This window comes from Arthrobacter sp. NPDC090010 (assembly GCF_044748305.1).
Taxonomy (GTDB): Bacteria; Actinomycetota; Actinomycetes; order Actinomycetales; family Micrococcaceae; genus Arthrobacter_E.
Window position 1 is genome coordinate 56178 of the sequence record NZ_JBIVFT010000006.1, and the last position, 114349, is coordinate 170526.

Sequence of the window (114349 nt, forward strand, 5' to 3'; positions counted from 1 at the left end):
CGTGGTGGACCTCCTGCAGCCCCTCATCGACCCGCGGATCGCCGCCGGAACGGAGACCCGATGACCCTCTCGCTGACCCTGCCGAGACAGGGCTTCCGCCGCTACACTTCGGCGCTCTCCCCGCTGGCGTGGATCGCCGTGCTGGTGGCCGCCGTCGTCGTGCTCGTCTCCGTCTTCGCACCGACACTGGCGCCCTACGATCCCGACTACGTCGACCTGAACAATGTGCTCGCCGGGCCGAGTTCTCAGCACCTGCTGGGCACTGACGCACTGGGCCGTGACCTGCTCAGCCGTCTCATGGTCGGTGGCCGGACCTCCCTGCTCGGCCCCACCCTGGTGGTGCTCGGCTCCACCGTGCTCGGGCTCCTGCTGGGCCTCGCGGCCGGCTGGTCCGACGGCTGGCTCGGCAAGGTCCTGGGCCGCGCGTTCGACATCCTCTTCGCATTCCCCGCCCTGCTGGTGTCCATGCTGGCCGTGGCGCTGTTCGGCAAGGGGCTCGTGGCTCCCATCATCGCCATGACCATCGCGTACGTCCCGTACGTGGCCCGCCTGACCCAGGGTCTCGTGGTCTCCGAACGGACCCGGCCCTACGTCCAGGCGTACCGGGTCCTCGGCTTCCGGACGCCCTGGGTGGTCCTCGGCCGGGTGCTGCCCAACCTCATCCCCACGGTCGGGGCGCAGTCGGCCCTGAACTTCGGCTACGTCCTGGCGGACCTGGCGGCGCTGTCCTTCATCGGCCTGGGCGTCCAGCCACCCACCAGCGACTGGGGCGCCATGATCGAGGAGTCCCGGGGCGCGTTGCTCGGCGGCTACGTGCTCCCCGCCTTCTGGCCGGCACTCGTGGTGGTGGTCGTGGTGGTCGCCGTGAACGTGATCGGCGAAGAGATCTCGGATCGGATCGGAGGCAAGCTCTCATGAGCCAGCTGCTGGAAGTACAGGACTTCACCCTGGGATTCGCGGGGCGCGAGCCCCTGCTGAACGGCATCAGCCTGCACGTCGACGACGGCGAGGCAGTGGCGCTGGTGGGCGAGTCCGGTTCGGGCAAATCGCTGACCACGCGTGCCGCCCTGGGGCTGCTCCCGGAGCGCTCGCAGCATTCCGGGACTGTGGCGGTCCGTGGGCTGAACACGTTGACGGCAGGTGCTTCACAGCTCCTGGAACTGCGCCGGAACCGGGCGTCGATGATCTTCCAGGACCCCCGTGCCGGGATCAACCCGGTTCGCACGGTGGGGGACTTCCTCACCGAGACACTCGTGCGCTGGCGTGGGCTCTCCCGGGCGGAGGCCACCGAACGCGCGGTGCAGCAACTGGAACAGGTGGGGCTGCGCCGGGCCAAGGAACTCGTGGCCCAGTACCCGCACCAGCTCTCGGGAGGCATGCTGCAGCGCGTCATGATCGCCGCGGCGCTGCTGGATTCGCCCGAGCTGCTGCTGTGCGATGAACCCACCACCGCGCTCGATGTCACCACGCAGGCGGGCATCGTGAAGCTGCTGAGGGACGAACAACAGGCGCGCGGCATGGGCATGCTGTTCATCACCCACGATCTCAACCTGGCCTCCAGCCTGTGCGAACGCGTCTACGTGCTGCGGCACGGCCAGGTGGTGGAGCGCGGCACGGCACGCGAGGTGTTCCTGGCTCCGCGTGAGGACTACACCCGCCAGCTCGTCGGCGCGACGCCGAGCATCGAGCTGGACAAGGTCCCGGCGGTGCCCGAGGCTGCCGACGGTGAAGAGCCGATCCTCGCCGTCGACTCCCTGAGCAAGCACTATGAACTGCCGCACGGAGAGACCCTCACCGCGCTGGACGCGGCCACGTTCACCCTTCCGGTGGGCGGGTCGCTCGGGGTGGTGGGTGAATCCGGCTCCGGCAAATCCACGCTGGCGCGGCTGGTGGTGGGACTGGAGACGCCGAGCGAAGGGACGCTCCGGCTCGGCGGCGTCGACCGACCGGACCGCCCCCTCAAGGCCCGGGAACGGAAGCTCCTGGCCGAGGACGTGCAGATCGTCTTCCAGGATCCGTACCTCTCGCTGGACCCGCGGATCGCCGTCGGGCATGCCGTCGCGGACGTCTTCCGGCTCCACCGGAAGCAGGGCAGGAAGCAGGCCCAGGACAGCGCCCGCGAACTGCTCGGCCGGGTGGGGATCGGCCCGGAGCGTTTCGGGGCCAAACCCCGGGCCCTCTCCGGTGGACAGCGCCAGCGTGTGGCCCTGGCCAAGGCGCTCGCCGCACAGCCGCGGCTCCTCGTCCTGGACGAGGCGACGAGCGCCCTGGACGTCTCGGTCCAGGCCCAGGTGCTGGAACTCGTGGAGGAACTGCGGGATCAGCTCGGCCTGACGATCCTCTTCGTCACGCATGACCTGGCCGTGGTCTCCCGGATCTGCTCGCAGGTCCTCGTGATGCACCAGGGTCGGATCGTCGAGCAGGGCCCCACCGCCCGCATCCTCGCGGACCCCGGAGACGAGTACACGCGCAAGCTCATCGGTTCCCGGCCGCGGCCCCTCTGGGACCAGAGCGTCCCCACCGCGGTCTGAACACCGCACCCGACACATCGCAACTCTGAAACAAGCACCTTCAAACAGGAGATTCCCGTGCACAGCACCGTTTTCGAACGGAACGTCCCGTCCTCGGCCGTCGTCGAACAATCCCTGAAAGGCACCGTCCACCGGCCCTTCTGGATCGACGACCTCGGCCCTGACGTCCCACGGCACCCCCGGCTGGAAGGGGACGCCGCCGCTGATCTGGTGATCGTGGGTGGCGGCTACACCGGCCTCTGGACCGCATTGCGGGCCAAGGAACGCCACCCGGAGCGCAGCGTCATCCTGCTCGAAGCCGAGCAGCTGGCCTGGGCCGCCTCCGGGCGCAACGGCGGGTTCTGCGAGGCGAGCCTCACGCACGGCTATGAGAACGGCAAGAGCCGCTGGCCGGAGGAGATCGAGACCCTGGAACGCCTGGGCCTGGAGAACCTGGAACGCATGCAGGAGGCCATCGAGCGCTATGGCATGGACTGCGATTGGGAGCGCACCGGTGAGCTGAACGTCGCCGTCGAACCTCATCAGCTCCAGTGGCTGGGGGAGGAGAGCGGCGGCGTGGTCCTGGACCAGGAGGCCGCCCGGGCCGAAGTGAACTCACCGACCTATCTCGGCGCGGTCTGGCTCAAGGACTCCGTCGCCATGGTGCACCCCTACAAGCTGGCCACCGAGCTGGCACGCGTGGTCACCGAGCTGGGTGTGGTCATCCACGAGGGCACCCGGGTGCGGGAGCTCGTGGACGGCGACTCCGGCGTCGCCGTGGTGACGAACCGCGGGGCCGTGCGTGCCGGGCAGGTGGTGTTGGGCACCAACGTCTTCCCGGCTCTGCTCAAGAGGAACAGGCTGATGACGGTGCCGGTCTACGACTACGCGCTCATGACCGAGCCGCTCAGCCAGGAGCAGCTGGAAGCCATCGGCTGGACCAACCGGCAGGGCATCGGCGACATGGCGAACCAGTTCCACTACTACCGGATCACCAAGGACAACCGCATCCTGTTCGGGGGCTACGACGCGCTCTACTTCTCGGGCCGCACCGTGGACGAGGGGCACGAGTACCAGCCCGGGACCTGGAAGAAGCTGGCGAGCCACTTCTTCACCACGTTCCCCCAGCTGGCGGGCCTGAAGTTCACTCATCAGTGGGCCGGTCCCATCGACTCCAGCACCCAGTTCTGCGCCTTCTTCGGCACGGCCCGCAAGGGTCGCGTGGCGTATGCCTCCGGGTTCACCGGTCTGGGTGTGGGGGCGACGGCCTTCGCCGCCGACGTGCTGCTGGACCTGCTCGGCGGGCTGGACACGGAGCGGACCCGGGTGGAGATGGTGCGCAAGCGTCCCTTGCCGTTCCCTCCCGAGCCGTTCGCCTCGGTGGGCATCAACCTCACCCGCTGGTCGATGGACCGGGCGGACCACAACGAGGGGAAGCGGAACGTCATCCTGAAGGCGCTCGACGCCGTCGGGCTCGGCTTCGACTCCTGAGAGACGGACGACGACGGCGGGTATCGGGGGCGCCGTCGTCGTCCGCCCTCCCGGCATCGAGGCAGCCCGCCCACCTGCCGAGTTCGTGGGTTTCGGTTGAGTTCGTGGATTAAATCCACGAACTCAACCGAAACCCACGAACTCGGCGAAGAGGTGAGGCCCGGGTCTAGCGGCCCCAGCACTCCCGGATGGCGTGGATCATGGCGGCGAAGTCGTCCGCCATGGCCGAGCCCTCGTAGTCGGGGTCGGAGAGCCATTGGAGCTGGAGGCCGTCCATGGCCGCGACCAGGCACCTCACCAGGGAATCCACAGGAGCACCCGCCCGGAGCCTGCCGTCCTCCTCGGCTTCGCGGAAGGCCTGGAGGATCATCTTCTCCGCCATCCGGTGGTGGGCCAGGAGCCACGAATTGGCGGGATGGTCGTGGGTGCTCGCCTCGCCTGCGAGCGTCGTGAACAGCCGGATCATGCCCGGTTGCCGGGTGTTCAGCCGGACCAGCTGGACCAGCCGTTCGATGGTGGCCCAGCCCCGCGGGGACGCCTGGGTCAGGCTCTCCAGGAGCTCCATGTCCTGCGCGTCGCGCCACTCCATGACCGCCCCCAGGAGCATGTCCTTGGTGGGGAAGTGGTGCAGCAGCCCGGTCTGGCTCAGGCCGCAGGCCCGGGCCACCGAACTCATCGACGTCGCGCGGAAACCCTCCTCGGAGAAGACCCGCGCGGCGGTGGCCAGAATCTCCTCACGCCGGGCAGCGCTGTCCGCCCCTTTGGGTCGCCCGCTGCTGCGGCGCCGGCCAGGGCCGACACCGGAGGACTGCGAGGAGACGGCGGGCATGGTGCTCCAGTCGGTTGACATCGGGAGGTGGCGTGGGAGACGGAACCCGTCTCCCACGCCCAGGCTCATCCCAACGATACCCGCGCCCGGACATCGCCCAGGCCCCTGGCGAGCAGCAGCTCTCCGCCGTTCAGCGGGCGCCATCCTCCGGAGGCCTCGTCCCAGTGACGGAGCAGCCGGGCGTCGGCCCGGACGCTGAGCCGGGCGCTCGCCCCGGCGGGCACTTCCACGGCGCTGTACCCGGCCAGGCGGATGGGCTGGGAGGCATCGGCCGGCGCGTAGTACAGCTGCACCACTTCGCGGCTGTCCCGCTCCGAGGTGTTACGGAGGGTGAGTGCGATGGCGGGGGTGTCACCGCCGTCGTCCAGGGTGACGTCGGAGTAGTCCCAGGCTCCGTAGCCGAGCCCTGCCCCGAACCAGAAGAGCGGTGCCGGGGCGTGACCTGCGTGGTAGCCGCGGTAGCCGATCGCGGTGCCGTCGCTGTATTCCAGGCGCAGCATCTCGTCGGGCCGGGTGTTCCAGGCCGGGGCCGCTCCGTCGGCGGAGGGGTAGCTGGTGACGAGCCGGCCGGTGGGTTCGGTGGTGCCCAGCAGGACATCGGCCACGGCGTGGCCGCCTTCCTGCCCGGGCAGCCCGACCACCAGCACGGCGTCCACGGCGTCGAGCCAGGGCATGAGGACCGGGGTCGCGGCGTTGACCACGACGACGGTCTGCTCTGCAGCCGCGGCCACCCTCGCGACGAGTTCGTCCTGCCGGCCGGGCAGCGCCAGGGTGTGCTTGTCGGCGGCCTCGGTCTCGTCCTCCTCCGTCAGGCCGACCACGACGACGGCGGTCCCGGCGGTACGTGCGGCCTCCTCGGCCGCGGCGAGCGCGTCGTCGTCGCTGACCGGGATGGGCTCCGCCACGAGGGTGGCCAGTCCGACGCCGGAAGCGGCGAAGATGTGGCTCTCCTCCGCGACCTGGACGTGCGGCTGTGCGGCCAGCACGGCGCGCCAGTCGACCTTCCGGAAGGTCTGCACAGCGGTCAGCAGGCAGCCGGCCGGGAGGTCCAGGACCTCCGAGAAGGACGGGGGACGGAGAATGCCCTCGCCCGGGTCGAAGCCCTCCGTGGTCACGTCCTGCTCATGCTCGGCCAGCACGGAGCCGTCGGGGGCCGTGACGGTGAGGCGCCAGTGCCCCGCACCGATGCCGCCCACCCGGACGGTGCCGCCACTGCCCAGCAGCGCCTCGAACCGGACCGCGGCGGGGCTCTCCTGGCTCGGGTCGTCGAAGCCGGTGCTCAGGGACGCCACCGGGGAGTGGCCGTTGGAGAGCTCGCGGCCGTCGGCGGCGAGCTGAGTCACCCGGACGCCGGTCTCGCGGGATACAGGGTCGGTGACGAAGGAGGGGTCCGCGGCCACGGGACGACGCCGGACCGCGACGCCGTCCACCACGGTGAGGCGCTCCCCGAGCCGTGCCCCGAGTCCCTCCGCGATGCTGACCTGGTAGGGCGGGGTGACCTGCGCGGAGCCGCCTCCCATGCAGACGGTGCTGACGGCGGCACGGCCGAGCAACGCCACGGGACCGTCGTCGCTGAGCGGCAGGACACCGCCGGCGCGTAGCGACGATTCGTTCTTCAAGAGCGTCATGCCGCGCGCGGCGATGCGCCGCAGCTGCTCCTTGCGCCGGGGCGAATCCGCGGCCGGCATGCCGGGCGAGAAGGGGGTGGCGCCGTCGTTGCCGAACGCACCCGTGCGGGCGGCGAGGCGCAGCAGGCGGGTGACGTGTTCGTCGACGGTGGACTCAGCGACATCACCTCGTTCGACGGCGGCGACCAGGCGCTCGCCCCAGGGACCCACGGGGCCCGGCATGACGAGATCGAGGCCGCCGTTGGCGGATTCCACCGTGCGTTTGGTGGCGAACCAGTCGCTCATGATGAGACCGTCCCAGCCCCATTCGTCCTTGACGATCCCCTGCTGGATGGCGTGGTGCTCTGTGGCGGTGATGCCGTTGATGTCGTTGTAGGCGGCCATCATCGCCCAGGGGTTGGCGTCCTGAACCGCCATTTCGAAGGGCAGCAGGTACACCTCCCGCAGTGCGGTGTCGGAGACGCGGGAATCCATGAAGTTGCGCAGGATCTCGGACTCATTGGCCACCAGGTGCTTCAGGCAGGCGCCCGTGCCGTTGGACTGCATGCCGTGCACGTAGGCGGTCGCCGCCCGGCCGGTCAGGTACGGGTCCTCCGAGTACGCCTCGAAAAGACGGCCGCCGAGCGGGGTGCGGTGCAGATTGATCGTGGGGCCGAGCACCACGTGGATGTTCTGGCGGTGGGCCTCTTCGGAGAGCATCGCCCCCACTTCCTCCGCGACGTCGTCGTCCCAGGAGGAGGCGATGAGTGTGGCGTTCGGGAAGAGCGCCACCGCCTCGCCGCCCATGAATTTCAGGCCGCGCACGCCCGTGGGACCGTCGGAGAACGCCAGGGGGGCCAGACCGATGGTGTCATTGCCGGGCAGCGTGAAGGCGGTCTCGCCGGTCAGGAGGGAGACCTTCTCGGTCAGGCTGAGCCGTGCGACGGCATCCGTGAGGCTGGTCTCTGCGGTCTGGGTCATGATCACTTCACCTTCTTGATGGGCAGGATGACGAATGCTCCGACAAGGCACACGATAGCGGCGGAACCCAGGAGGAGCCCGAAGTTCGGGGCGCTCGCGGTGGCGCCGGTGGCGAGCAGGACGCCGCCCAGGTAGGGGGCGAGGGACTGGGGGATGGCGTTGGCCATGTTGAACACGCCGAGGTCTTTGCCGTTGTCCTCCGGATTGGGCAGCACCTGGAGGACCAGGGCCATGTCGACGCTCATGTAGATGCCGTAGGCGAAACCGAGGAGGGCTTCCACCAGGTAGAACTGTCCGACGTCGGAGACGTGGAAGAGCAGATAGGTGCCCAGGGCGAACAGTGCGGTGGCCACGCAGACCGGGAGTTTGCGGTACCCGGTGCGGTCCGAGAACCAGCCGGCCAGGTAGCCGCTGATCACCAGCACAGCGGTGTAGATGAGTACGCCGAGGAAGACGATGCCCGCGCCTGCCTTGTCCTCCAGGCCGAGCCGGTTGGTGATGAACGGCAGACGGAAGCTGGTGAACATGAAGCTGGCGAGGATGATGAGGAAGCGGGACCACCAGGCCAGGCCGAAGTCGCGGTGTTTGAAGGGGTTGACCCAGAAGCTCTTGATCAGTTCCAGCACGTTGAACTTCGGCGGACGGATGGTGAGGACCGGGTCCGGCAGGATCACGGCGTAGAGCACCATGCCGACCACGCCCACCAGGGCCGGGATCAGGAAGAGGAGCGTCATGTTGTCTGCGAAGAGCGTGGCGAACCAGGTGGCGCCCAGGATGCCGACGTTCTGCATGATTCCCACCATGGCGGACACCTTGGCGTACTGCTGTTCCGGCAGCTGATCCGCCAGGGTCGCGATGAAAGGGCTGAAGCAGGCGTTGGCGCCGAGCTGGGCCATGAACCAGCCGAGCATCATGAGCCCGGCGTTGGGGGCCGCGCTGATCACCATGAGGGAGGCGGCCATGACGACGGCGCCGCCGACGATCCACGGGCGACGGCGGCCGAAGCGGGACATGGTGCGGTCCGAGAGGCGTCCGAACAGGGCGTTGCCGAGCACTGCGGCCAGGGCGCCGACGCTGAGCACATTGCCCACGATGCTGGTCTGGTCCGTTGCGTCCTTGGCGAGCGTCCCGGCTTTCAGCGCCATGGACACCATGACCGGGCCGAGCAGTGCCACGAAGAGGGCGAACTGGGCGAAGGCGAGAGCCGCGATGAAGAGCGGTCCCTTCTTCTGGGTCGGTTTCTGCCCGCATTCCAGGGTGGTGGGCCGCTCGCCGCCCATGCGCGGCGCGTAGACATTGTGATTTCCGATCGACATCGGCGTCTCTTTCGGATCAGGCCGGCCATCCCACGCTGGACACCGGTAATTGAAATAGGTGACTATAACTATTACATGGAGTGATGTGGGTCACAAGGGTTTGCCGAGTCGGGATTCGAAGGGGTCAGCCCGCGGGGCGCGGGGCGAACATGATGACGGCGACACCGAGCAGGCAGAGGAATGCGCCGATGAGATCCCAGCGATCCGGCTTGAATCCGTCCACCATGACGCCCCAGGCGAGCGATCCGGCCACGAACACCCCGCCGTATGCCGCCAGGATCCGGCCGAAGTGAGCGTCCGGCTGAAGGGTTGCGACGAAGCCGTAAATGCCGAGGGCGACGACGCCGAGCCCGGCCCACCACCAGCCCTTGCCTTCGCGGACGGCCTGCCAGATCAGCCAGGCGCCGCCGATCTCCGCCACGGCCGAGAGGGCGAAGAGAAGAACCGACTTCAGGATGCTCATGGATCCATCATGCCGGGCGGGGTCCGGGTGGTGAACTCGCTGTTTCTTGGGCCGGGACCCGCTGAGCTCGCTATTCGCTTGCGAGATCGCTCGCTTGACGCACGAACTCGCACCCAACCAGCGAGCCCGGCGATGGGTCCAGGACTGAACCGCCGCCGGCCGGGACCTCGCTGCCGACCGCCGTCGTGAATGAACGCCTAGCCGCGGCGTCGTTTCCAGGCCGTGTAGCCGCCCTTGATGTTCATCGACTCGTAGCCGGCCGCGGCGAGCAGTTCGGCTGCCTGGGGCGAAGCCAGGCAGTAGGGGCCTTCGCAATAGGCGACGACGGGCGTGCCCTGGGGCAGTTCGTCCATCCGGCCCTTGAGCTCGGGCAGGGGGATGGAGATCGCGCCTTTGACGTGGCCCCGCCGGAACTCATCCGCCGTGCGGACGTCGACGACGGTGACGGCGTCGCTTTCCAAGAGGCTTGCGAGCTCTTCGGCGCTGACCGGGTTGACCCACGGATGCCGGGCGAAGTGGGCGTTCACTTCCTCGCGGACGCTCGCGACGTGCGTTTCGGCAAAGGCTTCGAAGGCCCCGATGAGCTCGCCGGCCGCCGGAGGAATGGAATAGCTGACGCGGGTCCCGTTGCGCGTGCTGACGACGAGCTGTGCGGAGCGGAGCACGCGCAGCTGGGCGGAGGTGTTCTTGAGAGGGATTCCCGCGAACTCGGCGAGGTCTTCGACGGTCCGGTCTCCTTGTTGCAGTGCATCGAGGAGCCTCAGCCGAATGGAATTGCTCAAGGCCTTGCCCACCCCGGCCAACGCCTCATAGATGGGCCGTTCGGCGAAGGACGCGAAGGTGAGTCCCTCGAGGTCCGGATCGTGTTCCATGGTTCCAAGGCTATCCAGATGTTGAGAAGGAGTGCCCGCTCCGGCCCGCCGTCGTAGGCCGCCTACTGGGAACTCTTGGCCCATTGCGCCGCCGTTGCGGACACCACGGTGTCCCAGGGGCTGGGTGTCACCCCGAGAACCCGGGTGGTCTCGGCGGCGTCCACGACGAGCGGGTTGTCGAACTGATCCAGCACCCCGAGAGTCTCCCGCAACAAGGGTGAGAATCTGCCGGCGAGCGCCAGGAGCGGGCGCGGCACGACCTTGATGCGGACCGGAGGTTTCCCTGCGCTCTCCGTGATCTGCCGGAGGACCGTGTGAATCGACAGCGGCTCATTGACGGGGACCAGCCACGGACGGCCCCAGGCGAGCGGGGATGACCCAAGTGCCTTGAGCGTCTCCGCGACGTCGGGGATGTAGGCCCAGCTGTGCGGCTGTTCCGGGTCTGAGAGCGCGCGGACCGTGGAGCCTGCGAGTGCCGAGCGGGCGTAAGTGGGCAGAAGCCCATGATTCGGGGCGATGGTGGGGCCGATGTAGTCGGCGGCGCGGGCTTCGGTCGCCCTCAGATCGCCGCTTTCATGCGCTGCGAGGGCGTCCCGCCACAGACGCAGCCGCAGCTCACCCTTGTGGTCGCTCGGGCGCTCCGGACTGTCGTGGCGCAGTGGAACCGGTGGACGGCCGTACGAGTACAGATTCGAGGAGGTGACGAGTACTGCCTGCACTGTTCTGGCGGTCTGAAGGATCGAGCCGGCAAGGCGAGGCCATTCCCGATCCCAATGCTGGTAGCCGCCTGGGCTCGCGCAGTTGTAGATGACCTCGGCGCCGGTGGCGATCCGGGTGAGGGCGGCGGGGTCCTTGGCATCGACGGCCAGTCGTGTGACACCCGGCAGTTCCGGGCCGGCCCCGGAGTGCGAGGCCAGGACGACGCGTTCATGGTCGGCAGCCAAGGTGGAGGCCAGGCGGGTGCCGACGGGGCCTGAGCCGATGACAAGATGAAAGTCGTTCATCTCGGGTCACTCCTGAGCTGATCGGGGAGGTCCTGTCTGCGTTTCATGGTACTCGCGGTGAGGAGGGCGCCTGCGAACACGATGGCGGCCATGACGAAGGCGAGTGCCCGCGAGGCGGTCGCTTCTCCTGCGCCGATGCCGAGGTTCACGACCAGGCCCGTGATGGCGGCGCCGAAAGCGGTGCTGATCAGCTGAACCGTGTTGGCGCCGGCCGACGCCTGCATGGCATCCTCCGGGTCCTCGGTGCTCGACATCGCCGCGGTGACGTTGTGCACGAAGGCGATGCCGATGCCGAGCCCGGCGATGAAGAGCGTCGCGAACCAGCAGATGAGCACCAGCGGGGAGGGCGAAGCGGTCTGCAGCAATCCGTACACGGTCAGGCCGACGCCGAGAACGACGGGGCCGACGACGCGCGCCGAGGCTTTGAGACGGGGGTTGTCGACCGAGGAGCTGAGGATTCCGCCGAAGCTCCAGCCCCAGGAGAGAACCGCCCCGAGCAACCCGGCGCCCAGGGGCGAAAGGCCGCCGAGGGTCTGGCCGAACAGTGGAATGTAGGTCTCGATGGTCGACCCGATGACGAGCAGTGCCAGGCCCGAATACACCCACTTGAGGGAGGAGCCTCGGAGATAGGTGATCTGTGGAAGAACCCCCTCGAGCGCGCGGCGGTCTGCGATGACGAACAGCACCAGACATGCGACGGCGGCGGCCAGCAGCAGCCAGCTGGCCCAGCCCTGTTCGACGACGGAAGCGGCGCTGACGCCTGCCACGGAGAGGGTGAGGAGCAGGAGCGAGCCAAGGGGCAGTCGTCCGACGGCCTTGTGCTTTTCGCGGGACGGAAGGGACCTGTAGGCGAGGAGCCCGAGCAGCAGTGAGATGACGACGAGCAGCCAGAATGCAGCCCGCCAGGCCTGGAACTGGGCGAAAAGCCCTCCCAGAAGTGGGCCCACGACGTTCCCGACGCCCCACATGGCTGAGACCAGCCCGATGGCCCGCCCACGCAGGTGTTCCGGCATGGCCAGGCGGACCATGGCGTAACCGAGGCCTGTGATGAGTCCTCCGCCGAGGCCTTGGAAGCCACGGGCCAGGAGCAGGACGGTCATGCTCGGCGCGACCGCCGCGAGGGCGCTGCCGAGTGCGAATGCCGACAGTGCGATGGTGTACGCGCCCACGGGGCCGAATCGATCGAGGACCCGGCGCACGAACATCGAGGTGATCACCGATGCGATCAGGAAGCCCGACATCGCCAGGGCGTAGTACCGTTCCCCGCCGATCTCATGAACGGCGCTGGGCAGCAGGGTGGTGGTCAGGTAGACGTTCGTGGCGTACATGGCGACGCCGCCCGCCAGGACGACTGTCACGCCCCGGTGTGAGCGAGCAAAGAGTTCCGACCAGCTCGCCTTGGTCTCAGTGGTTGTCGACGAAGTCATAAACTCATAATCTAAGGAACTTTAGAATAAAGCAAGAGTGATCTGCGGCATAGTGCTCTGTGGGTGTCGCCCGGCCCCGCCGCCCCTGCCCCCTGCCTGCCCTGTCCGCTGCGGGCTCTGTCCGCGGCCTGCCCTGTCCACTGTCCGCCCCTGCCGGTCCTGTCCGCCGACCCCGCTACTTCGGTGCGAACTCGCTTTTTTGGTGAGCGAGTTCGCACACAAGTAGCGAGCTCAGCGGGAGATGGGGCTGGAGGAGGGGGGCTAGAGGGGCAGAGGGCAGGAGGAGAGAGGGCGGGAGGAGAAGGTGGCGAGGTGCCGGGAGAGGGGGTGTTCGGCCCGTTCAGCCAGCCGTGACGTCCTCGGCGGAGGAATCCTCCAGGGCCGTGCCGCCGAAGGGTTCGGTCTGCCAGTGTTCCAGGTGCCACGAGCCGGGCCGGCCGTCCAGGATGGCGCCGCCCGTGTTCATGACCATCAGGCCGGGGATCCGCTCCTTCGGAAGGTCGGTCCGCTGCGCCGTGAAACAGCGGATGGCCGCACCGTGGCTGACGACCGCGACGGCGTCGTCGCCCGTGTGGCGGGAGGCGATCTCTTCGATCGCCGCGTCGAAGCGCCGCAGGAACGCCAGGCCGTCCGGTCCTCCGGGCATGGGGCTGTCCAGTTCGCCGCGCATCCAGCTCACGATCCGCTGTCCGTACAGCGCTCGGGACCCCTCGTCGCCGAGCATCTCCAGCTCGCCGGCGGAGATCTCCTCCAGGCCGGGCACGACGACGGCGTCCGCTCCCACCGCCGAAGCGAGCGGCGCGGCGGTCAGCCGGGTCCTGAGCAGCGGCGATGCGTAGACGGCTCGGAGGGCGACATCGGTGAACGCTCCGGGGAGGGCGCGCGCCTGCGCTTCTCCGAGACCGGTCAATCCCGCCCCGGGAAAGGCGGTGTCCAGCTCACCGTTGACATTGCTGGGCGTCTGGCCGTGACGGATGAGATAGATGCGCACGGGGACAGCCTATGCCGCGGGGCCGGCCCCGGCAGGGCCTGGCCGCACGGACCGGTGGCCCGGCCCGGCTAGGCCTGTTCCGGATATCCCGGCGCGGCGACGACTTCCCCGGTCGCAGTGCCGTCCGGCCGGAGCATGAAGCCGACGCGCTTGGCACTGCGCATCATGACCGTGCTCCTGATCAGTTCGAGTCCTGGAATGCGCTCCTGCAATGCCAGCTCCGCTGTGAGCACATCGGCCACCGTCCGCAGCCACATCATGATGATGAAGTTGCTTCGCCCCGTAGTGGAGGCGGCCAGCCGGACATTGCGGAGGCCACTCAGAGCCGCGGCCGTTTCGGCGTGCCGCCCGGCCGGCGCCTTCGCGAGCCAGCGGCAGGCCACCGGGTAACCGGCGGGGCCCTGCGCGACCTCGCAGCGGAACGAGAGAAGGCCGCTCCCGAGCACCTTCGCCAATTGCCGGTGCACCGTGGCCGGGCTGCGCCCGAGTTCCCTGGCCATGTCGGCAGCGCTGACGCGTCCGTTGCGGGCCAGGAGTGGCAGAAGATCCATCGCGGCGTCCGGGACCGGGCCGGTGAACGGTTCCACCCGGGCCAGTTCGGCGAACGCGGCGATCTGTTCGCGGTCCAAGGCCGAGAGGCGCCAGGAATGGCCGCCGGCGTGGAGGCGTGTGCAGAGTTCGCTCTGGATGCTGAGGACCCCCGGTGAGGAGGCGATGCCGGGCAGGACGTGTTCGGTGCACTCGGCGAGGGAGCGGGTGAGGACGGTGAGGGCGAGATCGGGGCTGCTCGTCGCCACGTCGACGGTCTGCACTTCCGGAATGGCGGCGAGAGCGGCCACGGCGGTGTCGCGACGGCCCGGTTCGCACTCCACGTCGACGAAGACCATGAGCATCGTGGACGGGTCGCCCTTCAGGTGCGCGGTGACCCACGCCAGTCCCGAGTCGTGGAGCCGCTCCCAGCGGCGGGCGAGAGTGGCGGGGTGGGCGCCCAGGATCCCGGCCGCATCGAACCAGGAGACGCGAGGTGCGATCTGCAGGGCGTGCAGCAGGCGGAGGTCGGCCTCGGAGAGCTCGGTGGAGGACTCCTGTGTCGAGAGAAAACGCTGTTCCATGGCGCTCATATGCAAGATTATTGCAGTTTTGACGCTCTTCGGACCCAGCGCCCGCACACTAGCGGACGAAGCGAGCGCTGTGGCATGGGTCACAGAAGGGCGTTGACGCGACCCGGAGAACGGAGAGACACGTGGGATTCACGGACGAGGCACGAGGACTGCAGGATCAGCTCATTCAGTGGAGGCACGCCTTCCACCAGGACCCGGAGATCGGGCTGGAGCTGCCCCGCACCCAGGAGAAGGTGCTCGCAGCGCTGGACGGCCTGGGACTTGAAACGTCCGTCGGGACGGACACGACCTCGGTGACGGCGGTCCTGCGCGGAACTGCCGGTGCGATCGGCTCCACGGAGGCCCGTCCCGCGGTCCTCCTCCGTGCGGACATGGATGCCCTCCCGGTGCAGGAACGCACCGGTGTGGACTTCACCTCGCGGGTCGACGGCGCCATGCACGCGTGCGGGCACGATCTGCACACCTCGATGCTCCTCGGGGCCGCCACCCTCCTGGCGGACGCGCGGCACCGGCTCGCGGGCGACGTCGTCTTCATGTTCCAGCCCGGTGAAGAAGGGTACGACGGCGCGTCCGTCATGGTGCGCGAAGGCGTCCTCGACGCGGCCGGCCGGCGGGTCGATGCCGCCTTCGGCATGCACGTGTTCTCCTCCATGGAGCCGCACGGACGCTTCGTCACGCGCCCCGGTGTCATGATGAGCGCCTCGGACGGCCTGTTCGTGCGGGTGCTCGGCGCGGGCGGTCACGGTTCGGCCCCGCATGCCGCCAAGGACCCCGTGACCGTCTCGGCGGAGATGGTCCTGGCGCTCCAGACCATGGTGACCCGTCAGTTCAACATGTTCGATCCCGTGGTGGTGACGGTGGGACGCCTCGCCGCCGGGACCAAACGCAACGTCATCCCGGACACGGCTGAGTTCGACGCCACCATCCGCACCTTCTCGGAGGCCAACCGCGATCGCATGCAAAGCGCCATCCCGCGCCTGCTGCAGGGCATCGCCCACGCCCACGGGCTGGAGGTGGAAGTCACCTACATGCCCGAATATCCGCTCACCATCACGGACGCGACGGAGACGGAATTCGCCGAGGCCGCCATCGAGGAGCTCTTCGAAGGACGCCACTCCCGCCTGGCCCAGCCGCTCAGCGGCTCCGAGGACTTCTCCCGGGTGCTCGCCGAGGTGCCCGGCAGCTTCGTGGGGCTCAGTGCGGTGCCCGACGGCGTCGACCCCGCCACGAGCGCCTTCAACCACTCGCCGTTCGCGACCTTCGACGACGCCGTCCTGGCCGACGGCGCGGCGGTCTACGCGCAGCTCGGCCTGAACAAGATCGAACAGCTCGCCCAGTCCGCGGCCCGCTGACCGGCACTCCGCCACTCACCGATCACGGAGACCCTCATGACAGCCAGCACCTCCTCCTCACGCGCCGTCGTCGCTCAACCGTCCGCGCGACGCACGCTCATCAGCACCGGCATCGGCAACGCCGCCGAATGGTACGACTGGGCGATCTACGCGACCTTCGCGCCGTACTTCTCCAAGCAGCTCTTCAACCCGGCCGACCCGACGTCGGCGATCCTCTCCACACTGGCGATCTTCGCCGTCGGCTTCGTGGCTCGGCCCTTCGGCGGCTTCGTCTTCGGCTGGGTCGGGGACCGCTTCGGCCGGAAGAACGCCATGACGATGACTGTGGCCCTCGCCGCGATCGGTAGCCTCCTCATCGGCATCGCACCGACCTTCGCCGCGGTGGGTGCATTCGCCTCGCTCCTGCTCCTCGTGGCCCGGCTCATCCAGGGCCTGGCCCACGGTGGAGAGCTGCCGTCCTCGCAGACCTACCTTGCCGAGATGGCCCCGGCCGAGAAGCGCGGTTTCTGGGCCACTCTGATCTACTTCTCCGGGACGCTCGGCAACATGCTCGGCGCGCTGCTCGGCGCCGTCCTGGCGGTGCTGCTCCCGAAGGCCGATATGGCGGCCTGGGGTTGGCGCCTGCCGTTCATCCTGGGCGCGCTCATGGGCCTGTACGGCCTGGTGATGCGGGCCCGGATGCCTGAGACGGAGGCCTTCGAGGAACTGAAGGCGGAGAAGCAGAGCGTCGGGACGCAGGGTTTCGGGGCGCTGATGAAGGACATCGTGGCGCACCGCAAGCAGGCGCTTCAGGTGATCGGCATGACCGTGGGCCTGACGGTCATCTACTACGTGTGGGCGATCGTCGCTCCGACCTACGCGGCCACCAGTCTGAAGCTCGATCCGGGCCAGGCGCTCTGGTCAGGGTTCGCCGCGAATGTGGTGTTCCTGGTGGCGCTTCCGTTCTGGGGCAAGCTGAGCGACCGGATCGGGCGCAAACCCGTGCTGATCATCGGGGGCCTGGGCTGCGCCGTGCTGCATTTCCCCATGACGTGGCTGCTGCGTGATTCGGTCTGGCAGCTCTTCGTGTCGATGGCTGTGATGCTGGTCTTCATCGCCGCCGGCGCCGCAATCGCCCCGGCCGTGTACGCGGAGCTGTTCCCGGCGAAGGTGCGGACCGCAGGTGTGGGCATCCCGTACGCCCTGGCCGTGGCGGCCTTCGGCGGGACCGCGCCGTACCTGCAGACGCTGTTCACCGACGTCGTCAAGCAGCCGTGGATGTTCAACCTCTACGCGGTGGTGCTCATCCTGGTCTCGGTGCTGGTGGTCCTGCGGCTGCCCGAGACGAAGGGCAAAGACCTCAGCGTGTAGGGAGCACTCCGGCCTAGGCTTAGGCCATGCATGCGATCGTCGCCACCCTGATCTCTGAACTCGGCCCGGACAAGGTCTCCACGGAGCCGGACCTCGTCCAGCAGTACAGTCAGGACCGGGCACCGGACCGCCCCGAGGCCCCGGCGCTCGCGGTGGTGTTCGCCGAGTCCGCCCAGGACGTCCAGGCGGCCGTCCGGGCCTGCGCCGCCGCCGACGTCCGGGTCGTGCCCCGTGGTGCCGGATCCGGTCTCTCGGGCGGCGCCCACGCCGTGCGCAACAGCATCGTCCTCAGCCTGGAACGCATGAACCGCATTCTGGACGTCCGGGCCCAGGACGAGGTCGCCGTCGTCGAGCCCGGCGTGGTCAACGCCGAGCTGAACGCCGCGGCCGAGCAGCACGGCCTGATGTATGCGCCGGATCCGGCGAGCTTCACCTTCGCCACCATCGGCGGCAACATCGGCACCAACGCCGGCGGGCTCCGCTGCGCCAAGTACGGGGTGACCCGCGATTCGGTGCTGGCGCTCGACGTCGTGCTGGCCGACGGCGAGCTGGTCCGCCTGGGGCACTCGACGTTCAAGGGGGTGGCCGGGTACGACCTCGTCGCGCTCCTGGTCGGCTCCGAGGGGACGCTGGGCATCGTGGTCGGCGCCACCGTCCGGCTCCGGCACCTGCCCGTCAAGGTCGTGACCATCGCGGCGTTCTTCCCGGACCTGCCCTCAGCCGCCGCGGGTGTTCTGGCGGTGGGCCGGGCGCGCGTCCAGCCGGCCATCATGGAGCTCATGGACCGCGCCTCCATCGAGGATGCCGACCAGCTCAACGGCACCGATTTCGCCCATCGTGGCAGCGCCCTGCTGCTCATCCAGACGGACGGTTTCGGCGCGGACGCGGAAGCTGCCGTCGTGCGTGACGTGCTGAGCGCCGCTGGTGGTGCAGTGGCCGACGACGGCGACTCGGACGCCGAGCGCTTCGTGCTGATCCGGCGCAACAACCGCGGCTCCGGGGCCGAGGACCGCTTGCGGGTGGGGGAGGACGTGGCTGTGCCGCGCTCGCTGCTGGTGGACTATGCGGCCGAGCTGGAACGGATCGGCCGGGAGTACCGCGTGGGCATGAAGCTCGTGGCCCACGCCGGGGACGGGAATCTGCACCCCACCTTCTGGGCCGAGCCGGAAGCGGGGCAGGAGGAGGCTGCGGTGCTGGACCTGGAGAAGGCCCTCGACGAATCGGTCCGCGTGGCCTTGGCCATGGGCGGCACCATCACGGGCGAGCACGGGATCGGCACCTTCAAACAGCGCTGGCTCGGCTGGGAGCAGCCGGAACGGGTCCGCGAGCTGGCGCGAGGCATCAAGGACGTCTTCGACCCGCACGGGGTGCTCAACCCCGGCAAGGCGATCTGAGCCGATCCTGCCGTGCCCGCAGTCTCGTTTCTCTCGCGAGGGGAGCAGTTGCAGGTGCGTCATATTTTGCGTCCCGCCGCCTCCTCGGGCGAGTCTGGGACGAACTCATCCCGCACTTTCCCTGAGGACACCATGAAGAATCAGCCCGTGAAGAAGACCGTCCTCCAGAGTGCCGCGCTGCTCGCGGCCGCCGCTCTGGCCCTGACCGCCTGCACCAACGCCTCGGAGACGGAGGGCCAGGCCAAGCCATCTGCGGGAGGCAGCGCCGCGCCGTCGTTCGACCCGACGACGGTCGCCAAGGACGACGCGCTCGCCGCGCAGCTCCCGGACGCCATCAAGTCCAAGGGCAAGCTGGTGATCGGCACCAACCCCCAGTACGCGCCGGGGGAGTTCCTGGCCGAGGACGGCCAGACCCAGGTGGGCTACGACATGGATCTGGCCCGTGCCATCGGTGCCAAACTCGGCCTGAAGGTGGAGATCCAGAGCGCCGATTTCCCGTCGATCATCCCGGCCCTCGGCCCCAAGTTCGATCTCGGTGTCTCCTCCTTCACCATCAACGCCAAGCGCTTGGACGCCGTCAACATGATCAGCTACTTCAAAGCGGGGACGTCCTGGGCCGTGAAGCAGGGCAACCCCAAGGGCTTCAGCCTGGATGACGTGTGCGGCAAGTCGGTGGGTGTGCAGACCGGCACCGTCCAGGAGACGGACGATCTGAAGTCCCGCAACGACAAGTGCGTGGCGGCCGGCAAGAAGCCCATCGACATCGTCTCTCTCAAGGCCCAGACCGATGTCACCACGCGTCTGGTCAACGGTTCCATCGACGCCATGGCCGCTGATTCGCCGGTGGTCGGGTACGCCCTCCAGCAGACCAATGGGCAGCTGGAGAAGATCGGTGACGTGTTCGACGCCGCCCCGCAGGGCATCACAGTGCTCAAGTCGGACACCGCGCTCGCGGGACTCGTCCAGAAGACCGTCTCCTCGCTCATGGCCGACGGCAGCTACACCAAGATCCTGGGGTCCTGGGGAGTGGCCGACGGCGCACTGCCGAAGGCGGAGCTGAACCCGGCGGTCTCCTGATCAATCCTTGCCACCCTTCCTCCCGGGTGGGACGCTGGGTGCATGAGCCAGGACGACAGCTTCCACACGGACGTCAGCACCCGGAACAACCCCGAGCTGCACCAGTACGAGGTGCGCGTGGGGGAGCGACTGGCCGGCTTCCTGCAGTACCGCCAGACCCCGGGCCGGATCGACTTCATGCACACCGAGGTGTCGTCCGACTTCGAGGGGCAGGGGCTCGGCGGTGTGCTGGCGCACTTCGCGCTGGACGACGTCGTGGCGGCCGGCCTGAGGGTTGTGCCGCATTGCCCGTTCGTGGCCGCTTACCTGAAGAAGCATCACGCGAACGATCAGTTCATCGACTGGCCGTGAGCCGCAACCCTTGATTTTCCCCTGGCGGGGGCGGACACTGCTGGGACGGCCCCTCAGCCCCGGCGGCTTGAACGGGCTGGTTCCTGCACGGAACTCACTGCACCGAACTTCAAGGAGGCGTGACCATGGCAGAACATGAATCCACCCCCGCGGCGCTGGACGCGGATACCGCGGCCCGGCTGGCGGCATCCATGGACGGGGGCGCCGCAGCCCCTGTCGCGGAGACGACGCTCCCAGGGGCTGCAGGCTCTGGGAAGGGGCCCTGGCCGGACGGGCAGGGCAAGCACAAGCATCCTAGGGAGCATCTGAACAATCCCGGCCGTTCCGCCAAGGCGGCGGGTGCGAACGCGGTGCACCGCACCAGCCGGCCGCAGATGCCGCACTCGCACTGAGGCCGCAGCGACTGCAACGGAAAATCCCCGGTCTTCCGGGCATCCCCCGCACTTGAGCGAGGTGAATGTCCAGGAGACCGGGGATTTCCTGCTACGGCGCGGATGTCAGGCGGTCACGAGTTCCTGTTCCTGGCGCTTCTTCGCCGCGACGCTCTTCAGCGCGATCAGCGTGGTGGCCGTGATGACCACGCCGACGACGATCGCGAGGAGCCACAGGAAGAAGTTGTCGAAGGCGAAGAAGACGAACACGCCGCCGTGCGGGGCCCGGGAGGCCGCGCCGAACGCCATGGACAGAGCACCTGTCACGGCGCCGCCCAGCATGGAGGCCGGGATGACGCGCAGCGGGTCGGCTGCGGCGAACGGGATGGCGCCTTCGGAGATGAACGCGGCACCCAGCAGCCAGGCCGCCTTGCCGTTCTCATGCTCGGTGGCGTTGAACAGCTTGGAGCGGACGGTGGTGGCCAGGGCCATGGCCAGCGGCGGGACCATGCCGGCGCCCATCACGGCGGCCATGATCAGGTACGGTGCGCTGTTGCCTGCGGTCGCCGCGCCCATGCCGGCGACGGCGAAGGAATAGGCCACCTTGTTGACCGGCCCACCGAGGTCGAAGCACATCATGAGGCCGAGGATGATGCCCAGAACGATGGCGGCGGCACCGCTCATGCCGGAGAGCCAGTTGTTGAGGGCCGAGGTCAGCCAGGCGATGGGACCGCCGAGGACCAGGAACATCAGCCCCGAGGCCACGATCGAGGCGACGAGCGGGATGATGGCGACCGGCATCAGGCCGCGGAGCCAGCGTGGTGCGGGGCGCTTGGCCAGCCACGAGGCGGTGTAGCCGGCCAGCAGACCGCCGACGATGCCGCCGAGGAATCCGGCGCCCATGAAACCCGCCACGGCACCGGCCGTGAAACCGGGCGCGATCCCGGGCCTGTCGGCCAGGGCATAGGCGATGTAGCCCGCCAGCGCCGGCACCAGGAAGCCCATGGACAGGGAACCGATCTTGAACAGGACCGCGCCGAGGTAGGCGCCGACGGGTCCCCAGGCCTGCGCACCGTATTCGGTGGGCAGATTGCCGAAGAGGTTGTTCTTGGCCACGATCGTGTCGGCGTGCGTGGTGATGTCGTAGCCGCCCAGGAGGAAGCCCAGGGCGATCAGCAGACCACCTGCGGCGACGAACGGGATCATGTAGGAGACGCCGGTCAGCAGGGCCCGCTTGAGCTTGGCGCCGCCGGACTCTCCGACGGTGTCGGCGTCCGAGGAGGACGCCGAGCCGGACGCCTTCACCCGGCGGGCGTTCGGATCCTTGGCTGCGGCGAGGGCCTCCTGGATCATCTCCTTCGGTTCGTCGATGCCGCGCTTGACGGGCGACTGGATGAACGGCAGGCCGGCGAAGCGGTCCTTGTCCCGGACGTCGACGTCCACGGCGAAGATGGCGGCGTCCGCAGCGGCGATGGTCGCGGCAGGCAGCGGGGTGGCACCCGCGGAGCCCTGGGTCTCCACCTGGACGTCCACGCCCATCTCCTTGCCTGCGGCCACGAGGGAGTCGGCGGACATGTAGGTGTGGGCGATGCCGGTGGGGCACGCGGTCACGGCGACGATGCGCTTCGGTGTGTCGGCGACGGAAGGCGCGGCCGACGTCGTCGTGCTCGCGGAAGCCGGTGTGGCGGCCGGTGCACCGCCGAGCGCGCCGTTCACGAGCTCGACCAGTTCCTCCGGGGTGGCCGCGGAGCGCAGCGCCGCCGTGAAGTCCTTCTTGATGAGGGAGCGGGCCAGCTTGGAGAGCAGTTTCAGGTGTTCCTGGTCCGCACCGGCGGGTGCGGCGATGAGGAACACCAGATCCGCGGGCCCGTCCTTGGCCCCGAAGCCCACCGGGTTGCCCAGCCGGGCCATCGCCAGGGCGGGTTCGGTGACCGCGTCGGTCTTGGCGTGCGGGATGGCGATGCCGCCCGGGATGCCGGTGGGGGTCTTCTCCTCGCGGGCCAGGGCGGAGGCGAAGAGGCCTTCCGCGTCGGCCCGGCCCAGCGCGGCGACCTTGCCGGAGAGGGTGCGGATGACGTCGGCAGGGGTGGATCCCAGGTCCGCGTCGAGGACCACGAGGTCCGGGGTGATCAGCTGGCTCACAATGAGTCCTTCGCTAGGGCCGTGACGGTCACGGCGGAGGGAGTGGTCTGGTGCAGCCCGGGGACGGTGGATCCGGGGAGGGATGCGGCGGCGGCGCCATGGGCCACGGCCTGGGTCAGGCGCTCGACGGGGGTTCCACCGTTCTGCGCCACGAGCAGGTAGCCGGCCAGCGAGGAGTCTCCCGCCCCGACCGTGCTCACCGCCTTGATGGGCGCATGGCGGGCATGCCAGGCGCCGTCGGCGGTGACGAGCACCGCACCGTTGGATCCAAGGGTCGCGAGGACCGCGCCGACGCCGCGTTCGACGACGGCGGTGGCGGCCCGGGCGGCGAGCACGGGGTCGGCTTCGAGCGCCGCGCCGTCGTGCTGTTCGGGGAGACCGGCCAGGGAGGCGAGCTCGGCGAGTTCCTCGCCGTTGGGCTTGAGGAGGTCGGGGGCGGCGTCCGCGCCGGCGTTGATGGCCTCCAGGAGCGGGGTTCCGGAGGAGTCGACGGCGATGCGTGGGGCGTCCGTGCCGAGTTCGCTGCGGATCCAGCGGGTGAGCCGGGCGTAGTAGTCCGCGGGCACTCCGGGAGGCAGAGAACCTGCCAGGACCACCCAGCCGGCGTCGCGGGCCTCGTCCAGGACGAGTGCGGTGAGGGCGTCCAGTTCGTCCCGTCCGAGTTCCGGTCCGGGTTCGTTGACCTTGGTGGTGGTCCCGTCCGGTTCGGTCAGCGTGATGTTGCTGCGCAGCGGAGCCCCGATGGGGAGGGCGTGATGGGGGATGGCGGCGGCCGCGAGGGCTGTCACGACCGGGTCGTTCGCATCGCCGGGCAGCAGTGCCAGGGTGTCCAGCCCGGAGGCGGCGAGGGCGCGGGAGACGTTGACACCTTTGCCTCCGGCTTCGCTGCGCACGGCGCTGGCTCGTTGGACTTCGCCGCGTGCCAGGATGCCCGGGAGTTCCACGGTTCGGTCCAGGCTGGGATTGGCGGTGAGGGTGATGATCATGCCTGAATCGCCTCTGCTTCTGCGGTGGAAAGGGCGTCGCTCAGTTCGGCCGAGAGTTCGCCGTCCGTGACGAGGGTGTCCATCTGGTCCAGGGTGGCGAAGCGGACCAGGGAGCCGGCGTCGAGCTTGCTGGCGTCCGCCAGGACGACGACGCGTCCGGCGGCCTGGACGAAGGCGGCCTTGACGGCGGCTTCTTCGGGGTCCGGGGTGCTCAGGCCGAATCCGGCCTGGATGCCGTTGGTTCCGAGGAAGGCGATGTCCGGGCGGAGGTCTTGCAGTTCCGCCACCGTCCCGGCCCCTACGGCGGCCTGGGTGACGCCGCGGACGCGGCCGCCGAGGAAGTGGAGTGCGACGCCCGGGGCGGAGGAGAGGATGGCGGCGATCGGGATGGAGTTGGTGAGGACCAGGAGTTCGGGTGAGCCTTCGGGCCGCTGGGCGATGAGCCGGGCGAGCGCCTCGGTGCTGGTGCCGGCGTCGAGGATGACGCTCGCGGTGCCGCGGGGGAGCAGGGAGAGCGCTGCTGCGGCGATCCGCTGTTTCTGTTCCGAGTGCGTGGCGAGGCGCTCTGGGACGCTGCTTTCCGTGGTGCTGCTGTGGTCCGGGGCGACGGCGCCGCCATGGACACGGCGCAGTGCGCCGAGCTCCTCAAGTGTCGCCAGGTCCCGGCGCACGGTCTCCGGGGTGATGGCGAAACGCTGGGCCAGCTCGGTGACGGTCACGCGGCCGTGTGCCGAGAGCAGTTCGACGACGGCGGTGTGACGTTCTTCCGCGAACATCCCGGGCCACCTTTCCTCGTTTCAGCTGTGACTACAGTCACAGCTATGTTTGATTGATTGACTTTATCTTTGTTTACTTTTGGAAGTCAAGAGTGATTCGCAGAAAAACGGGTATCCCTGGCGTGGTCCCCGCTGAGCGCCGGCCATCTGGGAACCGGCCGTCCCGGCACCCCTCGCCGGATCCGTTTCCGAGGCCTACGCTGAGGGCATGGCTGAGATCGCACTGTTCCATCACGCCTTGGGTCTGACCGAAGGCCTCCAGGAGTTCGCGGAACGCCTGCGGGCCGCCGGGCACACCGTCCACGCGCCGGACATGTTCGACGGGCGCGTCTTCGGCAGCATCGAGGAGGGCGTCGAGTACGCCGATGGCCTCGGTTGGCGCCACTTCCTTGCCGCGACCTCGGACTTCGTCGCCACCCTGCCGGAAGGTCTCGTCTATGCCGGCTTCTCCCTCGGCGGCACCAGCGCCCAGAACCTCGCCCACAGCCGGACGGGTGCACGCGGCGCGCTGATCTACTACGGGGCCGCATCGCCGTCGTGGTTCTCGCGGCCCTGGCCTGACGGCGTTCCCGCACAGATCCACGTTGCGGAACAGGACCCCTGGGCCGAGCTCGCGGAGAGCAAGGAAGCCGCGGATGCCTACGGTGCCGAACTTTTCGTCTACCCCGAGGTCGGGCACCTTTTCGCGGAGTCCGGCTGGAAGGAATACGGCGACGCCGCGGCGCAGCTGCTGCTGGAACGCACCCTCGCCTTCCTTGAGAGCGTCGACCGGGCTGCCTGAATCCTGCGGGCTGCCTGAATCGTGCGGGTTCCGGGTGCTGCTCCGGGGGCGTGGGGTGTGAAGGGCGCTCCGGGGTCCGAGGTGTGTTGGCCTGCTGAGTTCGTGGGTTTGTTTGGGGTGCCGAGTTCGTGGGTTGTGCTCGCCGTCCCACTGAGTTCGTGGGTTCGTTTCGGGTGCCCCTCCGAGTTCGTGGGTTTGTTTGGGGTGCGCCTCCGAGTTCGTGGGTTTGTTTGGGGTGCGCCTCCGAGTTCGTGGGTTTCGGGTGAGTTCGTGGATTTTTCCCACGAACTCACCCGAAACCCACGAACTCGACGGCCTCGGGCCTCGCCTGCTCCGGCCCCGGTCCGCCTCGTCCCTCAGCCCTGTCCCGGACTAGGCCCGGCCCCGTCCCAGGCATGCCCTGGACCGGACCCGGCTCCGTGCCCCCGCGGCTCCGCCCAGCCCCAGCCTCGCCCCGGCCCCTCGACTCCGGCAGGTCATCGCTCGGACTACGCTTAGGGCCATGGAGAAGGTCCTCTGGTCCAAGCCCGACGCCGAACGGGACGGAACCCCTCTGTTGCTGCTCTTCCACGGCTACGGTTCGTCCCCGGAACGGATGGAACGGCTGTTCCCGCACCTGCCCCAGGAGTTCACCTGCGCCGCCGTGCAGGGGCCGCAGGAGATCGGGGACGACCACGGCTGGTTTCTGCTGGACTACTTCCTCAGCAACGATTTCTCCGAGGTCATGAGCGCCTGCACCGGTGTGCTCGCCTGGCTGGACGGGATCAAGGCCCGGCACAGCAGCGTCTCCCTCCTCGGCTTCTCCCAGGGCATGGCGATGGCGAGCAGCCTGCTGCGGCTGCGGCCCACGCAGTTCCGTGCCACGGTGGGCCTGTCCGGATTCGTCCTGGACAACGACCTCCTCGCCCTCACCGAGTCCTTCGAGGAGCGGCCCCCGTTCTTCTGGGGCCGGGACAAAGCGGACCTGGTGATCCACGAGGACGCCACCTCCTTCACACAGGAGTGGCTGGAGGCGAACACCGCGCTCACCGCCCGCAGCTATCCAGGGCTCGGCCACTACATGGCCGTGCAGGAGATGGTGGATGTCAGCGCCTTCCTGAAGTACTACGCGCTTCGCACCGCCTCAGTAGACTGACCACCATGGCCAAGCGCAAGAACCCGGCACGCAAGAACCCGGCACTGGGGATCGCCCAGGATGCCGCACAGAATGCGATGTTCGACGCCGAGGGCAAGCCCCGCAGCGGCGTCCACAATGTTCTGCTCAAAGCGGTGGACGTGCAGCGGCCGTTCGTCGTCGGACATCTCGGCCGGCTGCGCCGCAAACATCCTGACGCGACGCTCGCCGAGCTGGTGACCCGCCTGGAACGGCAGTACCTCACCACGGTCACGGCGACCGGCGCGGGCGCAGGTGCGACCGCCGTGGTGCCCGGCGTCGGGACGGGAACCGCATTGGCGGTCTCGGGAGTGGCGACCGCGGCCTTCCTGGAGGCAACGGCCCTTTTCGCCTCCAGCATCGCCGAACTGCACGGGATCCGCATGACGGACCCGGAGAAGGCCCGGACCATGGTCATGGCCATCATGCTCGGTGAGGAAGGCACGGCGTTGCTGAGCGCGTTCACCGGGCAGTCCCTCGGCAAGGGCGTGGGGCCCAGTCAGGTCTGGGGGAGCGCCCTGCGGAAGAAGACGTCGATCGCCTCCTTCGAACCCCTCAAGGCGGCCATTCAGAGGGCCTTCCTGCGCTCGCTGGTGAAGAAGCAGGGCGGGGCGTTCTTCAGCAGGCTGCTGCCCTTCGGTGTCGGCGCCGTCATGGGTGGCGGGGGAAATCTTCTGATGGGCCGTGCGGTGATCGCCAATACGCGGGAGGCGTTCAGCGCGCTGCCGCTCGTCGCACCGTTCGGCGAGCAGATCGCCGTGGAGGTCCACGACGTCGCGGCGTTGCCACCGGCGTCGGGTGACTGATTTCTGAAGCTGCTCAGCCCAGGAACAGCTCCGCCACGGTGAAGAGGAGCAGGCCGGCGAGGGAACCGACCACCGTGCCGTTGATGCGGATGAACTGCAGGTCCCGGCCCACTTGGAGCTCGATCTTGTGGGAGGTCTCCTCCGCATCCCAGCGCTCGACGGTGTCGGTGATGAGCCCCGTGATCTGGTCTCGGTAGTTGCTCACCACATAGGCGGCGACGTCGGCCACCCAGGTATTGACCTTGGCGGCGAGTTCCGGTTCGGCCACCAGGCGGCGGCCGAGGTCGCGGAGCGCCCCGACGAAGCGCTGGTAGAGCTCGCTCTGCGGATCATCGACCGAGTCCAGCAGGGCCTTCTTCACCGTTTCCCAGGTGCGCGAGGCGATGTCCCGGACCTGCGGATCGCCGAGGACCTGGGCCTTGATGCCTTCCGCGCGCTGGATCATGGCGGGGTCGTGCTGCAGATCCTGTGCGAGTTCCTTCAGATAGGTGTCGATCGCCTGCCGGACCTGATGATCGGGATCCTCCTGAACGCCCTTCACGAACTTCGCCAGCTCGATGTAGACCTTGTCCCCCACCAGGGAGTCCACGAAGCCGGGCACCCAGAGCGGTGAGCGCTCGCTGACCAGGCGGCTCACCGTCTGATGATTGCGGCCGACCCAGTCGGCCGTGCGGTCCACCAGAAGGTCCACGAGCTGACGATGATGCCCGTCCTCGAAGACGCGCTCGGCGACACGGCCGATCGGGGGTCCCCAGGGAGGGTCCACCACGTGCTTGCGCACCAGGGACTCGACGACGGCCTGGACGTCGTCGTCGCGCAGCACGGTGACGAGCCCGCGGATGGCGGCCGCACCTTCCTTCGCGACGCGATCGGCGCCGCTGGGCCCCGGGAGCTCTTCGCCGTCGTCGCTCTGTCCGGCCAGCCAGCGGCCGATGAGGCGCGCCAGATCCGTGCCGGCGAGTTTGGTGCGGATGACCTCCTCGGAGAGGAAGTTGCTGCCCACGAAGTCGCCCAGGGAGGCGCCGATCTGGTCCTTCTTGCGGGGGATGATCGCGGTATGCGGGATTTTCAGGCCCAAGGGGTGGCGGAAGAGGGCGGTCACGGCGAACCAGTCGGCCAGTGCGCCGACCATGCCACCCTCCGAGGCCGCCCGGACGTAGGCCAGCCACGGGTACCTCTCCTGGAGGGCGAAGGAAATGCAGAACACCACGGCGAGCAGAAGCAGCAGCGCCAGGGCGATGCCCTTCATCCTGGCCAGGGCCGAGGCCTTGGCGGCGTCGGCCGGACTCAGGGCGAGCCCGCTCGTCCCGGGAGTTGGGGCAGTGTTCACGTCCATGTCCCCACCCTATGCCTCGCTGCCGACACTCTTGTGAGTAGCGTATGGGCATGAGTTCCGAGAATGACCGTCCCCTCGTCTACGCCCACCGCGGAGCCAGCGAACGCTTCGCCGAGCACACCCGCGCCGCCTATCTGCAGGCGATCGCCGATGGTGCGGACGGTGTGGAGTGCGACGTCCACCTCACACAGGATGGCCACGTGGTGCTGCTGCACGACGACGATCTGGACAGGACCTCGGACGGCACCGGCCCGGTGGCGGAGAAGGAGCTGGCCGAGCTGCGCGAGTTGGACTTCCATTCCTGGAAGGGCGCTTCGGTGCCTCCCGAGTTCGGCGCCGCCAGCGAGCAGTTCCTGACGCTTTCGGAACTGCTGGACATCCTCGAGGAGGCGGGCCGGCCGCTCGGGCTCGCGATCGAGTTCAAGCACCCTTCTCCGTTCGGTTTCCGTCTGGAGGAGAGGACCCTGGAATTGCTGACGGCGCGGGGGTGGGACGCGGAGAGCGGCCTGCTCGGGCAGCTGCGGGTGTCGTTCATGAGCTTCGATCCCGCCGCTGTCGAAGAATTGCTGCGGACGGTTCCGGCGGCTGCCATCTGCCAGTTGGTGGATGACGTGGACGTCGAGGAGGTCAAGGAGGACCTGATGCTGGGCGGGCTCGCGGCTGGTGCGGTGGCCGTGGTGCTCCGCGGGGCGCAGCAGCGTGCGGAGGCGATTCTGAAGGACGGGACGGCAGGAATCGCGGGGCCGGGGATCGGCTACCTCAAGGAGCATGCGGACCGGGCCGGTGAATGGCTGCGGGACGGTCGCCGCTTCCGGGTCTGGACGGTGGACGACGACGCCGATGTGGATTTCTGCCTGTCCTTCGGGGTTCAGGAGATCACCACCAATAGGCCGGCCGAGGTGCTGGCTTGCTTGGGCGCGGGGCATGGCGAGGAGCCGGTCCGGGCTCTCTGATGGCGGATGCCGGCGGCGCCCTGGTCAGCCGCATCCTGGTTGAGGAGCGCTCTCCGGAGACGGTCTGCGGGGCTCGAACGGGCCCGGCGGAAACCTGGCGGTTCACCGCTGATTGACCTGCCGTACACCCTTGACCGGGTCAGATCGCACCCTTACAGTTCTGATATATGAGTCATATGTCACAGTTCGACCGCTCCGATTCGAGGCTTTGATCTCGACGGATCGACGGGAGGGTGCCGGAATTCAAGGCCTTTGCCGTCTTCGTCTCACAGAGCTGTGGCAGATGATGATGCCGAGATCATCTCGCGATTCCCGCGCGTCTCGGAAACGGCGCTCTGGTGCCGTCAGCGATGTTCGCTGAAGCCAGAAGGGAACGAATCTCCATGACCCAACCGACCAGGACGACGGCCGTCGTCGCCCCCTCCGCCTCGGGCGAGACCAGCTCCGGATTCAAGCGCCGCTTCATGGTGCGGCTCGTCGCCGTGTTCATCGGAGGGATGTTCCTCGACGGGTACATCCTCGGAATCATCGGCCCCGTCACCGGGCTCATGCGTTCGGATCTCCGGCTCGACGAACTGTCTCTCGGCATGATCGCCGCCGGTCCGCTGGTCGGCATCTTCGTCGGGTCCCCGCTGGCCGGCTGGGCTGCCGACAAGTTCGGACGCAAGCCCATGTTCCTGGTGGACATGGGTCTGTTCCTGCTTGCCTCGGCGGCCCAGTTCTTCGTCACCTCCGGGGACGGGGCCGTCATCCAACTCGCGGTGATCCGGTTCTTCATGGGTGTTGCGATCGGCGGCGAGTATTCGATCGGCGGGCCGCTGCTCTCCGAGTTCTCCCCTCCGAAGCTCCGCGGGCGATTGCTCGGACTGACCCTGATCGCCTGGTACATCGGCTTCATGATGGCCTTCATCATCGGAACGCTCCTGCACGACGCCGGCGCACCCTGGCGCGTCGTGATCGGCACGAGCACGATCCTCGCCTTCGTGTTGTTCATCGCCCGTTTCGGCCTTCCGGAATCGCCGAGCTGGCTCATCACGAAAGGACGGCGCGAGGAGGCGCTCACGATTGCGCGCCGGTACGTCGAATCGCCCCAGATGCACAACAGCATCACCGAGGAGATCGACCTGAGGATGCTCCAGGAGGCTCAGGCCGCGCAGAACCGGACCAAGCTCAAGAACGCCTCCTTCGGCATGCTGTTCTCGAGGCAGCACTGGCGCATGACCCTGTTCACCTCGGGCTTCTGGTTCTGCGCGGTCACCCCGTACTTCGCGATCGCGACTTTCGCCGACGACGTGCTCAACCAGTTCGGGCTCGGTGGCGGCTGGGCAGGTGGAGTCGGTTTGTCCGCGCTGGCGGCGGCGGGTGTCGTCACCACAGTGCTCCTGATCGACAAGCTCGGCCGCCGGATCCTCACCGTGCCCGGGCAGTGGCTCTGTGCGGGCATTCTGCTGGTCATCGGTGTCTGGGCTGACGCGCCGGCCATTCTCGTGCTCGTCCTGTTCCTCGCGTTCTCGTTCTTCAACGCGGGATACACCACGATGACCCAGGTTTATCCGGCCGAGGTGTTCCCCGGCCACCTGCGCGGCATCGGCATGGGGTTCGCCGCGGCTTTCAGCCGCATCGGCGCCGCGCTCGGCACCTTCGCCCTGCCGTGGGCGATCAGCAACATCGGTCTGGGCCCGAGCATGGTGGTGGCGGCCGCCGTCGCACTTCTGGGTGCGATTCTCTCGCAATGGCTCGCACCCGAAACGAAGGGCCGGACTCTCGCCGAGATCTCCTCGGACTTCTCGCACTGAGTGAGAGGGTGTGCGGGGCGCGGACGAGCGACGAAAAGATACCGGTGGACTTTTCTGTTTTTCCTTGAATGAGGTGCTTCGGGAACCATAAAATTCTCTCGTCATGCGGCGCTCGGGGGAGTTGGCGCTATTCACTCGCACACATTCATGAATATGAGGATCCATGGCCCACGCCATCTCCAGGGCACGCCGGCGCTTTGCACTGTTCGCGGTGCTGATCTCCGGACTGATTTTCGCGGGGCTCGCCCCGGCACAGGCTGCCGGCACGGGCAGTATCTCCGGCACCGTCACAGCGCCCGCGGGCGTGGACATCACGCAGACGACGGTGTCGCTGGACTTGGAGACCCCTGACGGGAACACCATGTTCGAATCGGAGACCCACCCGGACAGCACAGGTGCGTACAGCTTCGAAGGAAAGTGGCCGACCCGTTACAAGCTCACATTCGCCAACCCCGGGGCACTCACCGTATGGAACGGCGGTGCGCCGACCGAGGCTGCCGCGCCGTGGATCACCCTTGCCGAGGGACAGACGATTACCGGCCAGGACGCGAACTTGGTGTATCCAGGTGGGTCCATTTCGGGAATGGTGACGGTTCCAGTTGATTGGACGCCTGTGGGTAACGTCAATGTGGAGGCGTACTCGGACGCCTGGGGCGACTCCGCGGCCGCTTCGACCGCGCCGGATGCTGACGGCAAGTACACCTTGAGCGGGCTGCTCCCCGGCAGTTACAAGGTGAAGTTCACCTACGGTATTCAGCCGGATCCGCCCGTCTGGAACGGCGATGCGGCGACTCGGGCCGAGGCGCCCGTGATCGTCGTTGCCAATGGGGGATCGGTGACCGGCCAGGACGCGTCCTTCGTGTACACGGGCAGCATCTCCGGGACGGCGAAGACTCCTGAGGGCACTGCGCTCATCAACCGCCGGGTGATCTTGGAGACGGAGACGGATGACTTCGTCGACAATGTCGCACTCGACGCTCAGGGGCGTTTCAGTTTCACGGGTCTGGCGGCCGGCAAGTACAAGCTTGCGCTGGCCTCTTCGCTTCCCGGCGGGCCTAATCTCTGGTATCTGGACGCTCCGGATGAGGCGTCCGCGACGCTCGTCACCCTTGCTAAGAACGGGGCCGTCGCAGGCATCGACTTCACGGCTCCGGCGGAGAGCAATGGCCGCGTGGTCGGTCGGGTCGCGGGGTACACGGGCGACAAGCCGTTGCTGGTGGCCGTTTACCCGGCAGCCAATCCTCACCCCCGGTACGGACCGCCGTTGGCGACCGCGCCGGTGGGAGCCGATGGACGCTATGCGGTGTTCGGGCTCCCCACGGGGAATACCAAGGTCATGCTCGTCGGGGAGGTCGGCGGCTATGCGAACCAGTGGTACGGCGGCGGGATGAATACGGCGACGGTGGTTCCGGTGGTCGATGGGCAGACGTCTCGCGGGATCGACTTCACCGCGGTGGATGAGGCGGTGATTTCCGGGACGGTCAAGGCGCCTATCGGTCCGGGCCCGGCGTACATCCAGGTCGTGAATCTCGCTGGTCAGTTCGTTGGCGACGCGTTCACCGAGGATGACGGCAGCTACGCGGTGCATGGTTTGCCGGCCGGTTCCTACAAGGTCGAATTCTCCAGCACGCTGCGCGGCGGTCCGGTCTCCTGGTATGGCGGAGCAGATTTCGACAGCGCGGCTGTCGTCACGGTGAGCGCTGGCCAGACGCTGACGGGCATCGACAGCGGTGTGGTCATCGGCGAACCGTCCAAGCCCAAGCCGGGTGCTGCCGCCCCTCAGCCGGGCACGCCGTTGACTCCGGTCGGCGCAGCTCAGCCGGTGGCGTCCGTCGTCGGTGGCGAACTCGCCGCCACGGGCGCCTCGGAAGCGCTCGCGCCGTTGGGTCTGGCAGGTGGAGCGCTGGGCGGACTCGGCCTGATGCTGCTGCTGGCTGCGCATCCGACGCTGAAGTACCGAGGAGGGCGAAAGGGGTAGGAAACATGAGATGGGCGGTCAGGCGGCAAGCGAGTTCCGGCCACCGAAAATGGTGGAGGACTGACGCCAAGAAATCCAAGGTGTCACGTGGCTCCAGGAGCCGAGATGAGCATTCACTAAATATGCCCGGGTACAAGCTTTTGCTCGTGAGCTCGGTGGGCGAGCGAGAGGGAATGTCGGTCGAGCTTGTTCTGAGTGACGGAACTCGTCTGGCCGAGGTTTTTGAGGACGAGGAAAGTGGCGCTCGGACCTTGACCTTGTTCAAGGACTCTGTTCCGTTCGAAGCTATCGAGTGGCTTCGTGCCGAGGCGGACAAGAGTTTGTAGCGCGCTGCCTGTGCGACGCTCTGCGAGGAGCGCGATTCGTCGGCCTCCGAGGGAGGGGCGTTGGAATGACTGAAGCTCACCGGAATGGCTGCAATCGAGGCTGACTGTCGAATTTCGCATCTTTCAGAAAGAGACACCATGGTGAAGAAAGACGTTGCGATCAAACGTCTGCTGGATGACGGGCTCTCTGATTGGATCACACTACATCGAGTGGTGTGGCGTGTGACGAGGGGATCTCGAACAGACGAGGCGAAGCGCCTCACGCTTGAGGTCTTGCGAGAGCTTTTTGAGCAGGGGTGGATGGTTCCAGGAGATTTGGGGGAATCCGGGTTTGAGGACTGGACCCTTCCAATAGGCGACTGGCTTGTGCGTGCCGAACAACAGTTGGAAAGTCTCGGCTGGAATCCAATGGGTGATGGACTGTGGTTGCGGTTGACGGAGGCGGGAGATGCGATCGCTGAGGCCAACCGCGCCGGCAAGAATCGGCGACGTGAGTAGAGGTCTTCTATCCCGTGCCTGACCCGAGACCGGGTGCAACGTGCGGCTGGGAACTGATGTCGAAGCCGACTATGCGACTCGTTTGTGGTCCGGGTAGACCGTTGCGGTGGCGCAAGGAGGGCTGCGGCGTATGGTGGCCCTAGGCGAAGAAGACCATCGAGCCAGGGAGGAGGTGAACAGCCTCATGAGCACGGAGAGACCGAAGGTCAACATGCTGCCCTTCGAAGGTCCTAATAAGCGTCCGCAAACCGGAGACGTTTTTGATATCAGGCTTCCGGGGTTCCGGCTGCCAGGACGCGTGCTCACCACCGAGATGAATTTCCCTGGCGCCCCTGGCTTCAAAGTGGTCTACATTTTCAACCCTGTGAACGATGATTGGGATCCCTTTGTCGACCGGTCGCCGCTTCAAGTTTCAAATCTCCTCGTGGAGCCGGAGGTCGTCAATAATTTGGGCTGGAGCCGCAAATACTTCCGCACACTTATGCGGTCAGAATTCCTCCCAGGTGAAAAACTCAATAAGACAAGGTTCGTTTCGAGGTCTCGAAAAATCCCGGAGTTCTACGATGAGTATGGAAATCGGGCTGACGAGTCGGAATTTCCCGGTCTTTACGGCGTTGGCAACTATGCAACGGTTGACGCTTCGGTGAGCGCTGCGCTTGGCGTGCCCGACCCGGAGTAGGCCCGTGCTGAGGTCGGCGTGTTCGGTTCGCCGTGGCGTTCCTTTCGGGGCGGGACAGCAGTGGGCTCCGAGCATCGGGAGAGGGGTTGATTCATGAGTGTCAGCTGGGGTGTGTACGAACCCGGTGAGATTGACCTTCGCAGGCGCCTGGAAGATCGTCCGCGGGCTGAGGCCAGAAGTGTGTTCAACCACGTGATGGACACTAAGGACTCAAGGATTGAACTGCTGACGCACCTCCTTGAGGATAATGGTGTGACTGTTGGGAAGTCTGATGAATCGATCGGGGACCTCAGCCGATGGTTTTACGAGAATGTCGAGCCCGATCCTGAACGCCCGGGTGCGATGCTTCCTATCTGGTATTCGGTTTGTCGAGACATTGCGCTTTTTTTGGGCGATCTCATGATTGAACGCAACCCACAGCTTCGGTGGGAGTTTTTTACCTGGGGCAAGAAGAATATTGACTATCACCGCCATGTGATCATGGGGTTTAGTACGGAGAATCCAAAGTTTCATACCGACCTTAATGTCGACCGGTCGGTCTCTACGTACGGTCATCGAATTATCGAGAGCAGAGGGTCGGTAGGATCCTACGGCAGCGTCGTGATACATGGGGTGACGATTGATGTGGATGCGGTCTTGGCTCAGGAGCCTCGGCCGGATGTTCGGGATGACGAGTTTGTGAGGATGCTTGAGACGGCCGCACGGCGAGCCTGAACCTCGCGACCGATTGCTGGATGACTTGATCTCCGCCTGAACCACGCCTCGTCGCGCCGTATGGCGGGCTACGAGCGGAAGGCGAACGGAGGCAGTAGGCGACCTCGCTGAGACGACCCGGGCCAGTACAAGCCGGCGACGCCGTCGCTGGGGTGTCCGGCTCCGCCGAGGACTGCTGTGCTCAGATCTCACGTCCTGTCATCGGGTTTTCTATGGCTGTAAAAAAATACCTGAAGATTGTTTTGAGTTTCCTTGAGTCCGCCGGCGGTCCGGGCATACAGTTCACACATCATCTGTCGTTTGTGAGGGGGCTCGGGGCGGCAGGCACTCGTACAACTTCATGGGGCCGTCTTGAGTATCTTCAATGCGGGCGTTCGACGACGCCTTCTTTCGTCCAGTCTTGCCACCGCTCTCCTCGCCGTCCTGCTGGCGACCGGAGCCCAAACCGCTTCGGCAGAGTCCGTCCCTGACCCAACGCAACCACCCGCGTTGGGTGAGATCGTGGGCGTTGAGCCCGGTACCGCGGACGAGAATTCTCTGACGCCCGAAGAGTCCGATGCTCTCGCCGAAGCGAAGTCTTCGGGGGTGCCCGTTGTGGTGGACTCGTTGACCACGGAGAAGGCACAGACCAAGGCGATGCCGGACGGAACGTTCGCCGCCGAACTCTCGACCGACCCTGTACGGGTCAAGTCCGGCTCCGGGTGGGAGACCATCGATGCCTCCCTTCAAACGGGGAGCAAGAACGGCGAGGAAGGCCTGATTCCTAAGAGCGTCATCGCCGATGTCGCGCTGGGTAAGGGTGGCTCCGACTCGATGGCGTACGTCGGGGATCATCAAGGTGCAGCGATCACCCAGAAGTGGCCGTTCGGAGCTCTGCCAGCGCCCACGGTCGAGGGCGACACGGCGACCTACGCAGAGGTGATTCCCGGGGTCGATCTTCTGCAGCTGGTGAAGACCAGCGGGGTCTCACAAGTGTTGAGAATCAAGACGAAGGAAGCATTGACCGACCCTCGAGTGGCACAGATGCGCTTCTTCCTCCACGCCGATGGGGCGACGGTGAAAGACCGCGGAGATGGGAAAGGGCTGGTCGCCGTCACCTCTGACGGTCGGGCCGCACTCGAGACCGCAGACGGCCAATGGTGGGACTCGTCATGGGCCGGGGCGACTGCAGCAGGTCCGGGCGGCCCTGGTCTGACTTACCCACTGGCCCTGAGCATCGCCACTGAGAACGGACAACAGGTTCAGAAGCTGGGCATGGACGCTGTGCTGGCCGCGAAGAATCTGACTTTTCCCGTCTTCGTTGATCCTGACTGGACTGCCACGGATCCCGGCTACACCTATGTGGATTCGAACTGGCCGTCGATGTCTTACTGGAAGGGCAGCGGAGGCTCGGACGACAGCGTCCATGTAGGGTTCCTGCCCGCCGAGTGGGATTACGTTTACGGCGTTTCGCACGTGACCCGCGGCTTCTATCAGTTCGACACCGGCTTTCTCGCCGGGAAGAAGATCCTCAAGGCAGTCATGAATACCACCGAGGTTTGGTCGCCGTCTTGCACTCCGGCCGGCGTGGCCGCCTACGCGACGACGACGGTCGGCAGCGGGACGACATGGGGTGCGCAGCCGACGTGGGGCACCAAGTTCAGCACGGTGAATGTGGCGAAAGGCAATTCTGCTTCGTGTCCTGCGGGAGCGGTCGGCTTCGATATGGGTACGGCGATGTCCGCCCTGTCCACCGACGCGGTGTGGACGGTGGGATTGCGTGCCGTGAACGAGAGCGACGGGTACGGATGGAAGCGATTTGCCAAGGACGCGCGCCTGATAGTCACCTACGACACCCGCCCGAACACGCCTGCGCTGTGGTGGATCGAGGACGCTCTCTATAGCCCTGCGAAGGGCCAACCAGGCGCCATCTACTACACCCGCCTCTCAACACCGACTTTCGGCATCATGTCCATGGGCGATCCGGATGGTGCTGAAGGTGGAAATCTCACCATGAACGTCGCCATCAAGAATTCGGCCGGCACGGTCATGGACTCAGGAAAGACCGGGCCGGGCTCGCCGAAGGCGAACACGATGTTCACCTGGAAAGGCTCCAAGGTCTTGCCAGACGGCAGGTACTCGGTCAATTCTTCCGTCACAGATGCCCAAGGGTTCACCTCAGGCACGCAGTCCTTCGCGTTTACCGTCGACACGACACCGCCACCGTCGCCCCTAGTCGTCGCCCCACCATCCGTGGTGAGCACTGGGAGCAATCAGGGGGTGACGACTGCCACGCCCGGCAAGGACTCTTTGGCGTTCACTATCAAAGATGGAGGTTCATACGGGGTGGATTCTTTCATCTACGCCGTGACAAAGATCGGAGAGACCGTCACGTACCCAGGCAACATGGCTTGTGGGACGCGAAAAGGACCGTTCGTCTCCATCTGTGCTGCAAGCAACGCGGCAACCGTTCCTGTTGGAGCCATCGACAGAGAAACGGTGATACGAGCCTGGGCAGTGGATGAGGCCGGGAACGTCAACCTCGACAAAGCAAGTACTCTGCCGACGAGCTATACACTCACTACCAGTGGCAGGGCTGTGGTCCCCGAGAACCTCTTGAATGTCATGGGATCAGGAGGAGCAACCTGGACGGATGTTGCCGTTACGACACCAACCTCTGTCCCGGTTGCAAACAACTGCGTCGGGACCGCCACTGAAGCAGGACCGGATCAGCGTTTGGCACGGGCGTTTGACTTGGGAACGCCTGGGGCAAGAGGGCTGACGACCGGAGCTGCCGTAGATGCATCGCAGGCTTTCAGTGTCGCTGCATGGGTATGCCCGAAGGCATTGACTGGCGTGCAATCGATCATCACGCAACTTGCAGGAAGCGCCGCGCCGGCAGCTCGGCTTGCCGTCCTGACCAGTGGTGGAGTTCCGCAGTACGCCCTTCAAGGCTGGGCTAGCGTGGGGTCCGCACCAGATGCGGTCGTCAACAGCAACAGCGGGGTGACTGCAGGAACCTGGTCCTACGTCGCAGGTGCCTACGACCCGGTCAATCGGCAGATGAGAATCATGGTCACCAGTAGTGGCTTCACGACAACCTGGATCACGGCGACCTCCAGCCCGGCTCACCTTGCATCGAATGCGGCTCAGCCGGTAGTCCTCGGTGATTCGGGCGTGGTCGGCACAGATCAGTTCACGGGTCAGATTTTTCGCCCAGTTCTGGCACAAGGTGTTCTAACCACCGACCAATTGGGATTCCTGAGCGACAGTTTTGATCTTCATGGCGAAGAAGGGCTATTGAAATGAGCAATCGATTCGTTCGGGCAGGGCAGCGAAAAGTCTTGCCCAGCATCCTCGTAAGTGTGCCTCTGACGGCGTTGCTCATGTCCGGTGCGGGCTTGTTTTCCCCCGCAAACGTGGAACCGCAGTCGTGGAATCCGCAGAAGATGGAGGAAATAGCCCCGATAGCGGCATCTCCCTGGTCGCCTGGGCAGGGATTGGCTCAGATCCCCTTTTTGTCCGGAGCCCGGAGCTCAGCGCGTACCGGGGCCCGAGTGTCAGGTACAACACAGCTCTCCGTTCCCGTTCGGACGAGTAGCCAGGCCGGGCTTGCCAAGGCGGTTACGCTCGTACAACCCCGCCTGGCGACGCCGCCTGCGAATGAAAAAGGAGCAGGTGACTTCTCAGCCCTGCCTGGGACTGGAGCGGCGCAGTGGGGTTCAGCTTCCCAGACCGGTGGATTCACGTGGTCGTATCCACTTTCCGGTCGGGGAGCACCGGCGGGCGTCTCTCCGTCGTTGTCGCTTTCTTACGATTCGTCTCGGGTTGACGGGCTGACCGCCGCGACGAACAACCAAGCCAGCCCGGTCGGCGACGGCTGGGCGTTGGCCGGCCTCGGTTCAATCAAACAGAAGTTCCAGTCCTGCAAAGACCAAGGAAACCCTGACTCCTATGACTTGTGCGGGAACAAGGGCGGACAGTCCTTCTCCATAGCCTTCGGTGGGCGTTCGGGAAAGATCATCAAAGATGCCTCATCCGGGGCGTTCAAGCTGGAGAACGACGACAACACAAGAATCGAGTATCTGAAGGCTTCCGGCCAGAACGGATCGTTCGACGGTGGTTACTGGAAGCTCACCGATACAGCTGGAACTCAGTACTTTTTCGGACGCAACAAGCTTCCGGGCTGGGCAAACGGCTCGGTGACCACGAACTCGGTGGACACCGTCCCTGTCGGCGCAGCTGATTCAACACAGCCATGCGCGGCAGCGTCATTCGGGGCCTCGCTGTGCCAGCAGGCGGCCGCATGGAATCTGGACTATGTCGTCGACGTGAATGGCAACTCTCAAGCCGTTTACTACGCCCAGGATACCAACTACTACTCGTCTCAGAAGGGCACCGGCACTCACCTGCAGTACATCCGCTCTTCCCGTCCGACACGGATCGACTACGGGATGCGATCAGGTTCCGAACTGGGTGCCAACGCGGCTCCGCTCCAGTATGTCCTCAGTTATACGGGGCGTTGCGCGGGGACGGACTGCAGTAAAGGAAGCGACATTCCGCCGAGTTACGCCTGCAGTTCCTCCGGAAGCTGCGAGATGCAGGTGCCGACATTCTATTCCGACCAGCGTCTGCAGAGCATCGCGACCAGGACGTTGATTGGCTCGACTTACCAGGACATCGACCGTTGGTCGCTGGCACATTCATTCCCCGACCCTGGTGATGGCACCAAACCAGCTCTCTGGCTGGGATCCATTACCCATACTGCCGCCGACGTTACTGCAGGCAGAACCGCAATCACCGACGCTCCAGTGGTGTTCAGCGGGCAGACATTACAGAACCGCGTCTACGTTGTGGATGGGCAAGCGCCCCTTGACCGATACAGACTCTCCGGAATCAAGCTCGCAACTGGTGGAATCGTTTCTGCGAGCTACTTGGCCGCGGAATGCACCCCCACAAATCTTCCGGCATCCCCGGAAACTAATACCAAGCGCTGCTTCCCGCAGTACTGGGCTCCCACGGAGCCGTTTCCTGAGCCAGCCCGGATGGACTACTTTCATATCTATCCTGTGGCGGCCATTGGTGTTGCTGCCGGTCCTGCCGGTGGAGTCGATATGCTGACTCGGTACCAGTACCTCGGGAGCCCAGCGTGGAAGTATCCCGAGCAAAAGTATGTGAGTGCAGAGGGTAGCTCGAAGATGAGCTGGTCGGTGTTTGCCGGTTACGGACAGGTGAAGACCACAAGAGGAAACAACCCCAGTACCGCAAACCCGAGCAGCACGTCGACCTACCTTCGAGGACTCGATGGAACTCCATCGAATACTGCTGGTGGCATACGGAGTTCTGTGGTCACTGCAAGTGACGGTACTACGATCACGGACTCTCCTTGGTTGACAGGGATGAAAGTCGAGGAACAGGCGTTTCTCGGAGACACCACATCGAGGTTGTCTACAACGATCACTGCTCCTTGGTCTTCCGCTCCTACTGCCACATCCACGGTGGCGTTAGGATCGGCGACTGCGCGGCACATTGGCGTGGGTAGTCAGAGTGCCATTCAGACTTCTGGCCAGGCGGCTGCGCCGATCGGAGGTTCGCGATCCAGAACCATCTCTTACACCCACGACGGATTTGGACGGGTGACTGCTACGAGCAGTACGGCTCAAACCGGTGGAGCGGATGCTTCATGCAGGCTGGTCACTTTTGCAGACAATGTCGGCACGAACCTTCTTGCGTTCACCGCGACTGAGACAACGCGAGCTGGAGAATGTGCGAACGGGTCAAGTGCGGGCGCTGTTCTTGCAGCGACGAGGACTCTGTATGACAGTTCGGCCTCGGCCGATCCCGGAAGCGCCGGCTACACGGCGCCGTCCAAGGGGCTTGCCACAAGAACTGATACGGCCACTGCGACCAGCGGGAGTGCGATCACGGCCTGGCAGCAGGGGCCAACTCTTGGGTATGACGCGTTGGGCCGTGTGACGACGTCCACGGACAATACAACGGGCAGTGCCCGAGTCAGCAAGACGGGCTACGCGCCTGCGATAGGACTGCCGACGACGGTGACAGGAACCAACCCGTTGGGGTGGACGTCCTCACAGACCCTCGACGCGTCACGGGGCGCGGTCACAGCCAACGTGGATGTCAATGGCAACGTTGCGACCAGCGAGTTTGATGCGGCGGGACGCTTGGTGAAGCAGTGGTCGCCACTGAGGCCGAAAGCCAGTAACGCAACGCCGGACACAGCTATCACCTACGCAGTGTCTCAGACGGCGCCCTCTTGGATTCGGACAGAAACGGTGAGCAGCGGGGGGTCCACCTACCGCAACTTCGTGGTTTTCGACGGCTTGGGCAGAGCCCGGCAAACCCAGAAACCATCACCGACTGGTGGAACGATTGCCACAGATACTTACTACAACAGCGCAGGGGACGTCACCAAGACGGTCAACGACTACTACATGACTGGGGCCCCGTCAGGCACATTGATGGTACCGACCGTTGCTGTGCCGTCGAGTACCACCTACGGGTACGACGCGGCTGGGCGTGTTACCACCACCTCGGCAGTTGCCAACGACAATCAGATACTGTGGACAACCACCACTGCGTACGCGGGTACCGACACAGTCACAACGACTGGCCCGACTCCTCCGGGTGGAATCGCCTCATCGTCTGCGAAGCAGGCCGTTACAGACCTGAACGGCAATGCTGTCATAAATGTCCTGTTCCGTGGTCCGACTACGGCATCTACAGCGGATACCACCAGTTACGGTTATGACGCCCTGGGCCAGATGACCTCTATGAAGGATGTCTCCGGAAACACCTGGACCTGGGGATACGATGCTGCAGGCCGCCAAGTCACAGCTTCGGACCCGGATTCTGGAAACAGCTCCATGAGCTATGACTCGAGCGGACGGTTGTCGGCCACGAGCAATGCGCTCGGTTCAGTCTCCGCCGTCGAATACGACGACCTTGATCGCACGGTCAAGACGACCGTGACCCCCAACGGCGGCGCAGCGAAGACGCTGACTACGCGCAGCTACGACTCCGAGAAGAAGGGTCAACTCAGCTCTGAAACCCGCTACAACGGCGCCAATTTCGATCAAGCGGTCACCACCAGCTATTCGAATTACAACGCCAACAACCAGGCAGGGACGACCAGCACCACACTTCCATCCGTGCTGGGAACTTTCGCCGGGGCGTACACCACCACAGCGACGTACAAGCAGAATGGGTTGCCTTCGACCCTTGCAGTACCGGCAGTGGGCGGTGTGGCAGGAGAGACTCTGACCTTCGGGTACGACTCGCAGGATCGCCCTGGCGCAGTGTTCAGCAGCCTGGGGGACAAGATCGTGACCAACGGGTCCTACAACAACTTGGGTTGGCTTGGGTCGTTTCAGCAATGGGACAAGAATGCGGCTTTCTCTACAGATCCCACAGTGGGCGTGACTAGCACGTCATTCGACTATGACGCTACTACTCAGCGTTTGATGACCGTCAGCAGCAACAACGACGTTAAGGGCGTGATCGCAGACCTCGGCAAGACCACCTACAAATACGATTCCTCAGGGAAGATCACGAATAGCAATCTCTCCTGGTCCGCGCGCACCAATAAGCCTGTGGACAACCAGTGCTACGCCTACGACTATGCCGACCGTCTCTCGGCTGCATGGACGCCGACAGCAGCCTGTGGTGCTGCGCCTACGCCCTCGGCCTCCAGCGTCGTGGGCCTAGGAGGGCCCGCTGCCTACGCTCAGACGTTCAGCTACACCACTGGTGGCGACAGGGCGCAGGTGAAGAGGTTCGGCCCTACCGGGGCACTGTCGTCAACGGAGTCATACAGCTACCAAGGCACTACGCATCGGTTGACAGGCCTGACGAGTACGCTGGCCTCCGGTGCTTCTACGAACTACGCCTTCGCATGGGACGCAGCTGGTCGAATGACGGGTCGAGCCGGCCAGACCCTGAAGTACACGGAAGACGGGAAACTGGCCGGCACGGTCGGTACCACGGCGCTTTCAGCAAACCCCAACCCCAATAGCTCCTCAGGAAACCCGCCCGCAACGACTGCGACCGGTGACACACAGAGGTTCTACACAGCGAGTGGTGAGTCGGTGGGAATCATCGACGGCACCGGTACGACCGTGACGATTGGGGCGACCACGGCGCATGTGACCACAACCGGCACGGTGACCGGAACACGTTTGTACAGCTTCGCCGGTCAAATTGTCGCTGAGCGCACCGCTAAGGCGGGCGCGACTCAACTGACAGTCGTCCTGAGCGGTCGGGTGAATACAGCGCAGACGGTGGTGATTCCGACGACAGCGACGGCGGGGACCGCTGCAGTGGTTCGGTTCACGGACCCTTATGGGCTGGCTCGTGGCAGTACGGTCTCCGCGATTGGCAATGCGGCCTTCGCCACTGCTGCTGCCGGAGCCAGAGGCGCGGGGACCAACGCTGCCAACCCCGCCGGGTTCGGAGCCGTGAACGGGTACATCGGCAAGCTTGCGGATACTCAGTCGAAACTCGTCCAGGTGGGTGCGCGCGAGCTGGATTCTGTGCTAGGTGTTTTCACAACACCCGATCCTGTGCTGGACAAATCCAACCAGCGCTTGTTCAGCCCGTACATGTATTCCGGTGCGGATCCGATCAACTTCTCCGATCCATCCGGCCTGTTCCTCTGCGATGTGTGCAACGGCTACGAAGCGCGTCCAAAGGTGGGCGTGAACCATATGAGTAAGTGGGAGACCCAGAACTACGGCCGGTTGTTTGAAGAGGCGCAGCCTCTCCGTTTGGTGGTCGCCCCCGGCGGGCCGCAGAACTATGGGTACAGCCGCGCGGGCATCGCCTATCACCCGCCGTATGTCGCACCAGCCGTAGCTTTTGTCCCCAGCGCAGAGGACGCGGTCAAACCCTTCGTGCACAGCGCCAATGAGCTGCTTTCTTGGGGGCAATCGCTAGTGTGTCCGGGTGGAGGTCCTACCGTTTGCGGTGTCGCTACCGGACTTTCATTCCTTGTCAACGTCTGGGATAAGGTGAACGAAAATCCTGACGATGTCGGAGGTGCAATCGCCAGTAGCGCAGGCGAGGCTGTGCTGGGTGTCTTCGGCTCCAGCGGTAAGGCTGCATCGAAAGCGATCAAGTACGGCAAGCAAGCCGCGGAGTCGGCAGGAAAGGCTGGGGCAAAAAGTCTTCTTGTTAGATTTGAACCAAAAATCGAGAAGCAACTGAAGGGAAGAGGGTGGACGAAAGATTCAGTGCGTGATCTTGTAAATAACCCATCAAAAGAGATTCGGACGAGGGATACTCGCTGGAGACCCGACGGGTCGGGTAAAAATGATGATCCGGCGACTGCATACCTGAATAAGGACGGAGGGTATGTCGTAAGAAATGACAAGACGGCTGATATAGTTCAAGTCAGTGATCTAACGGACCCGAATTGGAAGTCTCCATGGTGACTGCGTCTGAGTTTTCGACGATTTTTCAAAAAGAGAATATTATGGGGAGTTACAATCCTCCTGATTTGATTCGGATTGAGTCGAAGGAATTTTTGCGAACCATCCAAATATTGCGTACCAGCGGCCTGTCCATTTGCGGAATGGAAGGATTTCATCGGCTGGGAGAGAGCATAGTTCCAGATCTAGATATGATTCTTGATCTTAGCGGTGAAGGAGCGAGAAGCATTCGGGCTCAGGCGGCAACTCTCGATGTCGCAGAAAAAGTATTTTCCCAATGGGAGAACTGTGAGTTCGTCGAATTGGTAGTCTGTTTTTAGAGGGCGCGGATCGAAGGTTTTCTCAGCGTGGTGATCCGCGGCGTCCTGACATGTGCGAAGCGCCCTACTCGTGATTGATCCATATCTTCTCGCAGAAGAAGCGTTGATCCGCGGTTCGATCATTCGGAATCTCTTAGCAGGGGCGATTTCGCTGCTCGTGCCCCCAAGCGTTTTCGGAGGCGAAAGCGCCCTTTAGTCGTCGACCAGGCTGGCTGGACATCGATGATCCAGCTAGCAGGCGTCCTCATCATTATGGGCGCGTCAGCCTGTACGCCGACGCCCGCTTCACCCCAGCGGCAGTGCCAGGCTCGGGACGGAGGTCTGCGGGGGCAGCGGCCGCACCGCTGCGGCGGGCCGGAGAGAGTCCTCGATCAGGGCCACAGGCCTGCGCCAGGCGTCGGTACCCCGTTCGATAGTGTCGACCGAGCCGATCAGCATGGCGACGATGCGGATCACGTCCTCCGCGGACACGTCGCCACGGACCGTGCCCTGAGCCTGCGCCCGGCCCAGCAGAAGCCCCAGCGCTTCGATGATGTTGCCGCTGATGGTGGTCAGCACGCCGCGGCGACCCACGAGAGCATCCAGCAGGGCGCTCTCCTCGGCGGCGACCTGGACGATGGACTCGATGACATGCATCAAAGCCGCACAGGCGTCCGGTTCGGCCAAGGCGATCTCCACGACCGGATCCACATGAATCCGCAACTGCCGCGAAATGACGGCCAGGACCAGTGCCTCCTTGTCCGCGAAATTGCGGAACAAGGTGGCCGGCCCCACCTGTGCGGTCTCTGCGATCAGCTGGAGGGGGACCTCCGGGCCCTGCTCGTGGAAGCACTCACGGGCAGCCGTGATGATCTTCTCCACGTTGCGGGCCGCATCCGCACGCAATGGACGCGATCCCTGACGGTATTCCATCTGACCAGCATATCGATGCATGGGAAACTGGAGGCATCGAACGGCCAATCTGCCGCTTTCATGACATCTACTCCCGAATGAAAGGCCAGCGCCATGATCGTCGCTTTCTCCGTAGCCCCCTCAGGTGCCCCCGCCGGTGGAGACGCTCCCACCGACGCCTCCGTGCATGACGCCGTCGCCGCCGCGGTCAAGGTGGTCCGGGACTCCGGACTGCCCAACCGCACCAGCTCGATGTTCACCGAAATCGAAGGCGAGTGGGACGAGGTGATGGAGGTGGTCAAGCGCGCTACCTTCGCCGTCGCCGGTTACGGTTCCCGGGTCTCCCTGGTCCTCAAGGCGGACATCCGCCCCGGTTTCAGCGGCGAACTGGACGGGAAAATCGAACGTCTGGAGAAGGCGCTCGGCGAGCTCGACTGAAAAGGGATACCGCCTGAAGGGCCCCAGTTCTGACGTCCGGCCCCTGGATTCGCCGCTGTCCAGACCTTCCGTGGGTCCGGCCCCGGTGCCAGACTTGCTCCATGGCACCGGAACCCACACCTTTCCAGCATCGCTCGCAACCTGACTGGGTCGCCATGGAGAAATGGATCTCCGACACGGTCGTCCACCCGGACCCTGCGCTCGACCAGGCCATCAGCACAGCCCAGGCCGCGGGAATGCCACCCATCGAGGTGGCGCCGAACTCCGGCAAGTTCCTACAGCTTCTCGTGAGCATCCGCGGCGCCCGCCGTGTCCTGGAGATCGGCACCCTCGCCGGCTTCAGCACGCTCTTCATGGCCCGCGCCCTCCCGAGGGACGGGCAGCTGGTGAGCATTGAGTACAAAGCCGAGCATGCCGCCGTCGCACGCAAGAACCTCGACGACGCCGGCGTGGGGGAGCGCGTCGACATCCGCGTGGGTGCCGCGCTGGACGTGCTGCCCACCCTGGAGGGTGAGGAACCGTTCGATCTCGTCTTCATCGACGCGGACAAGCAGAACAATTCGAACTACCTCGAATGGGCCGTCCGCCTGGGCCGGCCCGGAACGGTGATCGTGCTGGACAACACCGTCTGGGAGGGCGCCCCGATGGAGCCGGAGCGGGACCCGGTGAACGCTCCCGGCATCCGTGACTCCCTGCAGCTCTTGGGATCAGACCCACGCTTCGACGCCACCGTCATTCAGACCGTCGGCTCGAAGGGCTGGGACGGCTTCGCCCTGGCCGTGATCCGTTGACGGCGCTCCGGATGACTTGCACCCGCGCGTACTAGCGCCTAGTCCGCTCCCCGGCTTCGCAAGCTCAGCCGGGGTCCCCGCGCGTACTAGCGCCTAGTCCGCTCCCCGGCTTCGCAAGCTCAGCCGGGGTCCCCGCGCGTACTAGGCTGGGCGCTATGAAACAGGGCCGGAACGTGCCGTCGGCGCAACCCGTGGAGGGCGAATATCAGGTCGACCAGGGCACCGCGACACTGGAGCGGGATCCGGATCTCGCCAACGGCTGGTTGCTGCGCCTGAACGGGGTTCAGAGCTCCCACCTGGACCTGGATGACCCCACCCACCTGAGCTTCGAGTACATGCGCTGGATCGCAGCACTCGTCGAAGACCGCTGGCCCGAGGGTTTCGAAGGCCGGGTCCGGCACCTGCACCTGGGCGGTGCGGGCTGCTCCCTGGCGCGCTACTTCCACCACGTGCACCCGGAGTCCCGGCAAGTGGTCGTGGAGCTGGATGCGGCACTCGCCGAGGGTGTGCGTGAATGGTTCGACCTGCCGCGCGCCCCCTTCCTGAGGATCCGGGTGGGTGAGGCCCGCGCGGTGACGGAAACGCTCAGCCCTGCCAGCCGCGACGTCGTGATCCGGGATGTCTTCGCCCAGAGCCTCACCCCGGACTCCCTCACCACCCAGGAGTTCACCCAGCAGGTGGCGGACGTCCTCGGCCCGGACGGCATGTACCTGGTCAACTGCGGATCAGCCCCGAACTTGAAGGCCGCCCGTGAGGAGGCGGCGACGATCGGCTCCGTCTTCCCGCACCTCGCCATCGTCGCCGACGCTCCCATGCTCAAGGGCCGCCGCTACGGCAACGTCATCATCGCGGGGAGTTTCCTGCCCTTTGAAGGAACGGCTGCGATGGTGCGCACCCTGCTCGGCGGGGGAGTCCCGGCCCGCTATCTGGGCGATGAAGAAGCCCGCTCCTTCATCCAGGGTGCTCAGCCGCGCCATGACCCGAGGGCTTCGTAGGCCGCCGGGAGCGAGGTAACGCCGTCGTCGGCGAGAAAGTGCCCAGCCCCGGGGACGACGTCGGCGCTGGTCCCGAGCAGTCCGGCCAGACGGTCGGTGTGCTCAGTCGGGACGAAAGCGTCCGCGTCGGAGCGGAGCACGGTCAGGGAGTCGATGCGCTGCGCGAGTCCGTCGAGCTCGACGCCGCCGTCGATGAAGGCGTCCAGGCCCGGCAAAGCAGGCAAAGGGTCGACGAAGCCGGCCACCAGCACAAGGGTTCCCAAACGCCAGGGGCCCTTCAAGGACCGCAGTGCGCGCAGCACGGTGAGGCACCCGAGGCTGTGGGCCACCACGAGCGTGCCTGAGTCCGGCGATCCCAGTGCCGCCCGGGCGGCGTTGTCCCAGCTCTCGCGGTCCGGCGCCGACGGGTCCGGCAAGGAGGGAACGGTGGCCGGAATTCCGTCGCGCTCCAGCCGGTCCGCCAGCCAGCGGAACCAGTGGTCCTCCGGGGTGGCGCCGTACCCGTGGAAGATCAGAGCGCGCCGCGCCGTTGTCGTGGATGTCAGGTCCGTGGAGGTCATGTCACTGGACGGTAAACCCTCACGCCGGCGTGAAGGTCAAGACGGAAGGGGATCCGGGATGCGGATCGGAGAGCTGGCTGCTGCCAGCGGGGTCAGCGCCCGGGCGCTGCGGCATTACGAGGAGCAGGAGGTTCTCGTCCCTGAGCGCGGCAGTGGCGGGTACCGCGAATACACTGCGGACGACGTCGTGCGCGTCCAGCAGATCAAGGCGATGATCTCCGCGGGACTCGGCACGGCGACCATCCGGCGTTACCTGGACTGTGTGCGAAGCGGCGAGCACGGTCTCGCCCTGGAACTGTGTCCGGAGCTGCGGGCGGAGCTCGAGGCCCTGGCCGGACGGCTGGGTGCGCAGGAGCAGGAGATTCGCGAGAAGCAGCAGCGCCTCAGCGAGTTGCTCACGGAAGGGTGAAGCGCCCCGGGAATGTGAAGATTCATTAACCGGACGGTTCTCATATCGACATCTTTTTCAACCGGACTTCTTATTCGTTCACCATGTGAAACATCGCTTTCAGAGTTCTCATCGGCCCTGTTTAGGCTGTGCGGGTATTCGTTCACGGGGCATGAAATTTCTGCCTGTGGATTCCCCCGTCCCCAGAAGGGCCGCAGAATGACGCTCATCAAGAAGCCGGTCGCAGCGATCGCCGCACTGCTCGCAGGTGCACTTTTCCTCGGCGCCTGCTCCCCGGCCGTCGAGTCGGACCCGGGCACAGAGAAGGCAGATCTGAGCAAACTGAAGGACGAGTTCTACAAGGCCTCCGATCCAGGGAAGAGCCCGGCCGCCGCCACGCAGCGTAAAGACTCATTCGTCACCACCATCAACAAGCCTGGTGGCGTGTTCCTCCCGGGCTTCTATGACAATGGCTGGGACGGGAACGCAGTCCAGCCGATCTTCGCATCCCTCGTGGTCTTCAATGACGCCGGCGATCCGGTCCCGGATCTGGCCGAGAAGTGGGAGGTGTCCTCTGACGATCTCAGCTACACCTTCCACCTGCGCAAGGGGCTGACCTTCAGCGACGGATCACCCCTCACCGCCGAGGACGTGGCCTTCACACTGACCCTGCTCAATGACCCCGCCTATGCCGGAGGCGTGGACTTCTCCGACATCGTCATCGCGGGCACCAAAGAGTTCCGTTCCGGGTCAGCGAACTCACTCTCCGGCATCACGGTGGTGGACCCCTCGACGATCCGCATCGTCACCCAGAAGCCGAACCCGCTCGCCCTGCGCACACTCGGTGGTCCGGTGATCTCGAAGGCCTACTACGGCAAGGGCTACGTCAAGGGAAAGCTCGACTACCTCAAGAGCCTCTACAGCAAGCCCCTCGGCGCCGGCCCTTACGCGCTGGAACAGTACGTGGAAGGCCAGGAGATCCGTTACCGGGCCAACGAGCATTACTACAGCGGCAAGCCCGCCATCGCACGGGTGATCTTCAAAGTGGTCTCCAGCGATTCCGCGTTGCAGAACTTCCAGAACGGGGACATCGACCACGGCGGCTTCGGCAGTGACCCGGCAAGCCTCAAGGAACTCCAGGGGCTCGGCTTCGCCAATATCCGGGCCCGGGTCATCTCCGACTATGGCGCCATCTGGGTGAACAACAAGAAGCCTGCGCTGGCCGAAACCAAGGTCCGCCAGGCGCTGTACTACGGGCTGGACCGGCAGCAGATCGTGGACGCCAAGTTCAAGGGACTGGGGCAGGTGGCGGACGTCTTCGCTGCCCCGACCCAGTGGTCCTACACGAACGACGGCGTGACCTCCTACGGCTATGACGCGAAGAAGGCGGGCCAACTGCTCGATGAGGCCGGCTGGAAGGCGGGTTCCGGAGGCACGCGCGAGAAGGACGGAAAGAAACTCACGCTCTCCTACATCACCACCAAGCAGGACGACCCGGTGATCCCGATCGCGAAGAAGGACTACAAGGACCTCGGAATCGACTTCGTGCCGGAGGTGCTCGACTCGAACACGGCGTTCGACCGCCTCAACAACGGGGACTACGACCTCGCAGGCTTCCGCAGCAACGGGCTCAGCGACCCCAATGACGCAGTCTCTGAGTTCGGCACCACTGACCCCGCGATCAACGTCAGCGGTTATTCCAACCCGGAGGTGACCGCCTTGATCAAGAAGGGCGTCTCGACCTTCGACCGGGCGGCCCGGCAGAAGATCTACACCGAGCTGTATCAGAAGCTCAGCCAGGACCCGCCGATCATCCTGCTCGACTATCGCAAATCCCTTTCGGCCTGGAACGCCCGCATCCAGAACGGTGAACTGTACACCACCGGCAGCGACGACGCCGCTCTCGCGCTGGCGAAGCTGAAGATCGCAGGCTAGCCTCCCGGCGTCGTCCCTCACCCGATCCGAACGGTTCCCATGACCCGCTACGTCCTCAAGAGGCTGGGACTGATGGCACTGCTGCTCTTCGGTGTCTCCGTCCTGGTGTTCTTCCTCTTCGCCCTCATGCCGGGCGACTATTTCAGCTCGAACCGACAGCTCACCCCGCAGCGCAAGGCCGAGCTCCGTGCCCTGAACGGCCTGGACCAGCCCGTGCCGGTGCGGTACTTCATCTGGCTCGGCAACATGCTGCGCGGCGAGTTCGGGTACTCCCTGGTCTACAACCGCCCGGTGACGGAACTCCTTGGACCGCTGATCGGCAACTCCTTCGTCATCGCCTTCGCGGGGTTCCTGCTGACCTGGGCGATAGCCCTCGTCTGCGGGGTGTTCGCCGCGACCCGGCAGTACTCCTGGTTCGACCGGCTCGTCACCGCGGGACTGTTCGCCTCGTTGTCGGTGCCGTCCTTCTTCATCGGTCTGCTGGCGATCAAGGTCTTCGCAGTCGACCTTCGCTGGCTGCCGACGGGCGGCATGCTGGATACTGCGAGTTCCTCGGACGGCTTCGCGCAATTCCTCGAAATCGCCCGGCACATGGTGCTGCCGGTGGGCATCCTCACCTTCCTCGGAGCGGGTGCGCTCACCCGCTATTTCCGCAGCGGGATGCTGGAGGCGCTGCATGCGGACTTCATCCGCACGGCCCGCGCCAAAGGACTGCGAGAGCGCACAGTGGTTTTCTCCCATGCGCTGCGTAATGCCCTGCTGCCCGCGATCACGCTCCTGGCTTTCGAGCTGCCGGCCCTGTTCTCCGGGGCGATCATCACCGAGCAGATCTTCAACTGGCCCGGCGTCGGGCGCATCCAGCTCGAATCGGTGCAGACCCGCGACTACGCGGTCCTGATGACCATCACCATGCTCCTGGCGTTCCTCACCATCCTGGGCAGCTTTCTGGCCGATGTGCTCTATGCCGTGGCCGATCCCCGGGTGCGGCTTCTCGGGTCGAGGAGAGTCTCATGAGCCACGGAGAACCGGCCCTCGAGAGCAGGGGCGCGATGGAGTTCCGCCGCCTGGTGCGGATTCCGGCCGCGAGCATCAGCATCGGTCTGCTCGCCTTCATGCTGCTCTTCAGTTTCCTCGGCCCCCTGCTCACCGGGTACACCGGGGACGAAATCAATCTGCGGATCGCGGAGCACGCCCCGGCGTCGAATCACTGGCTGGGCACCGATGAGTACGGCAGGGATGTCCTGACCAGGCTCATGCTCGCGGGGCGGATCTCACTCACCATCGGGGTCGCCTCGATGCTGCTGTCCCTGCTCCTCGGCGCCGTGCTCGGTCTCGTGGCGGGGTACTACGGCGGGATCGTGGACACGCTCATCATGCGGCTGGCGGATCTGCTCATGTCGATTCCGGGCCTGCCGCTGCTCATCGTGATGGCTGCCGTGCTCTCGGAACTGAAGGTCGCGCCCGAGTCGCGGATCTACATCGTGATGCTCCTGCTCAGTGTGATCGGCTGGCCTTCGCTGGCCCGATTGATCCGCGGCCAGGTGCTCTCCTTACGGGAGGCCCCGTACATGCGGGCGGCGGAGGTGCTGGGCTTGAGTGCCGCTTCACGCCAGTTCCGTCATCTGCTCCCGAATGTGATGCCGCTGCTCATCGTGGTGGCGACCTTGAGCACGGCCTCGGGAATCCTCAGCGAGTCCGCGCTGAGCTTCCTGGGTCTCGGCGTCGTCCCGCCCAACGCCTCGTGGGGGAACATGATCAACACCGCCAACAACCTGATCGACTTCCAGCAGCACTGGTGGCTGTGGGTGCCGCCCGGCGTCGCGCTCCTGATCACCGTGGCAGCGATCAACGTCCTCGGTGACCGGCTCCGGGATGTCTTCGATCCCAGGACGGGGAGGTGAACGTCATGGGGACAGAGCCGCTGCTGGGCGTGGAGGAGCTCAGCGTGCGTTTCCCCTCCGAGGGCGGCGGGCATCGTGTGGTGGTGGACCGTGTCAGTTTCGCGATCAGCCCGGGGGAGGTGCTCGGTATCGTGGGCGAGTCCGGCTCCGGCAAGAGCCTGACGGCGCTCTCGCTGCTGAAGCTCGTGGACGAGCCCGGAGAGATCTCCGGCGGCCAGGTCCTGTTCGACGGCGCCGACGTCCTCACGCTGCGCCGGACCGCCCTGCAGCGGATCCGTGGCGGCGAGGTGGGAATGATCTTCCAGGAGCCGGCGCGCTCCCTCAACCCGGTCTTCACGATCGGCAGGCAGTTGAGTGAGACGATCCGCGCCCATGAGTCCGTCTCGCGGGCGGAGGCGCGCGACCGTTCCATGGAGTGGCTCCGCCGGGTGGGCCTCCCCGACGCGGAACGGATCATGCGCTCTTACCCTCATGAACTGTCCGGCGGGATGCAGCAAAGGGCGATGATCGCCGTCGCCCTCTGCTGCGAGCCTCGACTGCTCATCGCGGATGAGCCGACGACGGCGCTGGACGTCACCGTCCAGGCCCAGATCCTCGAACTGCTGCTGGAGCTTCGCGACGAGACCGGGATGGCCATGCTGTTCATCACGCACGATCTGGGCGTCATCGCCGAGGTCGCCGATTCGGTGCTGGTCATGTACAACGGGCGGGCCGTGGAACGAGGAGACGTGTTCAGCATCTTCGAACAGCCGGTGCACCCTTATACCGAGGCTCTGCTCAGCGCCCGCCCGCTGCTCGGCCAGCGACTGGACCGCCTTCCCACGATTCCGGAGGATGTGCGCAGACTTGCGGCACAAGGACATGAAGTCACGGAGGTGCGCGCATGACGGGAAACGCCGCGCCGGTGCTCGTCGAGGCACGCGACATCGTGAAGGAGTTCCGCGCACGAGGCGGCGGTCGCCGGGCGCCTCGCGAGGCCGTGCGTGCCGTGGACGGGGTGAGCCTGAGCATCCGCGAGGGGGAGATGTTCGGACTGGTCGGCGAATCGGGAAGCGGCAAGACGACCCTGGGCCAGGCCGTCCTGAGGATGCATGAGCCGGACTCCGGTTCCGTGCGTTTCCGCGGGCAGGAGATCCTTGATCTTCCGCGTTCCGAGCTGCGCAGACTGCGCCCACGGATGCAGTATGTGTTCCAGGACCCGTTCGGGGCCCTCAACCCACGGCTGAGAATCGTCACCGCCATCGGCGAACCGATGCGCGCCCACGGTCTGGCGACTCGCGACGATGAACGGCAGCGGGTCATCGAGGTGCTGGAACAGTGCGGGATGGGCGCGGACGCCCTGGACCGGTACCCGCACGAGTTCTCCGGCGGACAGCGCCAGCGGATCGTCATCGCGCGGGCGATGGCCTTGAAGCCCGAGTTCGTGGTGGCGGATGAGCCGGTTTCGGCTCTCGACGTGTCGGTCCAGGGGCAGATCGTGAACCTGCTGTGCGATCTGCGTGAGGAACGGCGAACGTCCTTCCTGTTCATCTCGCATGATCTGAGCGTGGTGGAGCACATGTGCACCTCCGTGGCGATCATGTACCGCGGTGCGATCGTGGAACAGGGCAGCCGCGAGCAGATCTTCGACGATCCACGCCACCCGTACACGCGAGAACTGCTGGATGCGGTGCCGATCGTGAGCCCTCGGGAACGCGGGCAGCGCCGACGGCGCAGCGGCAATCGGTCATGGGATGTTCCAGGGGAACCACGCCGTGAACTGCGGGACGTGGGCGACGGGCACCTGGTGGCGCTGCCTGGACAGTGAAAGGGTGCCGGCAGCTGTCGCATGTGGCCCGCGCTTGTGAGGCGATCTGCCGGAAGAGAGCCTCATCGATCACCGACGGAACGGCCATGCTTGCCGTCCCGCGCCGGATGGCGTAACCGACTCTTTACATGAAAGTGATCTCCTGGCATTCAAGGGCCACCTCGGGAGCCATACGCTCACATAAGCGGGTGCGACACAGGCTTGATGACGCCATGCATCTCCCGCACCGAGGCGCTCTTGCGTCCCTGGCTGAGTCTCGACTGGGTTTTGGCTGGTGAGGGGGGTGTATTCGTTATCAGATCCTGACGCCGAAAATGTGGCCTATGTCACATTGCTGGGAGTACTCTCTTGGAAGTGCTCGTGGATACACCGCTGCGGGTGCATGATCAGACCCTGATTTGGCGCGGAGGCCAATTATGTACAGGAAGAAAGCCCTTTCAGTCACGGCAGTTGCGACGGTGGTGCTCGGCATGTTGATGTCCGGCTGCGCCAACCAGAGCGGCACAGGTACCACGGCCACCTCGGGTACCGATGGAGGCAAGGTGAACATCCCCGCGATCTCCAAGGTGGACGTTCCCGCAGCCGCAGTGCTCCCCGCAGGCGATGGCAAGGGCAAGTGCCCTGACGCGACAACCATCGCATACGCCGGTGCGGAAACCGGCCCGAATGCCCAGCTGGGCATCAACATCTTCAACGGCATCCAGCTGGCCGTCAACCAGCACAACGCCGCCAACCCAGGCTGCCAGGTGAAGTTCAAGAAGTTCGACACGGAAGGCGATCCCAACAAGGCCACCGGTCCTGTCACCCAGATCGTGTCCGAAGCAGACATCATCGGCGTGGTCGGTCTGCCGTTCTCCGGGGAGTCCAAGGCCACGGGCAACATCTTTGAGCAGAAGGGTCTGGTGCACATCACGCCCTCTGCCACCAACCCCGACCTGACCAAGAACGGTTGGACCACCTTCTTCCGTGCTCTCGGCAATGACGCCGTCCAGGGCCCCGCTGCAGCCAAGTTCCTCACAGACAAGCTGATGGCCAAGAAGGTCTACGTGGTGCAGGACGACTCGGACTACGGCATCGGCCTGGGCACCCAGACTTCCCAGGCCCTCGGTTCCGCCATGGTCGGCTCTGACAAGGTCATCACCGGCCAGAAGGACTTCTCTGCGGTGATCTCCAAGATCATGAACGCCAAGGCTGACACGGTCTACTACGCCGGTTACTACGCCGAGGGTGCACCGTTCGACCAGCAGCTGGTGGCCAAGGGTTTCACCGGTTCCTTCGTGGGCCCGGACGGTGTGAAGGATGACCAGTTCATCAAGCAGGCCGGCGACGCATCCTCCAACGCCTTCTTCACCTGCCCGTGCATCCCGGGCGAGCTGATCCCGAGCTTTGAGTCCGAGTACAAGAAGCTGACCAATGCCGAGCCTGGCACCTACTCCATCGAAGGCTACGACGCTGCCACCGTGCTGCTGTCCGGCATCGACCACGGCAAGCAGAGCCGTGCGGACCTCCTCGCCTGGGTCAAGGCCTATGACGCCGATGGCCTGTCCAAGCACTACAAGTGGGACAGCACCGGCGAGCTGGCGACTCCTGATGTCTACGGCTACAAGGTCGAAAGCGGCAAGATCGCTCCGATTGGCGTGATCGGCAAGTAAGGCCGGTAGTTCCAAGAGAATGCTGGGGGTATGCGGTCATGGGTGCCCCCAGCATTTCTCTTGATCACCTCAGGAAGCTCCTATGATCAGTGAAGCAATCCCCAGCCTCATCCACGCCGTGCCACTGACAGTGCCCACGGACGATTCCTGGATCACCTTCGACGTCAACTCTCTGGCCCAGAACTTCTGGAGCTCCACTTTCGACGGCCTGACGTTCGGTGCCATTTACGCTTTGGTGGCCCTGGGCTACACCCTCGTTTACGGAGTCCTCAACCTCATCAACTTCGCCCACTCAGAAGTGTTCATCGTGGGCTGCTACGGCGTGTTCTTCACCCTCAGCGGGCTGAATTTCGGTCCGTCCGCACCTCATCTGCCGTTCTGGGCGATTGTAGGCAATCTCCTCCTGGCTCTGGTGGTGGCCGTCATTGCCTCCGCCCTTACGGCCGTCGTCGTGGAGCGGGTGGCCTACAAGCCGTTGCGCAGACGCAAAGCCCCCCGGCTGGCGTTCCTCATCACCGCGATCGGTGTCTCCTTCGCCATTCAGTACCTCATTTACTGGTGGCGCGGCCCCAGCCCGGAACCGGCGCTGACCATGTTCCGCCCTACGCCCATCTTTGACGTGTTCGGCACCATCATCGACTCCCAGCAGCTGGTGATCATCATTGCCGCCGTCATCCTGATGGTGGCCACGGATCAGTTCATTCGGAAGTCCAAGACCGGCAGGGGCATCCGCGCTGTGGCTCAGGACCCGGACACGGCAACGCTCATGGGCGTCAACAAGGAAAAGATCATCCTCACCACCTTTGTGATCGGCGGCGTCCTGGCCGGTGCGGCAGCCCTGTTCTACGTCATGAAGATCCCGTCCGGTGTCCAGTACAACGGTGGCTTCATCTTGGGTGTCAAGGCCTTTGCCGCGGCAGTCCTGGGCGGCATCGGCAACGTGCGCGGCGCCCTCCTGGGCGGCCTGCTGATCGGCCTGATCGGCAACTACGGACAGGTGCTTCTGGGCAGTTCACAGTGGACGGACGTCGTGGCGTTCCTGGTCCTGGTCCTGGTGCTGGTCGTGCGTCCTGATGGCATCCTGGGAAGCTCGCTTGGAAAGAGTAAGGCATGAGCACCACAGACGGCCCCACCCTCGTCCCTGACTCGGCAGCCGCTCAGGCGATGGCCGACCGGGAAGGCAGGAATCGTCGTCGTCAGGGTTGGTTCCCTGGTCTTGGCGACAAATGGAACGCGCTCCCGCGCCAGATCCAATGGCTCTGGCTCATGGTGGTCGTGGTCATCGCGTACCTGCTGCCCATCCTCAACCCTCCGTTGATCACCACGGAACCCGGCAACAATTGGCAGATCGCTCTGGCTCAGATGGCTGTCTACGCTCTCGTCGCCGTGGGTCTGAACGTCGTGGTGGGCTATGCAGGCTTGCTGGACCTTGGCTATGTGGCCTTTTTCGCCGTGGGATCCTACACGGCGGCCATGTTCACCAGTCCGGACTCGCCGTACCTCCACATCCCGTACCTGTGGACCCTGCCGCTGGCCATGGCGATCACCATGTTCTTCGGCGTGCTGCTGGGCGTGCCCACCCTGCGTCTGCGCGGCGACTACCTGGCTATTGTGACGCTCGGCTTCGGTGAGATCGTCCGCATTCTGGCCACCATCATCCCGGCCATGAAGGGCCAGGTGGGTTTCCAGAATGTGGGCCGCCCTCCGGGGACGGACGCCGACGGCCAGCCGATCTTCCTGAATTCGAACGGCACCCCCTGGTACTGGCTCACGCTGACGATCATCATCATCGTGTTGCTCCTGGCCGGAAATCTGGAACGCAGCCGTGTGGGCCGTGCCTGGATCGCCATCCGAGAGGATGAGGATGCCGCGGAGATCATGGGAGTTCCGACGTTCAAGTACAAGGTCTGGGCGTTCGCCATCGGGGCGTCCGTGGGCGGGCTCTCCGGTGCGCTTTTCGCCGGGCAAGTGGGTTTTGTGAACAACCAGAAGTTCGACATCGCCACATCGATCCTGTTCCTGGCCGCCGTGGTTCTGGGCGGCACGGGCAATAAGGTCGGCGCCGTCCTGGGCGGCGCCCTGGTGGCATACATCCCGCTGCGGTTCACCGCGATTGCGGAGTTCAAGTACCTCATCTTCGGTGTGGCACTGGTGCTCATCATGATCTTCCGTTCAGGCGGTCTGCTCCCGGCGCGTCAGCGTCTGCTGGCGTACGGACGGCTGGCATATAACAAGCTCAAGGAGCCTCAGACGGGCCGACGCGCCCAGGTGGCCACGGATGGCGGGAAGGCGGCCGGAGATGAGTGAAGCGGCCGAACCGGAAATCGACGTCGAGGCGCTGAAGGAACAGGGCGTGGACCTCGACGTCGCCGAGAAAGCGGCACCGGAACGGGACATTTCGGTCAAGGTGGGGGAGCCTCTGGTCCAGGTGGAGAATCTGACCATGAAGTTCGGCGGCCTCACGGCCCTGGACAAGGTCACGTTCGACATCAACCGCGGTGAAATCCTGGGGCTGATCGGCCCTAACGGCGCCGGGAAGACCACCTGTTTCAACGCCATGACGGGCGTGTACAAACCGACGTCCGGGACGGTGAAACTGGAAGGCAAGCCTCTCAACGGCCTGCCCCAGCACAAGATCACCCGGCGTGGCCTGGCCCGCACGTTCCAGAACATCCGCCTTTTCGGCGAGATGACCGCGTTGGAGAACGTGGTGGTAGGGCTGGACGCCCGTCACAAGACGAGCGTGGGCGGTGCGCTGCTCCGGCTCCCCACCCACGTCCGGGAGGAGAAATCCGCCATCGAACGCGGCATGGCACTCCTGGAATTCGTAGGCATTGCGGATCACGCGCAGTACCTGTCCCGGCACCTGCCGTACGGGTACCAACGGAGGCTGGAAATCGCCCGCGCACTGGCCACGGACCCCAAGCTCCTGTGTCTGGACGAGCCGGCCGCCGGCTTCAACCCGGCGGAGAAGGAAGAGCTCATGGCGCTGATCCGGACCATCCGGGATGACGGCTACACGGTTCTGCTCATCGAGCACGACATGAAGCTGGTCATGGGAGTCACGGACCGCATCGTGGTGCTGGAGTTCGGTAAGAAGATCGCCGACGCTGTGCCCAAGGAGATCCGCGAGGATCCGAAAGTCGTAGCCGCCTACCTCGGGGAGCCTGAAGATGAGCTTGCTTGAGCTGAAGAACGTGACCGTCCACTACGGGCGCATCCGGGCCATTCACAACATGTCCTTCACCGTGGAGGAGGGGGAGATCGTTTCCCTGATCGGTGCCAACGGGGCCGGGAAGACGACCACCATGCGGACCGTGTCCGGCCTGCTCAACCCGTCGTCGGGGAACATCACCTTCATGGGCCAGGACATCACCTCCATGAAGGCCCACCTCCGCGTCGTCAAGGGCATCTCCCAGGCGCCGGAAGGCCGAGGGATCTTCCCTGGCATGACGGTCATGGAGAACCTGGGCATGGGGTCGTACGGCCGCAAAGACAGTTCGGGGATCGCCAAGGACCTGGAGCGGGTGTTCGACCTGTTCCCGCGGCTGAAGGAGCGGTCCAAACAGTTCGGCGGCACCATGAGTGGCGGCGAACAGCAGATGCTCGCCATCGGGCGGGCGCTGATGTCCAATCCGAAACTGCTCCTCCTGGATGAGCCGTCCATGGGCCTGGCCCCGCAGTTCATCCGCCAGATCTTCAAGATCGTCACGGAGATCAACGAGCAGGGCACCACGGTGCTGCTGGTGGAGCAGAACGCCAATCAGGCGCTGGCCCGCTCGCATCGTGCGTTTGTTCTGGAGACCGGGTCCATCACGCACGAGGGGACCGGGAAGGAGCTCCTGGCCAACCCGGCCATCAAGGAGGCGTACCTGGGCGTCGCCTGATGTAGGCCCGGCGCAAGAAGTCCCGGGACTGTCGTGGTTCCGGGCTCTTGCATTTCAGCGACGGCGGGCGTTGCGCCAGCTGCCGCGTTCAGGGCACCTGTCGCATGTGGCCCGTGGCTGGACACAATGCGCTGTGCCTCGGGCGGACTGCAACAATATGGGGAAGGGCCCCGGCCCCGCCTTGCTCCGTCTGCCCGGAGCGGAGGCCGCACGGAAAGGACCGACAGTGACCGACCCCAAGTCCAAGGTCCCCGCAGCTGACAACACGCTGCGCATCCTCAAACTCCTCAGCTCGCGCCGCGGCCCGCAGCCGGCCAGCGCCATCGCCAGCGCCCTGGATCTTCCCCGCTCCACGGTGTACCAATTGCTCGCCGTGCTGGAAGAGCACGGACTCGTGATGCACCTCAAGGAAGAGAAACGATACGGGCTCGGCCTCGGCGCGTTCGAGCTCAGCAGCGCCTACAGCCGGCAGGAGCCCATCTCCCGGCTGGGCCGTCCCTTGCTCGCATCCCTCGTCGACGTGCTCGGGGAAAGCGCCCATCTGGCCGTGCTGCACGGCCGCGACGTGCTCTACATCGTCGAAGAGCGTGCCAAGGGCCGTCCCTCACTGGTCACCGACGTCGGCGTCCGACTGCCGTCCCATCTGACCGCGAGCGGCCGTGCCATTCTCGCCGCCCTGCCGAAGGCGCAGGTCAGGGCCCTGTACCCGAGCGCTGCGGCGTTCGTTTCGCGTACTGAATCGGCGGGCGGGATCACGGGATACGCGGCCCTCTCCCGGCATCTGGACGACGTCAGGATCCGTGGCTTCGCCACCGAACACGGTGAGGTGACTCCGGGCTTCGGTTCGGTGGCGGCCGCCGTGACCGACCATCTCGGATGGCCGACGGCGGCCATCGCCGTGACCTTCATCGAAGACCGGGTTCCCGCAGAGGAATGGCCGGCGCTCGCCGCACGCATCCAGAAGGTGGCTGACGAGCTGACCACCAGGCTCTACGGCAAGGCCAAGGGCTGAACTTTCACCGCGTGCTCAGCGGGACGCGGTGCCGGCCGTCGACCGCCGGGCCGTGAGCCTGCTCGCGACGTCGACGTGCCGCGTGGCGGGCTCGTCCCCCTCGATCAGTGCGCGCAGCGTGCGCCCGGCGGCGGTGCCGAGCTCCCCGGAAGGCAGGCTGACGCTCGTCAGCGGCGGACTCGTGTGCCGGGAGTACGGCAGATCATCGAAGCCGGCGACGGCGAGGCGCTCCGGAACGTCGAGGCCTGCCTCTGCCGCGGCGCCCAGGACCCCGTAGGCATGGGTGTCGGTGCAGCCGACGACGGCGCTGACGCCCGCCGCGTCCCACGCCGGCCAGGCCTTCGCGAAGGCCGCGGCGGCGTCGTCGATGTCCGTCAGGGAGGCGGCGCCTCCGTGAACCTCGAGACCGAGTCCGTGAGCGGTCGCCTGGAAGGCGTCCCGGCGCACCCGGAACGTGGCGGCATCGATGGTGCTGTCCAGGTAGCCGATCCGGCGGTGCCCTCGAGCCGCGAGGTGACGGGCGAGCTGCGCGGCACCGTCGGCCACGTCCAGGTTGACGCTGGGCAAGCGTCCTTCCAGGCCGGGCGCATCCAGCAGGACGGCTCGCGTTCCCGAGGGGAGGCTGTCCACGAGTTCGGCGTTCGGGGCGTCGATGAGGAACCCCGCAGGGCGCAGGGAGAGCAGCTTGCGGATGGTTCCCGGGTCGATCTGGCGTCCCGGCCCGCCGACCGAGAGCAGCAGCTCGTACCGTTCGCCCAGGGCGGTCCGGGCCTCCGAGATGAGTTCGGCGTAGAACGGGTTGGCGATGTCCGTGGCCACCAGGACCACCACGGGGCTGAAGCCCCTGGAGAGCGTGCTGCCGGCAGTGTCCACCACATAGCCGAGGCGTTCGACGGCGGCCTCGACCCGCCCGCGATTGGCGGCGGAGACGCGGCCCTGTGCCTTGCCGCTGACCACGAGCGACACCGTCGCGGTGGAGACCCCGGCTTCGCGGGCGACCATGGCGGCGGTGATCCGGCCGGACGGCGCGCCTCGTTCGCTGCTGGGGGTCGCGCCGTCGTCGTCCATGCGGTCCATCTTAGGCGAGTGCGTCCTGGGCTGTGCCGCTTGAGATCAAGCGTTTGACGTTAAGCGTTTGACGTCGCTCCGTGAACGGTGTCACACTCCTAGGTGTACTCTCGCCGCCCGCCCGGCGGCCCGCCCCCGACGACGTGGAGCAACCATGCCTCTTGTCACCGCAGACAACAGCCCCCGCAAGATCATCCTGGACTGCGACCCCGGCCATGACGACGCCGTCGCCATGCTCCTGGCGCACGGCAACCCGAACATCGAGCTGCTCGCGGTGACCACCGTGGTGGGCAACCAGACGCTGGAGAAGGTCACGCGCAACGCCCTCTCCGTGGCGACGATCGCCGGCATCACGGGCGTCCCCTTCGCCGCCGGCTGCGCCCGCCCGCTGGTCCGCACCATCGAGACCGCGCCGGACATCCACGGGGAGAGCGGCCTGGACGGTCCGGTCCTGCCGGAGCCCGCCTTCGGTCTGGATGAGCGCCACGCCGTGGATCTCATCATCGACACCGTCATGGCCCACGAGCCCGGCAGCGTCACTCTGGTGCCCACCGCCGGCCTGACCAACATCGCCCTGGCGGCGCGCAAGGAACCCCGCATCGTGGAGCGCGTCCGCGAGGTGGTCCTCATGGGCGGCGGGTACCACGTCGGCAACTGGAGCGCCGTGGCCGAGTTCAACATCAAGATCGACCCCGAGGCCGCCCACATCGTCTTCAACGAGTCCTGGCCCGTGGTCATGGTCGGCCTCGACCTGACCCACCAGGCCCTGGCCACCCCGGACGTCGTCGAGCGCATCGCCGCGATCGGCACCAAGCCGGCGCAGTTCGTCGTCGAACTCATGGACTTCTTCGCCGCCACCTACAAGGATGCGCAGGGCTTCGACTTCCCGCCCGTGCACGACCCGTGCGCCGTCGCCTACGTCATCGACCCGAGCGTCATGACGACGCAGCGCGTCCCCGTGGACATCGAACTCAACGGCACCCTCACCCTCGGCATGACCGTCGCCGACTTCCGCGCCCCGGCGCCGGACGACTGCACCACCTCCGTGGCCGTGGACCTGGACCGCGAGAAGTTCTGGGACCTGGTCGTCGAGGCCATCCAGGCCATCGGTGAGCCCGAGCTGGCAGGTGCCGCGGCATGAGCGCCTCCACCGCCACCAAGTCGGGGCCCGGCGTCGGGGTTCTGACCGCAGCGCTGCTGACCGCCTGCATCGCGTTCCAGCTCAACGCCTCCATGCTCAGCCCCGCACTGGTCTCCATGGAGCACGAGCTCCACACCGATCAGGCGACCATCGGCCTCAGCCAGACCTGGTTCTTCACCGCCGCGGCGCTGTTCTCCCTGTTCCTGCCGCGCCTCAGTGACATCGTGGGCCGTAAGCGCGTCCTGGTGGGCATGATGGCGCTCATGGCGATCGGTTCGGTCATCGCCGCCGTCGCGCCGGACGTCAGCTGGGTCTTCGTGGGCCGCATCATCCAGGGTGTGTCCGGGCCCACCGTTCCGCTCTGCCTGCTCATGCTGCGCTCCGCCATCGATGACCCACGCCGTTACGGCTCTCTCATGGGACTCATCACGGCGGTCAACGGCGGCGTGGCCGGCGTCGACTCCTTCGTGGGCGGCTTCTTCACCGAGCATTACGGCTTCCGCAGCCTCTTCTGGATCATGACCGCGCTGGCCGTCGTGGCGGCCGTGCTGGTGTTCGTCCTGGCACCCGAGTCCAAGCCGCAGGCGGGGACGCGGATGGACTGGGCCGGGGTGTTCTTCATCGTCGTGGCCGTCGGCGCCGTGCTGACGGCGCTCAACAGCGCGGCCGGCCTGGTCTCCGCGTTCGACGCCGGGACGCTCACGCTTTCGCTCGTCCTCGCCCTGGTGGGCGTGGCCGCGTTCATCGGCTTCTGGACGGTGGAGAAACGCTCTGCTCAGCCCATGGTGGAGATCGTCCACCTGCGCCAACGCTCCATGTGGGCCCTGCTGCTCACGACCACCCTGACCATGACCGGCATTTTCGCCGTCATCAACGGGATCGTTCCGGCGTTCGTGCAGGCCGCGTCCCCGGGCTTCGCCGTCGGGCCCACCGAGATGTCCCTCATGATCCTCACCCCGTACGCGCTGCTCGGCTGGCTGGTCGGCCCGTTCAGCGGACGGCTCGCCCCGGTGCTCGGGTACCGCAAGACCCTGCGATTCGGCATGATCGGCAGCCTGGTGGCGCTGGCCGTCATCGCGTTCTTCGGCCTGAGCAGCCTGCCGGTCATGATCATCGCAACCGCGCTGCTCGGCATCGCCTACGCTGGCACCGTGAACATCATGCTCAACGGTCTCGGAGTCGTGCTGTCGCCGAAGAGCAACCCGGGCTTCCTGCCCGGCATGAACGCCGGTGCGTTCAATCTCGGCGCGGGGCTGAGCTTCCTGGTCCTGCCCGCGGTGCTTCAGGCCTCGCAGTCGCTGGGTGACGCCAAGGCGTCCTACCTCACGGTGGTGCTCACGGGCCTGGTCGTCACGCTGGCCGCGTTCGCCGTGTCCTTCCTGATCCCCCGCCCCACCGAAGCAGAGGTACAGCAGTGAGTCATGTCGTCGTCGTCGGATCCCTCAACGCGGATCTGACCCTTTACGCCGAGCGCATGCCGCTGCCTGGCGAGACCGTCATCGGCACCGGGTTCGTGGTGCAGCCCGGTGGCAAGAGCGCCAATCAGGCCGTCGCCGCGGCGCGGCTCGGAGCGGACGTCCGGCTCATCGGCGCCGTGGGAGACGATGCGAACGGGGCCATGCTGCTCGATTCCGCGCGCGACGCCGGCGTGGACGCCTCCGCTGTGCGTCGCATCGGCGGCGTGCCCACCGGCGTCGCGGGCATCACCGTGGACGCGCAGGGTGAGAACAGCATCGTGATCGTGGCCGGAGCCAACGGGGAGCTGTCGCCGGAGGATGTCGGCCGCTCGGCCGCCGTGTTCGACGGCGCCTCCGCGGTGTGCCTCTGCCTCGAGGTGTCTCAGGAGACGGTGCTCGCGGCGGCTCAGGCGGGCCGCGCGGCCGGGGCCACCGTGATCCTGAACCTCTCGCCGTTCGCCGCGATCCCCGCGGACCTCGTGGCGGCCACGGACATCCTGCTGGTCAACGCTCACGAGGCCGGTCAGCTCCTGGGCCGTGAAGCCCCTGCGGCCGAGGGGGAGGACTGGTCCGCCGTGGCCGGGGCCTTCGCCGAGGCCGGATTCTCCCGGGTCCTGGTGACGCTGGGTGCGCAGGGCGTCGTGGTGCTGGACGGCGCGGGTTCCGGGGAGGAAGCCGCCATCGAGCGGATCGCCGCCACGCGCATCGAGCCCGTGGACACCACCGGTTCGGGCGACGCGTTCACCGGAGGACTCGCGACGCGGCTCGCTGCGGGGGATTCTCTTGTTGAGGCGGCACGCTACGCCTCCGTGGCTGCCGCACACGCCGCCACGAGCCGTGGAGCCCAGGCCTCCTACGGCACCGACGCCGATGTTGCAGCCCTCCGGGGGAACTGAGGTCTGAGGGTCAGGCCAAACCGGACCCGGTGCGGAGCGGACTCGGAGCGGAACCGGACCGGATCGGGCGGCCGAGCGGAACCGGACCGGAGCGGCTGAGTCCGCTATTCCCGGCGCCGTCTCCGGTCGAGTCCGCTACCCAGGGCGCGAGTCAGCTATCCGGGGTAGCGGATTCGCGCCCGCGATAGCGGACTCGCCGGGCCCTGTTGCTGAAGTCGCTGGTTTCAGGTGCCCTGCTTGCTGATCTCGCTAGCTAGGTGCCAGTTCGCTCCGAAAATGAGCGATTCGGCACCGAACCAGCGAGGTCGGCTCCAGGGCAGGTTGCGACTAAGCCCGCCATAGCTGACTCGGCCAGGGTCCTGTCCTGAGTTGACCGGATCGGATCGGGTCGGCAACGGTCCCGCCCTGAGTTCGCCGGATCGGATCAGCCACGGTCCTGTCCTGAGTTGACCGGATCGGAACAGCCACGGCCCTGTCCCGGGCCAACCGGCTCGGCCACCCTCTCCGGCCCCGACTAGGCTGAAGACATGGCCCCACGTCAGAGTCTCGTTCCCGGACCGGTGGACCGGCGCGCCGTCCTGAAGATCGCCGCCACGGCGCAGGAAGCAGCGACCCTGCCGGCCAGCCCGGACTACATCGTCTTGCCGGGGATGAGCGTGCCCCGCCGTCTTCTTCTCGGGGTCATCCTGATCGCCGGCAGTGTGCTCGGCGTCTGGGTGATCACCGTGGGCGCCTGGGATGACGAGGGTTTCTTCCCCTGGTTCTGGAACGTCCTCTGGCTGATCTTCCCCTGGGTCTTCCTCCTCCCGGCCTGGTTCGGCTACTTCGCGGGCTGGAAGCGGTACGCCGATTCGCGCCGATTCATCGACCACTACAGCGCGTTCCGGCAGGAGTCCGTCCGGGTGCCGGGCACCGTCGCCGAGACCCTTGCGATGACCGCTGAAAGCAACGACGCCGTCTCGGCGCTGGTGGTGAAAGTGCACTACGAGTGGCCGCCCGGTCAGCCGTCCGACGTCGTCGTGGCATCGCGAGCACCCGGCATCAGGCGCCCCGAAGCTCCGGAGAAAGGCGACCCGGCCTTCGTCTGGATCGAGCGCGACGCGGGGTACTCGACGTCGGGCGCTCCGGCGTCGTCGGCCAAGGCACGCAAGCTGGTCCAGATCTCCCGCGCCGTGCGGAAGGAACAAGCGGCGGACGGGCAGAAGCCCGGGCTTGCCCAGGAACTCGAAGCTCTCGCTGCGCTGCACCGTAACGGCGAACTGAGCAACGAGGAGTTCGCTGCGGCGAAGGCCCGGTTGCTCAGCTGAGACCGCCTCCTCAGTCGCCGAGATGCCGTGCCTGAGCCCGGATGATGTCGAGGAATGACACCACGTCCGGCCGGGGGTCATGAGCGGGCACCAGCATCTCCAACGGCAGTCTGGCAGGAGCCTTCAGGTGGACCGCCGTGGTGCCGGGGGCGAGATGTCCGACGGCAGAGCGGGGCACCAACGCGAAGGCCCTGTTCTCCGCGATCAGATAGGAACGAGCACCCACGATGAGCGGTGAGCTGACCAGAATCAGAGGTGTCAGGTTCCGGTCGGTGCAGATGCCGAGCAAAGCGTCGTAGTAGCCGGGGTTCTGTTCGCGAGGCCAGAGGAGCAGGGGCAGATCTCCGAGAGTGTCCAGCTCGAGAGTCTCCTCCCGGGCGGCTGGATGTTTGACGCTGAGGACGGCCATTACCGGCTCCTCAACCAGGACCTCCTTCTCATGGCCCGGGATGCTGGGGAGAAAGCGTCCCAGTCCGATATCGCCGCTGTGTGTCTGGATCCCCTCCAGGATTCCGCCGGTGTTCACGCCGACATCGTGGATGCGCAATTCGGGGAGTTGGTCTTCGGCCACACGGATGGCGTCGGGCAGCAACTTGTTGATCACGCTCGGCGATGCGACCACAGTCACCGCCTTGGCACGAGGTTCCGCCAAGCGTTCCGCCGCGCGCACCAGGCGCTGCGCCGCGGCGAGAAGCTCTGCGCTTTCCTTCATCAGGGCCGCTCCGGCGGCGGACAAGGCCGCCGCCCGCCGGGATCTGTCGAAAAGCTCGATGCCCAAGCCTCTCTCCAGGCGGCGGATCTCCTGGCTCACCGTCGGCTGTGACAGGAGAAGGCGTTCGGCGGCGCGAGCGAAGTGCAGTTCTTCGGCGACCGCGAGGAAGATCTCCACCTGCCGCAGTGTGATTTTCATAGATAAAGACTATCTATTGATTGACAATTCATTCTCGTTTTCGTTAATTCGTGGTTTTAGCGTGGAACCCGGGCAGGACGCTCCATCGTTCAGATCGCCAGGAAGGGCGGACTATGACATCAACAACTTTCACGAACGGAATCGTGCTCTCCGAGGAAGTCGCCGATGCCGTTGCGACCGGCCGCCCTGTGGTCGCTCTGGAATCGACCATTTTCACGCACGGGCTCCCCAAACCCAGGAACCTGCAGGTCGCCTTGGAAGCGGAACAGTCCCTCAGGGACGCAGGAGTGGTTCCGGCGACGATCGGGGTGTACCGCGGCACGCCCACGGTAGGTCTCTCGGCGGTGCAGATCGAGGAACTCGCGGGCGACCTTCCCGTGGTCAAAGTGAGTCTGAGGGACCTGCCGACCGCTGCCGCCATGAACCTGAGCGGGGGGACCACCGTCGCCGCGACGGCGTTCCTCGCGCATCGCGCAGGGATCAAGGTCTTCTCGACGGGCGGCCTCGGAGGTGTGCACCATGGCGCATCAGAGACGTTCGACGAATCGGCTGACATGACGACCCTGGCCAAAACGCCGATCATCGTCATCAGCGCCGGGGTGAAGTCGATTCTGGACGTAGCAGCGACTTTGGAACGTTTCGAGACGCTGAACATCCCGGTGCTGGGATTCGGCACGCGCCGCTACCCGGGCTTCTATGTTGCGGACTCAGGTCACGCGGTGGAACACCAGGTGGATACGCCGGAAGCCGTGGCGGAGGTGTCCAGAGCCCGAGACTTGCTCGGCATCGAGTCGGCTCTTCTGCTCGCCAACCCTGTGGCGGACGACAAGCAGCTCCCGCCCGAAGAACTCGACGCGATCCTGGCCAAAGCCTGGGCCGAAGCGGAGGCGCAGGGCATCTCCGGTAACGCGACGACACCTTTCCTCCTCGATTTCATCCAGCGGGACACTCAGGGCCGTAGTTTGGATGTCAACGTCGAGGTCTACCGTGGCAACGTCGTCCTGGGCGGTTCCGTTGCCAAAGCACTCGCCGGGTGACAAGGAAAGAGGCACGAATATGCTCGGAGTGATCGGAGACCTCGTGGAGGATGTCGTCGTCTGGCTCGGTGAAAACATCCAGCACGGCACTGACAGCAAGGTCGAGATCTTTCACACCCGTGGCGGGAGCGCGGCCAATGTCGCGGTCTTCGCAGCACCCCTGTATCCGACCCGATTTCTCGGATGCGTCGGAGATGATCATTCCGGTCGCTTTCTCGTGGACAGCCTCGCGGCATCGGGCGTCGACGTTTTCGTCCAGCGAGGTGGACGGACGGGAACCGTCGTCATCCTGATTGACGAGAGCGGGGAACGGACCATGTTCCCTCAGCGAGCAGCTTCAACATTGCTGCAGGATGTTCCTGAAGCGTGGCTCGAGGAGCTGGAACTTCTGCACATCCCTGCCTATTCGTTCAGCGCCGGTCCTCTGGCCGACACGGCGACGACGGTCGCACGAGCCATGAAAGAACGCGGTGCAGCTGTTTCGATTGATGCGTCCTCCACCGGGATGCTCCGCGAGTACGGGGTGGAGGCGTTCATGGAGTTGCTCTCAGATATCGCCCCGGACTTCCTCATCGCCAATGAGGGAGAAGCAGCCCTGCTCGAACTCTCCGAGCGAGGTCTCCCCGGACGCCACTTGAGCCGCCTGCCGACAACGACGGTCATCGCGAAGGCCGGGCCGCGCCCGACGTCCATTCACGAGCCTGGAAAGCCTGTCCGGACGGTTCCTGTTCCGCCGGTGGACAGGATCAGGGATCTCACGGGCGCCGGCGATGCCTTTGCCGCAGGATTCCTGACGGGCTTCCTTGCCAGCCGCGATCTCGAAGAGGCCTGCCAACGGGGCCACACCACCGCGGCACAGGTCCTCTCCTCTCCCGGAGCATCCTCCGCCGGATCCGTGAGCTCGGACGGCTGAGCCTTCGGGCTGCTGAATCCCGGACGCTGAATCCGGGGCCGGGTGCCCCTGCGCCCGGCCCCCGGTCCGGCCGACATTTTCCCTTACTTCGTCTCCCCTCCCGGGGATCGGTCGTGTCTTCTGAAAGGAAGCCCCCATGGTCGAGATTTCTTCTCTTGTCGTGACGAGCGCAGGCAGGGTACGGATCCGGATGCTGATGGTCGCGTTGCTGGCGGCTTGTGTGGCATTCCAGCTCAACGCCAGCATGCTCAGCCCTGCTTTGGTGGTCATGGCGAAAGAGCTGAACACGGATGAGGCCAGCATCGGACTCACCCAGACAGCGTTCTTCACCAGTACCGCGCTGTTCGGGCTCTTCCTGCCCCGGTGGAGTGACATCCGAGGGCGGAAGCTGGTCATGATCCTCATGCTCGGTGGCATGACGCTCGGGGCCGTGCTGGCGGCCGTCGCTCCTAACCTCCAGGTTCTGTTCGTGGCGCGGGCCATGCAAGGAGTCTCGGGCTCGATCGTCTCCATTTCACTCATGATGCTGCGCAGCGAGGTGAATGATCGACGTCGGTACGGTGTCCTGCTCGGCGTGATCACTTCTGTCAACGGCGGAATCGCCGGCCTGGACGCCTTGTTGGGCGGGTTCCTGGCGATGCACTTCGGATTCCGCTCCATCTTCTGGGTCATCGCCGTCGTGGGCGTGGCAGCAGCTGCGCTGGTGCTGAGCTTCAGTGATGAATCTCGGCCTTCCGCCGGAGTGCAAATGGATTGGTGGGGCACGGTCCCCTTGATCCTGGCCGTCCTGTTTCTCCAGTCGGCAGTCAATGAAGCTGGGGCCGGGCCTGCTGCCGGCTGGGGCCGGGTCGGTGGCTTTCTGCTCGCCGCTGTGCTTGCAGCCGGAGTGTTCTGGGTGGTCGAGTCACGTACTCGGGAGCCTCTTGCCTCAACACTCCTTCTTCGTCGCAGGGCTACCTGGGCGATGTTCCTGACGACAATGCTGACCATGGCCGGGATCTTCGCGACAGTGAACGGTCTCGTCATGTCCCTCGCGCAGAACCCCACGGAAGGTTTCGGCTTGTCCGCCGACACCGCGTCTCTCCTGCTGCTCACTCCTTACGCGATCGCAGGTTGGCTCGTGGGGCCGCTTGCGGGCCGCATTGCTCCCCGCATCGGCTACCGCACGGTGCTCCGCTGGGGCCTGTTTGCGAGCATCGTCATCAGCATCGTCCTCGGGTTGGTGGGTGTCGGTTCGCTCCCGGTGCTTGTGATCTGCACTTGCCTCCTCGGGGTCTTCTACGCAGGCATGGTCAACATCATGCTCAACGGACTGGGCGTGGTCCTTTCCCCTCCGGCGAATCCAGGTTTCCTGCCTGGGCTCAATGCGTCGGCATTCGGTCTCGGTGCCGGCCTGAGCTTCGCGATCCTGCCCGCCGTTCAGCTCATGACCGGCTCATACACCGGGGGAATCCTGGCTGGGGCTGCGATCACCGTCGCGTCCCTGCTGGTCTCATGGCTGATCCCCAAGCCCGAGAACGCCGAACTTGAGCAATGAAAGGTCCTGATGATCTTCTGCGAGGGACGCCGCCACGGCGGGCTCGGAGCTTCGGAGCGTCTCGGCTCCTCGGCGACCGATTCGGCAGGCTTTCTCCCGAACTGGCGACGACGATCCTGGCGGTGGGCGCTGTGCCCCTGAGCGTGTTCACCCAGGTTCCGGCCTGGGGGATTTTTCTCGGCTGGTCGGCAGCATCTCTCTTCCCGACCCGGGCCCCCGCCACGCAGACACTGAGAGTGCTGATCCTCTGCCTGACCTTCGGCGGGGTATGCGGAGCGGTCATGCTCCTGCTGCAGGACCTGGCTTTCTCCCTTGCCGCTCCGGGAACACCTCCTTGGCTTTGTTCCGTGGCGATCCTGATCCCACTCAATCCATTGATGCTCTTCGTCGCCCGGAGTCCTGCCTTCGCCTCGGTCCCTGGAATCTTCATCGGATTCTCCACCGCGGCGGCGCTCGGGTCGGGGGCGGAACATTTCGGCTGGGGGGATGCGGCGTCGGTGGCCGTCGCCGGAATCCTCTCGAACTGCATCGGGGTCGGGATCAGCCGATTGTTCACGGTACTGACCGTGCGAGAAGGGATGCTTGAGGTGCCTGTTCCGCGCCGTGATAAAAGTGTGGAGATTAAGGTGGACCTCCGATGAAAGGACCTCATGGACACCACCCCCGTCTACCTCGACTGCGACACCGGGATCGATGACGCCCTGGCGCTGGCGTATTTGCTCGCTTCGCCTCGTGCGGAGCTGCTGGGCGTCGGCACGGTCAGCGGCAACAGTGACGCCGCGCAGTGCGCCCGCAACACCCTGGACCTGTTGGCGCTCGCAGGCCGGTCCGACATCCCGGTGGCGATCGGCAACCATGACTTCCAGGCCGCGCCGTACGGTGGGGGATCCCCGCACGTGCACGGCGACAACGGCATGGGAGGGGTTCGGCTGCCGCGCTCTCCGCGGGAACCTGAGGCGGAGACCGCGGCGGAGATGCTGATCCGCCTGGCGCACGAACAGCGGGGGAAGCTGCACGTCATCGCCGTCGCCCCGTTGACCAATCTCGCCGAGGCGCTGCGTCGTGAGCCCCGGCTTCCGGAACTGGTGGCGCACGTGACCATCATGGGCGGCGCGGCCCTCGCCCCCGGCAACATCACCGCGGCCGCCGAGGCGAACATCTTCCACGACCCTGAAGCCGCGGCGGAGGTCCTCGCAGCTCCTTGGCCGGTCACGCTGGTGCCCTTGGACGTGACCATGGCGGAAGTGATGGAGGAGGACCGACGACGGCGGCTGGCCGACTCCGGGCGGCCCGTCCCGGAAGCGCTCGGGCGGATGCTGGAACACTACTTCGAGTTCTACCGGGAGATCTTCGGCAGGCCTTGCTCCGCGATGCACGATCCGCTCGCAGCGGCCATCGCCATCGGAGACGTGGCGGTGACCGATGCGCCGTCGGTGCGAGTCGCGGTCGAGACGGGGAACGGTCCCGCACGTGGCGCCACGGTCTGCGATCTGCGCGGCAGGTACCGTGGCAACGGCGACCAGAGCGGTGCGCATTGCCGGGTGGTGCTGGAGGCTGAGGCGGGGTTCCCGGACTTCCTGGTGGAGAGCCTGATGCGGGCGTTCTGAGCGGCTTCCGCCAGGTGTACGCCAGCGGCCAGTGCAGGCCGCGGTCACTGGCCCCTGACGTACACCTGGCGACGTGGCGGGCCTCACAACCCTTCCAGAACCGTCCTGTCCGGAACTCCGGACGCAGACGTCCGGGATTCCGGACAAGACCCCTGGAAAGCCTCTCGTGGCGGGGCTCCAAGTGCGGTGTAGTTGTAGGGAAGCACAGCGCAGAATCCGCGACGGCAAGGACGCCGGACGAGGAGAGCGCATCGAACCCCGACGCCCCAAGGAGTCACCATGGCACCCGCCGATTTCACCACCGGAACCCGCCCGGTCAAGGCACCCCGCGGCACCGAGATCTCCGCCAAGAGCTGGCAGACCGAAGCGCCCCTGCGCATGCTCATGAACAACCTCGACCCGGAGGTCGCAGAACACCCCGAGGACCTGGTCGTCTACGGCGGCACCGGCCGCGCCGCCCGCTCCTGGAAGGCGTTCGACGCCATCTCCGACACCCTGAAGGACATGGAGGAGGACGAGACCCTCCTGGTCCAGTCCGGCAAGCCGGTGGGCGTGTTCCGCACCAACAAGTGGGCCCCGCGCGTGCTCATCGCCAACTCCAACCTGGTGGGCGACTGGGCCACCTGGCCCGAGTTCCGCCGCCTCGAGGCCGAGGGCCTCATGATGTACGGCCAGATGACCGCCGGTTCCTGGATCTACATCGGCACCCAGGGCATCCTGCAGGGCACCTACGAGACCTTCGCCGCCGTCGGCAACAAGCTCCAGGCTGAGGGCCGCATGGCTCCCAGCACCGGCAACGAGGGCCCGCTGGCCGGCACCCTGACCCTGACCGGCGGCTGCGGCGGCATGGGCGGCGCTCAGCCGCTCGCCGTGACCCTGAACGACGGCGCCTGCCTTATCGTCGACGTCGACGAGACCCGTCTGCGCCGCCGCGTCGGCAAGCGTTACCTGGATGAGGTGGAGACCGATCTGGACGCCGCCATCGCCAAGGTGAACAAGGCCAAGGAAGAGCGTCGTGGCTGGTCCGTGGGCTACGTCGGCAACGCCGCCGAGGTCTTCCCGGAGCTGCTGCGCCGCCACAAGGCCGGCGAGCTGACCATCGACGTCGTCACCGACCAGACCTCCGCACACGACCCGCTGTCCTACCTGCCCGAGGGCATCGCCATGGACGAGTGGAAGCGCGAGGCCGAGGGCGATCCCGAAGGCTTCACCAAGAAGGCTCAGGTCTCCATGGCCCGCCACGTCCAGGCCATGGTCGAGTTCCAGGATGCCGGCGCCGAGGTCTTCGACTACGGCAACTCCATCCGCGACGAGGCCCGCAAGGGCGGCTACGAGCGTGCCTTCTCCTTCCCCGGCTTCGTCCCGGCGTACATCCGCCCGCTGTTCTGCGAGGGCCTCGGCCCGTTCCGCTGGGTCGCCCTCTCCGGCGATCCCGAGGACATCCGCGTCACCGATGAGGCCATCAAGGAGCTCTTCCCGGAGAACAAGCACCTCCACAAGTGGATCGACGCCGCTCAGGAGCGTGTGGAGTTCGAAGGCCTCCCGGCCCGCATCTGCTGGCTCGGCTACGGCGAGCGTCACAAGGCCGGCCTGCTCTTCAACAAGCTGGTCGCCGAGGGCAAGGTCAAGGCCCCGATCGTCATCGGCCGTGACCACCTCGATTCCGGTTCCGTGGCCTCCCCGTACCGCGAGACCGAAGCCATGAAGGACGGCTCCGACGCCATCGCCGACTGGCCCCTGCTGAACGCCCTGACCGCCGCTTCCTCCGGCGCGACCTGGGTCTCCATCCACCACGGTGGTGGCGTGGGCATCGGCCGCTCCATCCACACGGGCCAGGTCTCCGTGGCCGACGGCACCGAGCTGGCCGCCGCCAAGCTGACCGCACTCCTCACCAACGACCCGGGCATGGGCGTCATCCGCCACGTCGACGCCGGCTACGAGCGCGCCGTCGAGGTCGCCGCCGAGCGCGGTGTCCGGATTCCGATGCAGGGCTGACACCCAGGATTGACCCACTTCCATCTATTGTCCCCACCGGCTCCCCAAGCTCGTACCTCGCTCGGGGCCCCTCGCCGGCGTGGGCCCTCCGTAGTTGTCGTTTTGAGGGTTCAAAACGACAACTACGGAGCAGTCGATTCTCCTAAGGAACAGAGACTTCTCATGACCACCACCACTGCTGAGACCACGGTCGTCCTCAACTCCGCCGGCGTCACCGCCGAGGACGTCCTCGCCGTCGCCCGTCACGGCGCCCAGATCACCATCTCCCAGGAAGCCTTGGACAACGTGTCCAAGGTCCGTGCCCACATCGACGAGCTGGCCGTCAGCGACACCCCCGCTTACGGCATCTCCACCGGCTTCGGTGCCCTGGCCAACCGCCACATCCCCAACGACATGCGCACCCAGCTGCAGAAGTCGCTGATCCGCAGCCACTCCGCCGGCATGGGCCCGGCCGTGGAGCGCGAAGTCGTCCGCGGCATCATGTTCCTGCGCGCCAAGACCATGGCCTCCGGCCGCACCGGTGTTCGCGCCGAGGTTCTGGAGACCTTCGTCAAGGTCCTCAACGCCGGCATCACCCCGCTGGTCCGCGAGTTCGGTTCCCTGGGCTGCTCCGGCGACCTCGCCCCGCTCTCCCATTGCGCCCTCGTGGTCATGGGTGAAGGCGAAGCCGCGGGCCCCGACGGAGAGCTCTACGGCGTCGCAGGCCGCCCGTCCGTCGCCGAGCTGCTCGCCGCGCACGGCATCGAGCCGGTCACGCTCGCCGAGAAGGAGGGCCTCGCGCTCGTCAACGGCACCGAGGGCATGCTCGGCATGCTGCTCATGGCCATCGCGGACCTCCGCAATCTGATGACGACGGCGGACATCACCGCCGCGCTCTCCGTTGAGGCGCTGCTCGGCACGGATCAGGTGTTCCTGCCTGAGCTGCACGCTGCTCTGCGTCCGCACCCGGGCCAGGCCGCCAGCGCCGACAACATGCTCAAGGTGCTCTCCGACTCCAAGATCGTGGCCTCGCACCGCGTGGGCGACTCCCGTGTGCAGGACGCCTACTCGCTGCGCTGCGCCCCACAGGTGGCCGGTGCTGTCCGCGACACCGTGACCCACGCCGAGCTGGTCGCCACCCGTGAGCTCGCCGCCGCGATCGACAACCCGGTGGTCCTGCCCGACGGCCGCGTGTCCTCCAACGGCAACTTCCACGGCGCCCCCGTGGCCTACGTGCTGGACTTCCTCTCCATCGCCGTGGCGGACCTGTCCTCCATCGCCGAGCGTCGTACCGACCGCATGCTGGACCCGGCCCGCTCGCACGGTCTGCCGGCCTTCCTCGCCGACGATCCCGGAGTCGACTCCGGCCTCATGATCGCCCAGTACACCCAGGCCGGCCTCGTCTCGGACAACAAGCGCCTGGCCGTCCCGGCATCCGTGGACTCCATCCCGAGCTCCGCCATGCAGGAGGACCACGTGTCCATGGGCTGGCACGCCGCCCGCAAGCTGCGCAAGGCCGTGGAGAACCTCCGCCGCGTCCTGGCCATCGAACTGGTCGCCAGCTGCCGCGCCCTGGACATCCGCACCCAGCTGTCCGACGGTGAGCTGACCCCCGGCCCCGCCGGTGCCGCCGTGCTCGAGGTGCTGCGCGCCGTCGTCGAGGGCCCGGGCGCCGACCGTTTCCTCTCCCCGGAGCTGGAGTCCGCCGACAAGCTCGTGGGCGCCGGTGCGATCCGCGAAGCAGCAGAGAAGGCCGTGGGCACCCTGGCCTGATCTTCCACCCGCCGACGCGGGGTCACTTAGAGCCCTTGAATCCTCCGGGATCGGGCCTTAAGTGACCCCGCGTTCGCCGTATAGAGTCAGGCCATGGGAGAGGCTGTACGTAGAATACTCTTCTCATTATCGACCAGGCAGGGATATGCGGACCAGGGTAACGCGCGAAGACGTGGCACGTGAGGCGGGGACGTCTGTCGCGGTGGTGAGTTACGTGATCAATGATGGACCACGGCCGGTCTCCAAGGCGCTGAGGGAGAAAGTCCTGGCGGCGATTGACAAGACCGGGTATCAGCCCAATAGCATCGCTCAGTCCTTGGCACGAGGTTCCTCGAACACCTACGGCTTCGTGGTTCCTAACATCACGAATCCCTTCATTGCGTCAATCGCTCACGCCTTGGAGGAGCGGGTCTTCGCAGGTAAAGGGGTGTTGCTGCTCGGTGATTCGGCCGATGATAAGGGGCGTGAGCTCGAAATCATCCGGAACTTTCTGAGCCGCCAGGTCGACGGAATTATTTACATGGGGGTTGACCAAGACCTTCACCTGGACGTGATCAAGGCCGCAGGAACCCCGGTAGTTGTTTTTACCCATGCCCATTCGGACGGTGTCACGGCTTCAGTGCGTGTGGATGAACGCGCAGCAGGTGAAGCGGGGACTCAACATCTGATTCAGCACGGTTACCGCAGGATTGGTCTCATCGCCGGTCCTACACACATGATGAACACCTGGGAACGTCTTGCGGGTTGGCAGGCGGCACTGTCTGCTACAGATACGGCGCAGGCCGGACCCATCGAACACGCTGAGTACAGCAGGGACGGCGGATACGCGGCGGCGACCTTGATGACGAAGGTCGGGCCGCTTCCGGATGCGGTTTTCGCGTCCAATGAGCGGCAGGCGCTCGGTGCTTTGGCCGCGTTCTGTGACGCGGGGTTTCGGGTTCCTGACGATGTTGCATTGTTGTGTTTCAACGGCACAGGCGAGGCCAGGTTCAGTGTGCCTTCGCTTGCCACCATTGAACAGCCGGTCGCGGAGATGGCCGCTAGAGCTCTCGACATCTTGCGCGATCCTAAGGCTTATGATGTCGGACCGGTCGGGTTCGATTTCGAACTTGTGCCACGAGCCTCGTGCGGTTGTCCCAATAGACGCTAGTTGCACAGCTGCCCGGCATCGCTGCTACCGACGGTGAGGGTTCACTGTGGCTCTAGCCACGGATTGATTGCCCTGATGTTTGAATCCTTGTCCTCTCCGGAGGTGGGCGCTAGTCTGACTCTACGCGCATCGTCTACGCGCGTAGAGTTTTGATATCTGCTATCACCGTGGAGGCAGTTCATGCTAAGTCAACAGAAGTCGCCCGCGAGCCGACGGAGAGAACCATCGATGCCGCCAGATGCCGATCCTCAAGCACCGTTGGTGAGGCGGAAGAAAGAAGTCGTCAACGCGGTGTTCTCGACGTGGCTGGGAACCACTATGGAGTACGTTGACTTCGCGCTCTACGGCCTCGCTGCAGGTCTGGTGTTCGGTGACGTCTTCTTTCCTGGTGCGTCCCCGGCGGTCGCCCTGCTATCCGGTTTCTCAACGTATGCTGTCGGTTTCCTGGCTCGCCCGGTGGGGGCGTTCGTCTTCGGCAGATTCGGTGACAAGTACGGTCGGAAGGCCGTATTGGTGATCACGATTTCGATGATGGGTGCCGCTACGACGCTGATCGGCTTGCTTCCTGGGTACGCCCAAGTGGGTTTCTGGGCGCCCGCGCTCCTTGTTGTGCTAAGGCTCATGCAGGGGTTCGGCGCCGGGGCTGAGCTTTCCGGTGGCGTCATCCTTCTGGCCGAGCATGCACCGGCGCGGCACCGTGGCCTCGTTTCCTCGGTCATTGCGCTCGGATCCAACAGCGGAATTCTGTTGTCCTCTGGTGTCTGGCTCTTGATCATGCAGCTGCCTATGTCGGATGTCGTCGGCTGGGCTTGGCGCATCCCCTTCGTAGGCAGTGCTCTGATCACGATCGTTGCGCTAGTGATCCGTCGTTCACTGACTGAAAGCCCGGTGTTCGAACAACACAAAACCGATGCAACTGCGCAAGGTTTGGTGCGAAACACTGATCGTCGGATCGCGCGATCGGGATCGTCCAAAGCCTTCTTCGTAATGCTGGGGCTCCGTGTCGCCGAAAACGGTCCGTCATACCTCTCGCAGACCTTCATGGTCGGTTACGTGGCGAAGGTTCTGGTCGTGGATCAGTCTGTTCCCGCCACTGCGGTCTTCATTGCATCGGTCCTTGGACTTGCCATCATCCCTTTGACCGGATACCTGTCTGACCGCTTCGGCCGGCGCCCTGTCTATCGCTTTTTCTGTGCTGCCCTTACGGTTTTCCCCTTCCCGGCCTATGCGCTGTTGGACACTCGAAACCCGGCCATTATCTTTGCTGTCATTGTGGTCGGCGTGAGTCTGGCGTGCGTGGGCATTTTCGCTGCCCAGGCGGCCTATGGTGTGGAGTTGTTCGGAATCCGAAACCGCTACACCAAGATGGCGATGGCCAAGGAGATCGGTGCAATGTTCTCGGGAGGTATTGCACCAGTAGCGGCGTCCGCTCTGCTTGTGGCGTTCGGCCATTGGTGGGCAGTGGCAGCGTATTTCTGCATCATGGCCCTGATTGGCTTCGTTACTACGCTGGTTGCTCCAGAGACCCGTGGGCGCGATCTGACCTTGGCCGAGGATGCCTCGTGAAACGGGAGATGCGCCATCTCATCGTCGACTGTGATCCTGGAGTCGGCGTCCCTGGACGTAACGTCGACGACGGGCTCGCGCTCGCTCTAGCAGCCGGCCTGCCTGACGCGTGGCTGGAGCAAGTGACGATCGTCAGCGGCAATACGCCGGCACCTCTCGGATTCGCATCGGCGCGAACACTCCTAGAGGACTGGGGAATCGATGTTCCGGTCGCAATGTCGGGCACTGAACCGTTGAGCGAGACTGCGCTTTATCATCGGGACCGGCTCGATCGTCCTGGTTTGGATCCGGCGGTGCAGCGCGCCTGGGCAGGTGTTCCGGAACCCCGAAACTACGTCGCCGATAGGCGTACGGCGGCGACGGCGATTATTGAAGCGGTTGAAGGCGCACCTGGTCGGATCGACCTTATAGCAACAGGACCGCTCACCAACATTGCCGCTGCAGTGCAGGCGGTTCCGGGCTTGCCCGACAAGCTCCGATCTCTGACCATCATGGGAGGAGCGCTGTCGGTTCCTGGGTACCGAGTGGAGACCAATTTCTCCTACGATCCCGACTCGGCGGCAGCCGTGCTCAGCTGTGGGGCGCCCATCACATTGGTGTCAATGGATGCAACCACGCGCACGATGCTTACGGCGGGCGATTTGGATTGCCTGGAGGAGATTGATTCCGGCATGGCCAGGTCGCTCATCCCCGCAGTCAGACCATGGGTAGATTACTCGGCCAGTACCCGGGGAATACGGGGGTGCTGGATTCACGACGCTGCGGCGGTCGCAGTGGTGCTCAGGCCGGAAATCGCCACGTACAGCGATGTATCGGTAGAGATTGCACTCCAAGGACCGGATCGGGGGAAGACTACGTTCGCATCAAGCGGACCCATCGTGAGAATTGTCGAAACAATAGACAACTCGGCGTTACTGGGGCTTCTCCGTGACGCTCTACTCGGGGCTCGTAGGCGAGAAAGGACCTCCGCATGATCCTCACCGACCATACTCAGTGGTGGCAGATCCTGTTGTGTCTCAGTATCGCGCTGATCCTCTCCACTGCGGTGGGAGTGGAGCGACAACTTCGGCAAAAATCCACGGGCATGCGCACTCATACTCTGGTTGGTCTTGCTGCTGCGCTTTTCATGGTGGTTAGCAAGTATGGGTTCGACGACGTTGCTGACCCAGGGAGCGTTTCGTTGGACCCGTCTCGCGTAGCGGCACAGATCGTCTCGGGCATCGGTTTCCTGGGTGCTGGTCTGGTTTTCGTTCGGCGAAATAAGGTCCGTGGGCTGACCACTGCTGCATCGGTATGGCTTACTGCTGCGATTGGTACGTCGGCAGGTGCAGGTTTGGTGGTCCCAGCCGTCTTTGTCACATCGGCACATTTCCTCGTCGCTTACCTCTACCCTGTGATCGTGCGTTCCACTGGCATCGCAAGTCGGCGTTGCCACACCTTGAGAGTCCGATATTGCGATGGCACAGGTGCCCTTCGACGGATCATTCTGACGTGCACGGAACACGGGATGCTCATTCATGGATTCACGACGACCCGCGGCGAAACGTCGACCGGAGGAGTCCTATCACGGTTGGCTGCTGGAACGGATGTTGCGACGCTCCAGGCAGAGCAAGTGGAAGTCGAGATAGAGCTTGAGGGAACGGCAAGCCTGCCCGATCTCATCCGCAGCCTGTCTCAGTTGGATGACGTTACCGGAGTCAGCTTGGACGATGACAGCGAATAGGAGCTCGGGGGCTGACGTAACCATGAGAGATTTCTTTGCCACCAATAAGCATGATTGGCGCTACGAATCCGGCTCTCTGCATATATACGTCGCACCAGACCCGGCCCTCGTCCAGTATGCGTCCGAGTACTCTGCAATACTGAAGAGTTCAGACCTTTGTTCTATGCAACCGCTTCGGTATCTGCACGCTACGGTTCTACGACTTCCGCACTATGTGCAAGATATTCCTGCTGAGTTCGTTTTAGAACTTGGTGATGCTCTGGAGCGTAGTGTTCAGACCTTGAGCCAGTTTGGTATCCCGCTCGCGGCCGCCGCTCTGACTGACGACAGCGTGATCCTTCCGGGGATTCAGTCGCAGGCCTGGACGAATCTGTGTGAGACCTTGCGCAAGTCAGTGGTAGAGGAAACGGGTACTGTGGCAGGTCATATTTCGACGACAACGTTCCCTCACGTGACCCTCGCGTACGGCACTCGAAGAGGTAATACGGCGAACTTGGCTGCGGCACTAAGGTTGCCCGGGTTGCGGAGTGGTGCGGAACTGACGATTGGCGCTGTGGAACTGGTGTCAGTCTCCCGAGAAAGAAGTCAAGGAATTTTCAGTTGGCAGACTCTCAGCCGGCACGTACTCGGTTCTCCACGAGCGGCCATATCGGCCTGATCTTCCACCCGCCGACGCGGGGTCACTTAGAGCCCTTGAATCCTCCGGGATCGGGCCTTAAGTGACCCCGCGTTCACCGTATAGAGTCAGGCCATGGGATTTCCTGCCTTGTCGCTGGTGGTGCTCGTGGCTCTTCTGGGGCCCCTGCTGGCGTTGCCCCGGAAATGGCACATTCCGCTGGTCCTCGGGGAGCTGGTGGCGGGCCTGGTCATCGGGCGCACCGGTTTCGGTCTGGTCGACGCCTCGAATGAGACCTTCACCTTCCTGGCCGACATGGGCTTCGCCCTCATCATGTTCGTGGCCGGGACCCACGTGCCGGTTCGCGACGCCCGGATCCGCAGCGCCCTGGGCAAGGGGGTGCTCCGGGTCGTGGTCACCGTGGTGGTCTCGGCGGCCCTGGGTGTCGGGGTCGCCGCCCTCTTCGGGCTGAACCATGCCCCGCTCTACGCCGTGCTCATGGCTTCCAGCTCCGCAGCCCTGGTGCTGCCGATCGTGGACGGGCTGAGTCTCGGTGGGCCGCAGGTGCTGCAGACCATCGCCGCCGTCGCCATCGCGGACACCGCAGCGATCGTGGCCCTCCCCTTGGCGATCGATCCCGCCCACGCCCCACGTGCCGCACTGGGGGCTCTCGCGGTGGCGGCGTGCGCCGTCGTGCTCTATTTCGTGCTCCGTCAGGGGGAGAAGAGCGGACTGCGCCACCGGGTTCACACCGTCTCCGAGAATCGCCTGTTCGCCGTGGAACTGCGGGTGCAGTTGGTGATTCTCTTCGCCCTGGCGGCCCTCGCGAGCCTCATGCATGTTTCGATCATGCTTGCCGGGTTCAGTTTCGGGCTGGCCGTCGCGGCGGTGGGGGAGCCTCGGCGCCTGGCCCGGCAACTGTTCGCCATCACTGAAGGCTTTCTGGGGCCGCTGTTCTTCGTCTGGCTCGGCGCCTCCCTGAACATGCGGGAGCTGGCCGTCAATCCGTCGATGATCCTGCTCGGTCTCGCCTTGGGATTGGGGGCCGTGCTCAGCCACGGCGTGGGGCGGGCGTTGGGCGCGCCGGTGCCGTTGGCCGTCATGGCTTCGGCGCAGCTGGGTGTTCCGGTGGCCGCCGCGACCATCGGCACCCAGAACCATCTTCTGGCCCCGGGCGAGGCGAGTGCCTTGATCCTGGGCGCGCTGGTGACCATCGCCGCGACCACGGTTTCGGGGAGCTTTGCGGCGAAGAGGTTCACTGTCGCCGCGGACGACGAGACCCGTCCCGCCACGACGTCCCCCTCGTCCCCGCCGCGAGAAGCCAGTTGAGCACAGTCCGTGACCGGAACACTGTGCTCAACTGGCTTCTCGCGTGAGACTGAGAGTGCTCAGGCGTCCAGTGCGGCGCCCACGATCGTGTCCAGGAGACGGGCCGCCACCTTGGCGGTGCGGCCATCGATGTCGAAGGACGGGTTCAGTTCGGCCACATCGACGTGGAGCAGCTTGCCGCTCGCGGCGACCTGCCGGCACACGGCGTTGATGATCTCCAAGGGCACACCGTAGGCGGCCGGTGCGCTCACACCCGGGGCGACGGCGGCGGGCATGACGTCCAGATCGATGGTCAGATAGAGGGCGTCGAGGCCGTCCAGGAACTCGGTGACGAACTTCTCGGCGGAGGCACGGGAGCAGTCTTCATCCAGCAGGTATTTCACGCCGAGGCCGTCGGCCTCTTCGAACAGCACCCGGGTGTTGTTCGCGCGGCTGATGCCCAGCACGGCGTAGTTCAGTTCGCGGCCCTTGGCCTTCTCCTCGCGCGCCATCTGCAGGAACGGCGTCCCGGAACTGGGGTTCTCCTCATCGCGGAGGTCGAAATGCGCGTCCAGGTTGAGGACGCCCCAGCGGGCTCCCTCGGTGGACACCCGGGCACTTCCGGCGACGCCGAGGTAGCTGGCGAACGCGATTTCGTGCCCGCCGCCGAGCCCCACCGTGAGCGCGCCGTCGTCGATCAGGGAGGCGACGGCCGCACCGAAGCGCGCCTGCCCGGCTTCCAGGGCATCGTCTTCCACCCGGATGTCCCCGGCATCGGCGAGTTCGCGAGTGTCATGCACGGCGAGCGGGCCGAGCGCGGCGCGGATCGCGGCCGGGCCCGCGGCAGCGCCTACGCGCCCCTTGTTGCGGGCCACGCCGGCGTCGCTCGCGAGACCGACGACGACGGCGGGCCGGCTCTCGGTGTCGGTGCTGCCGGTGAGCGCCTGCACACGTTGCCAGTGCCGGGCGTGCAGGGGACCGTCGCCGTCATAGCGGCCGGTCCAGGGCTGAGGGGCAACGTCGACGGAAGGTGCGCGCAGGGTCATGGTTCCATTTCACCCGTTTCCGAGGCGGAAGCCGAGAGGCTGAACGGCCGGCCTGTCCGGAGTCCCGGACGCGGAGCGAAGGCCGCCTTCCTTGCATGCTCACGTGTGGCGAGTTCCGGGCAGGAATACCCGCGACACGTGAGCACGCAAGCCCCGGGGGTAAGGGGCGCAGGAGGCACGGGACGGGTCAGCCGTGACGTGCCCGGAGCAGGGCGATGAGTTCTTTCAGATTCAGGCCGGCGTGCCGTCCGGCTTCGAGATAGGCCTCGGCCGCGGCGTTGATCCCGGTGTCCACGGGGCCGGCTTGTGCGGCAACCCGTGTTCCCTGGCCGCGCATGGTGACGATGAGCCCCTCGGCTTCCAGCGCCGCGTAGCTGCGGGCCACAGTGCCGGGGGAGAGGGCCAGATCGGAGGCGAGCTGCCGGATCGGAGGCAGGCGCTCTCCCACCGGCAGCGCACCGAGCATGATCTGCGCCGCGATCTGTTCCCGGAGCTGTTCGAAGACGGGTACCGGACTCGTGACGTCGACGGTGATGAGCATTCAGCGCTCCCGGCTGGCGGGAATCGGTGCCGAGAAGTGCTGGACAGCCACGATTTTTTTGAACTGGATCGTGCGGAGCGCGGACCGGATGAACAGGACGACTGCCCAGATGCCCAGGGATATTCCTGCGACGCGGAGGATGGCCTGGACGATGTACAGGGGAACCGGCTCCGAACTCACGGAACCAAGCGCGGAGAATGCGGTGGCGAACCCGAATACGAGGGCTGCGGCGTTGCAGAGGAGCGCTATCTCCACGGCTGACAGGAGCACTTCGGAGAGTGAGACTCGCCAGCGTGCGTCCGCTGTGGTGTCAGTGACGATGGCCGGAAGAAGACGGACCCGGCGCAACGACGCCCAGGCCCCCAACGCGATCAGAGGCAGTGTCAAGAGCACGGGGACGCCGTAGAACCAGCCGGGATAGGGCGCCGAGGCGGCATCCAGGCCTGCGCTGTGCACGCTGAACGCGCGGTATGCGCCGGAGGAGTCCTTGCTGGATGTGAGTCCTCCGATCAGCACCAGGATCATGATGGCTGCTGCCATGATCATGAGCTTCCGCCGGGATTTCTGGGGGATGTAGCTTCCTGCTGTTCTGGTCGCGAGATTCGCAGAACGTACGGGAGAGATCTTCTTCCGTCCGCCATCGTTGTAGGTGCCGAAGATGAGCAAGGCGAAGGCGAGCCCGGCACCGGGAGCGATGAAGAGCGGAAGGCCGAGCCACTCCGGGTGCTGTTCGTGAAGTGAGAATCCCAGTGAAATCACGAACAGGAACTCGGCGAGCATGAAGGTGAGTCGTCCATATGTGGCGCTCAGTGGACCGGTGCGCAGCTGGAAACTGCTGCTGAACGCAATCAGCAGCCATCCTCCGATGAACAGGATCGCTGACATGACATCCCCTTGTATCCGCCGACTGGTACAAGGCCATTCTGCTTGTACCAGTCGGGAGATACAAGGGGTTCAATCCTTCGTTGCATGCTCACGTGCTGCGGGTTCCGGGCAGGAATGCCCGCGACACGTGAGCACGCAAGCCCCAGAGCGGAGGAGGGCTACCGCTCCGCGACGAACCTCCGGCTCACCGAGATGTCCTGATCACCCAGTCCGGATGCCACGATCTCGTCGAAGGCGGAGCGGAGGGCGGGGAGCAGTGCCGGATTCGTTCCGGTGGCCGCCGCGATCTCGGCGGCGGAGGCGAGGTCCTTGACCATGTACTTCGCAACGCCGGAGGGGGAGTCGTCCCCGCTCACGAGCTTGTCCCGCCGAGAGTCCAGCAGCCGGGATCCCGCGTAGCCGCCGGAGAGCAGGCCCCACATCTTGTCCAGGTCGATTCCGGAGCGATCTGCCAGAACCGTCGCCTCGCCCAGCGCCAGAATGGTCGCGGAGACCACCATCTGATTGCAAGCTTTGGCCACCTGTCCGGCGCCGAGCGGCCCCAGGTGCACCGGTGTACCGCACGGCGACAGCAGTTCCGTGGCCAGCGCGGCGTCGTCGTCCGTCCCGCCGAGCATGATGGAGAGCGTTCCGGCGTTCGCGCCGTCCTCGCCGCCCGAGACAGGGCAGTCCACCACCCGCACCCGTCCGTCGGTCTCGGTGGCGAGCCGCTCGGCCAGGGCGCGGACCCCGGTGGCGGAGCTCGTGGAACCGATCATGAGCAGCAGGCCGCTGCCGCGCACACCGGCCAGGATTCCGTCGTCGCCGGACAGGACTTCCTCCAACTGCGGAAGATCTGGGAGCATGACGAGGAGGGCGTCCGCCGCGGCTGCCACTTCGCGTGGTGTGGCGGCCCAGGTGGCCCCGGCCTCAGTCAGTTCGGGCTGAGGGCGTCGTGCGGTGATGGCCAGGGAGCCGTGCCGGGCGAGCAGGTGCTTCGCCATGGGGGCGCCCATCGCGCCCAGGCCGATGATGCCGAGTGTGGTCGTGGTCATGATTCCAGAGTATGACAAATCCAATATTTAGAACAGTGTTCAACTGGTTGAATTCACGTTACTCTGGACAGAGTTGTGCGCCTCCTCACAGGTGCCGCCCGGACTGCCGCAAAGAAGGGGACTCCCATGTCTGAGAAAGCACGCGCCGTCGTCGCCGTCCCGCTCTCCGAAGAGCACTGCCGCCTGATCGAATCGCTGGAACCGCGCCTCGAGGTGGTCCGCGAGCACGAGCTCTACCACCCCATGCGCGGCGCGGCCGACTGGTCCGGCGATCCGGATCACGTCCGCACGGAAACGCAGCAGCAGAGTTTCGACACCCTTGTCGACTCCGCAGACTTCCTCTTCGGAATCCCCGACGTCGACGCCTCCGCCCTGGCGCGTTCCGTGGCGGCCAACCCGAAGCTGCGCTGGGTGCACACCACCGCCGCAGGCGGCGGCAGCCAGGTCAAGGCGGCCGGCCTGCCCGCCGAGGCGCTCGAGCGGATCACGTTCACGACGTCGGCCGGTGTCCATGGCGGGCCGCTCGCCGAGTTCGCCGTCTTCGGCGTGCTGGCCGGCGCCAAGTCGCTGCCGCGGCTTCAGGCCCAGCAGCGTTCCAAGGAGTGGAGCGACCGCTGGGAGATGAAGCAGCTCGACGAGATGACCGTCCTGGTGGTCGGCCTGGGCGGTATCGGCGCCGAATGCGCCCGTCGTTTCAAGGCCCTGGGAGCCACTGTCTGGGGAACCACGCGCAGCGGCGCGCCCGTGGAGGGGGTGGACCGCCTCATCCCGGTGGAGGAGCTCGCGCAGGCGGCGTCCGAAGCCGACGCCCTGGTGGTGACCCTTCCCGGCACCGAGCAGACCCATCATCTGGTGGGGCATGAGGTGCTCGGCGCCATCAAGCCCGGAGCCATCGTGTCCAATGTCGGGCGCGGGACCGTGATCGATGAGTCCGCCCTGCTCGACGCGCTGGAAAGCGGCCGGGTCTCCTTCGCGGCTCTGGACGTCTTCGAGGTGGAGCCCCTTCCTGCCGGGTCGCCGCTGTGGAGCCGCGAGGACGTGCTGATCAGCCCGCACACCGCCGCCCTGAACTCCAAGGAGGAGGAGCGGATCGCCCGCCTCTTCGCGGAGAACGCCACGCGCCTGCTCGATGGACGTCCATTGCGTAATGTGGTCAACACCGTGGAGTTCTACTGAGGGTTCCGCGATTCCGATACTCCGACCGTCGTTCAAGGGAGAACCCATGGCCGAGCCCGCCGCCGTCGATGTTCCGGAGCGCGTGACGCGTGACCCGGCGCCTGCGGTCAGCCGCAGCCTGAAGATCCTCGGGGTGCTCGCGGAGTCCGGTGCGCCGTTGACGCTCACGGAGATCGCCACGGCCCTGGGGCTCGCCAAATCCTCCACCATGAACCTGTGCCTGGCTCTGGAGGAGGGCGACATGATCCAGCGGGTCCCATCGGGGTATCAGCTGGGCCGCCGCAATGCCGAACTGGGTGGGGCGTTCGCAGCGCAGTTCAACCAGATCCGCGAGTTCTACGCCGTGTGCGAGGCCTCGCCGGTACTCCGCCATGAGGTGGTCCAGGTGGCGATGCTGGACGATCATGACGCGCTCTATCTCGCCCGGCACGAGGGTTCCCGGACCGTCCGATTCGGCACCCCCCTGGGTTCTCGCATTCACGCGGCGTTCAGCGCCACCGGCAACGCCCTGCTCATGGTGCTGGACGATTCCCGGGTCGAGGAGATCATGGCGGGTCAGGTTCCGTTCCCGCGGGCGTCGGAGAACAGCGTGCGCGAGATGCCGGATCTGCTGGAGAAGCTGGACCGGGCCCGAGCCCGGGGCTGGACCCTGGATCCAGGGGAGGGCATGCAGGGCCTGGTCGGCGTCGCCGTCCCGCTGGAGGGCTGGGCGCCGGGTGATCCGCAGCTGGCTCTCGGCGTGGCCATCCAGGAGGCCAGGGCGACGCCGGAGCACATCGAGCGGGTGGCCCTGGCGCTTCAGGACGCGGCTCGTCGGCTGACCAACCCCCTGGGAGCGTCGGCCCGGAAGTAGGCGCCACTCACTTTTATCCGCGAGAAGCCAGTTGAGCACAGTCCCGCACGCCGGGACTGTGCTCAACTGGCCTCTCGCGTCGTTCTGTGGCATCCACCACAGATTCTCTGTTCAAAGTATTGAACACGGTTCAAAGGGTTGGTAATCTCGATCACAGAGCCGGGACGCATCGATGCGTCCGGCACCTCGTTTCAGCCAATCAAAGGAGATGGCAGTGACCACAGCGGATACGGTCCGTCATCCCGGGGCCTCAGACCCGGATTACGCCAAGAACCTTCAGCGCGCCACCCTGGCTTCCAGCATCGGCAGCGCCCTCGAGTACTTCGATTTCGCCCTGTACGGCCTGTCCACGGCGCTGATCTTCAACCTGCTCTTCTTCCCGCAGGGTGATCCGGCCATGGCAACCGTGGCGGCGTTCGCGACCTTCGGCGTCGGTTTCGTGGCCCGGCCCTTCGGCGGCCTGGTCTTCGGACAGCTCGGCGACAAGCTGGGCCGCAAATGGGTCCTGGTGGTCACCATCCTGCTCATGGGCGGCGCCTCCACGCTGATCGGCGTCCTGCCGACCTACGACCAGATCGGCCTCTGGGCGCCGGTCCTCCTCGTCCTCCTGCGTCTGCTTCAGGGCTTCGGCGCCGGCGCGGAACAGGCCGGATCCACCGTTCTGATGGCCGAATACGCTCCGGTCAAGCGCCGCGGATTCTTCGCCGCGCTGCCGTTCATCGGCATCCAGGCCGGAACCTTGCTGGCCGGCGTCGTCTTCAGCCTCATCTCCCTGCTGCCGAAGGACCAGCTCATGAGCTGGGGCTGGCGGGTGCCGTTCCTCTTCTCCTTCGTCCTGATCCTGATCGCTCTGTTCATCCGGGCGAAGCTTCGCGAGACCCCCACCTTTGTGGAGCTGGAGAAGCACGAGCAGATCCAGGAGAAGCCCGTGAAGGAGATCTTCACCAAGGGCCTGCCCGGCGTCGTGGTCGGCATCGGCCTGCGCATGGCCGAGAACGGCGGTTCATACATGTTCCAGACGCTCTCCCTGGCCTTCTTCGTCTCCGTGGTCGGCAAGAATGCGGACAAGGGCCTGCTCGCCTGGGGCGTGTCCCTCGGTTCGCTGATCGGCATCTTCTCGGTGCCGATCGCGGGAGCCATCTCGGACCGTGTCGGGCGCCGCGCCGTATACCGGGCCGGAGCCGTCTTCATGCTGCTCTACTCTTTCCCGGCGTGGTGGATGCTCTCCCTCGGCAACACCTGGCTCGCAGTCGTCGTCATCGCCGTGGGCATCGGCATCGCCGTGAACACCATGCTCGGCCCGCAGTGCGCCATGCTGCCGGAGATGTTCGGCAACCGGCACCGCTACCTGGGCGTCGCCATGGCCCGTGAGATCTCCGCCGTCCTCTCCGGCGGTCTGGCCGGCGTGCTCGGCGCCTACATCGTGGCCGTCAGCAAGGGCGACTGGCTCCTGCTGGCCGTCTACATGGCCACCCTCGCCCTCATCACCACCTGCGCCACCTTCCTGGTCCCCGAGACCCTGCGTCGCGATCTGCTCCGCACGGACGATGCCGTCAAGGTCTCCCGCGATGAGACCGGCGACGGCGTGGAGAACACCACTCAGATGATCACCAAGGTGGAAGCATGATCCCCGGAATCAACGCCTTCAGCCTGGAAGGCAAGACCGCCCTCGTCACCGGCTCCAGCCAGGGCATCGGCCGCACCCTCGTGGAGGGGCTCGCCGCGGCGGGTGCGCACGTCGTCGTCCATGGGCGCGACGCCGCCAAGGCCGCCCGTGCCGCGGCAGAGATCGCCGAGAGCACCGGGGCGCAGACGCGCAGCGTGACCTTCGACGTCACGGACCCGGCCGCCGTCGACGCCGGCATCGCCGCACTGGAAGCCGGGCTCGGCGCCCTGGACGTGCTGGTGAACAACGCCGGTATCCAGCGCCGCGCGCCGATCGGCGAGTTCAGCGACGAGGACTGGGACGCCCTGCTGGCCACCAACCTCTCCAGCGCCTTCTACCTCTCACGCCGCGTCAGCCGCGGCATGGTGGAACGGGGGAGCGGCAAGTTGATTCAGATCGGCAGCGTCCAGAGCCAGTTGGCCCGGCCAGGCATCACCCCGTACTCGGCGACCAAGGGCGCCATCGTCATGCTGACGAAGGGCCTCTGTGCGGATCTGGCACCGCTCGGCATCCAGGCCAATGCGATCGCCCCTGGTTACTTCGCCACGGAGCTCACGCAGGCCCTCGTGGCGGACGAACAGTTCTCCTCCTGGGTCCGCGGGCGCACGCCGGCGGGCCGCTGGGGCGACACGAAGGACCTGGTGGGTGCGCTCGTGTTCCTGGCCAGTTCCGCCAGCGACTTCGTCAACGGGCAGACGCTGTTCGTCGACGGCGGCATGACGGCGGTCGTCTGATGCGGCTCGCCCGCCTCCGGGTCGATGGATCGTCGCTTCCCGACGGCGCGCTCTGGGCCCGCGCGGACGGTGCGGCCTGGGTGCCGGTGGAGGACCCGTTCGCGGCTTTCGCGCGCGGCGAGGCCCCCGCCGATCTGGCGGGAGCCGCCCCCGTGGAGGGCCGGTTCCTGGCGCCGTGCGAGCCGTTGCTCGTGGTGGGCATCGCGCAGAACGGTCCGGAGCACCACAGCCCGGTCCAGGCGTGGCTCAAGAGTCCGCGGACTGTGGTGGCCTCCGGTGTCCCCGTGGCACTGCGCCGGGATGCGGGTGTGCCGGCCATCGAAGGTGAGATCGCCGTCGTGATCGGCAAGGACACCGAGGGCCTGACCGCGGCGAACGCCCACGAGTACGTGCTCGGCGTGACCGCCGTGAACGACGTGTCCAGCCCGGACCGCGCCATGCTGGACCCGCGGAACTTCGAGGGCAAGGGCGGCGAGGGGTACACCCCGCTCGGCCCGTGGATCGACACCGAGGCCGACATCGACGAGGTGCCCATGACCGTCCGGATCGACGGGGTGGAGCGGGTGTCCACGGGGACGTGGGATCTGCCCGCCTCGATCCGGGAGTGCCTGGAGTACGTGACACGGTGGCTTCGGCTCGGCCCCGGGGACGTGATCATGACCGGTGCGCCGCGCTCCAATTTCAGTGTGGAGCCGGGCGCGTTTGTCGAGATCGAGGTGGCCGGGATGGTCCTGGCCACACAGACTCACTAGGGCCGTCGGACACAGTGCCAGAACACCAGCAGAACGATTGGAAAGAACAGTGACTGAGAATCTGGGTGTCGTGGCCCATGCCGCAGAGGACCTGCGCATCGAGACGCTTCCGGAACCCGTGCCCGCAGCGGACGAGGCCGTGGTCGAGATCGCCTTCGGCGGCGTCTGCGGCTCGGATCTGCACTACTGGAAGCACGGTGCCGCGGGGGCGTCCATCCTCCGCGAGCCCATGATCCTGGGGCACGAGGTGTCGGGCACGGTGCTGAAGGCGGCTGCGGACGGCACCGGCCCTTCGGCCGGAACCCGCGTGGCGGCACATCCGCTGACCGCACACGGCGACGGCGCGACCCCATACCCACAGGACCGGCCCAACCTCGCCCCTGCCTCCACGTATCTCGGCTCCGCCATGCACCTGCCGCACACCCAGGGCGCCTTCGCCCGACGGGTCGCCCTCCCGGCTCGGATGCTGCACACAGTGCCGGACGGACTGTCCCTGGAGACCGCCGCGCTCGCCGAACCGGCGGCGGTTGCCTGGCACGGCCTGGAGCGCGCCGGTGACGTCCGCGGCAAGCGGGTGGCCGTGATCGGCGCAGGGCCCATCGGACAGCTCGTCATCGCTGCCGCGTTCCACCACGGCGCGGCGGAGGTCATCGCGACGGATCTCTTCGAAGTGCCCCGCGCCATCGCGCAGAGGCAGGGTGCGACGGCCCTGGACGCGCGCGACGGCGAGGCGATCGCGGCGCTGCATGCCGACGTCGTGATCGAATCCAGCGGCACGGTGCCTGGTCTCTCCGCGGCGATCTCCGCGGCCGTGCGGGGCGGTACCGTGGTGATGCTGGGGCTGCAGCGTGCCGGGAACATCGAGGTCCCGATGGCCACGGCGATCACCCGGGAGCTGACCCTGACCGGATCATTCCGCTTCGCCGACGAATTCTCCGAAGTCCTGGCCGCCCTGGGCGACGGCAGCCTGAAGACCGACGGAATCGTGACCCACGTGGTGCCCGCCGCGGAGGCTCTGGCTGGCTTTGCGACGGCGGCGGACGCTTCGGTCTCCTCGAAGGTGCTCCTCGCCTTCTGACCACGCACGTCCGCGAAGTGACAGCTGGTGCCCCTAAAACCGCGTTTTTGGGGCACCAGCTGTCACTTCGCGTGGAGGTTCAGCGCCGCCCGTGGTGCGGAATGTAGCGCGGGATGTAGCGGGCGAGGATCCCGGCACCCACCAGCGCCAGGACGCCGATGACGCCGCTCGCCAGGGACAGCGAGATCGTGGCGAGTGCCGCGATCAGCAGCGGCGAGGCGGCCTGACCGGCGTCGCTGGAGAACCGCCAGGCCCCCAGGAACGCAGCCGGATTCTCCTTGGGTGCCAGGTCGGCGCCCAGGGTCATGACGATCCCGCTCCCCATCCCGTTGGCCACGCCGAGCACGAAGGCGACCGCAGTGAACCAGGCCTCCCGGCCCGGCACGTCGTGCAGGAACGCCAGCGCCAGGAAGCCGATGCCCAGCCCGACCATGCACGGCATGACGCTCCACAGCCGGCCCCGCCGGTCCATGAGCTGTCCGCTCGTGTAGAACAGGGCGAACTCCAGGCCTCCGGCCAGGCCGATCACCAGGGCGGTGTGGGCCTCGCTCATGCCGATGCTGAGGGCCCAGAGGGGCAGGAGCGTGATCCTCGCGGCGCGGGTCGCCCCGACCAGCGCCACACCGGAACCCATCCGGAACAGGATGGACCGGTTCGCATGGATGGTCTGGAAGAGCCCGGGACGCGGCGCCGCCTCGGCGACGGACGGTGGCGGGCCGATCTGCTTCTCCGGGTCCGGCAGCACCAGAAGGGCGACGACGGCGGACGCGCAGCCGATCGCGAAGATCCAGAACGCGGCCTGCGGGGTGCCGGTGCTCGCGATGACTGCCGCAGCGATGAGCGGGCCGATGAACCAGCCGGCCCGGAAGATGCCTCCCAGCGCGGAGAGGGCCCGGGCCCGGTACCGCAGGGGGACCCGCGTCGTCATGAACGCGTGGCGGGCCAGCGCGAAGACGGAGGTGGCGAGGCCGATCAGCAGAACGCCGATCATGAGCGTCCACGGTCCCGTGGCCAGCAGGCTGAGGGCGATCCCGGTCAGGGCAAGGCCTGCCGCGCCGATCATGGAATTGCGTTCCCCGAAACGGGCGACGAACCACCCGGCCGGGATGTCTCCCAGAAGCTCCCCGACCACCACCATTGCGGCGATCACTCCGGCGAACGGGATGGAGGCGCCCAGGGAGTGCGCCATGACGGGGATCATGGGCAGTACGGCGCCCTCACCTGTGGAGAACAGGATCGTGGGCAGGTAAACGGAGAGTGCGACGGACCGGAAGTTGAAGGGCTGTTCGGCTACTGTCATGGCCTTTCCACCCTACGCCCGCCCGGAAGTCGGCCCGGGAATTGCGCTCGCGAAGTAACAGTTGAGACCCCTAAGATCGCGTCTTAGGGGTCTCAACTGTTACTTCGCGAGCGGCGGGGGTGGGGCCGTTACTTCACCCCGACCGCCTGCTCGATCACGCCGATGCCGAAGAAGAGCACGAATGCCGCGGCCACGACCCACAGGAGCGGATGGATCTCCTTCGCCCGGCCCTGGGCGGTCCGCAGGATCACGTACGCGATGAAACCGGCGCCGAGGCCGTTGGCGATCGAGTAGGTGAACGGCATCAGGGTGAAGGTCAGGAAGGCCGGGATGGCCACGCCCCAGTCGCTCCAGTCGATCTTGGACACCTGGGCGACCATCATGAAGCCCACCACCACGAGGGCCGGGGCCACGGCTTCGAAGGGCACCAGGTTGATGAGCGGGGTGAGGAACATCGAGGCCAGCAGCAGCAGGCCCGTCACGATCGAGGCGAAACCGGTGCGGGCACCTTCGGCGATGCCGGCACCCGACTCGACGAAGATCTGGTTCGAGGAGACGGAGGAGCCGCCGCCGGCGATCGCGCCGAAGGCGTCCACGATCAGAACCCGGTCCACATTCGGGATGTTCCCGTCCTTGTCCACGGTCCCGGCCTCGTTGGCCAGACCCACCATGGTGCCCATGGCGTCGAAGAAGATCGAGAGCAGGATGACGAAGGACATCAGCAGGGCGGCGATCGCACCCATGTGCTGGAATGCGCCCACTGGGTTCGCCTTGCCGATCAGGGAGAGGTCAGGCAGGGCCCACTGCGTGAAATGCGGGGCCACGAGGGACCAACCGGCCGGGTTGTGGGTCTTGCCGTCGAAGCTCGGGCCGATGTGCAGCGTGTACTCCAGGACGACGGCGAGGATCGTGGAGGCGATGATGCCGATCAGGATGGCGCCCTTGACCTTGCGCACCAGAAGCACGATGGTCAGGATCAAGCCGAAGAGGAAGACGACGGTGGGCCAGCCCATGAGCTTGCCATCGAAGCCGAGACCCACGGGCACGGTGGTGCCGGCGACGTCGGGGATACGGCGCACGAAGCCCGCGTTCACGAGGCCGATCAGCGCGATGAACAGGCCGATGCCGACCACGATCGCTGTTTTCAGGCCCTCGGGGACGGCTTTGAAGACGGCGGTCCGGAAGCCTGTCAGCACCAGGATCATCATGGTGACGCCGGAGAGCAGCACCAGTCCCATGACATCCGGCCAGCTCAGATTCGGATTGGTCGCGATGGTCACGGCGACGAAAGCGTTGACGCCGAGGCCTGTCGCCAGGGCGAACGGGTGTTTGGCCCAGGCACCCATCAGGATGGTGAGCACACCGGCCACGAACGCGGTCACGGCGGCGACGTTCGTGAATCCGAGGACATCACCGTGGACGTCCTTACCGGAGAGGATGAGGGGATTGAGCACCACGATGTAGCTCATGGCGAAGAAGGTGGCGAAACCGCCTCGGATCTCACGCGAGTAGCTGGAGCCTCGCTCGGAGATCTTGAAGTAGCGGTCCAGGGCGGAACCGGCTTTGAACATGGAGTGCCTTCCGGGGAAGTTGCTGGGGATATCCATGAAAATCATATTCGCTGTGGGTGAACTCTTGAAAAGGGTCATAGGGTGGTGTATGACTCAGCGGCCTCGCGCCGCACGGACGAGCCCCTGAGGAGAGCTTCCATGCCCAGCCCCACCCTGTCCCGCCGCGGCACGCACCGCGCCGTCGTCGGAGTCCAGAGCCTGCTGGCCCTCCTCGCGGCCATGCTGCTGGCGCTCGGGTTCGCCGCACCCGCCTCCGCCCACGATGTGCTCGAGAAGACTACCCCGGCGGACGGGCAGGCCGTGGCCGCTGCGCCGGACAAGGTGACGCTGACCTTCTCCAACAACCCGATCGCCATCGGCTCGGAGATCGTGGTCAAGGACGCGTCCGGGAGCAATTGGGCGGATGGCGGCGTGGACATCCTGGACAACGTCGTCACCCAGAAGCTGAAGTCCGGAGCCCCTGCGGGGAAGTACACGGTGCAATGGCGGGTCGTGTCCTCCGATTCGCACCCCATCGAGGGCACGTTCGGGTACTCGGTCACCTCCGGCGGCGCGGCCAAGGCGCCGGGTGCCTCGACTCCGGAGCCGCTCCAGACCCAGACCGAGCAGCCTCAGCAGGTGCAGAGCGAGCCGTTCCCGGTCATGATCGTGGTCTTCGCCGCGGTGGCCGTGATCCTGCTGGTGGCGCTCGGCATCCTGGCCCGCCGCAAACTCAACGGCGGATCCGGGGACTCCACGGACGACTGAGCTGCCGTCCTACGACGTCGCTCGCCCCGATCAGGTAGGCGGCTGATCCCGCGGGGCCGGCTCGTCTGACTGGCGCGGTTGTGTTGCGTCAATGGGTTGCTGCGGCTGGCCGGTGGGCTGCTGCGTTGCGTCAGTAGGCTGCTGCGCTGCGGGTTGCTGAACGTACTGTTCCGGCTGGACGGGGTATCCCTGTTGCGGATAGCCGGGCTGCGGATACCCCTGCTGCTGCCACTGGGCCTGTTGCTGAGCGTAGTCCTGCTGCTGCGAGTACCCCTGCTGCCACTGCTGTTGCGGGTAAGCCTGCGGCTGGGCCTGGACCGGCGGCTGTGCATATCCCGTCCACTGCTGATCCCATTGCTGCTGCGGGTACGCCTGGGGAGGAAGCTGCCGCGCCGGATCCTTCGGTTCGAAAGCCCGAAGCACCAGGGGGATCACCAGTCCCACGATGGCGATCAGCGAGGTGGCCCCGGCCGTGCGCCACCACCAGGCGGGCCACTCCATCGCGGGGAAGGCCGCAGGCAGGGTGAGGGCCAGCACGGTCAGCCAGGCGAATACGAGCGTGACGATGGAGGAGATCCGCACACCGGCCGTCGTCGCGACGGTGATGAAGCGCGGTACATACAGCTGGGTGAGCAGCAACGCCACCCGGATCAGCACGATCATGCCGATGAACCGCCCGATCTGGGCGGTCCAGACCACCGCGCTCGCGGTGTCTGCCGGCTGCAGCCAGCCGTTCCAGATCTTGAGCAGGCCGATCGCGAGGAGTATCACGTTCAGGATCGTCGACACCGCGAGATACCAGCGGTTGCGGCCCTCCGTCATGCTCCCGTCCAGCACCACTGCCCCGGCGAACAGGCCGACCAGGAGAAGCGTGAGCCACGCGCGTCCGGCCACATTGGCCTGGTCTCCGAGGATGATGAGAATCCCGCCCAGCAGGGCCGCGGCGATGAGCATGCCGATCGACAGGGCAAGGGCGACTGTTGCGGTACGTGAGCGTTGGCGTGCCGGCGGGGTTGGGGGTGTCATGAGCGTCTCCTGATGCTAGTCCAGGCCAGCTTATCTAAAGACGATGGCTATTCGATAGTGTCAGATCTTGGAAACAGAAACGCAGACGGGGTGCCGGCGTCAGGCGGGCAGCCGGAGCCCGGCGCCTGCGATGGTGTTGCCCACGAGCCGTGCCTGATGGAGTACCTCGCGGTGCCCGGCCGAGACCTGCTGGCCCACGCATACGAGATAGATGCCCACGCGACGCAGGGCCGCGCTGACGTTCTCCGTGGTCTCCTGGCCCACCTCGCGCAGAAACCGGAGTGCCCGGTGATGTCCGACCGTTCCGGTGATCACCAGGGAATCGCACAGGATCACGCCGCCCGGGGTGTGCAGCGCCCAGCGCCGCAGCGGTGAGTCGGCGCCCGGCGCCCCTGCCCGGTCGAGCGAATCGGCGACGACGCCGCGGCGCACGTCCACGCGATGACTCTTGGTGTAGCCGTGCAGCTGGCGCAGGATCTCCCGGCGCTCCCCGTGGCTCGCGGGATCGCTCACGCTGATCCGTTCGAGTTGTTCGGTGGTGACGTGGCGCAGCTGGGTGCGCAATTGCCCGTCATGTCCGTCGAGGCCGTCCAGAACGATGACGGGGACGCCCTTGCGGTGCAATTGGGTCGCGACCGCGAGGCCGCCCATGCCGGAGCCCACGACGACGACGTCTGTGACCGTGGTGCCGTCCTCGCCGGGGGTGAGGGGCGCAGTGCGGGCGCTGCGGGGCATGGCTCGTCCTCCTCGTCAGGGTTCCCTGTCATCGGGCGCACCAAAGGGCCGCGAACAGGGCGACACATGGAAAAGACCCACGAAAATCCGGCTGGATTGTTCCGTGAGTCCCCTCCCACTGTGGAACTGAGAGTACTCCGATTCGCCGGTCCTGAACAGGGGTCCGGCGGGGCGGTGTGAAGACCGTGCCCGGGGCGTCCCGGATCGCTTCGCCGCGCCCGGCGTTTCTTGAATTGACCAGCGCAAACGGCAATAGTGGAGGTAACCAGCGTGGGCAAGGAGGCCCACCCGGGTGGTGAACCGATCCGCCCGCGGGACGAGGAGGCGAATATCGTGACCACGGAAACGCCAGGAACAGCACCGCAGGGAATCCACGGTGGGATCATCGTGGGAGTCGACGGCTCTGAGCACGGGCAATGCGCCCTCAGCTGGGCCGCACGCGAGGCCGAACGACGCCGGAGCGCGCTTCATCTGATCACCGCTTACTCGGTGCCGATCTACGCAGCCTCCGGACTCGACGGCGGGTACGCCGCCGTCGACGACACGGTGATCCGTGAGGGTGCCGAAGGCGTCCTGCGCGAGGCGATGGAGAAGATCAAAGACTACGACATCGACGTGGACGCCTCCGTCGAGAACGGCGACGCCTCGGGCGTCCTTCTGGAATTGGCGAAGGATGCCGAACTCCTCGTGGTGGGCACCCGTGGACGCGGTGGTTTCGTCGGACGGCTCCTGGGTTCGGTGAGCTCGGCCCTGCCGGCGCATGCCAGTTGCCCCACGGTGGTCGTTCCGACGATCTGTGCCGCCCGCTTCGGTGAAGAGGTCACGGATAAACATGCCAAGGCCGAGCTGGCCAAACACCCCGTCGAGGAGGTCAAACCTCGCGTCGTGGTCGGTGTGGACGGCTCCGATCAGGCCCGGGTGGCGGTCCTGGAGGCCGCGGCACAGGCTCAGCGGCTCGGCGTGGAGCTCCAGGTGCTCTGCGCAGTGCCGCAGTACAGCGGAAGCCTCGCCTGGGTTCCGGCCGCAATGGACCGTGAGGCGATCTTCGCGGACATCCAGGCCCAGCTCGACGCCGGTGTCCTCTGGCTCAAGAGTCATTTCCCCGAGCTGGAGATCAGCACTCGCCTGGTGGACGGTTCGCCGGTGGAGGTCCTCGTGGAGGCGAGCCGGGATTCTGAGCTCGTGGTGGTCGGAACGCGCGGCAAGGGCGGCTTCGCCGGCATGCTTCTCGGGTCCACCTCGGATGGAGTTCTGCACCATGCGCGTGGGCCGGTGATGGTGGTGCCGGACCGCGAGGACGCCCGCCTGGAGGACCGCCCCAGCTTCGGGCCCATGCTCGGCAGCTGAAAGAACGACGGCGAAGCACGACGGCGAAGGCCCCGGTTCCCGTGAGGAACCGGGGCCTTCGCCGTCGCTCAATCAGCTCAGAGGCTGGACAGCCTCACCAGTAGCGGGCCGCCGTCGGCCACAGGGCCATGCCGCCGGCGGTCATGTCCGCGATGCTGGTGGTGGTCACGCCGGTGCTGGGGTTCAGAGCCTGGACCACGCGATCGCCACCGATGTAGATGGCCACATGGTAGAAGTAGCTGCCGTCGCCCCAGAAGATCAGGTCACCGGGCTGCCACTGGCCCATGGGCACGTACTTCGGTGCGCTGAAGTACTGCGGCGTGGCCGTGCGGGGCATGTACACGCCCGCCGAGGCGAAGGCCGTGGATGTCAGGCCCGAGCAGTCGTAGCCGGGGCCGGTGCCGCCCCAGACGTAGGCCGAGCCGAGCTTCGACATGGCGAAGCCGATCGCGGTCTGAGCCGCCCCGCTGCCGGGTGAGGGCGACGGCGCCGGTGGCTGGGGAGCCGGAGGCTGAGGCGCGGGAGGCTGTGGGGCAGGCGGCTGCGGCGCCGGGGGCTGCGGTGCGGGTGGCTGGGGAGCCGGAGGCTGAGGCGCGGGAGGCTGCGGCTGAGGCGCAGGCGGCTGGGGGACCGAGGGCTGCTGCGGTGCGGGCTGATTCCCGGTGTTGGTCCCGCCGCCCGTGTTCTGGGCGGGCTGCTGCGGAGTCTGCGGCTGGGGGACGGCCTGTTGCGCGGCGCGTTCCTGAAGCGCTTTCAGGGCGGCGGCTGCCTGCTGCTGCTCGAGGCCCTGAACCCGCTGGGTCTCCAAAGCGACCGTCGTGTTGCGCAGCGACGCGAGGTCCGCGATCACCTTGTCACGGTCCTTCGCTGCGCTGGCCAGCGCCTGAGTGGCAGCTGACTGGGCCGTCTCCGCGGCCGAGCGGGCCTGATCGGCGTCGCGCGCGGCGTCGTCGGCGGCCTTCTGCGCGGCCGTCGCGTCATTGGCGAGTGCTGCCGTGACCTTGTCCGAGGCGAGGGCCTGATTGAAGGTCTGGCTCTGCTTCTGGCTGATGGTGTCCAGGGTCGTGGCCCTGCTGAGGAGGTCACCGTCGCCGTTGAGGACGCTCTCGACGACGGGGTTCACGCCCCCGTTCTTGTAGATCGAACTGGCGAGCGTCCCCAGATCCTTGCGGCTCTTGGTGGCTTCCTTCTTGGCCGCCTCAGATTTGGCCTTGGCCGCGGTCGCGGCATCCTGCTTGGCCTTGAGTGTCAGGAGGGCGTTCGTGTAGGCGTCGTTGGCCTGCATGCTCGCCGTGATGGCAGTGGACCGCTTGCCGGCAAGCGTGCCGATCAGGCCTTCGAGATGGCTCTGGGTAGCCTTGGCATCGGATTCGCTCTTCTTCGCAGCGGCGATGTCGGACTCGCTGGGAATGGTGTCGGATTGGTCCGCCGGGAGGGCGAAGGGCACGGTGACCGCGGGTGCGGCCGTCGCTCCTGGAAGGGAGCTGCCCATCAGAATGCTCGCTCCCAATGCGGAGGAGCAGAGGATCGCCGCGTATTTCCTGCCGTTCAGGACTGCCATGTACACCTGCCTCGATTACGCCGGACGAAAGACCCCGGCGTTATTGAGAGTACGGCCTCAAAAGTAACATTGGCAACATTAGTCCCACCATCAACATAAACAACAGGCGTGTCATTTCCCTGCTGATCACACGGCGTGTCGCGCTGAATGACGGGCTGAATGGCTGCCATCCTGCCGAGTTCGCTAGTTCTGTGCCGAATCGCTCATTAAGGGCGCGATCTGGCACAGAACCAGCGAGCTCGGCGGAGACAAGACACGGAACCAGCGAGCTCAGTGGGGACAAGGACGGGTGATCAGGGCAGGGGTGACCGCGGTGATCTGGCACAGAACCAGCGAGCTCGGCAGAGACTCGGCACGGCTCAGGCGTGCTGATGCGCCTCGTGCTCCTGGTGGGAGCTGGGTTCCAGCTGGAAAGTGCAGTGCTCGGTGTCGAAGTGCGAGCCGAGGCAACGTTGCATGCGGTCCAGGATCCTGTCCGCGGATTCGGGGCTCAGGGCCTCGTCCCGCACCACCACGTGGGCCGAGAAGACCGGGACCCCTGACGTGATGGTCCAGATGTGGATGTCGTGCACCGACTCCACCCCCTCCACGGCCAGGATGTGCTCACGGATCATTCCGACGTCCACGCCCTTCGGGGTCGCTTCCAGCAACACGTCCACCACGTCCTTGAGCAGGCTCCAGGCCCGAGGCAGGATCATGAACGCGATCAGCAGTGAGGCGATCGGGTCCGCTGCGGTGAAACCCGTGAACATGATGACCAGCGCCGCGACGATGACGGCCACCGAGCCCAACAGGTCCCCGAGGACCTCCAGATAGGCCCCACGCAGATTGAGGCTCTCTTCCTGACCGCCCCGGAGGATGAGCAGTGAGACTCCGTTCGCCACCGCGCCGATGATGGCCGCGATGAGCATGGTTCCGGTCTGGATCTCCGGCGTCTCACCGAAACGACGGACGGCTTCGATGGCGATCACGACGGCGATGACGATCAGGATGAGCGCATTGGCCAGTGCGGCGAGGATCTCGGCGCGTTGGTAGCCGTAGGTGCGCTGGTCAGTCGGGGGACGGGTGGCGATCCAGGCCGCCATCAGGGCGATGAACACACCCGCGGCGTCCGAGAGCATGTGACCGGCATCTGCCAGCAGGGCGAGCGAGCCGGACATTGCGGCGCCCGCCACCTGGATGACGACGACGCTCAGCGTGATGCACAGGACTATCACGAGGCGCTTCTTGTGCTTGCCCGTGCCGGTCATGCCTTGGGTGTGATCGTGGTTGTGGCCCATGTCTTCAGGCTAGCCACGGGAAGCCGTCAATGCATGTCCGGAATGCGACTCATTCGCAGTGCTGGCGGGGATTTCGAGGCCGCTGCGTGGTCGCAGGAGTGTCGCCGGTCAGCCCCAGCCGAGCTCGTGGAGACGAGCATCGTCCACGCCGAAATGATGTGCGATCTCATGGATGACTGTCACCTGGATCTCATAGAGGATCTCGGCGCGACTGGCGCAGAGGTCGAGGATGGGTCCCCGGTAGAGGGTGATCCTGTCGGGGAGTGAGCCGACCGCCCATCCTTCGTCCCTCTCGGTGAGGGGTGTCCCTTCATAGAGCCCGAGGAGTGGATCGCCACTCTCGGGGTCCGTGCCGTCCTCCTCGATGAAGAGCATGACGTTGTCCAGGTGCCGGGAGATCTCATCCGGGAGGTCCTCCAGAGCGCGACGGGCGAGCTCCTGGAAGTCGTCCAGGCTGAGGGTGGCGGCCTCTGTCCGTTCCAGGTGCTCGAAACCGGCTTCGCCACGCAGTGTGCACCGCGGACCTGGCGGCCAGATGCGGATGGGCAGCCCGGTGGGAAGTGCCGAGCGGCCGGGGTTCCTCTCCATGGATCCACGGTATCGCGACGGCGGCTACGGCTGAGGAGGGTTCGGTGCGGGTGGGCCCAGAGTCTCTTTTGGATTTTTGGCCGGAGATGCTCTAAAGTTTTACAGGTCCACTTCGCGAGGAACACGGCGGTGCCGTGAGCCGAGCACGTGAGTCCAGGCCCCCATCGTCTAGCGGCCTAGGACACCGCCCTTTCACGGCGGCGGCACGGGTTCGAATCCCGTTGGGGGTACGCACGAGGTGATTTGAAAGTGGATTGAGAGATCTGCTAAGATGGAATCTTGTGAGCGGCAAGAGATTGCGGCAAAACAATGGTAGAAATACCGAAATTGAAGTACCAGCAAGGCCCTGTAGCGCAGTTGGTTAGCGCGCCGCCCTGTCACGGCGGAGGTCGCGGGTTCAAGTCCCGTCAGGGTCGCTCTGATTGATCGGAAACATCCGGCAGTCATGGTGACTAGTCACCAAGGCTCTGTAGCTCAGTTGGTAGAGCGTTCGACTGAAAATCGAAAGGTCACCGGATCGACGCCGGTCGGAGCCACGAAACCCTCGCCTAGCTTCTACATGGCGAGGGTTTCTTTCTTTAACAGCTGGAATTGCTGTCGACGGGTTCAGGTCATTTCTGTGGCAACCCCTCCGGCAACTGAAAGTGCGTCTTTCACGGCTAAAGTCATCCTGACCGCATGAAATCCTTTGAACAGCCGTGGGGGAGCGCTGATGACTGCGCCCGTGCAGCCCGCCGTCCGGTGGGGCCGAGCTTACTTTGCCGTGCAAGCCGCAGCGGGCCTCCTCTGGTGGATGCTGATCCCGATCTCCCCGTTCGTCCGCCATGCCACTCTGGGTTCTCTGGATCCCTTCCTGGTGGCGCTTTTCGATCTTCCGCTGTTCGTGGCCGCCTCGGCACTGGCCGGTGCGGGTTCCCGGGCCGCCGCCGCGCTGAATACAGCGTGGACGGCGCTGGTGCTGCTCGCCCTCGCCGCCTACGCGACGCTCACCACCGAAGCGGGATGGGGTGTGGTGTTCATGGGTGTGGCCGCCCTTGGTTCCGGTCTGGCGCTGTGCCTGATGCGCCTGGGCAGGGTCCCCATCGAGGGGATCACTTGGGGGCCGCTCGCCTTCCGTCCCGCGGACGCGCGGCGTGGACCGGCAGGTCACGTGACCTGGACCTTCGTTCAGATCGTCTTCTTCTGGGGTCTCTTTCTGGGAGTGTTCCCGCTGGTCATCCGGGCCCTGGAAGTGCGGTGGAGACTGGAGATCCCTCTTCCGGTGGCGAGCGTCGTCGTCGGCTGGACGGTCCTGGCCCTGGCCAGCGCTTTAGGACTCTGGTCCGCGGCGGTCATGTCCAGCCTGGGCCGCGGCACCCCGCTGCCCTCGGTGATGCCGAACCGGCTGGTCATCGCCGGCCCGTACCGCTGGGTGCGGAATCCCATGGCGGTTTCCGGCGTGGTGCAGGCTGCGTCCGTGGGGCTGATCCTGCAATCGTGGCTGACGGTGGTCTACGCCATTGGTGGCGCCGTGCTCTGGAACTACGGCATCCGGCCGCTGGAGGAAAGGGACCTGGCCGGCCGTTTCGGCGCGGACTACCAGCGTTACCGTGAAGCCGTCCGGTGCTGGATCCCGCGGCGGCCGGTGCTCGTGGGCTGAGCTCTTCCCTTGCGCGCAGGCTCCGGCCCTTCGGGGACTCCGGACGACCTCATTCCAGGCCATTCACAGCGCGGAAAGATCCAAAGGGTCGAAGTCGGCAGCAGGGGGCGTTGCGCCGGCGTCACGCACTCGAAGTGCCTCGACGGCCTCGTGAAGGTCGCCGCCGATCCGGGTCAGTGAGCTGAACCGGCTCGTGTGATAGATCTGCACTTCGCCGTGGGGGTCGCGGCTGCCGGTGTCCCAGGCGAGATAGTCTCCGTTCTCGCTCATGGCGAAGACCTCCAGGCGTTGTGGCGTCTCCCAGGACCCGTCCGGCTTCACCGCCCAGTCGTAGCCCTCGTTCTGCCACTGCCCGAATTCCTCGCGCAATCTGGCAGTCAGCCGACCGCCCCGTCCGAGCAGCCCGTCCGCGTGCCCCAGGGGGACCGGGGTGTAGACGAGCCATAGGCCGAACAGGCGTCCCCAGCCGAAAGCCTGGACGAATGAGACGTAGGACGGCGGGAGCCCCTCTCCGTCGGACAGCACGTGGTTCTCAAGGGTGTGCGCATCGAACCGCGGTTTCGGTGGCCGTGTCACGGAGAGGTTCCAGGAGGTTTCGGTCGTCACGTCCTGATCGTATCCATTCCGGTGTTCTGGATGGAGCTTCTGTCCTCCTTCCGGTGTATGACTTTCACTCAGTCACGTCGTGACATATAGTGCGTGAATTACCACACAATAATTTGACGTAAAGGTAATCCTAAGTAAGGCTTGCCTTGCCTAAACGTCGTTCTCGCCGTCGGGCACCTCCCCATATTCCCAACGGAAGGAACAGGCCATGACGCCGCCCCGTGCCGCCATTTCCCCGGAGCAGATCCCCGAGCGGGACCAAGACTTCGGCGCCCGGGTTGAACTGGCACTCGCTGCGAGCAACCAGCTCTTCACCAGCAGAAACGTCTCCAGTTACGTGGCGCAGGTGCTGCAGGGCGTCACGGCGGTGTCCACCACCGTTCAGCGCACCGGAAAACCCTTCACCGGCATCACTCCGGCGGCGCTGGGGCCCACTGTGGACGCGGTGGACCTGGAACGCCCGCTCCCGGACCTGGCCGCGGCGCTGGAGGAGCTGGACGAGGTCTATTTCAAGGACGCCGTCTATTTCCACGACTCCCGGTACGCCGCGCATCTCAACTGCCCCGTGGTGATCCCCGCCCTGGTCGGGGAGGCCATCCTCTCCGCGGTGAACTCTTCGCTGGACACCTGGGACCAGAGTGCCGGTGCGACGCTGATCGAACGCCGGCTCATCGATTGGACCGCTGAACGCATCGGACTGGGGGAGAACGCCGACGGCGTCTTCACCTCCGGCGGAAGCCAGTCCAATCTGCAGGCGCTCCTGATGGCCCGCAATCACGCCGTCGCCCGGCTGCGGGCCCAGACCCCTGGCGCCGAGGACGCCCGCCTGCCGGAGCTGCTCGGCGGCTTGCGGATCTTCTCCTCGGCGGACAGCCACTTCAGCGTCCAGAAGTCCGCAGCGATGCTCGGCCTCGGTTTTGATGCAGTGGTGTCCGTCCCCACCACCGAGGACCACCGGATGGATGCCGCAGCGCTCGCCACGGCGCTCGCGGAAGCCCGGGATGCGGGCCTCACGCCCATGGCCGTCGTCGCCACTGCGGGAACCACCGACTTCGGGGCCGTGGATCCGCTGCCGGAGGTCTTCGCCCTCGCCCAGGCGTACGGCGCCTGGTTCCATGTCGACGCCGCCTACGGTGGCGGTCTCCTGGTATCGGGGCGTCACCGGCACCTGCTGCACGGCATCCACCTGGCGGATTCGGTCACGGTCGACTTCCACAAGACGTTCTTCCAGCCGGTCAGCTCCAGCGCCATCCTGGTCCGGGACGCCGCCATGCTCCGGCACGTCACCTATTACGCGGACTATCTCAACCCGGAGAGCGCCGCCCGGGCTCAGGTGCCCAATCAGGTGGACAAGAGCATTCAGACCACGCGCCGTTTCGATGCGCTCAAGCTCTGGTTGACCCTGCGCACCATGGGCGCGGACGCGATCGGAGCGCTCTTCGACGAGGCGATCGACCTCACGGCGCGCGTCGGAGCCCTGCTGGACGAGGACTCCGACTTCGAATTGGCGGCGGCACCACAACTGAGCACCCTCGTCTTCCGCTACCGTCCGCTCCGCGACGGCGAGCGGATCGCCGAGGAACTCTCCGATCGCCTCAACCCCGCCATCCGCGCTGCCGTCTTCGCATCGGGTGAGGCCGTGGTCGCCGGTACCACGGTGGGTGGACGCCATTACCTGAAATTCACCCTCCTGAACGCCGAGACGCGATTGAGCGATCTCGAAGCCATCATCGGGCTCCTGCGCCGCACCGGCGAGGGGCTGCTGACCACCCTGACCGCACACGAGAAGGACCTGAGCGCATGAGCACCACCGACCGCGGCGAACACCGCATCCACGATCTGATCGGCATCGGCCTGGGTCCGTTCAATCTGGGCCTGGCCGCCCTCTCCGAGCCCCTGGACGAGCTGGACGCGCTCTTCCTCGAACAGCGCGAGGCTTTCGACTGGCATCCGGGCATGATGCTGGAGCCCGCCCATCTCCAGGTCCCTTTCATGGCGGACCTGGTCACCCTGGCCGACCCCACCTCGCCCTATTCCTTCCTGAACTTCCTCAAGCAGACCGGCCGGCTGTACCGCTTCTACATCCGGGAGAACTTCTACCCGCTGCGAGCCGAGTTCAACCAGTACTGCCAGTGGGTGGCCGGCCAGCTGGACAGCATTCGTTTCAGCACGCGTGTGCTGGAAACGGCGTACGACGACGGCGTCTACCGGCTGACCGTCGACGGTCCCTCCGGCGTCCGGACCCTCCACACGCGACGGATCGTGCTGGGCACCGGCACCTCACCGTCGATCCCGGCCGCGGGCCGGGAGCTGCTCACCGCCGGCGGGCCGGCCTTCCACAACGCCGAGTACTTGCACCGCAAGGCGGAACTCCAGAGCCGCCGCAGCATCACCGTGGTGGGGAGCGGCCAGAGCGCCGCCGAGGTCTACCTGGACCTGCTGCAGGACATGGACGCTCACGAATACGAACTGAACTGGGTCACGCGCAGCGGCCGCTTCTTCCCGCTTGAATACACGAAACTCACCCTGGAGATGACCTCCCCGGAGTATGTGGACTACTTCCATGCCCTTCCCGCAGCGCAGCGGGATCATCTGGTGGAGAACCAGAAGAACCTCTACAAGGGCATCGACTCGGAACTCATCAACGAGATCTACGACCTCCTGTATGCCAAGAGCCTGAACGGGATGGTCGACACCCGACTGCACACCCACTCCGAGCTCAAGAGCGCACGCTGGGACGCCGCACGCGGCACACATGTCCTGGACTTCCGCCACGCAGAGCAGGAGTCGAGCTTCAGCCTGGAGAGCGAGGCGGTGATGTTCGCCACGGGCTACGCGTACCAGGAACCTGCTTTCCTGGCCGGCGTCGAGGACAGGATCCACCGTGATGCCCGCGGGCGCTTCGACGTCAGCCGGAACTACGGCATCGGTGTCGAGGAGGGTGAGATCTTCGTTCAGAACGCGGAACTGCACACGCACGGCTTCGTCACCCCGGACCTCGGCATGGCCGCGTACCGGAACTCATGCATCCTGCGTGAGGCCTTGGGGCGCGAGGTCTACCCCGTGGAGCGCAGCATCGCTTTCCAGTACTTCGGTTCACCCGTTCCGGAAACCGCCGCGACGGGTGCCGCGCCCGTGCCCGCCTCGGATCTGGCGGTGACCGCATGATCCGCTCCTTCCGTCCCGTGGACCCGGCGTCCGACGCGACGCTCCTGCACTCCTGGGTCACCCAGCCCTACGCCCGCTTCTGGGGCATGACGAGCGCCGCGGTCGACGACGTCGAACGCGAGTACTCCCAGATCGCCGGCAGCGACCACCACGATGCATTCCTCGGAGTCGACGACGGCGCCCCCGCCTTCCTCGTGGAGCGCTACCGCCCCGCGGACTCGCCGCTGGACGCGGTGTATCAGGTGCGGCCGGGCGACGTCGGCATGCACCTGCTCGTCGGCCCGCCCCAGGGTGAGACCGTGCCCGGCTACACCCTGCGCGTCATGCAGTCCGTCATGACCTGGCTCTTCGAGCACACCGGAGCCGAGCGCGTCGTCGTCGAGCCCGATGTCCGCAATCACAAGATCCACGTCCTCAATGAGCGGGTCGGGTTCCACGCCCATTCCGTGGTGGTCCTGCCGCCCGTGGACCCGGCCGAGAGCCGGAAGGAGGCGCTCCTGAGTTTCTGCACCCGGGACGACTTCCTTGCCACGCTCACACCCCTTGCACTGCACACTGACCGATCCACCGACCAGACCACCGAGCAGACCCCTGGAGTTCACGCATGACCGCCACGATCGAGTCCGAGACGCGAAGCGAAGCGGCCGGCCAGCTGCAGCCGAGCGCCGCAGTCGAGCACCTCAGCCCTGGCCGTTGGGCGGAAGCCAACCGTCACGTGCTGCGGAAGGCGCTCGCCGAGTTCTCGCATGAAAGGCTGCTGACACCGGAACGTTACGGTCGTCGCTCCGGGACGCAGTCACCGTACCGCCTTTTCAGCGACGACGGCGGTGTGGAGTACCGCTTCACGGCACGCCTCCTGGGCCTGGACCACTGGAGCATCGCCAAGGACTCCATCACGCGGTGGAAAGTTTCCGAGGGAAGCGAGCCGGAGCAGCTCCCTCTGGATGTCCTGGAGTTCGTGACCGAGTTCCACGGCAGCCTGGGAATCAGGGAAGAACAGCTGCCCGTCTATCTCGAAGAGATCGCCAGCACGCTGTCCGGGCACGCGTACAAGCAGGGTCGTGGTGTGGAGTCGTCCCGTCTGGCCGCCGGGATCACCCAGGGTGCTGACGCCGCGGCCGACTTCCAGGCGATCGAGCGGAACATGAGCGAAGGCCACCCCTGCTTCGTGGCGAACAACGGGCGCCTGGGCTTCGGCATCACCGACTACCACTCCTTCGCACCGGAAGCCGGTGCCCCGGTCCGGCTTCAGTGGATCGCGGTCCACCGTTCGCAGGCGGTGTTCACGTCCCGGCCGGGGCTCGACTACCGTCGCCACATGACCGAGGAACTGGGCTTCGACGCGGTGGCCTTCTTCGAAGCGGAACTCGCGGCCTCGGGCCTCGACCCGGCCGAATACCTCTTCCTCCCGGTGCACCCGTGGCAGTGGGAACACAAGATCGCGGTGACCTTTGCCGCGGAGATCGCCCGGCAGCGGATCGTGCCGCTGGGCACAGGCACGGATTCGTACCAGGCGCAGCAGTCCATCCGGACGTTCTTCAATGTCTCGGCCCCTGGCAAATGCTATGTGAAGACGGCCATGTCCGTGCTGAACATGGGCTTCATGCGTGGTCTCTCCGCCGAATACATGGAGGCGACCCCGGCCATCAACGAGTGGCTGCACGATCTGATGGCCTCGGACGAGGAGCTGAAGAACACCCCCGTGATCCGGGAGGTCGCGGCGATCGGGTACCACAATCCGTACTACGAAGCGGCCGCGCCGAAGGGCTCACCATACCGCAAGATGCTCGCCGCGCTCTGGCGTGAGAGTCCGCTGCAGCTCCTGGAGGACGGGCAGCAGCTTGCCACCATGGCGTCCCTCCTGCATGTGGACCCGGCCGGGAAGCCTTTCGTCTCCGCGCTGATCGAGCGCTCGGGGCTGGCTCCCGAGGAGTGGCTGCGACGCTACTTCGACGCCTATCTGGTGCCCCTGGCGCACTGTCTCTTCGCCTACGAGCTCGCGTTCATGCCGCACGGGGAGAACGTCATCCTCGTGCTCCAGGACGGAGTGCCGGTCCGCGCCATCATGAAGGATATCGGTGAGGAGATCGTGCTCATGGGGGACCGGATCGAGGTGCCGGAGGAGGTCTCCAGGATCAAGACCCCCGTTCCGGAGCATGAGATGTCCTCGGCGATCTTCACGGACGTCTTCGACTGCATCTTCCGTTTCCTGGCCGCATTGCTCGCGGAGGATTCAGTGGTGGAGGAAGAGGTGTTCTGGCGGACCGCTGCCGAGGCGCTCACGGACTACCAGGCACGGCATCCCGAGCTGGCGGAGCAGTTCGCCCGGCATGACCTCTTCGTGCCCGAGTTCGAGCTTTCCTGCCTCAACAGGCTCCAGCTGCGCAACAACCAGCACATGCTGGATCTCTCCGATCCTTCGGGCGGTTTGCAGAAGGCCGGGATGCTGAGGAATCCGTTGGCTCTCCACCGCTCCTGAGGCATTGTTCTTCGTCGATTGCTGGGAAATCGTCCGTATGGGCGCTCATACGAGCGATATCTCAGCAATCGACGAGGAGAAGGGGAGAGGTGAGCATGATTCGCACTCACCTCATCTGTTTTGTCGATGCGATTGCCCTAAATTATTCACTATGCAGATGAACTCCCGCGCGTGATGATGGAAAAAACCCAGAAGAGCGGGCGCTTGTGCCCGTCGCGTGGGTCCATCGGCATAAGGAGAATCACATGGCAGGCGAAGAGGTCGACGTCCTCGTCGTAGGCGCAGGCCAGGCCGGAATCGCGATGAGCGAGCACTTGAGCGCGCGTGGCATCTCGCACCTGGTCCTGGAGCGGAATCGTATCGCCGAAAGCTGGCGGACGATGCGCTGGGACTCTCTGGTGGCGAATGGGCCGGCTTGGCATGACCGCTTCCCGGGTCTGGAATTCGAGGACGTCGATCCCGCCGCCTTCGCGCCCAAGGACAGCGTGGCTGAGTACTTCGAAAGCTATGCCGAGAAGATCGCGGCCCCCGTGCGGTGCGGCGTCGACGTCACCTCCGTCCGCCGCAGGCCGGGTGCCCCGGGATTCCACGTGACCACCACGGACGGGCCGCTGGAGGCCCGCTACATCGTCGCGGCGACGGGCGCCTTCCAGAAACCGGTGATCCCCGCCGTCGTACCCGAGAGCGCAGCAGTGCTGCAGCTCCACTCCAGCTCCTACCGGAACCCTGAACAGTTGCCCGACGGCGGCGTCCTGGTGATCGGTGCTGGTTCGTCCGGGGTGCAGATCGCTGCTGAGATCCGGCGCGCAGGCCGCCCGGTGCACCTGGCGGTGGGAGCCCATGACCGCCCGCCGAGGAGCTATCGCGGGCGGGACTTCTGCTGGTGGCTCGGGGTCCTCGGTCTCTGGGACGCGGCGGCACCGCCGGCCGGGGCGGAGCATGTGACCATCGCGGTGAGCGGAGCCGGAGGCGGCCGCACCGTCGACTTCCGGGAGCTGGCGCAGGCGGGCATCGTCCTCACCGGCCGCGCCAGCGGCTACTCAGACGGTGTCCTGAGCTTCGCACCGGGCCTGCGGGAGGACATCGCCAAGGGGGACGTGAACTACCTCGAACTGCTCGACGCCGCGGACGCGTATGTCGAACGGAACGGCCTGGAGTTACCGGAGGAGCCACAGGCTCGCGTCCAACTGCCTGACCCGGAGTGCCTGACGAATCCGGTTCTGGAACTGGATCTCGCAGCTGCGGGCATCACCTCGATCATCTGGGCGACAGGATTCGCCCGGGACTACGACTGGCTCCAGGTGGACGCCTTCGGGAACAACGGCGTGCCTCAGCAGCAGCGCGGCGTCTCCTCGGAACCAGGGGTCTACTTTCTCGGGCTGCCCTGGCAGTCCCGTCGCGGATCCAGTTTCATCTGGGGAGTCTGGCACGACGCCAAGTACGTGGCCGATCAGATCTCCATCCAGCAGGGCTACCTCGAACATCACGAGGCGGGGGCGCTGGCGAGCAGCCGGGTCTGAGACCCGCGGCGGCGCTGACTAGAGCAGTCGCGTCTGGTGGCGGGGTTGCGCTGTGTCAGTCAAAGGGGCCAGTCAAAAGTGGTCAGCCAAAAGGGCTGTGCTGCTTGGCTGCACTGTATCGATCGCTGCGCTGCGTCGTTCACCGCGCTGTATTGATCACCGCGCTGCGTCGTTCACTGCACTGTATTGTTCGCTGCGCTGCGTTGATCAGGAGCCTCGTCTATCGCTCGGGTTGCACTTGCGGGCACGACAGCACTTGTCAGAAGGGCGGAGGATCTGGGGCAAGAAGCCGGCCCGGCGGATCGGCACACTGGGTATGTTGCTGCGGTGTCGCTATGGTCGTTGCGGACACGGTCGTCGCCGGCGTGGGCGGATGGTCTGTGTGGCGGCGGCCGGTCGGGCTGGTCCATTCGAGAACGCCACCTCGGGCTGATGCGCCGGATTCGCTGTTGCGAGGTGTTTCTGTCTGCCGAACACTCCATCGCCCGTGATGTTTGAGCGTGTGGTGCCGACGGCAGAGCCCGGCGAGGTTTCCCAGCTCGGTGGTGCCTCCCTGGGCGGCGTCGTGCGTGTGGTCCAGGTCCAGCTCAGCAGCGGGGAGGTTGCACCCGGGGAAACGGCATCGGGAATCGCGGGCACGGAGCACACGTCGTAGCTCTGCGCTGGGCCGGTATCGGTCCACGGACAGGACCACGCCGGTGATTGGGTCGGTGAGCACCCGGTTCCACGCTGTCTCCTGGCCCGCCAGGGCTCGCGCGGTGAAAGGATCGATCGGCAGCCTGCCATTCAGCTCCGCTGAGACCTGCCCTGAGGCCTCGTTTCCCATCAACGTCAGGACCGGGACCGTGATTTCCACCCGGGCAGCGATGCCGGAGAGCAGGTCTTCAGGCTCGTCGTGGCCGCTCGGGACTCCACGCAGGAGAAGATCTGCGAGCAGGTCGGCCCTGAGCTGGTCTCTGGTCCGGAATTGGTCTCTGCGCCCGAGCTGGTCCCGAGTACGGGGACGGTCCTGGATGCGGGGCTCGCTCTGCGAATCGAGCGCAACCGTGGCCGCGTCAATGCCAGACAGGCTTGTTCCCGTGTCGCCGTCCAGTGGGGCCGTGTTCGGAGGAATAGCGGGCCTGGTCACGATCGAATGGCCGTTTGCTCTGCTTTCACCGGCGCTGTGGCCAAGCACAGCTGATGCCGTGCCGCGGCCAAGCACGGTTGATCCCGTGTTGCCGCCAGCTGCACTCGCGCTTGCACTTGCATCGACGCCGGCGGGCCCTGCGCTCGGAGGAGCGCCGTGCGCGGTCGCCCTGCCACTGGCTGTTCTGATATCAGAGGCCATCCCGGTACCAGCTCCCGCCGTCTCTTTGCCTTCCGTGTACCGCCTCGCCATGCATGTCAGCCTGTTGAGGACGCCGTGGGCGACCGCGGCGGGCAGGACCGCCCCGAGTTCGGCCATGCCGTCCGGCAGCGGGTTCACCCAGACGCGGCGCTCCTCCCGTGCCAGTTGGTACCGCTCGGCCAGAGGCATCGGCTGGGCCTTCCCGGCTTCTCGGGCCGCGATTCTCCTCACCCTTCCCGGTGTCTGGACCTCCGCCACCGCCAGGACGGCG

The 114349-nt window shown here is 66.0% G+C and carries 97 protein-coding genes and 3 tRNA genes (2 of these 100 only partly in view); 70 read left to right on the forward strand and 30 right to left on the reverse strand.

Going from position 1 to position 114349, the window contains the following annotated elements; genetic code table 11:
* The 4 genes in view from ACIPXZ_RS10455 to ACIPXZ_RS10470 are tightly spaced (at most 57 nt apart) and all read left to right on the forward strand, a layout consistent with a single transcriptional unit that may run on beyond the window.
* Positions 1–64, forward strand: partial view of an ABC transporter permease gene (locus tag ACIPXZ_RS10455; RefSeq protein WP_400593494.1) — the 3' portion only. It extends 953 nt beyond the left edge of the window; 64 of the gene's 1017 nt are visible here — the last part of the coding sequence; the start codon falls outside the window, past its left edge; its stop codon occupies positions 62–64.
* Positions 61–918, forward strand: coding sequence for an ABC transporter permease (locus tag ACIPXZ_RS10460; protein WP_400593497.1), 858 nt, complete (start codon positions 61–63; stop codon positions 916–918). The genes ACIPXZ_RS10455 and ACIPXZ_RS10460 overlap by 4 nt, the downstream gene beginning before the upstream one ends.
* A complete protein-coding gene (locus ACIPXZ_RS10465; protein ID WP_400593500.1) occupies positions 915–2531 on the forward strand; it encodes a dipeptide ABC transporter ATP-binding protein in 1617 nt (538 codons plus the stop codon). Before ACIPXZ_RS10460 ends, ACIPXZ_RS10465 begins: the two co-directional genes overlap by 4 nt.
* Positions 2532–2588: 57 nt before the next feature.
* Complete coding sequence (locus tag ACIPXZ_RS10470) at positions 2589–4001, forward strand: NAD(P)/FAD-dependent oxidoreductase (RefSeq protein ID WP_400593503.1); 1413 nt, start codon at positions 2589–2591, stop codon at positions 3999–4001.
* A gap of 166 nt (positions 4002–4167) precedes the next feature.
* Here ACIPXZ_RS10470 and ACIPXZ_RS10475 read toward each other — a convergent pair whose 3' ends face one another.
* From ACIPXZ_RS10475 to ACIPXZ_RS10515, 9 genes are all read right to left on the reverse strand, one after another.
* The gene (locus ACIPXZ_RS10475; RefSeq protein WP_400593506.1) at positions 4168–4830 is read right to left on the reverse strand and encodes a TetR/AcrR family transcriptional regulator; all 663 of its coding nucleotides are present in this window, start codon (positions 4828–4830) and stop codon (positions 4168–4170) included.
* Positions 4831–4895: 65 nt separating this feature from the next.
* On the reverse strand, positions 4896–7418 hold the full coding sequence (locus ACIPXZ_RS10480) for a beta-glucosidase (protein ID WP_400593509.1): 2523 nt from the start codon (positions 7416–7418) through the stop codon (positions 4896–4898).
* 2 nt (positions 7419–7420) lie between these two features.
* Positions 7421–8734 carry an MFS transporter gene (locus ACIPXZ_RS10485; protein WP_400593512.1) on the reverse strand — a complete coding sequence of 438 codons (1314 nt, stop codon included), beginning with the start codon at positions 8732–8734 and terminating at the stop codon, positions 7421–7423.
* A gap of 124 nt (positions 8735–8858) precedes the next feature.
* Complete coding sequence (locus tag ACIPXZ_RS10490) at positions 8859–9197, reverse strand: YnfA family protein (RefSeq protein ID WP_400593515.1); 339 nt, start codon at positions 9195–9197, stop codon at positions 8859–8861.
* Positions 9198–9394: 197 nt separating this feature from the next.
* Positions 9395–10069, reverse strand: coding sequence for an ArsR/SmtB family transcription factor (locus tag ACIPXZ_RS10495; RefSeq protein WP_400593518.1), 675 nt, complete (start codon positions 10067–10069; stop codon positions 9395–9397).
* 62 nt (positions 10070–10131) lie between these two features.
* Positions 10132–11073 (reverse strand): NAD-dependent epimerase/dehydratase family protein, encoded by a 942-nt coding sequence (locus tag ACIPXZ_RS10500; protein ID WP_400593521.1) that lies wholly within the window; start codon positions 11071–11073, stop codon positions 10132–10134.
* Complete coding sequence (locus ACIPXZ_RS10505) at positions 11070–12500, reverse strand: MFS transporter (RefSeq protein WP_400593524.1); 1431 nt, start codon at positions 12498–12500, stop codon at positions 11070–11072. The genes ACIPXZ_RS10500 and ACIPXZ_RS10505 overlap by 4 nt, the downstream gene beginning before the upstream one ends.
* 340 nt (positions 12501–12840) lie before the next feature.
* Positions 12841–13491, reverse strand: a complete 651-nt coding sequence (locus ACIPXZ_RS10510; protein ID WP_400593526.1) for a histidine phosphatase family protein — start codon at positions 13489–13491, stop codon at positions 12841–12843.
* A gap of 68 nt (positions 13492–13559) precedes the next feature.
* Positions 13560–14612, reverse strand: coding sequence for an Lrp/AsnC family transcriptional regulator (locus ACIPXZ_RS10515; protein WP_400593529.1), 1053 nt, complete (start codon positions 14610–14612; stop codon positions 13560–13562).
* 122 nt (positions 14613–14734) lie between these two features.
* On the opposite strand from ACIPXZ_RS10515, the gene ACIPXZ_RS10520 reads away from it, so the two are divergent.
* The 6 genes from ACIPXZ_RS10520 to ACIPXZ_RS10545 all read left to right on the forward strand — a co-directional run bounded on the left by ACIPXZ_RS10520 (position 14735) and on the right by ACIPXZ_RS10545 (position 20528).
* Positions 14735–15964, forward strand: coding sequence for a M20 family metallopeptidase (locus tag ACIPXZ_RS10520; RefSeq protein ID WP_400593532.1), 1230 nt, complete (start codon positions 14735–14737; stop codon positions 15962–15964).
* 36 nt (positions 15965–16000) lie between these two features.
* Positions 16001–17314 carry an MFS transporter gene (locus tag ACIPXZ_RS10525; protein WP_400593534.1) on the forward strand — a complete coding sequence of 438 codons (1314 nt, stop codon included), beginning with the start codon at positions 16001–16003 and terminating at the stop codon, positions 17312–17314.
* A gap of 26 nt (positions 17315–17340) precedes the next feature.
* The gene (locus tag ACIPXZ_RS10530) at positions 17341–18708 is read left to right on the forward strand and encodes an FAD-binding oxidoreductase (protein ID WP_400593537.1); all 1368 of its coding nucleotides are present in this window, start codon (positions 17341–17343) and stop codon (positions 18706–18708) included.
* A 132-nt stretch (positions 18709–18840) separates the two neighbouring features.
* On the forward strand, positions 18841–19785 hold the full coding sequence (locus tag ACIPXZ_RS10535; RefSeq protein ID WP_400593540.1) for an ABC transporter substrate-binding protein: 945 nt from the start codon (positions 18841–18843) through the stop codon (positions 19783–19785).
* 42 nt (positions 19786–19827) lie between these two features.
* Positions 19828–20136 (forward strand): GNAT family N-acetyltransferase, encoded by a 309-nt coding sequence (locus ACIPXZ_RS10540; protein WP_400593542.1) that lies wholly within the window; start codon positions 19828–19830, stop codon positions 20134–20136.
* 125 nt (positions 20137–20261) lie between these two features.
* A complete protein-coding gene (locus tag ACIPXZ_RS10545) occupies positions 20262–20528 on the forward strand; it encodes a hypothetical protein (protein WP_400593544.1) in 267 nt (88 codons plus the stop codon).
* A gap of 105 nt (positions 20529–20633) precedes the next feature.
* Here ACIPXZ_RS10545 and ACIPXZ_RS10550 read toward each other — a convergent pair whose 3' ends face one another.
* From ACIPXZ_RS10550 to ACIPXZ_RS10560, 3 genes are read right to left on the reverse strand one after another with little or no spacing between them, the layout of a single operon-like run.
* Positions 20634–22649: a fructose-specific PTS transporter subunit EIIC gene (locus ACIPXZ_RS10550; protein WP_400593547.1), complete on the reverse strand. Its 2016-nt coding sequence runs from the start codon at positions 22647–22649 to the stop codon at positions 20634–20636.
* Positions 22646–23635, reverse strand: coding sequence for a 1-phosphofructokinase family hexose kinase (locus tag ACIPXZ_RS10555; RefSeq protein WP_400593550.1), 990 nt, complete (start codon positions 23633–23635; stop codon positions 22646–22648). The genes ACIPXZ_RS10550 and ACIPXZ_RS10555 overlap by 4 nt, the downstream gene beginning before the upstream one ends.
* On the reverse strand, positions 23632–24411 hold the full coding sequence (locus ACIPXZ_RS10560) for a DeoR/GlpR family DNA-binding transcription regulator (protein ID WP_400593553.1): 780 nt from the start codon (positions 24409–24411) through the stop codon (positions 23632–23634). The genes ACIPXZ_RS10555 and ACIPXZ_RS10560 overlap by 4 nt, the downstream gene beginning before the upstream one ends.
* A 208-nt stretch (positions 24412–24619) precedes the next feature.
* On the opposite strand from ACIPXZ_RS10560, the gene ACIPXZ_RS10565 reads away from it, so the two are divergent.
* From ACIPXZ_RS10565 to ACIPXZ_RS10575, 3 genes are all read left to right on the forward strand, one after another.
* Complete coding sequence (locus tag ACIPXZ_RS10565; RefSeq protein WP_400593556.1) at positions 24620–25192, forward strand: dienelactone hydrolase family protein; 573 nt, start codon at positions 24620–24622, stop codon at positions 25190–25192.
* A 502-nt stretch (positions 25193–25694) separates the two neighbouring features.
* Positions 25695–26327 carry an alpha/beta hydrolase gene (locus tag ACIPXZ_RS10570; RefSeq protein WP_400593559.1) on the forward strand — a complete coding sequence of 211 codons (633 nt, stop codon included), beginning with the start codon at positions 25695–25697 and terminating at the stop codon, positions 26325–26327.
* A gap of 5 nt (positions 26328–26332) precedes the next feature.
* On the forward strand, positions 26333–27151 hold the full coding sequence (locus tag ACIPXZ_RS10575; protein WP_400593562.1) for a hypothetical protein: 819 nt from the start codon (positions 26333–26335) through the stop codon (positions 27149–27151).
* A gap of 13 nt (positions 27152–27164) precedes the next feature.
* Here the strand turns inward: ACIPXZ_RS10575 and ACIPXZ_RS10580 are convergent, their stop codons facing one another.
* Positions 27165–28487 (reverse strand): DUF445 domain-containing protein, encoded by a 1323-nt coding sequence (locus ACIPXZ_RS10580; protein WP_400593565.1) that lies wholly within the window; start codon positions 28485–28487, stop codon positions 27165–27167.
* A gap of 50 nt (positions 28488–28537) precedes the next feature.
* On the opposite strand from ACIPXZ_RS10580, the gene ACIPXZ_RS10585 reads away from it, so the two are divergent.
* The 9 genes from ACIPXZ_RS10585 (at position 28538) to ACIPXZ_RS10625 (ending at position 45176) form a co-directional block, all read left to right on the forward strand.
* Complete coding sequence (locus ACIPXZ_RS10585; protein ID WP_400593568.1) at positions 28538–29440, forward strand: glycerophosphodiester phosphodiesterase; 903 nt, start codon at positions 28538–28540, stop codon at positions 29438–29440.
* Positions 29441–29823: 383 nt separating this feature from the next.
* Positions 29824–31236: an MFS transporter gene (locus ACIPXZ_RS10590; protein WP_400593571.1), complete on the forward strand. Its 1413-nt coding sequence runs from the start codon at positions 29824–29826 to the stop codon at positions 31234–31236.
* A 163-nt stretch (positions 31237–31399) separates the two neighbouring features.
* On the forward strand, positions 31400–33214 hold the full coding sequence (locus ACIPXZ_RS10595; protein WP_400593574.1) for a collagen binding domain-containing protein: 1815 nt from the start codon (positions 31400–31402) through the stop codon (positions 33212–33214).
* Positions 33215–33624: 410 nt separating this feature from the next.
* Positions 33625–34038 carry a hypothetical protein gene (locus tag ACIPXZ_RS10600; protein WP_400593577.1) on the forward strand — a complete coding sequence of 138 codons (414 nt, stop codon included), beginning with the start codon at positions 33625–33627 and terminating at the stop codon, positions 34036–34038.
* Positions 34039–34222: 184 nt separating this feature from the next.
* A complete protein-coding gene (locus ACIPXZ_RS10605; protein WP_400593580.1) occupies positions 34223–34717 on the forward strand; it encodes a hypothetical protein in 495 nt (164 codons plus the stop codon).
* Between the two features lie 93 nt (positions 34718–34810).
* Complete coding sequence (locus tag ACIPXZ_RS10610; RefSeq protein WP_400593583.1) at positions 34811–35431, forward strand: hypothetical protein; 621 nt, start codon at positions 34811–34813, stop codon at positions 35429–35431.
* Between the two features lie 351 nt (positions 35432–35782).
* Entirely contained in the window at positions 35783–38719 is a 2937-nt protein-coding gene (locus tag ACIPXZ_RS10615) for a LamG-like jellyroll fold domain-containing protein (RefSeq protein ID WP_400593585.1), read from the forward strand.
* A 491-nt stretch (positions 38720–39210) separates the two neighbouring features.
* The gene (locus tag ACIPXZ_RS10620) at positions 39211–44859 is read left to right on the forward strand and encodes a colicin E5-related ribonuclease (RefSeq protein WP_400593588.1); all 5649 of its coding nucleotides are present in this window, start codon (positions 39211–39213) and stop codon (positions 44857–44859) included.
* On the forward strand, positions 44853–45176 hold the full coding sequence (locus tag ACIPXZ_RS10625; RefSeq protein ID WP_400593590.1) for a hypothetical protein: 324 nt from the start codon (positions 44853–44855) through the stop codon (positions 45174–45176). The genes ACIPXZ_RS10620 and ACIPXZ_RS10625 overlap by 7 nt, the downstream gene beginning before the upstream one ends.
* 285 nt (positions 45177–45461) lie before the next feature.
* Here ACIPXZ_RS10625 and ACIPXZ_RS10630 read toward each other — a convergent pair whose 3' ends face one another.
* Positions 45462–46088 (reverse strand): TetR/AcrR family transcriptional regulator, encoded by a 627-nt coding sequence (locus tag ACIPXZ_RS10630; RefSeq protein ID WP_400593593.1) that lies wholly within the window; start codon positions 46086–46088, stop codon positions 45462–45464.
* Positions 46089–46181: 93 nt separating this feature from the next.
* On the opposite strand from ACIPXZ_RS10630, the gene ACIPXZ_RS10635 reads away from it, so the two are divergent.
* From ACIPXZ_RS10635 to ACIPXZ_RS10645, 3 genes are all read left to right on the forward strand, one after another.
* A complete protein-coding gene (locus tag ACIPXZ_RS10635; RefSeq protein WP_400593596.1) occupies positions 46182–46505 on the forward strand; it encodes an MTH1187 family thiamine-binding protein in 324 nt (107 codons plus the stop codon).
* Between the two features lie 101 nt (positions 46506–46606).
* Positions 46607–47296, forward strand: coding sequence for an O-methyltransferase (locus ACIPXZ_RS10640; RefSeq protein ID WP_400593599.1), 690 nt, complete (start codon positions 46607–46609; stop codon positions 47294–47296).
* A gap of 155 nt (positions 47297–47451) precedes the next feature.
* Positions 47452–48291, forward strand: coding sequence for a spermidine synthase (locus ACIPXZ_RS10645; RefSeq protein WP_400593602.1), 840 nt, complete (start codon positions 47452–47454; stop codon positions 48289–48291).
* On the opposite strand, the gene ACIPXZ_RS10650 is transcribed toward ACIPXZ_RS10645, so the two are convergent.
* Positions 48261–48851, reverse strand: a complete 591-nt coding sequence (locus ACIPXZ_RS10650) for an RBBP9/YdeN family alpha/beta hydrolase (RefSeq protein WP_400593605.1) — start codon at positions 48849–48851, stop codon at positions 48261–48263. The two genes, ACIPXZ_RS10645 and ACIPXZ_RS10650, sit on opposite strands and share 31 nt — an antisense overlap.
* A gap of 58 nt (positions 48852–48909) precedes the next feature.
* On the opposite strand from ACIPXZ_RS10650, the gene ACIPXZ_RS10655 reads away from it, so the two are divergent.
* From ACIPXZ_RS10655 to ACIPXZ_RS10710, 12 genes are all read left to right on the forward strand, one after another.
* Positions 48910–49260: a MerR family transcriptional regulator gene (locus tag ACIPXZ_RS10655; RefSeq protein ID WP_400593608.1), complete on the forward strand. Its 351-nt coding sequence runs from the start codon at positions 48910–48912 to the stop codon at positions 49258–49260.
* Positions 49261–49458: 198 nt separating this feature from the next.
* Positions 49459–51174: an ABC transporter substrate-binding protein gene (locus tag ACIPXZ_RS10660; protein ID WP_400593610.1), complete on the forward strand. Its 1716-nt coding sequence runs from the start codon at positions 49459–49461 to the stop codon at positions 51172–51174.
* A 39-nt stretch (positions 51175–51213) separates the two neighbouring features.
* A complete protein-coding gene (locus ACIPXZ_RS10665; protein ID WP_400593613.1) occupies positions 51214–52188 on the forward strand; it encodes an ABC transporter permease in 975 nt (324 codons plus the stop codon).
* Positions 52185–53075: an ABC transporter permease gene (locus ACIPXZ_RS10670; RefSeq protein ID WP_400593616.1), complete on the forward strand. Its 891-nt coding sequence runs from the start codon at positions 52185–52187 to the stop codon at positions 53073–53075. The genes ACIPXZ_RS10665 and ACIPXZ_RS10670 overlap by 4 nt, the downstream gene beginning before the upstream one ends.
* Positions 53076–53080: 5 nt before the next feature.
* Complete coding sequence (locus ACIPXZ_RS10675; protein WP_400593619.1) at positions 53081–53962, forward strand: ABC transporter ATP-binding protein; 882 nt, start codon at positions 53081–53083, stop codon at positions 53960–53962.
* Positions 53959–54882, forward strand: coding sequence for an ATP-binding cassette domain-containing protein (locus tag ACIPXZ_RS10680; RefSeq protein ID WP_400593622.1), 924 nt, complete (start codon positions 53959–53961; stop codon positions 54880–54882). Before ACIPXZ_RS10675 ends, ACIPXZ_RS10680 begins: the two co-directional genes overlap by 4 nt.
* A 416-nt stretch (positions 54883–55298) precedes the next feature.
* A complete protein-coding gene (locus tag ACIPXZ_RS10685; RefSeq protein WP_400593625.1) occupies positions 55299–56534 on the forward strand; it encodes a branched-chain amino acid ABC transporter substrate-binding protein in 1236 nt (411 codons plus the stop codon).
* A gap of 82 nt (positions 56535–56616) precedes the next feature.
* The gene (locus ACIPXZ_RS10690; protein ID WP_400593628.1) at positions 56617–57648 is read left to right on the forward strand and encodes a branched-chain amino acid ABC transporter permease; all 1032 of its coding nucleotides are present in this window, start codon (positions 56617–56619) and stop codon (positions 57646–57648) included.
* A complete protein-coding gene (locus ACIPXZ_RS10695; protein ID WP_400593630.1) occupies positions 57645–58841 on the forward strand; it encodes a branched-chain amino acid ABC transporter permease in 1197 nt (398 codons plus the stop codon). The genes ACIPXZ_RS10690 and ACIPXZ_RS10695 overlap by 4 nt, the downstream gene beginning before the upstream one ends.
* Positions 58834–59721: an ABC transporter ATP-binding protein gene (locus ACIPXZ_RS10700; RefSeq protein ID WP_400593633.1), complete on the forward strand. Its 888-nt coding sequence runs from the start codon at positions 58834–58836 to the stop codon at positions 59719–59721. Before ACIPXZ_RS10695 ends, ACIPXZ_RS10700 begins: the two co-directional genes overlap by 8 nt.
* The gene (locus ACIPXZ_RS10705) at positions 59714–60421 is read left to right on the forward strand and encodes an ABC transporter ATP-binding protein (RefSeq protein ID WP_400593963.1); all 708 of its coding nucleotides are present in this window, start codon (positions 59714–59716) and stop codon (positions 60419–60421) included. The genes ACIPXZ_RS10700 and ACIPXZ_RS10705 overlap by 8 nt, the downstream gene beginning before the upstream one ends.
* A gap of 157 nt (positions 60422–60578) precedes the next feature.
* On the forward strand, positions 60579–61433 hold the full coding sequence (locus ACIPXZ_RS10710; protein ID WP_400593636.1) for an IclR family transcriptional regulator: 855 nt from the start codon (positions 60579–60581) through the stop codon (positions 61431–61433).
* Positions 61434–61448: 15 nt separating this feature from the next.
* Here ACIPXZ_RS10710 and ACIPXZ_RS10715 read toward each other — a convergent pair whose 3' ends face one another.
* The gene (locus ACIPXZ_RS10715) at positions 61449–62501 is read right to left on the reverse strand and encodes a LacI family DNA-binding transcriptional regulator (protein ID WP_400593639.1); all 1053 of its coding nucleotides are present in this window, start codon (positions 62499–62501) and stop codon (positions 61449–61451) included.
* A 154-nt stretch (positions 62502–62655) separates the two neighbouring features.
* Here ACIPXZ_RS10715 and ACIPXZ_RS10720 point away from each other — a divergent pair, with 154 nt between their 5' ends.
* The 4 genes from ACIPXZ_RS10720 (at position 62656) to ACIPXZ_RS10735 (ending at position 67302) form a co-directional block, all read left to right on the forward strand.
* On the forward strand, positions 62656–63642 hold the full coding sequence (locus ACIPXZ_RS10720) for a nucleoside hydrolase (RefSeq protein WP_400593642.1): 987 nt from the start codon (positions 62656–62658) through the stop codon (positions 63640–63642).
* Positions 63639–65060 (forward strand): MFS transporter, encoded by a 1422-nt coding sequence (locus ACIPXZ_RS10725; RefSeq protein WP_400593645.1) that lies wholly within the window; start codon positions 63639–63641, stop codon positions 65058–65060. The genes ACIPXZ_RS10720 and ACIPXZ_RS10725 overlap by 4 nt, the downstream gene beginning before the upstream one ends.
* The gene (locus tag ACIPXZ_RS10730) at positions 65057–65995 is read left to right on the forward strand and encodes a ribokinase (protein ID WP_400593647.1); all 939 of its coding nucleotides are present in this window, start codon (positions 65057–65059) and stop codon (positions 65993–65995) included. Before ACIPXZ_RS10725 ends, ACIPXZ_RS10730 begins: the two co-directional genes overlap by 4 nt.
* 527 nt (positions 65996–66522) lie before the next feature.
* The gene (locus tag ACIPXZ_RS10735) at positions 66523–67302 is read left to right on the forward strand and encodes an SHOCT domain-containing protein (RefSeq protein ID WP_400593650.1); all 780 of its coding nucleotides are present in this window, start codon (positions 66523–66525) and stop codon (positions 67300–67302) included.
* A gap of 10 nt (positions 67303–67312) precedes the next feature.
* On the opposite strand, the gene ACIPXZ_RS10740 is transcribed toward ACIPXZ_RS10735, so the two are convergent.
* Positions 67313–68212 (reverse strand): LysR substrate-binding domain-containing protein, encoded by a 900-nt coding sequence (locus tag ACIPXZ_RS10740; RefSeq protein WP_400593653.1) that lies wholly within the window; start codon positions 68210–68212, stop codon positions 67313–67315.
* Positions 68213–68325: 113 nt separating this feature from the next.
* On the opposite strand from ACIPXZ_RS10740, the gene ACIPXZ_RS10745 reads away from it, so the two are divergent.
* The 12 genes from ACIPXZ_RS10745 (at position 68326) to ACIPXZ_RS10800 (ending at position 83437) form a co-directional block, all read left to right on the forward strand.
* A complete protein-coding gene (locus tag ACIPXZ_RS10745; protein ID WP_400593656.1) occupies positions 68326–69249 on the forward strand; it encodes a pseudouridine-5'-phosphate glycosidase in 924 nt (307 codons plus the stop codon).
* A 19-nt stretch (positions 69250–69268) separates the two neighbouring features.
* Positions 69269–70162, forward strand: coding sequence for a carbohydrate kinase family protein (locus ACIPXZ_RS10750; RefSeq protein WP_400593658.1), 894 nt, complete (start codon positions 69269–69271; stop codon positions 70160–70162).
* A gap of 136 nt (positions 70163–70298) precedes the next feature.
* Positions 70299–71699 (forward strand): MFS transporter, encoded by a 1401-nt coding sequence (locus ACIPXZ_RS10755; RefSeq protein ID WP_400593661.1) that lies wholly within the window; start codon positions 70299–70301, stop codon positions 71697–71699.
* Entirely contained in the window at positions 71696–72340 is a 645-nt protein-coding gene (locus tag ACIPXZ_RS10760; protein ID WP_400593664.1) for a DUF1097 family protein, read from the forward strand. Before ACIPXZ_RS10755 ends, ACIPXZ_RS10760 begins: the two co-directional genes overlap by 4 nt.
* Positions 72341–72349: 9 nt before the next feature.
* Positions 72350–73306, forward strand: a complete 957-nt coding sequence (locus ACIPXZ_RS10765; protein WP_400593667.1) for a nucleoside hydrolase — start codon at positions 72350–72352, stop codon at positions 73304–73306.
* Between the two features lie 279 nt (positions 73307–73585).
* Complete coding sequence (locus ACIPXZ_RS10770; RefSeq protein ID WP_400593670.1) at positions 73586–75301, forward strand: urocanate hydratase; 1716 nt, start codon at positions 73586–73588, stop codon at positions 75299–75301.
* A 162-nt stretch (positions 75302–75463) separates the two neighbouring features.
* Complete coding sequence (gene hutH / locus ACIPXZ_RS10775; protein ID WP_400593672.1) at positions 75464–77053, forward strand: histidine ammonia-lyase; 1590 nt, start codon at positions 75464–75466, stop codon at positions 77051–77053.
* Between the two features lie 145 nt (positions 77054–77198).
* Positions 77199–78203 (forward strand): LacI family DNA-binding transcriptional regulator, encoded by a 1005-nt coding sequence (locus ACIPXZ_RS10780; protein WP_400593674.1) that lies wholly within the window; start codon positions 77199–77201, stop codon positions 78201–78203.
* Positions 78204–78431: 228 nt separating this feature from the next.
* Complete coding sequence (locus ACIPXZ_RS10785; protein WP_400593677.1) at positions 78432–79769, forward strand: MFS transporter; 1338 nt, start codon at positions 78432–78434, stop codon at positions 79767–79769.
* Positions 79766–80743 carry a nucleoside hydrolase gene (locus tag ACIPXZ_RS10790; protein ID WP_400593680.1) on the forward strand — a complete coding sequence of 326 codons (978 nt, stop codon included), beginning with the start codon at positions 79766–79768 and terminating at the stop codon, positions 80741–80743. Before ACIPXZ_RS10785 ends, ACIPXZ_RS10790 begins: the two co-directional genes overlap by 4 nt.
* Positions 80740–81492 carry an MgtC/SapB family protein gene (locus tag ACIPXZ_RS10795; RefSeq protein ID WP_400593683.1) on the forward strand — a complete coding sequence of 251 codons (753 nt, stop codon included), beginning with the start codon at positions 80740–80742 and terminating at the stop codon, positions 81490–81492. Before ACIPXZ_RS10790 ends, ACIPXZ_RS10795 begins: the two co-directional genes overlap by 4 nt.
* 751 nt (positions 81493–82243) lie before the next feature.
* The gene (locus ACIPXZ_RS10800; RefSeq protein ID WP_400593686.1) at positions 82244–83437 is read left to right on the forward strand and encodes a cation:proton antiporter; all 1194 of its coding nucleotides are present in this window, start codon (positions 82244–82246) and stop codon (positions 83435–83437) included.
* A 59-nt stretch (positions 83438–83496) separates the two neighbouring features.
* Here the strand turns inward: ACIPXZ_RS10800 and hutG are convergent, their stop codons facing one another.
* The 4 genes from hutG to ACIPXZ_RS10820 all read right to left on the reverse strand — a co-directional run bounded on the left by hutG (position 83497) and on the right by ACIPXZ_RS10820 (position 86922).
* Complete coding sequence (gene hutG, locus ACIPXZ_RS10805) at positions 83497–84462, reverse strand: formimidoylglutamase (RefSeq protein ID WP_400593689.1); 966 nt, start codon at positions 84460–84462, stop codon at positions 83497–83499.
* Positions 84463–84649: 187 nt separating this feature from the next.
* The gene (locus ACIPXZ_RS10810; RefSeq protein WP_400593692.1) at positions 84650–85003 is read right to left on the reverse strand and encodes a GntR family transcriptional regulator; all 354 of its coding nucleotides are present in this window, start codon (positions 85001–85003) and stop codon (positions 84650–84652) included.
* The gene (locus tag ACIPXZ_RS10815; protein ID WP_400593694.1) at positions 85004–85888 is read right to left on the reverse strand and encodes a hypothetical protein; all 885 of its coding nucleotides are present in this window, start codon (positions 85886–85888) and stop codon (positions 85004–85006) included. It abuts the gene before it with no gap.
* A gap of 158 nt (positions 85889–86046) precedes the next feature.
* A complete protein-coding gene (locus tag ACIPXZ_RS10820; RefSeq protein WP_400593696.1) occupies positions 86047–86922 on the reverse strand; it encodes an NAD(P)-dependent oxidoreductase in 876 nt (291 codons plus the stop codon).
* A gap of 126 nt (positions 86923–87048) precedes the next feature.
* Between ACIPXZ_RS10820 and ACIPXZ_RS10825 the strand changes: the two genes are divergently transcribed.
* From ACIPXZ_RS10825 to ACIPXZ_RS10850, 6 genes are all read left to right on the forward strand, one after another.
* Positions 87049–88098, forward strand: a complete 1050-nt coding sequence (locus ACIPXZ_RS10825) for a D-2-hydroxyacid dehydrogenase (protein WP_400593698.1) — start codon at positions 87049–87051, stop codon at positions 88096–88098.
* Positions 88099–88144: 46 nt separating this feature from the next.
* Complete coding sequence (locus tag ACIPXZ_RS10830) at positions 88145–88951, forward strand: IclR family transcriptional regulator (RefSeq protein WP_400593701.1); 807 nt, start codon at positions 88145–88147, stop codon at positions 88949–88951.
* A 208-nt stretch (positions 88952–89159) separates the two neighbouring features.
* The gene (locus ACIPXZ_RS10835) at positions 89160–90578 is read left to right on the forward strand and encodes an MFS transporter (protein WP_400593704.1); all 1419 of its coding nucleotides are present in this window, start codon (positions 89160–89162) and stop codon (positions 90576–90578) included.
* Positions 90575–91351 carry an SDR family oxidoreductase gene (locus ACIPXZ_RS10840; protein WP_400593706.1) on the forward strand — a complete coding sequence of 259 codons (777 nt, stop codon included), beginning with the start codon at positions 90575–90577 and terminating at the stop codon, positions 91349–91351. The genes ACIPXZ_RS10835 and ACIPXZ_RS10840 overlap by 4 nt, the downstream gene beginning before the upstream one ends.
* On the forward strand, positions 91351–92103 hold the full coding sequence (locus ACIPXZ_RS10845; protein WP_400593709.1) for a fumarylacetoacetate hydrolase family protein: 753 nt from the start codon (positions 91351–91353) through the stop codon (positions 92101–92103). The genes ACIPXZ_RS10840 and ACIPXZ_RS10845 overlap by 1 nt, the downstream gene beginning before the upstream one ends.
* A 49-nt stretch (positions 92104–92152) precedes the next feature.
* Positions 92153–93181: a zinc-binding dehydrogenase gene (locus ACIPXZ_RS10850; RefSeq protein ID WP_400593711.1), complete on the forward strand. Its 1029-nt coding sequence runs from the start codon at positions 92153–92155 to the stop codon at positions 93179–93181.
* Between the two features lie 79 nt (positions 93182–93260).
* Here the strand turns inward: ACIPXZ_RS10850 and ACIPXZ_RS10855 are convergent, their stop codons facing one another.
* Both ACIPXZ_RS10855 and ACIPXZ_RS10860 read right to left on the reverse strand, forming a co-directional pair.
* Positions 93261–94481: an MFS transporter gene (locus tag ACIPXZ_RS10855; RefSeq protein WP_400593714.1), complete on the reverse strand. Its 1221-nt coding sequence runs from the start codon at positions 94479–94481 to the stop codon at positions 93261–93263.
* 128 nt (positions 94482–94609) lie between these two features.
* Positions 94610–96052, reverse strand: coding sequence for an NCS2 family permease (locus ACIPXZ_RS10860; RefSeq protein ID WP_400593966.1), 1443 nt, complete (start codon positions 96050–96052; stop codon positions 94610–94612).
* A gap of 138 nt (positions 96053–96190) precedes the next feature.
* On the opposite strand from ACIPXZ_RS10860, the gene ACIPXZ_RS10865 reads away from it, so the two are divergent.
* Positions 96191–96799: a copper resistance protein CopC gene (locus ACIPXZ_RS10865; RefSeq protein WP_400593717.1), complete on the forward strand. Its 609-nt coding sequence runs from the start codon at positions 96191–96193 to the stop codon at positions 96797–96799.
* Between the two features lie 30 nt (positions 96800–96829).
* Here ACIPXZ_RS10865 and ACIPXZ_RS10870 read toward each other — a convergent pair whose 3' ends face one another.
* Positions 96830–97825: a hypothetical protein gene (locus tag ACIPXZ_RS10870; protein ID WP_400593719.1), complete on the reverse strand. Its 996-nt coding sequence runs from the start codon at positions 97823–97825 to the stop codon at positions 96830–96832.
* 99 nt (positions 97826–97924) lie between these two features.
* Entirely contained in the window at positions 97925–98560 is a 636-nt protein-coding gene (locus tag ACIPXZ_RS10875) for an FAD-dependent monooxygenase (protein ID WP_400593722.1), read from the reverse strand.
* Positions 98561–98893: 333 nt separating this feature from the next.
* Between ACIPXZ_RS10875 and ACIPXZ_RS10880 the strand changes: the two genes are divergently transcribed.
* On the forward strand, positions 98894–99907 hold the full coding sequence (locus ACIPXZ_RS10880; protein ID WP_400593725.1) for a universal stress protein: 1014 nt from the start codon (positions 98894–98896) through the stop codon (positions 99905–99907).
* A gap of 94 nt (positions 99908–100001) precedes the next feature.
* Here ACIPXZ_RS10880 and ACIPXZ_RS10885 read toward each other — a convergent pair whose 3' ends face one another.
* From ACIPXZ_RS10885 to ACIPXZ_RS10895, 3 genes are all read right to left on the reverse strand, one after another.
* On the reverse strand, positions 100002–101468 hold the full coding sequence (locus tag ACIPXZ_RS10885) for an NlpC/P60 family protein (protein ID WP_400593728.1): 1467 nt from the start codon (positions 101466–101468) through the stop codon (positions 100002–100004).
* A gap of 359 nt (positions 101469–101827) precedes the next feature.
* Positions 101828–102748 (reverse strand): cation diffusion facilitator family transporter, encoded by a 921-nt coding sequence (locus ACIPXZ_RS10890; RefSeq protein WP_400593731.1) that lies wholly within the window; start codon positions 102746–102748, stop codon positions 101828–101830.
* Positions 102749–102856: 108 nt separating this feature from the next.
* The gene (locus tag ACIPXZ_RS10895; protein WP_400593734.1) at positions 102857–103336 is read right to left on the reverse strand and encodes a metallopeptidase family protein; all 480 of its coding nucleotides are present in this window, start codon (positions 103334–103336) and stop codon (positions 102857–102859) included.
* Positions 103337–103493: 157 nt separating this feature from the next.
* On the opposite strand from ACIPXZ_RS10895, the gene ACIPXZ_RS10900 reads away from it, so the two are divergent.
* The 4 genes from ACIPXZ_RS10900 (at position 103494) to ACIPXZ_RS10915 (ending at position 104975) form a co-directional block, all read left to right on the forward strand.
* A tRNA-Glu gene (locus ACIPXZ_RS10900) sits at positions 103494–103566 on the forward strand.
* Between the two features lie 112 nt (positions 103567–103678).
* A tRNA-Asp gene (locus tag ACIPXZ_RS10905) sits at positions 103679–103752 on the forward strand.
* A gap of 47 nt (positions 103753–103799) precedes the next feature.
* A tRNA-Phe gene (locus tag ACIPXZ_RS10910) sits at positions 103800–103872 on the forward strand.
* A 176-nt stretch (positions 103873–104048) separates the two neighbouring features.
* The gene (locus ACIPXZ_RS10915; protein ID WP_400593737.1) at positions 104049–104975 is read left to right on the forward strand and encodes a methyltransferase family protein; all 927 of its coding nucleotides are present in this window, start codon (positions 104049–104051) and stop codon (positions 104973–104975) included.
* Positions 104976–105038: 63 nt separating this feature from the next.
* Here ACIPXZ_RS10915 and ACIPXZ_RS10920 read toward each other — a convergent pair whose 3' ends face one another.
* A complete protein-coding gene (locus tag ACIPXZ_RS10920; RefSeq protein WP_400593740.1) occupies positions 105039–105581 on the reverse strand; it encodes a hypothetical protein in 543 nt (180 codons plus the stop codon).
* Between the two features lie 208 nt (positions 105582–105789).
* On the opposite strand from ACIPXZ_RS10920, the gene ACIPXZ_RS10925 reads away from it, so the two are divergent.
* The 5 genes from ACIPXZ_RS10925 (at position 105790) to ACIPXZ_RS10945 (ending at position 112748) form a co-directional block, all read left to right on the forward strand.
* Positions 105790–107385, forward strand: coding sequence for a pyridoxal phosphate-dependent decarboxylase family protein (locus ACIPXZ_RS10925; RefSeq protein WP_400593743.1), 1596 nt, complete (start codon positions 105790–105792; stop codon positions 107383–107385).
* Positions 107382–108749: a lysine N(6)-hydroxylase/L-ornithine N(5)-oxygenase family protein gene (locus tag ACIPXZ_RS10930; RefSeq protein WP_400593746.1), complete on the forward strand. Its 1368-nt coding sequence runs from the start codon at positions 107382–107384 to the stop codon at positions 108747–108749. Before ACIPXZ_RS10925 ends, ACIPXZ_RS10930 begins: the two co-directional genes overlap by 4 nt.
* Positions 108746–109357 (forward strand): GNAT family N-acetyltransferase, encoded by a 612-nt coding sequence (locus tag ACIPXZ_RS10935; RefSeq protein ID WP_400593749.1) that lies wholly within the window; start codon positions 108746–108748, stop codon positions 109355–109357. Before ACIPXZ_RS10930 ends, ACIPXZ_RS10935 begins: the two co-directional genes overlap by 4 nt.
* Positions 109354–111228: an IucA/IucC family protein gene (locus tag ACIPXZ_RS10940; RefSeq protein ID WP_400593752.1), complete on the forward strand. Its 1875-nt coding sequence runs from the start codon at positions 109354–109356 to the stop codon at positions 111226–111228. The genes ACIPXZ_RS10935 and ACIPXZ_RS10940 overlap by 4 nt, the downstream gene beginning before the upstream one ends.
* A 245-nt stretch (positions 111229–111473) precedes the next feature.
* Positions 111474–112748 carry a flavin-containing monooxygenase gene (locus ACIPXZ_RS10945; RefSeq protein ID WP_400593755.1) on the forward strand — a complete coding sequence of 425 codons (1275 nt, stop codon included), beginning with the start codon at positions 111474–111476 and terminating at the stop codon, positions 112746–112748.
* Positions 112749–113007: 259 nt separating this feature from the next.
* On the opposite strand, the gene ACIPXZ_RS10950 is transcribed toward ACIPXZ_RS10945, so the two are convergent.
* Positions 113008–114349, reverse strand: partial view of a DUF222 domain-containing protein gene (locus tag ACIPXZ_RS10950; RefSeq protein WP_400593758.1) — the 3' portion only. Its footprint extends 470 nt past the window's final position; 1342 of the gene's 1812 nt are visible here — the last part of the coding sequence; its start codon lies beyond the right edge, outside the window; the stop codon is at positions 113008–113010.

Excerpts from the sequence above, each read along its gene's own strand:
- ACIPXZ_RS10685 (WP_400593625.1), top strand. The coding sequence starts at position 55,299 with ATGTACAGGAAGAAAGCCCTTTCAGTCACGGCAGTTGCGACGGTGGTG.
- ACIPXZ_RS10655 (WP_400593608.1), top strand. The coding sequence starts at position 48,910 with ATGCGGATCGGAGAGCTGGCTGCTGCCAGCGGGGTCAGCGCCCGGGCG.
- hutG (WP_400593689.1), bottom strand. The coding sequence starts at position 84,462 with ATGACCCTGCGCGCACCTTCCGTCGACGTTGCCCCTCAGCCCTGGACC.
- ACIPXZ_RS10660 (WP_400593610.1), top strand. The coding sequence starts at position 49,459 with ATGACGCTCATCAAGAAGCCGGTCGCAGCGATCGCCGCACTGCTCGCA.
- ACIPXZ_RS10465 (WP_400593500.1), top strand. The coding sequence starts at position 915 with ATGAGCCAGCTGCTGGAAGTACAGGACTTCACCCTGGGATTCGCGGGG.
- ACIPXZ_RS10530 (WP_400593537.1), top strand. The coding sequence starts at position 17,341 with ATGCATGCGATCGTCGCCACCCTGATCTCTGAACTCGGCCCGGACAAG.
- ACIPXZ_RS10860 (WP_400593966.1), bottom strand. The coding sequence starts at position 96,052 with ATGTTCAAAGCCGGTTCCGCCCTGGACCGCTACTTCAAGATCTCCGAG.
- ACIPXZ_RS10720 (WP_400593642.1), top strand. The coding sequence starts at position 62,656 with ATGCCTCTTGTCACCGCAGACAACAGCCCCCGCAAGATCATCCTGGAC.
- ACIPXZ_RS10500 (WP_400593521.1), bottom strand. The coding sequence starts at position 11,073 with ATGAACGACTTTCATCTTGTCATCGGCTCAGGCCCCGTCGGCACCCGC.
- ACIPXZ_RS10640 (WP_400593599.1), top strand. The coding sequence starts at position 46,607 with ATGGCACCGGAACCCACACCTTTCCAGCATCGCTCGCAACCTGACTGG.
- ACIPXZ_RS10865 (WP_400593717.1), top strand. The coding sequence starts at position 96,191 with ATGCCCAGCCCCACCCTGTCCCGCCGCGGCACGCACCGCGCCGTCGTC.
- ACIPXZ_RS10600 (WP_400593577.1), top strand. The coding sequence starts at position 33,625 with ATGGCTGCAATCGAGGCTGACTGTCGAATTTCGCATCTTTCAGAAAGA.
- ACIPXZ_RS10725 (WP_400593645.1), top strand. The coding sequence starts at position 63,639 with ATGAGCGCCTCCACCGCCACCAAGTCGGGGCCCGGCGTCGGGGTTCTG.
- ACIPXZ_RS10630 (WP_400593593.1), bottom strand. The coding sequence starts at position 46,088 with ATGGAATACCGTCAGGGATCGCGTCCATTGCGTGCGGATGCGGCCCGC.
- ACIPXZ_RS10580 (WP_400593565.1), bottom strand. The coding sequence starts at position 28,487 with ATGGACGTGAACACTGCCCCAACTCCCGGGACGAGCGGGCTCGCCCTG.
- ACIPXZ_RS10690 (WP_400593628.1), top strand. The coding sequence starts at position 56,617 with ATGATCAGTGAAGCAATCCCCAGCCTCATCCACGCCGTGCCACTGACA.
- ACIPXZ_RS10810 (WP_400593692.1), bottom strand. The coding sequence starts at position 85,003 with ATGCTCATCACCGTCGACGTCACGAGTCCGGTACCCGTCTTCGAACAG.
- ACIPXZ_RS10840 (WP_400593706.1), top strand. The coding sequence starts at position 90,575 with ATGATCCCCGGAATCAACGCCTTCAGCCTGGAAGGCAAGACCGCCCTC.
- ACIPXZ_RS10930 (WP_400593746.1), top strand. The coding sequence starts at position 107,382 with ATGAGCACCACCGACCGCGGCGAACACCGCATCCACGATCTGATCGGC.
- ACIPXZ_RS10560 (WP_400593553.1), bottom strand. The coding sequence starts at position 24,411 with ATGTTCGCGGAAGAACGTCACACCGCCGTCGTCGAACTGCTCTCGGCA.
- ACIPXZ_RS10745 (WP_400593656.1), top strand. The coding sequence starts at position 68,326 with ATGACATCAACAACTTTCACGAACGGAATCGTGCTCTCCGAGGAAGTC.
- ACIPXZ_RS10820 (WP_400593696.1), bottom strand. The coding sequence starts at position 86,922 with ATGACCACGACCACACTCGGCATCATCGGCCTGGGCGCGATGGGCGCC.
- ACIPXZ_RS10675 (WP_400593619.1), top strand. The coding sequence starts at position 53,081 with ATGGGGACAGAGCCGCTGCTGGGCGTGGAGGAGCTCAGCGTGCGTTTC.
- ACIPXZ_RS10870 (WP_400593719.1), bottom strand. The coding sequence starts at position 97,825 with ATGACACCCCCAACCCCGCCGGCACGCCAACGCTCACGTACCGCAACA.
- ACIPXZ_RS10735 (WP_400593650.1), top strand. The coding sequence starts at position 66,523 with ATGGCCCCACGTCAGAGTCTCGTTCCCGGACCGGTGGACCGGCGCGCC.
- ACIPXZ_RS10525 (WP_400593534.1), top strand. The coding sequence starts at position 16,001 with ATGACAGCCAGCACCTCCTCCTCACGCGCCGTCGTCGCTCAACCGTCC.
- ACIPXZ_RS10635 (WP_400593596.1), top strand. The coding sequence starts at position 46,182 with ATGATCGTCGCTTTCTCCGTAGCCCCCTCAGGTGCCCCCGCCGGTGGA.
- ACIPXZ_RS10760 (WP_400593664.1), top strand. The coding sequence starts at position 71,696 with ATGAAAGGTCCTGATGATCTTCTGCGAGGGACGCCGCCACGGCGGGCT.
- hutH (WP_400593672.1), top strand. The coding sequence starts at position 75,464 with ATGACCACCACCACTGCTGAGACCACGGTCGTCCTCAACTCCGCCGGC.
- ACIPXZ_RS10665 (WP_400593613.1), top strand. The coding sequence starts at position 51,214 with ATGACCCGCTACGTCCTCAAGAGGCTGGGACTGATGGCACTGCTGCTC.
- ACIPXZ_RS10785 (WP_400593677.1), top strand. The coding sequence starts at position 78,432 with ATGCCGCCAGATGCCGATCCTCAAGCACCGTTGGTGAGGCGGAAGAAA.
- ACIPXZ_RS10490 (WP_400593515.1), bottom strand. The coding sequence starts at position 9,197 with ATGAGCATCCTGAAGTCGGTTCTTCTCTTCGCCCTCTCGGCCGTGGCG.
- ACIPXZ_RS10540 (WP_400593542.1), top strand. The coding sequence starts at position 19,828 with ATGAGCCAGGACGACAGCTTCCACACGGACGTCAGCACCCGGAACAAC.
- ACIPXZ_RS10800 (WP_400593686.1), top strand. The coding sequence starts at position 82,244 with ATGGGATTTCCTGCCTTGTCGCTGGTGGTGCTCGTGGCTCTTCTGGGG.
- ACIPXZ_RS10750 (WP_400593658.1), top strand. The coding sequence starts at position 69,269 with ATGCTCGGAGTGATCGGAGACCTCGTGGAGGATGTCGTCGTCTGGCTC.
- ACIPXZ_RS10575 (WP_400593562.1), top strand. The coding sequence starts at position 26,333 with ATGGCCAAGCGCAAGAACCCGGCACGCAAGAACCCGGCACTGGGGATC.
- ACIPXZ_RS10740 (WP_400593653.1), bottom strand. The coding sequence starts at position 68,212 with ATGAAAATCACACTGCGGCAGGTGGAGATCTTCCTCGCGGTCGCCGAA.
- ACIPXZ_RS10460 (WP_400593497.1), top strand. The coding sequence starts at position 61 with ATGACCCTCTCGCTGACCCTGCCGAGACAGGGCTTCCGCCGCTACACT.
- ACIPXZ_RS10875 (WP_400593722.1), bottom strand. The coding sequence starts at position 98,560 with ATGCCCCGCAGCGCCCGCACTGCGCCCCTCACCCCCGGCGAGGACGGC.
- ACIPXZ_RS10710 (WP_400593636.1), top strand. The coding sequence starts at position 60,579 with ATGGGGAAGGGCCCCGGCCCCGCCTTGCTCCGTCTGCCCGGAGCGGAG.
- ACIPXZ_RS10590 (WP_400593571.1), top strand. The coding sequence starts at position 29,824 with ATGACCCAACCGACCAGGACGACGGCCGTCGTCGCCCCCTCCGCCTCG.
- ACIPXZ_RS10475 (WP_400593506.1), bottom strand. The coding sequence starts at position 4,830 with ATGCCCGCCGTCTCCTCGCAGTCCTCCGGTGTCGGCCCTGGCCGGCGC.
- ACIPXZ_RS10565 (WP_400593556.1), top strand. The coding sequence starts at position 24,620 with ATGGCTGAGATCGCACTGTTCCATCACGCCTTGGGTCTGACCGAAGGC.
- ACIPXZ_RS10555 (WP_400593550.1), bottom strand. The coding sequence starts at position 23,635 with ATGATCATCACCCTCACCGCCAATCCCAGCCTGGACCGAACCGTGGAA.
- ACIPXZ_RS10480 (WP_400593509.1), bottom strand. The coding sequence starts at position 7,418 with ATGACCCAGACCGCAGAGACCAGCCTCACGGATGCCGTCGCACGGCTC.
- ACIPXZ_RS10890 (WP_400593731.1), bottom strand. The coding sequence starts at position 102,748 with ATGGGCCACAACCACGATCACACCCAAGGCATGACCGGCACGGGCAAG.
- ACIPXZ_RS10765 (WP_400593667.1), top strand. The coding sequence starts at position 72,350 with ATGGACACCACCCCCGTCTACCTCGACTGCGACACCGGGATCGATGAC.
- ACIPXZ_RS10670 (WP_400593616.1), top strand. The coding sequence starts at position 52,185 with ATGAGCCACGGAGAACCGGCCCTCGAGAGCAGGGGCGCGATGGAGTTC.
- ACIPXZ_RS10485 (WP_400593512.1), bottom strand. The coding sequence starts at position 8,734 with ATGTCGATCGGAAATCACAATGTCTACGCGCCGCGCATGGGCGGCGAG.
- ACIPXZ_RS10925 (WP_400593743.1), top strand. The coding sequence starts at position 105,790 with ATGACGCCGCCCCGTGCCGCCATTTCCCCGGAGCAGATCCCCGAGCGG.
- ACIPXZ_RS10695 (WP_400593630.1), top strand. The coding sequence starts at position 57,645 with ATGAGCACCACAGACGGCCCCACCCTCGTCCCTGACTCGGCAGCCGCT.
- ACIPXZ_RS10795 (WP_400593683.1), top strand. The coding sequence starts at position 80,740 with ATGATCCTCACCGACCATACTCAGTGGTGGCAGATCCTGTTGTGTCTC.
- ACIPXZ_RS10680 (WP_400593622.1), top strand. The coding sequence starts at position 53,959 with ATGACGGGAAACGCCGCGCCGGTGCTCGTCGAGGCACGCGACATCGTG.
- ACIPXZ_RS10645 (WP_400593602.1), top strand. The coding sequence starts at position 47,452 with ATGAAACAGGGCCGGAACGTGCCGTCGGCGCAACCCGTGGAGGGCGAA.
- ACIPXZ_RS10585 (WP_400593568.1), top strand. The coding sequence starts at position 28,538 with ATGAGTTCCGAGAATGACCGTCCCCTCGTCTACGCCCACCGCGGAGCC.
- ACIPXZ_RS10595 (WP_400593574.1), top strand. The coding sequence starts at position 31,400 with ATGGCCCACGCCATCTCCAGGGCACGCCGGCGCTTTGCACTGTTCGCG.
- ACIPXZ_RS10895 (WP_400593734.1), bottom strand. The coding sequence starts at position 103,336 with ATGGAGAGGAACCCCGGCCGCTCGGCACTTCCCACCGGGCTGCCCATC.
- ACIPXZ_RS10515 (WP_400593529.1), bottom strand. The coding sequence starts at position 14,612 with ATGAGCGCCATGGAACAGCGTTTTCTCTCGACACAGGAGTCCTCCACC.
- ACIPXZ_RS10535 (WP_400593540.1), top strand. The coding sequence starts at position 18,841 with ATGAAGAATCAGCCCGTGAAGAAGACCGTCCTCCAGAGTGCCGCGCTG.
- ACIPXZ_RS10700 (WP_400593633.1), top strand. The coding sequence starts at position 58,834 with ATGAGTGAAGCGGCCGAACCGGAAATCGACGTCGAGGCGCTGAAGGAA.
- ACIPXZ_RS10915 (WP_400593737.1), top strand. The coding sequence starts at position 104,049 with ATGACTGCGCCCGTGCAGCCCGCCGTCCGGTGGGGCCGAGCTTACTTT.
- ACIPXZ_RS10830 (WP_400593701.1), top strand. The coding sequence starts at position 88,145 with ATGGCCGAGCCCGCCGCCGTCGATGTTCCGGAGCGCGTGACGCGTGAC.
- ACIPXZ_RS10885 (WP_400593728.1), bottom strand. The coding sequence starts at position 101,468 with ATGGCAGTCCTGAACGGCAGGAAATACGCGGCGATCCTCTGCTCCTCC.
- ACIPXZ_RS10770 (WP_400593670.1), top strand. The coding sequence starts at position 73,586 with ATGGCACCCGCCGATTTCACCACCGGAACCCGCCCGGTCAAGGCACCC.
- ACIPXZ_RS10845 (WP_400593709.1), top strand. The coding sequence starts at position 91,351 with ATGCGGCTCGCCCGCCTCCGGGTCGATGGATCGTCGCTTCCCGACGGC.
- ACIPXZ_RS10715 (WP_400593639.1), bottom strand. The coding sequence starts at position 62,501 with ATGGACGACGACGGCGCGACCCCCAGCAGCGAACGAGGCGCGCCGTCC.
- ACIPXZ_RS10495 (WP_400593518.1), bottom strand. The coding sequence starts at position 10,069 with ATGGAACACGATCCGGACCTCGAGGGACTCACCTTCGCGTCCTTCGCC.
- ACIPXZ_RS10505 (WP_400593524.1), bottom strand. The coding sequence starts at position 12,500 with ATGACTTCGTCGACAACCACTGAGACCAAGGCGAGCTGGTCGGAACTC.
- ACIPXZ_RS10650 (WP_400593605.1), bottom strand. The coding sequence starts at position 48,851 with ATGACCTCCACGGACCTGACATCCACGACAACGGCGCGGCGCGCTCTG.
- ACIPXZ_RS10815 (WP_400593694.1), bottom strand. The coding sequence starts at position 85,888 with ATGTCAGCGATCCTGTTCATCGGAGGATGGCTGCTGATTGCGTTCAGC.
- ACIPXZ_RS10755 (WP_400593661.1), top strand. The coding sequence starts at position 70,299 with ATGGTCGAGATTTCTTCTCTTGTCGTGACGAGCGCAGGCAGGGTACGG.
- ACIPXZ_RS10945 (WP_400593755.1), top strand. The coding sequence starts at position 111,474 with ATGGCAGGCGAAGAGGTCGACGTCCTCGTCGTAGGCGCAGGCCAGGCC.
- ACIPXZ_RS10835 (WP_400593704.1), top strand. The coding sequence starts at position 89,160 with ATGGCAGTGACCACAGCGGATACGGTCCGTCATCCCGGGGCCTCAGAC.
- ACIPXZ_RS10855 (WP_400593714.1), bottom strand. The coding sequence starts at position 94,481 with ATGACAGTAGCCGAACAGCCCTTCAACTTCCGGTCCGTCGCACTCTCC.
- ACIPXZ_RS10780 (WP_400593674.1), top strand. The coding sequence starts at position 77,199 with ATGCGGACCAGGGTAACGCGCGAAGACGTGGCACGTGAGGCGGGGACG.
- ACIPXZ_RS10570 (WP_400593559.1), top strand. The coding sequence starts at position 25,695 with ATGGAGAAGGTCCTCTGGTCCAAGCCCGACGCCGAACGGGACGGAACC.
- ACIPXZ_RS10605 (WP_400593580.1), top strand. The coding sequence starts at position 34,223 with ATGAGCACGGAGAGACCGAAGGTCAACATGCTGCCCTTCGAAGGTCCT.
- ACIPXZ_RS10935 (WP_400593749.1), top strand. The coding sequence starts at position 108,746 with ATGATCCGCTCCTTCCGTCCCGTGGACCCGGCGTCCGACGCGACGCTC.
- ACIPXZ_RS10825 (WP_400593698.1), top strand. The coding sequence starts at position 87,049 with ATGTCTGAGAAAGCACGCGCCGTCGTCGCCGTCCCGCTCTCCGAAGAG.
- ACIPXZ_RS10610 (WP_400593583.1), top strand. The coding sequence starts at position 34,811 with ATGAGTGTCAGCTGGGGTGTGTACGAACCCGGTGAGATTGACCTTCGC.
- ACIPXZ_RS10625 (WP_400593590.1), top strand. The coding sequence starts at position 44,853 with ATGGTGACTGCGTCTGAGTTTTCGACGATTTTTCAAAAAGAGAATATT.
- ACIPXZ_RS10545 (WP_400593544.1), top strand. The coding sequence starts at position 20,262 with ATGGCAGAACATGAATCCACCCCCGCGGCGCTGGACGCGGATACCGCG.
- ACIPXZ_RS10940 (WP_400593752.1), top strand. The coding sequence starts at position 109,354 with ATGACCGCCACGATCGAGTCCGAGACGCGAAGCGAAGCGGCCGGCCAG.